This window comes from Alteromonas sp. G5_S2_22_S1, assembly GCF_054968525.1.
Genome location: NZ_JBQKUJ010000008.1, coordinates 57,672 through 173,014, shown reverse-complemented (window position 1 = coordinate 173,014; position 115,343 = coordinate 57,672). Strand labels below are relative to the sequence as shown.

At 45.6% G+C, this 115,343-nt stretch carries 106 protein-coding genes and 1 tRNA gene (2 of these 107 cut by a window edge); 42 read left to right on the top strand and 65 right to left on the bottom strand.

Going from position 1 to position 115,343, the window contains the following annotated elements; genetic code table 11:
- From rpoB to rplK, 5 genes are all read right to left on the bottom strand, one after another.
- Nucleotides 1-3,209, bottom strand: the 5' portion of a protein-coding gene (gene rpoB, locus ACTRWF_RS10955) for a DNA-directed RNA polymerase subunit beta (RefSeq protein ID WP_020744433.1). Its footprint begins 820 nt before the window's first position; 3,209 of the gene's 4,029 nt are visible here — the first part of the coding sequence; the start codon lies at nt 3,207-3,209; the stop codon falls past the left edge of the window.
- A 325-nt stretch (nt 3,210-3,534) separates the two neighbouring features.
- Entirely contained in the window at nt 3,535-3,912 is a 378-nt protein-coding gene (rplL, locus tag ACTRWF_RS10950) for a 50S ribosomal protein L7/L12 (RefSeq protein WP_015068303.1), read from the bottom strand.
- A gap of 57 nt (nt 3,913-3,969) precedes the next feature.
- Nucleotides 3,970-4,488 carry a 50S ribosomal protein L10 gene (rplJ, locus tag ACTRWF_RS10945; protein ID WP_015068304.1) on the bottom strand — a complete coding sequence of 173 codons (519 nt, stop codon included), beginning with the start codon at nt 4,486-4,488 and terminating at the stop codon, nt 3,970-3,972.
- 306 nt (nt 4,489-4,794) lie between these two features.
- The gene (gene rplA / locus ACTRWF_RS10940) at nt 4,795-5,490 is read right to left on the bottom strand and encodes a 50S ribosomal protein L1 (protein WP_020744434.1); all 696 of its coding nucleotides are present in this window, start codon (nt 5,488-5,490) and stop codon (nt 4,795-4,797) included.
- Between the two features lie 4 nt (nt 5,491-5,494).
- Nucleotides 5,495-5,923, bottom strand: a complete 429-nt coding sequence (rplK, locus tag ACTRWF_RS10935) for a 50S ribosomal protein L11 (protein ID WP_015068306.1) — start codon at nt 5,921-5,923, stop codon at nt 5,495-5,497.
- A 240-nt stretch (nt 5,924-6,163) separates the two neighbouring features.
- Between rplK and ACTRWF_RS10930 the strand changes: the two genes are divergently transcribed.
- The 3 genes from ACTRWF_RS10930 to ACTRWF_RS10920 are packed head-to-tail and all read left to right on the top strand — an operon-like array spanning nt 6,164 to nt 6,959.
- Entirely contained in the window at nt 6,164-6,379 is a 216-nt protein-coding gene (locus ACTRWF_RS10930; protein WP_141154710.1) for a hypothetical protein, read from the top strand.
- Entirely contained in the window at nt 6,369-6,614 is a 246-nt protein-coding gene (locus ACTRWF_RS10925) for a hypothetical protein (RefSeq protein WP_015068308.1), read from the top strand. The genes ACTRWF_RS10930 and ACTRWF_RS10925 overlap by 11 nt, the downstream gene beginning before the upstream one ends.
- The gene (locus ACTRWF_RS10920) at nt 6,615-6,959 is read left to right on the top strand and encodes a hypothetical protein (protein WP_015068309.1); all 345 of its coding nucleotides are present in this window, start codon (nt 6,615-6,617) and stop codon (nt 6,957-6,959) included.
- A gap of 285 nt (nt 6,960-7,244) precedes the next feature.
- Here the strand turns inward: ACTRWF_RS10920 and nusG are convergent, their stop codons facing one another.
- The 5 genes from nusG to ACTRWF_RS10895 form a co-directional block, all read right to left on the bottom strand.
- Nucleotides 7,245-7,796, bottom strand: coding sequence for a transcription termination/antitermination protein NusG (nusG, locus tag ACTRWF_RS10915; protein WP_015068310.1), 552 nt, complete (start codon nt 7,794-7,796; stop codon nt 7,245-7,247).
- Nucleotides 7,797-7,800: 4 nt separating this feature from the next.
- Nucleotides 7,801-8,178, bottom strand: a complete 378-nt coding sequence (gene secE / locus ACTRWF_RS10910; RefSeq protein WP_020744440.1) for a preprotein translocase subunit SecE — start codon at nt 8,176-8,178, stop codon at nt 7,801-7,803.
- 80 nt (nt 8,179-8,258) lie between these two features.
- A tRNA-Trp gene (locus ACTRWF_RS10905) sits at nt 8,259-8,335 on the bottom strand.
- A 167-nt stretch (nt 8,336-8,502) separates the two neighbouring features.
- Nucleotides 8,503-10,344, bottom strand: a complete 1,842-nt coding sequence (locus ACTRWF_RS10900; RefSeq protein ID WP_462835547.1) for an ATP-binding cassette domain-containing protein — start codon at nt 10,342-10,344, stop codon at nt 8,503-8,505.
- 256 nt (nt 10,345-10,600) lie between these two features.
- Nucleotides 10,601-11,224, bottom strand: a complete 624-nt coding sequence (locus ACTRWF_RS10895; RefSeq protein WP_020746731.1) for an RraA family protein — start codon at nt 11,222-11,224, stop codon at nt 10,601-10,603.
- Nucleotides 11,225-11,487: 263 nt separating this feature from the next.
- Between ACTRWF_RS10895 and ACTRWF_RS10890 the strand changes: the two genes are divergently transcribed.
- Complete coding sequence (locus ACTRWF_RS10890) at nt 11,488-13,554, top strand: M13-type metalloendopeptidase (protein WP_462835546.1); 2,067 nt, start codon at nt 11,488-11,490, stop codon at nt 13,552-13,554.
- 180 nt (nt 13,555-13,734) lie between these two features.
- Here the strand turns inward: ACTRWF_RS10890 and ACTRWF_RS10885 are convergent, their stop codons facing one another.
- From ACTRWF_RS10885 to ACTRWF_RS10870, 4 genes are all read right to left on the bottom strand, one after another.
- Complete coding sequence (locus ACTRWF_RS10885; RefSeq protein WP_333970959.1) at nt 13,735-14,133, bottom strand: ACT domain-containing protein; 399 nt, start codon at nt 14,131-14,133, stop codon at nt 13,735-13,737.
- Between the two features lie 35 nt (nt 14,134-14,168).
- Nucleotides 14,169-15,548 (bottom strand): ATP-dependent RNA helicase DbpA, encoded by a 1,380-nt coding sequence (dbpA, locus tag ACTRWF_RS10880; RefSeq protein WP_023559949.1) that lies wholly within the window; start codon nt 15,546-15,548, stop codon nt 14,169-14,171.
- A gap of 120 nt (nt 15,549-15,668) precedes the next feature.
- On the bottom strand, nt 15,669-16,715 hold the full coding sequence (pyrC, locus tag ACTRWF_RS10875) for a dihydroorotase (RefSeq protein WP_015068316.1): 1,047 nt from the start codon (nt 16,713-16,715) through the stop codon (nt 15,669-15,671).
- Between the two features lie 96 nt (nt 16,716-16,811).
- Nucleotides 16,812-17,354, bottom strand: coding sequence for a lipocalin family protein (locus ACTRWF_RS10870; RefSeq protein ID WP_462835545.1), 543 nt, complete (start codon nt 17,352-17,354; stop codon nt 16,812-16,814).
- A 253-nt stretch (nt 17,355-17,607) separates the two neighbouring features.
- Here ACTRWF_RS10870 and ACTRWF_RS10865 point away from each other — a divergent pair, with 253 nt between their 5' ends.
- The gene (locus tag ACTRWF_RS10865) at nt 17,608-18,558 is read left to right on the top strand and encodes an aldo/keto reductase (RefSeq protein ID WP_020744446.1); all 951 of its coding nucleotides are present in this window, start codon (nt 17,608-17,610) and stop codon (nt 18,556-18,558) included.
- A gap of 30 nt (nt 18,559-18,588) precedes the next feature.
- The gene (gene gloA2 / locus ACTRWF_RS10860) at nt 18,589-18,972 is read left to right on the top strand and encodes an SMU1112c/YaeR family gloxylase I-like metalloprotein (protein ID WP_015068319.1); all 384 of its coding nucleotides are present in this window, start codon (nt 18,589-18,591) and stop codon (nt 18,970-18,972) included.
- A 99-nt stretch (nt 18,973-19,071) separates the two neighbouring features.
- Here the strand turns inward: gloA2 and ACTRWF_RS10855 are convergent, their stop codons facing one another.
- Both ACTRWF_RS10855 and ACTRWF_RS10850 read right to left on the bottom strand, forming a co-directional pair.
- A complete protein-coding gene (locus ACTRWF_RS10855; RefSeq protein WP_462835544.1) occupies nt 19,072-19,887 on the bottom strand; it encodes a mechanosensitive ion channel domain-containing protein in 816 nt (271 codons plus the stop codon).
- 141 nt (nt 19,888-20,028) lie between these two features.
- Nucleotides 20,029-21,246, bottom strand: a complete 1,218-nt coding sequence (locus tag ACTRWF_RS10850) for an MFS transporter (RefSeq protein WP_020744448.1) — start codon at nt 21,244-21,246, stop codon at nt 20,029-20,031.
- 299 nt (nt 21,247-21,545) lie between these two features.
- On the opposite strand from ACTRWF_RS10850, the gene ACTRWF_RS10845 reads away from it, so the two are divergent.
- Nucleotides 21,546-23,495 carry an alpha-amylase family glycosyl hydrolase gene (locus tag ACTRWF_RS10845; protein WP_023559950.1) on the top strand — a complete coding sequence of 650 codons (1,950 nt, stop codon included), beginning with the start codon at nt 21,546-21,548 and terminating at the stop codon, nt 23,493-23,495.
- A 274-nt stretch (nt 23,496-23,769) separates the two neighbouring features.
- Nucleotides 23,770-24,099 (top strand): hypothetical protein, encoded by a 330-nt coding sequence (locus tag ACTRWF_RS10840; RefSeq protein WP_232363315.1) that lies wholly within the window; start codon nt 23,770-23,772, stop codon nt 24,097-24,099.
- 78 nt (nt 24,100-24,177) lie between these two features.
- Here ACTRWF_RS10840 and folE read toward each other — a convergent pair whose 3' ends face one another.
- A complete protein-coding gene (folE, locus tag ACTRWF_RS10835; protein WP_020744451.1) occupies nt 24,178-24,861 on the bottom strand; it encodes a GTP cyclohydrolase I FolE in 684 nt (227 codons plus the stop codon).
- A 163-nt stretch (nt 24,862-25,024) separates the two neighbouring features.
- Here folE and folM point away from each other — a divergent pair, with 163 nt between their 5' ends.
- The 3 genes from folM to ACTRWF_RS10820 all read left to right on the top strand — a co-directional run bounded on the left by folM (nt 25,025) and on the right by ACTRWF_RS10820 (nt 27,815).
- Nucleotides 25,025-25,732, top strand: coding sequence for a dihydromonapterin reductase (folM, locus tag ACTRWF_RS10830; RefSeq protein WP_462835543.1), 708 nt, complete (start codon nt 25,025-25,027; stop codon nt 25,730-25,732).
- Between the two features lie 138 nt (nt 25,733-25,870).
- Nucleotides 25,871-26,935, top strand: a complete 1,065-nt coding sequence (locus ACTRWF_RS10825) for an agmatine deiminase family protein (RefSeq protein WP_071952914.1) — start codon at nt 25,871-25,873, stop codon at nt 26,933-26,935.
- Nucleotides 26,922-27,815: a carbon-nitrogen hydrolase gene (locus ACTRWF_RS10820; RefSeq protein ID WP_015068327.1), complete on the top strand. Its 894-nt coding sequence runs from the start codon at nt 26,922-26,924 to the stop codon at nt 27,813-27,815. The genes ACTRWF_RS10825 and ACTRWF_RS10820 overlap by 14 nt, the downstream gene beginning before the upstream one ends.
- 159 nt (nt 27,816-27,974) lie before the next feature.
- Here ACTRWF_RS10820 and pdeM read toward each other — a convergent pair whose 3' ends face one another.
- Both pdeM and ACTRWF_RS10810 read right to left on the bottom strand, forming a co-directional pair.
- Entirely contained in the window at nt 27,975-28,679 is a 705-nt protein-coding gene (gene pdeM, locus ACTRWF_RS10815; protein ID WP_462835542.1) for a ligase-associated DNA damage response endonuclease PdeM, read from the bottom strand.
- 184 nt (nt 28,680-28,863) lie between these two features.
- On the bottom strand, nt 28,864-31,470 hold the full coding sequence (locus ACTRWF_RS10810) for a ligase-associated DNA damage response DEXH box helicase (protein WP_462835541.1): 2,607 nt from the start codon (nt 31,468-31,470) through the stop codon (nt 28,864-28,866).
- Between the two features lie 160 nt (nt 31,471-31,630).
- Here ACTRWF_RS10810 and ACTRWF_RS10805 point away from each other — a divergent pair, with 160 nt between their 5' ends.
- From ACTRWF_RS10805 to efpL, 3 genes are all read left to right on the top strand, one after another.
- Complete coding sequence (locus tag ACTRWF_RS10805) at nt 31,631-32,647, top strand: ligase-associated DNA damage response exonuclease (RefSeq protein WP_278385015.1); 1,017 nt, start codon at nt 31,631-31,633, stop codon at nt 32,645-32,647.
- On the top strand, nt 32,647-34,377 hold the full coding sequence (locus tag ACTRWF_RS10800) for a cisplatin damage response ATP-dependent DNA ligase (protein ID WP_024017125.1): 1,731 nt from the start codon (nt 32,647-32,649) through the stop codon (nt 34,375-34,377). Before ACTRWF_RS10805 ends, ACTRWF_RS10800 begins: the two co-directional genes overlap by 1 nt.
- 98 nt (nt 34,378-34,475) lie before the next feature.
- Entirely contained in the window at nt 34,476-35,051 is a 576-nt protein-coding gene (efpL, locus tag ACTRWF_RS10795; RefSeq protein ID WP_015068333.1) for an elongation factor P-like protein EfpL, read from the top strand.
- A 188-nt stretch (nt 35,052-35,239) separates the two neighbouring features.
- Here efpL and ACTRWF_RS10790 read toward each other — a convergent pair whose 3' ends face one another.
- Nucleotides 35,240-36,208, bottom strand: coding sequence for a carbohydrate kinase family protein (locus ACTRWF_RS10790; protein ID WP_015068334.1), 969 nt, complete (start codon nt 36,206-36,208; stop codon nt 35,240-35,242).
- A gap of 285 nt (nt 36,209-36,493) precedes the next feature.
- On the opposite strand from ACTRWF_RS10790, the gene ACTRWF_RS10785 reads away from it, so the two are divergent.
- Complete coding sequence (locus tag ACTRWF_RS10785) at nt 36,494-37,666, top strand: ROK family protein (protein WP_462835540.1); 1,173 nt, start codon at nt 36,494-36,496, stop codon at nt 37,664-37,666.
- 35 nt (nt 37,667-37,701) lie between these two features.
- Nucleotides 37,702-38,619 carry a homocysteine S-methyltransferase family protein gene (locus tag ACTRWF_RS10780; protein WP_462835539.1) on the top strand — a complete coding sequence of 306 codons (918 nt, stop codon included), beginning with the start codon at nt 37,702-37,704 and terminating at the stop codon, nt 38,617-38,619.
- A 52-nt stretch (nt 38,620-38,671) separates the two neighbouring features.
- On the opposite strand, the gene ACTRWF_RS10775 is transcribed toward ACTRWF_RS10780, so the two are convergent.
- The 5 genes from ACTRWF_RS10775 to ubiG form a co-directional block, all read right to left on the bottom strand.
- Nucleotides 38,672-39,331 (bottom strand): glutathione S-transferase family protein, encoded by a 660-nt coding sequence (locus tag ACTRWF_RS10775; RefSeq protein WP_020744459.1) that lies wholly within the window; start codon nt 39,329-39,331, stop codon nt 38,672-38,674.
- Nucleotides 39,331-39,939 (bottom strand): glutathione S-transferase family protein, encoded by a 609-nt coding sequence (locus ACTRWF_RS10770; RefSeq protein WP_020744460.1) that lies wholly within the window; start codon nt 39,937-39,939, stop codon nt 39,331-39,333. Before ACTRWF_RS10770 ends, ACTRWF_RS10775 begins: the two co-directional genes overlap by 1 nt.
- Nucleotides 39,940-40,069: 130 nt before the next feature.
- On the bottom strand, nt 40,070-41,059 hold the full coding sequence (locus ACTRWF_RS10765; RefSeq protein WP_462835538.1) for a lipase secretion chaperone: 990 nt from the start codon (nt 41,057-41,059) through the stop codon (nt 40,070-40,072).
- Nucleotides 41,059-42,033: an alpha/beta fold hydrolase gene (locus ACTRWF_RS10760; protein WP_462835537.1), complete on the bottom strand. Its 975-nt coding sequence runs from the start codon at nt 42,031-42,033 to the stop codon at nt 41,059-41,061. Before ACTRWF_RS10760 ends, ACTRWF_RS10765 begins: the two co-directional genes overlap by 1 nt.
- Before the next feature lie 248 nt (nt 42,034-42,281).
- Complete coding sequence (gene ubiG / locus ACTRWF_RS10755; RefSeq protein ID WP_462835536.1) at nt 42,282-43,034, bottom strand: bifunctional 2-polyprenyl-6-hydroxyphenol methylase/3-demethylubiquinol 3-O-methyltransferase UbiG; 753 nt, start codon at nt 43,032-43,034, stop codon at nt 42,282-42,284.
- Between the two features lie 144 nt (nt 43,035-43,178).
- Between ubiG and ACTRWF_RS10750 the strand changes: the two genes are divergently transcribed.
- On the top strand, nt 43,179-43,538 hold the full coding sequence (locus ACTRWF_RS10750) for a DUF2237 family protein (RefSeq protein ID WP_015068342.1): 360 nt from the start codon (nt 43,179-43,181) through the stop codon (nt 43,536-43,538).
- 102 nt (nt 43,539-43,640) lie between these two features.
- On the opposite strand, the gene ACTRWF_RS10745 is transcribed toward ACTRWF_RS10750, so the two are convergent.
- From ACTRWF_RS10745 to ACTRWF_RS10680, 14 genes are all read right to left on the bottom strand, one after another.
- On the bottom strand, nt 43,641-45,068 hold the full coding sequence (locus tag ACTRWF_RS10745) for an aldehyde dehydrogenase family protein (protein WP_462835535.1): 1,428 nt from the start codon (nt 45,066-45,068) through the stop codon (nt 43,641-43,643).
- 32 nt (nt 45,069-45,100) lie between these two features.
- On the bottom strand, nt 45,101-46,741 hold the full coding sequence (locus ACTRWF_RS10740) for an acetolactate synthase large subunit (RefSeq protein WP_020744464.1): 1,641 nt from the start codon (nt 46,739-46,741) through the stop codon (nt 45,101-45,103).
- Between the two features lie 233 nt (nt 46,742-46,974).
- The gene (locus ACTRWF_RS10735; protein ID WP_015068345.1) at nt 46,975-47,382 is read right to left on the bottom strand and encodes a DUF4112 domain-containing protein; all 408 of its coding nucleotides are present in this window, start codon (nt 47,380-47,382) and stop codon (nt 46,975-46,977) included.
- Nucleotides 47,383-47,475: 93 nt separating this feature from the next.
- Entirely contained in the window at nt 47,476-48,555 is a 1,080-nt protein-coding gene (gene hemH, locus ACTRWF_RS10730) for a ferrochelatase (protein ID WP_462835534.1), read from the bottom strand.
- A gap of 232 nt (nt 48,556-48,787) precedes the next feature.
- The gene (locus tag ACTRWF_RS10725) at nt 48,788-50,389 is read right to left on the bottom strand and encodes an AbgT family transporter (RefSeq protein WP_015068347.1); all 1,602 of its coding nucleotides are present in this window, start codon (nt 50,387-50,389) and stop codon (nt 48,788-48,790) included.
- Nucleotides 50,390-50,684: 295 nt separating this feature from the next.
- Nucleotides 50,685-51,566, bottom strand: a complete 882-nt coding sequence (hflC, locus tag ACTRWF_RS10720; protein ID WP_015068348.1) for a protease modulator HflC — start codon at nt 51,564-51,566, stop codon at nt 50,685-50,687.
- 5 nt (nt 51,567-51,571) lie between these two features.
- Complete coding sequence (gene hflK / locus ACTRWF_RS10715; RefSeq protein ID WP_020744468.1) at nt 51,572-52,723, bottom strand: FtsH protease activity modulator HflK; 1,152 nt, start codon at nt 52,721-52,723, stop codon at nt 51,572-51,574.
- Nucleotides 52,724-52,790: 67 nt separating this feature from the next.
- Entirely contained in the window at nt 52,791-54,080 is a 1,290-nt protein-coding gene (gene hflX, locus ACTRWF_RS10710) for a ribosome rescue GTPase HflX (RefSeq protein WP_015068350.1), read from the bottom strand.
- 17 nt (nt 54,081-54,097) lie between these two features.
- On the bottom strand, nt 54,098-54,346 hold the full coding sequence (hfq, locus tag ACTRWF_RS10705) for an RNA chaperone Hfq (RefSeq protein WP_014951092.1): 249 nt from the start codon (nt 54,344-54,346) through the stop codon (nt 54,098-54,100).
- Nucleotides 54,347-54,424: 78 nt separating this feature from the next.
- Nucleotides 54,425-55,378: a tRNA (adenosine(37)-N6)-dimethylallyltransferase MiaA gene (miaA, locus tag ACTRWF_RS10700; RefSeq protein ID WP_023559964.1), complete on the bottom strand. Its 954-nt coding sequence runs from the start codon at nt 55,376-55,378 to the stop codon at nt 54,425-54,427.
- Nucleotides 55,362-57,188 (bottom strand): DNA mismatch repair endonuclease MutL, encoded by a 1,827-nt coding sequence (mutL, locus tag ACTRWF_RS10695; RefSeq protein WP_020744469.1) that lies wholly within the window; start codon nt 57,186-57,188, stop codon nt 55,362-55,364. Before mutL ends, miaA begins: the two co-directional genes overlap by 17 nt.
- 100 nt (nt 57,189-57,288) lie before the next feature.
- The gene (locus tag ACTRWF_RS10690; RefSeq protein WP_041703639.1) at nt 57,289-58,632 is read right to left on the bottom strand and encodes an N-acetylmuramoyl-L-alanine amidase; all 1,344 of its coding nucleotides are present in this window, start codon (nt 58,630-58,632) and stop codon (nt 57,289-57,291) included.
- Between the two features lie 74 nt (nt 58,633-58,706).
- On the bottom strand, nt 58,707-59,189 hold the full coding sequence (tsaE, locus tag ACTRWF_RS10685; RefSeq protein ID WP_015068354.1) for a tRNA (adenosine(37)-N6)-threonylcarbamoyltransferase complex ATPase subunit type 1 TsaE: 483 nt from the start codon (nt 59,187-59,189) through the stop codon (nt 58,707-58,709).
- Nucleotides 59,190-59,263: 74 nt separating this feature from the next.
- Nucleotides 59,264-60,763, bottom strand: a complete 1,500-nt coding sequence (locus ACTRWF_RS10680; RefSeq protein WP_071952934.1) for a bifunctional ADP-dependent NAD(P)H-hydrate dehydratase/NAD(P)H-hydrate epimerase — start codon at nt 60,761-60,763, stop codon at nt 59,264-59,266.
- 6 nt (nt 60,764-60,769) lie between these two features.
- Between ACTRWF_RS10680 and queG the strand changes: the two genes are divergently transcribed.
- Nucleotides 60,770-61,912 (top strand): tRNA epoxyqueuosine(34) reductase QueG, encoded by a 1,143-nt coding sequence (queG, locus tag ACTRWF_RS10675; RefSeq protein WP_278385962.1) that lies wholly within the window; start codon nt 60,770-60,772, stop codon nt 61,910-61,912.
- A 43-nt stretch (nt 61,913-61,955) separates the two neighbouring features.
- On the opposite strand, the gene ACTRWF_RS10670 is transcribed toward queG, so the two are convergent.
- The 3 genes from ACTRWF_RS10670 to nudC all read right to left on the bottom strand — a co-directional run bounded on the left by ACTRWF_RS10670 (nt 61,956) and on the right by nudC (nt 64,829).
- Nucleotides 61,956-62,600, bottom strand: a complete 645-nt coding sequence (locus ACTRWF_RS10670; RefSeq protein WP_287149019.1) for a hypothetical protein — start codon at nt 62,598-62,600, stop codon at nt 61,956-61,958.
- A gap of 24 nt (nt 62,601-62,624) precedes the next feature.
- Nucleotides 62,625-63,716, bottom strand: coding sequence for a uroporphyrinogen decarboxylase (gene hemE, locus ACTRWF_RS10665; RefSeq protein WP_015068358.1), 1,092 nt, complete (start codon nt 63,714-63,716; stop codon nt 62,625-62,627).
- Between the two features lie 279 nt (nt 63,717-63,995).
- Nucleotides 63,996-64,829: an NAD(+) diphosphatase gene (gene nudC / locus ACTRWF_RS10660; protein ID WP_015068359.1), complete on the bottom strand. Its 834-nt coding sequence runs from the start codon at nt 64,827-64,829 to the stop codon at nt 63,996-63,998.
- Between the two features lie 163 nt (nt 64,830-64,992).
- On the opposite strand from nudC, the gene ACTRWF_RS10655 reads away from it, so the two are divergent.
- The 5 genes from ACTRWF_RS10655 (at nt 64,993) to ACTRWF_RS10635 (ending at nt 68,145) form a co-directional block, all read left to right on the top strand.
- The gene (locus tag ACTRWF_RS10655) at nt 64,993-65,457 is read left to right on the top strand and encodes an Rsd/AlgQ family anti-sigma factor (protein ID WP_015068360.1); all 465 of its coding nucleotides are present in this window, start codon (nt 64,993-64,995) and stop codon (nt 65,455-65,457) included.
- 35 nt (nt 65,458-65,492) lie between these two features.
- Entirely contained in the window at nt 65,493-65,966 is a 474-nt protein-coding gene (locus ACTRWF_RS10650) for a transcriptional repressor (RefSeq protein WP_015068361.1), read from the top strand.
- Complete coding sequence (locus ACTRWF_RS10645; protein WP_015068362.1) at nt 65,956-66,420, top strand: chemotaxis protein CheX; 465 nt, start codon at nt 65,956-65,958, stop codon at nt 66,418-66,420. The genes ACTRWF_RS10650 and ACTRWF_RS10645 overlap by 11 nt, the downstream gene beginning before the upstream one ends.
- On the top strand, nt 66,410-66,847 hold the full coding sequence (locus tag ACTRWF_RS10640) for a secondary thiamine-phosphate synthase enzyme YjbQ (RefSeq protein ID WP_015068363.1): 438 nt from the start codon (nt 66,410-66,412) through the stop codon (nt 66,845-66,847). The genes ACTRWF_RS10645 and ACTRWF_RS10640 overlap by 11 nt, the downstream gene beginning before the upstream one ends.
- Nucleotides 66,848-66,948: 101 nt before the next feature.
- Nucleotides 66,949-68,145 (top strand): OmpA family protein, encoded by a 1,197-nt coding sequence (locus ACTRWF_RS10635; protein ID WP_015068364.1) that lies wholly within the window; start codon nt 66,949-66,951, stop codon nt 68,143-68,145.
- A gap of 151 nt (nt 68,146-68,296) precedes the next feature.
- Here ACTRWF_RS10635 and dnaB read toward each other — a convergent pair whose 3' ends face one another.
- From dnaB to ACTRWF_RS10610, 5 genes are all read right to left on the bottom strand, one after another.
- Nucleotides 68,297-69,682, bottom strand: a complete 1,386-nt coding sequence (gene dnaB / locus ACTRWF_RS10630; protein ID WP_015068365.1) for a replicative DNA helicase — start codon at nt 69,680-69,682, stop codon at nt 68,297-68,299.
- A 115-nt stretch (nt 69,683-69,797) separates the two neighbouring features.
- Nucleotides 69,798-70,268 (bottom strand): hypothetical protein, encoded by a 471-nt coding sequence (locus tag ACTRWF_RS10625; protein ID WP_015068366.1) that lies wholly within the window; start codon nt 70,266-70,268, stop codon nt 69,798-69,800.
- 266 nt (nt 70,269-70,534) lie between these two features.
- Complete coding sequence (locus tag ACTRWF_RS10620) at nt 70,535-71,548, bottom strand: DUF4097 family beta strand repeat-containing protein (RefSeq protein WP_015068367.1); 1,014 nt, start codon at nt 71,546-71,548, stop codon at nt 70,535-70,537.
- A 13-nt stretch (nt 71,549-71,561) separates the two neighbouring features.
- On the bottom strand, nt 71,562-72,074 hold the full coding sequence (locus tag ACTRWF_RS10615; protein ID WP_015068368.1) for a hypothetical protein: 513 nt from the start codon (nt 72,072-72,074) through the stop codon (nt 71,562-71,564).
- Nucleotides 72,067-72,642, bottom strand: coding sequence for an RNA polymerase sigma factor (locus ACTRWF_RS10610; protein ID WP_015068369.1), 576 nt, complete (start codon nt 72,640-72,642; stop codon nt 72,067-72,069). The genes ACTRWF_RS10615 and ACTRWF_RS10610 overlap by 8 nt, the downstream gene beginning before the upstream one ends.
- Nucleotides 72,643-72,938: 296 nt before the next feature.
- Between ACTRWF_RS10610 and ACTRWF_RS10605 the strand changes: the two genes are divergently transcribed.
- A complete protein-coding gene (locus ACTRWF_RS10605; RefSeq protein ID WP_015068370.1) occupies nt 72,939-73,583 on the top strand; it encodes an MOSC domain-containing protein in 645 nt (214 codons plus the stop codon).
- Here the strand turns inward: ACTRWF_RS10605 and ACTRWF_RS10600 are convergent.
- The 6 genes from ACTRWF_RS10600 to ACTRWF_RS10575 form a co-directional block, all read right to left on the bottom strand.
- Nucleotides 73,570-73,872 carry a hypothetical protein gene (locus tag ACTRWF_RS10600; RefSeq protein ID WP_278385966.1) on the bottom strand — a complete coding sequence of 101 codons (303 nt, stop codon included), beginning with the start codon at nt 73,870-73,872 and terminating at the stop codon, nt 73,570-73,572. The two genes, ACTRWF_RS10605 and ACTRWF_RS10600, sit on opposite strands and share 14 nt — an antisense overlap.
- A 224-nt stretch (nt 73,873-74,096) precedes the next feature.
- Entirely contained in the window at nt 74,097-75,149 is a 1,053-nt protein-coding gene (locus ACTRWF_RS10595; RefSeq protein WP_043960357.1) for an MBL fold metallo-hydrolase, read from the bottom strand.
- Between the two features lie 352 nt (nt 75,150-75,501).
- The gene (rplI, locus tag ACTRWF_RS10590; protein WP_012519953.1) at nt 75,502-75,954 is read right to left on the bottom strand and encodes a 50S ribosomal protein L9; all 453 of its coding nucleotides are present in this window, start codon (nt 75,952-75,954) and stop codon (nt 75,502-75,504) included.
- A 26-nt stretch (nt 75,955-75,980) separates the two neighbouring features.
- A complete protein-coding gene (gene rpsR / locus ACTRWF_RS10585; RefSeq protein WP_012519954.1) occupies nt 75,981-76,208 on the bottom strand; it encodes a 30S ribosomal protein S18 in 228 nt (75 codons plus the stop codon).
- Nucleotides 76,209-76,219: 11 nt separating this feature from the next.
- Nucleotides 76,220-76,621, bottom strand: coding sequence for a 30S ribosomal protein S6 (gene rpsF / locus ACTRWF_RS10580; RefSeq protein ID WP_012519955.1), 402 nt, complete (start codon nt 76,619-76,621; stop codon nt 76,220-76,222).
- A gap of 141 nt (nt 76,622-76,762) precedes the next feature.
- A complete protein-coding gene (locus ACTRWF_RS10575; protein ID WP_462835533.1) occupies nt 76,763-77,989 on the bottom strand; it encodes an ATP-binding protein in 1,227 nt (408 codons plus the stop codon).
- A gap of 255 nt (nt 77,990-78,244) precedes the next feature.
- Here ACTRWF_RS10575 and ACTRWF_RS10570 point away from each other — a divergent pair, with 255 nt between their 5' ends.
- From ACTRWF_RS10570 to ACTRWF_RS10560, 3 genes are all read left to right on the top strand, one after another.
- Nucleotides 78,245-78,532: a YebG family protein gene (locus tag ACTRWF_RS10570; RefSeq protein WP_015068374.1), complete on the top strand. Its 288-nt coding sequence runs from the start codon at nt 78,245-78,247 to the stop codon at nt 78,530-78,532.
- A 196-nt stretch (nt 78,533-78,728) separates the two neighbouring features.
- Complete coding sequence (locus ACTRWF_RS10565) at nt 78,729-79,493, top strand: ABC transporter ATP-binding protein (protein WP_012519958.1); 765 nt, start codon at nt 78,729-78,731, stop codon at nt 79,491-79,493.
- Nucleotides 79,493-80,803 (top strand): ABC transporter permease, encoded by a 1,311-nt coding sequence (locus ACTRWF_RS10560; protein ID WP_462835532.1) that lies wholly within the window; start codon nt 79,493-79,495, stop codon nt 80,801-80,803. Before ACTRWF_RS10565 ends, ACTRWF_RS10560 begins: the two co-directional genes overlap by 1 nt.
- A 23-nt stretch (nt 80,804-80,826) precedes the next feature.
- Here ACTRWF_RS10560 and ACTRWF_RS10555 read toward each other — a convergent pair whose 3' ends face one another.
- The 3 genes from ACTRWF_RS10555 to ACTRWF_RS10545 all read right to left on the bottom strand — a co-directional run bounded on the left by ACTRWF_RS10555 (nt 80,827) and on the right by ACTRWF_RS10545 (nt 85,233).
- The gene (locus tag ACTRWF_RS10555) at nt 80,827-82,410 is read right to left on the bottom strand and encodes a methyl-accepting chemotaxis protein (protein ID WP_012519960.1); all 1,584 of its coding nucleotides are present in this window, start codon (nt 82,408-82,410) and stop codon (nt 80,827-80,829) included.
- Between the two features lie 155 nt (nt 82,411-82,565).
- Nucleotides 82,566-84,071, bottom strand: a complete 1,506-nt coding sequence (locus tag ACTRWF_RS10550; RefSeq protein WP_012519961.1) for a sensor histidine kinase — start codon at nt 84,069-84,071, stop codon at nt 82,566-82,568.
- A 79-nt stretch (nt 84,072-84,150) separates the two neighbouring features.
- A complete protein-coding gene (locus ACTRWF_RS10545) occupies nt 84,151-85,233 on the bottom strand; it encodes a methyl-accepting chemotaxis protein (RefSeq protein ID WP_012519962.1) in 1,083 nt (360 codons plus the stop codon).
- A 295-nt stretch (nt 85,234-85,528) separates the two neighbouring features.
- Here ACTRWF_RS10545 and ACTRWF_RS10540 point away from each other — a divergent pair, with 295 nt between their 5' ends.
- Nucleotides 85,529-86,281 carry a sulfite exporter TauE/SafE family protein gene (locus ACTRWF_RS10540; protein ID WP_015068376.1) on the top strand — a complete coding sequence of 251 codons (753 nt, stop codon included), beginning with the start codon at nt 85,529-85,531 and terminating at the stop codon, nt 86,279-86,281.
- A 46-nt stretch (nt 86,282-86,327) separates the two neighbouring features.
- Here the strand turns inward: ACTRWF_RS10540 and ACTRWF_RS10535 are convergent, their stop codons facing one another.
- Nucleotides 86,328-87,290, bottom strand: a complete 963-nt coding sequence (locus ACTRWF_RS10535; RefSeq protein WP_020744479.1) for a cation diffusion facilitator family transporter — start codon at nt 87,288-87,290, stop codon at nt 86,328-86,330.
- 393 nt (nt 87,291-87,683) lie between these two features.
- Here ACTRWF_RS10535 and ACTRWF_RS10530 point away from each other — a divergent pair, with 393 nt between their 5' ends.
- From ACTRWF_RS10530 to ACTRWF_RS10520, 3 genes are all read left to right on the top strand, one after another.
- Complete coding sequence (locus ACTRWF_RS10530) at nt 87,684-90,365, top strand: family 16 glycosylhydrolase (protein WP_462835531.1); 2,682 nt, start codon at nt 87,684-87,686, stop codon at nt 90,363-90,365.
- Between the two features lie 67 nt (nt 90,366-90,432).
- Nucleotides 90,433-93,381 carry a TonB-dependent receptor gene (locus tag ACTRWF_RS10525; RefSeq protein WP_020744481.1) on the top strand — a complete coding sequence of 983 codons (2,949 nt, stop codon included), beginning with the start codon at nt 90,433-90,435 and terminating at the stop codon, nt 93,379-93,381.
- Between the two features lie 276 nt (nt 93,382-93,657).
- Complete coding sequence (locus ACTRWF_RS10520) at nt 93,658-95,403, top strand: GGDEF domain-containing protein (RefSeq protein WP_348681668.1); 1,746 nt, start codon at nt 93,658-93,660, stop codon at nt 95,401-95,403.
- Nucleotides 95,404-95,542: 139 nt separating this feature from the next.
- Here the strand turns inward: ACTRWF_RS10520 and nhaC are convergent, their stop codons facing one another.
- The 3 genes from nhaC to ACTRWF_RS10505 all read right to left on the bottom strand — a co-directional run bounded on the left by nhaC (nt 95,543) and on the right by ACTRWF_RS10505 (nt 101,103).
- A complete protein-coding gene (gene nhaC, locus ACTRWF_RS10515) occupies nt 95,543-97,030 on the bottom strand; it encodes a Na+/H+ antiporter NhaC (RefSeq protein ID WP_348681669.1) in 1,488 nt (495 codons plus the stop codon).
- Between the two features lie 245 nt (nt 97,031-97,275).
- Nucleotides 97,276-99,828 carry a glycoside hydrolase family 3 N-terminal domain-containing protein gene (locus ACTRWF_RS10510; protein ID WP_462835530.1) on the bottom strand — a complete coding sequence of 851 codons (2,553 nt, stop codon included), beginning with the start codon at nt 99,826-99,828 and terminating at the stop codon, nt 97,276-97,278.
- Nucleotides 99,829-99,840: 12 nt separating this feature from the next.
- Nucleotides 99,841-101,103, bottom strand: coding sequence for a sugar MFS transporter (locus ACTRWF_RS10505; RefSeq protein ID WP_015068381.1), 1,263 nt, complete (start codon nt 101,101-101,103; stop codon nt 99,841-99,843).
- A gap of 205 nt (nt 101,104-101,308) precedes the next feature.
- Here ACTRWF_RS10505 and ACTRWF_RS10500 point away from each other — a divergent pair, with 205 nt between their 5' ends.
- The 11 genes from ACTRWF_RS10500 (at nt 101,309) to ACTRWF_RS10450 (ending at nt 111,493) form a co-directional block, all read left to right on the top strand.
- Nucleotides 101,309-102,667: a GH1 family beta-glucosidase gene (locus ACTRWF_RS10500; RefSeq protein WP_015068382.1), complete on the top strand. Its 1,359-nt coding sequence runs from the start codon at nt 101,309-101,311 to the stop codon at nt 102,665-102,667.
- Between the two features lie 20 nt (nt 102,668-102,687).
- Nucleotides 102,688-103,689, top strand: a complete 1,002-nt coding sequence (locus ACTRWF_RS10495; protein ID WP_015068383.1) for a LacI family DNA-binding transcriptional regulator — start codon at nt 102,688-102,690, stop codon at nt 103,687-103,689.
- Nucleotide 103,690: 1 nt separating this feature from the next.
- A complete protein-coding gene (locus tag ACTRWF_RS10490; protein ID WP_015068384.1) occupies nt 103,691-105,265 on the top strand; it encodes a sugar porter family MFS transporter in 1,575 nt (524 codons plus the stop codon).
- Between the two features lie 314 nt (nt 105,266-105,579).
- Nucleotides 105,580-106,002: a YybH family protein gene (locus tag ACTRWF_RS10485; protein WP_015068385.1), complete on the top strand. Its 423-nt coding sequence runs from the start codon at nt 105,580-105,582 to the stop codon at nt 106,000-106,002.
- The gene (locus ACTRWF_RS10480; protein ID WP_462835529.1) at nt 105,995-106,153 is read left to right on the top strand and encodes a GTP cyclohydrolase, FolE2/MptA family; all 159 of its coding nucleotides are present in this window, start codon (nt 105,995-105,997) and stop codon (nt 106,151-106,153) included. Before ACTRWF_RS10485 ends, ACTRWF_RS10480 begins: the two co-directional genes overlap by 8 nt.
- A 14-nt stretch (nt 106,154-106,167) precedes the next feature.
- Nucleotides 106,168-107,013, top strand: coding sequence for an HAD family acid phosphatase (locus tag ACTRWF_RS10475; protein ID WP_462835528.1), 846 nt, complete (start codon nt 106,168-106,170; stop codon nt 107,011-107,013).
- Between the two features lie 226 nt (nt 107,014-107,239).
- The gene (locus ACTRWF_RS10470) at nt 107,240-107,545 is read left to right on the top strand and encodes a hypothetical protein (RefSeq protein WP_462835527.1); all 306 of its coding nucleotides are present in this window, start codon (nt 107,240-107,242) and stop codon (nt 107,543-107,545) included.
- Entirely contained in the window at nt 107,497-107,970 is a 474-nt protein-coding gene (locus ACTRWF_RS10465) for a diguanylate cyclase (protein WP_462835526.1), read from the top strand. The genes ACTRWF_RS10470 and ACTRWF_RS10465 overlap by 49 nt, the downstream gene beginning before the upstream one ends.
- Before the next feature lie 775 nt (nt 107,971-108,745).
- Nucleotides 108,746-109,966, top strand: a complete 1,221-nt coding sequence (locus ACTRWF_RS10460; RefSeq protein ID WP_015068388.1) for an MFS transporter — start codon at nt 108,746-108,748, stop codon at nt 109,964-109,966.
- 370 nt (nt 109,967-110,336) lie between these two features.
- Complete coding sequence (locus tag ACTRWF_RS10455) at nt 110,337-111,107, top strand: siderophore-interacting protein (protein WP_015068389.1); 771 nt, start codon at nt 110,337-110,339, stop codon at nt 111,105-111,107.
- Nucleotides 111,108-111,301: 194 nt separating this feature from the next.
- On the top strand, nt 111,302-111,493 hold the full coding sequence (locus ACTRWF_RS10450; RefSeq protein ID WP_012519989.1) for a CsbD family protein: 192 nt from the start codon (nt 111,302-111,304) through the stop codon (nt 111,491-111,493).
- 200 nt (nt 111,494-111,693) lie between these two features.
- Here the strand turns inward: ACTRWF_RS10450 and ACTRWF_RS10445 are convergent, their stop codons facing one another.
- The 5 genes from ACTRWF_RS10445 to arfB form a co-directional block, all read right to left on the bottom strand.
- The gene (locus ACTRWF_RS10445) at nt 111,694-112,215 is read right to left on the bottom strand and encodes a CC0125/CC1285 family lipoprotein (protein ID WP_015068390.1); all 522 of its coding nucleotides are present in this window, start codon (nt 112,213-112,215) and stop codon (nt 111,694-111,696) included.
- Complete coding sequence (locus ACTRWF_RS10440; protein ID WP_462835525.1) at nt 112,205-113,206, bottom strand: hypothetical protein; 1,002 nt, start codon at nt 113,204-113,206, stop codon at nt 112,205-112,207. Before ACTRWF_RS10440 ends, ACTRWF_RS10445 begins: the two co-directional genes overlap by 11 nt.
- Before the next feature lie 233 nt (nt 113,207-113,439).
- Entirely contained in the window at nt 113,440-114,156 is a 717-nt protein-coding gene (locus ACTRWF_RS10435; protein WP_462835524.1) for a hypothetical protein, read from the bottom strand.
- Between the two features lie 125 nt (nt 114,157-114,281).
- The gene (locus ACTRWF_RS10430; protein ID WP_012519992.1) at nt 114,282-114,959 is read right to left on the bottom strand and encodes a hypothetical protein; all 678 of its coding nucleotides are present in this window, start codon (nt 114,957-114,959) and stop codon (nt 114,282-114,284) included.
- 126 nt (nt 114,960-115,085) lie between these two features.
- On the bottom strand, nt 115,086-115,343 hold the 3' portion of the coding sequence (gene arfB, locus ACTRWF_RS10425; RefSeq protein WP_020744495.1) for an alternative ribosome rescue aminoacyl-tRNA hydrolase ArfB. It continues 159 nt past the right edge of the window; only the last 258 of its 417 coding nucleotides appear in the window; the start codon falls outside the window, past its right edge; it ends in the stop codon at nt 115,086-115,088.

Sequence of the window (115,343 nt, the reverse complement as noted above, 5' to 3'; positions counted from 1 at the left end):
CGACCGGCCATCTTGTCACCCGGTTGGATGTGACGCTTAACCGCAAGGTAAACCTTAACAATCTTAAGTACGCCAGGCGCTAGGTCATCGCCTTGTGTGATTTTACGACGCTTAGTTTCAAACTTCTTATCGAAGTCCGCTTTAATTTCAGCGTGTTGATCAGCGATTTGGTCTAGCTCTAGCTGTGCATCTTCGCTGTTAAGTGCAATTTCAAACCACTTTTCACGCGGTAGGCTGTCAAGCTTAGCTTGGTCAACACCAGCACGTAGAAGCGCAGTTTTTGCACGAGCAAAAATACCGTCTGCAAGAATTTCGAACTCGTCAGTAAGGTCTTTCTTAACCTGACGTAGCTGCATGTCTTCAATTTCAAGCGCACGCTTATCTTTCTCTACACCGTCACGGGTAAATACTTGAACGTCAATTACGGTACCGTGAACAGAGTTAGGTACACGTAGCGACGTATCTTTAACGTCAGACGCTTTTTCACCGAAGATTGCACGTAGTAGTTTCTCTTCTGGCGTAAGCTGAGTTTCACCTTTAGGCGTTACTTTACCTACTAGGATGTCACCGCCTTTCACTTCCGCACCAATGTAAACAACACCTGATTCATCAAGCTTGCTTAGTGCAGATTCACCCACGTTCGGGATATCAGAAGAAATCTCTTCTGGCCCAAGCTTAGTATCACGAGCGATACAGCTAAGCTCTTGAATGTGGATTGTAGTGAAACGGTCTTCCTGTGCTACACGCTCAGAAATAAGGATTGAATCCTCAAAGTTGTAACCATTCCAAGGCATGAACGCAATACGCATGTTCTGACCAAGTGCAAGGTCACCTAGGTCTGTTGAAGGGCCGTCAGCTAGCACGTCACCAGTAACAATCGGGTCGCCAACGCTACAGGTAGGCTTCTGATTGATACAAGTGTTCTGGTTAGAACGCGTGTATTTAGTCAGGTTGTAGATATCGATACCTGCTTCACCTGGAAGCATTTCATCTTCGTCTACTTTAATTACGATACGGCTGGCATCAACATAGTCAACCACACCACCGCGCTTAGCAACTACAGTAACACCTGAGTCAACCGCGATAGTTCTTTCCATACCGGTACCAACTAGCGGCTTATCAGCGCGTAGTGTAGGTACTGCCTGACGTTGCATGTTCGCACCCATAAGTGCACGGTTTGCGTCATCGTGCTCTAGGAATGGAATAATGCTTGCCGCAATTGAAACGATTTGCTGTGGTGAAACGTCCATGTATTTGATGTCTTCAGTCGGCATCAAAGTAGTTTCACCGCGGTGACGACAAGGAATTAGGTCGTCAACCAACTCGCCATTCTCAGTCAACGCAATGTTAGCCTGAGCGATTGCGAATTGACCTTCTTCAATTGCAGATAAATAATCGATTTCGTCTGTTACCACACCGTCAACAATACGACGGAAAGGCGTTTCTAAGAAACCGAAGTCATTGGTACGCGCGAAGCTTGCCAATGAGTTAATTAGACCGATGTTCGGGCCTTCCGGCGTTTCGATTGGACATAGACGACCGTAGTGGGTCGGGTGTACGTCTCGAACCTCGAAGCCTGCACGTTCACGTGTAAGACCACCCGGGCCTAATGCAGAAATACGACGTTTGTGCGTTACTTCTGATAGCGGGTTGTTTTGGTCCATGAACTGAGAAAGCTGAGATGAACCGAAGAACTCTTTAACCGCAGCCGAGATAGGCTTAGCGTTGATTAGGTCCTGTGGCATTACGTTGTCTAGATCGCCTAAGCTTAGACGCTCTTTAACTGCACGCTCTACACGTACAAGACCAACGCGGAATTGGTTCTCTGCCATTTCACCAACAGAACGGATACGACGGTTACCTAGGTGATCGATATCATCGACTTCGTCTTTACCGTCACGAATCATTATTAGCTGCTTCATTACAGAAATAATGTCTTCTTTATCTAGTGTGCCTGAACCAATAAGTTCTTCACGACCTAAACGGCGGTTGAACTTCATGCGGCCAACAGAAGATAGGTCGTAACGTTCATCTGAGAAGAACAAGTTATCGAACAAGGTTTCTGCTGCGTCTTTTGTTGGTGGCTCACCAGGACGCATCATACGGTAGATTTCAACTAGCGCTTCTAAGCGATTAGTTGAAGAGTCGATACGCAGTGTATCTGAGATATATGAACCGTGATCGAGTTCGTTAATGTAAAGCGTTTCGAACTCTTTGATGCCCGCTTGGCTAAGTGCCGCTAGGTTTTCAAGGGTAAGTTCTTCGTTCGCGCTTACAATAACTTCGCCAGTGTCTTCATTTACGTAAGTAGCGGCGTATACGCGGCCAATTAGGTAATCAGCTGGAACTTCAAGCTCATTAAGACCCGCTTTCTCTAGCGCACGTGTATGACGCGCTGAGATACGACGACCGGTTTCAACAACCACGTTGCCTTCGCCATCGATAATGTCAAATGCAGCCGTTTCACCACGTAGGCGATCTGGCACCACTTCCATCATCAACTTGTCTTTATCAATACGTACATTAACTTTGTCGAAGAAAGTATCTAGGATTTCTTCAGACGTCATTTCAAGTGCGCGTAAAATAATCGTTGCAGGCAACTTACGACGACGGTCGATACGTACAAATAGGTTATCTTTCGGGTCAAACTCAAAGTCTAACCACGAACCACGGTAAGGAATTACACGTGCGTTATATAGCACTTTACCTGACGAGTGGGTTTTACCTTTGTCGTGATCAAAGAATACACCAGGTGAACGGTGTAGCTGTGACACGATAACACGCTCAGTACCATTGATAACGAACGTACCGTTCTCTGTCATCAATGGGATCTCGCCCATGTACACTTCTTGTTCTTTAATATCTTTTACGGTACCTGGGGCAGCGTCTTTATCGAACAACACTAACCGTAGTTTTACTCTTAATGGAGCAGAGAAAGTTACGCCACGAATTTGACATTCTTTAACGTCGAAAACTGGCTCTCCCAGGCGGTAGCTTACATACTGAAGCTCTGAACTACCTGAGTAGCTTTTAATTGGAAAAACGGAACGAAATGCTGCTTCCAAACCGTATTGAGCTTCCGGATCGGTCTCAATAAACTTTTTGAAAGAATCAAGCTGAATTGAAAGAAGGTATGGAATTTCCAATACCTGTGGGCGTTTGCCAAAATCCTTACGGATACGTTTCTTTTCGCTATAAGAGTAAACCATGGGTTCCTCAGCCTGCTGATTTATGACCCAACCTGCTGCAAAATGCTTTAAAACGCGTGCTATGGGCTAAAAGCTGCGTTTCAAATGGCGCACTAAGCAACAAACTTCCACAACCCTTTTTCGGGCAGATACACCAGCATACAACAAAATTTAACCAATTATTAGTTAACTTGTTGGATTTTTATGCTTTTTATGGGTATTTCCGAATGGCGCTTTAAGTAGTGTAACCAAGGGTTAGTTTCTACACACTATACAGCGCAAAAAGGCTGGTGGTTCAAAAAACCACCAGCCTTGCCGTCTCAGGCAATAATCTGACTACGTCAGATTACTTGATTTCTACTTCTGCACCAGCTTCTTCAAGCTCTTTCTTAAGTGCTTCAGCTTCATCTTTGCTTACGCCTTCTTTGATAGCTTTAGGAGCAGACTCAACTACTTCTTTAGCTTCTTTAAGACCTAGGCCAGTCGCGCCGCGAACTGCTTTGATAACTGCAACTTTGTTGCCACCGAATGAAGTCATTACAACGTCGAATTCAGTCTTTTCTTCTGCAGCAGCAGCGTCGCCGCCAGCAGCTGGACCAGCAACAGCAACAGCAGCTGCAGCAGATACGTTGAATTTCTCTTCAGCCGCTTCAATTAGTTCTACCAGTTCCATTACCGGCATTTCAGCGATTGCGTTTAAGATATCTTCTTTAGTTAGAGCCATGTTCTCTAAACTCCTGGGTATAAAATGTTAAAAAAATCAATATGCCAAAAACGCCAATTACTTGGTGTCTTTGACCGCCGCCAATACGCGCACAAACTTGCCAGGAACTTCGTTGATTGTTTGAACGAATTTCCCAACTGGTGCTTTGAAGGTTGCAAGTAGTTTCGCAAGCGCTTCGTCGCGGGTAGGTAGAGCTGCAACTGCGTCCAATTTCTCTGGACCAAGAAGACCACTACCAATTGAAAGTGCAGTAACTTTAAGCTTATCGTTAGTCTTACCGAAGTCTTTGAAAAGACGTGCCGCACCGCCTGGTGCGTCGATAGAGAAACCATAGATAAGCGGACCAGTTAAGGCGCTGTCTAAGTCTGCAAATTGACTGTCTGCTAGAGCACGCTTCGCAAGAGTATTACGTACAACCTTAAGGTATACGCCTTGCTCACGAGCTTTAACACGTAGCTCAGTCAGATCGCTAACTTCCATCCCACGGTATTCAGCAACGGCTACGGATAGAGCGCGAGACGCAACTTCAGAAACTTCTGCTACGATCTCTTTTTTTGCTGCTAAACCTAGTGCCACTGAGTTCACCTCTTTGTATCTGACCTTGTTCGTAGTTACCTACTTGCGCGGTCAGGGTTCACAGATTGATACCAACCCTCATGGTCGATACCGCTCTACGGTGTTTGTTACCCCAGAGAGTCTGAGTCAAACCACCGTCTGCGCAGGTTGTTCTATTAAGCAGTGTGTTGACTGTGAAAGTTCTCTTACCTCTTTCACCACACCGCACCTGCGGTCTAGGACGGGAGCTGTTTATTAGCACTGCTAATTTACACAGCTCCAACCCATAACCTTTAAGAGATTTCGATGAGCATTCGCTCAGCGAAATTAAAGACCTACAGAAGCCTTATCAAGAGCAACACCAGCACCCATTGTCGTGCTTAGGCTGATCTTCTTGATGTATGTACCTTTAGCAGAAGAAGGCTTAGCTTTCTTCAATGCTTCAAGTAGCGCTTCAAGGTTTTCTTGTATTTGGTTCGCTTCGAACGCAATCTTACCGATGCTAGCGTGGATGATACCGTTCTTATCGTTACGGTAGCGTACCTGACCAGCTTTAGCGTTCTTAACTGCCGTTGCAACGTCAGGCGTTACAGTGCCAGTTTTAGGGTTAGGCATAAGGCCACGTGGACCTAAGATTTGACCTAGTTGACCAACAACACGCATCGCGTCTGGGCTAGCAACTACTACGTCAAAGTTCATTTCGCCTTTCTTAACTTGCTCAGCTAAGTCGTCCATACCAACGATGTCCGCACCCGCTTCTTTCGCTGCTTCAGCATTTGCACCTTGAGTGAATACTGCAACGCGAACGTCTTTACCAGTACCGTTTGGTAGTACAGTTGCACCACGAACGTTTTGGTCAGATTTCTTCGCATCGATGCCAAGGTTAACAGATACGTCAACGCTTTCTGCGAACTTAGCTGTTGCTAGTTCTTTAAGAAGCGCTACTGCTTCGTTGATTTCGTACTCTTTAGTAGAGTCAACTTTGTCGCGTACTAGGCGAGCGCGTTTAGTTAATTTAGCCATTCGATTAGTCCTCTACGTTCAAGCCCATTGAGCGAGCAGAACCCGCGATAGTGCGTACCGCTGCATCTAGATCAGCTGCAGTAAGGTCTGGCTCTTTAGTTTTAGCGATCTCTTCCAACTGAGCGCGAGTAACAGTACCCACTTTTTCAGTGTTAGGACGGCCAGAACCACTCTTGATGCCCGCTGCTTTCTTAAGCAGGTAAGACGCAGGAGGAGTCTTAGTTTCGAATGTAAAAGAGCGATCTTCGTATACCGTAATTTCTACTGGTACCGGAGCGCCTTTCTCAAGACTTTCTGTTTTCGCGTTGAAAGCCTTACAGAATTCCATGATGTTCACACCGTGCTGACCTAGTGCAGGACCAACCGGTGGACTTGGGTTAGCAGCGCCAGCTGCAACCTGAAGCTTAATAATACCGCTTACTTTTTTAGCCATTTTACATGCTCTCTTGTTTGGGTCTAACGCCTCGCAAATACAGAGATTATTTGCTCAATCGGCTTCCCGTTTCCGTTTAAAAGGGCGCGCATTATATAAGGTGATTAATTACTATGCAAGGGCTATTTAGAATAAAAAACCACCGAAAGGTCAGTATTTTTTCTTTTTTAAATAGGTGAAAGTTTTTAACGCGTTAATACGCAAATATATAAACAAAATAGCAAATATGGAGGAATATAAATGGAGTTACTTACGCAACAAGAACTAGACCAGATTTCAGGTGGTGACGGCTGGGACATTGCATCAGGGGGCTTAACTGGAGGTGGTATTGGCGCGACTGGCGTTGGCGTTGCCGTTGCCGTCGGATTTACTGTAACCTTTCCTGTTGCTGTAGGCGCAATTGCTACAGGCGCTGCCCTAGGAGCTGCTTGGGAGTATTTTACTGATGATGAATAATCCGTTAGTACTCACCGAAGAGCAAATCGACACCGTCTCTGGAGGCAATATTTCACAAGCCGCTTTTAAAGGAGGTTTCGAAGGTGCTGCTACAGGTGCAAGTATAGGTGCTGCACTTGGTGCTTATGCTGGCCCTTTCGGTGCACTATTAGGTGGCCTTATCGGAACTGGTGTCGGTACTATTGTTGGAGCAGCCGATGCAATATCAGATTACAATGAAACGTTGGATGAATAAGTGAAATTAACACCGTTAGCAAGGCTTTACATGGCATGTGCCATGTTGGGCCTTTTATCCTTTAGTGCGTTTATTGCAAATAACCACCTATTACTTTTATTCCATCAAGTTTGCATTGGTATTATTTTGTGGGTTCTTTTGCTTAGACCAAAACTTAAAACTAGCAAACTCGACACGGTAAAAATAAAGCAGGTAGTAGTATCCACTTTTTCATTTATCACAACACTCACTATTGGGGTGTTCGTAAATCAGAGCTATAAATGGCTCTTGGTTATTGCCGCTGTCGGAGTTTCAATCTGGCTTTATACGCTTCTTGCAAAGAATCGAATAAATTATAAAGAGTAGTCGCAGTGACATCGTTTTTAATATGGTTTTGTGGGACAGGGTTAATTAACTACGCGCTAAAAAAAGTTTTGCAGAGTCGGTTTTTGGGCGTCGTGTGCTGATACCAAGAGATTTGCACAATGTTATGGCCACATTTTGCATTATTTATTTGTTTTTACCTCGATACTGTTAGCCATGTTGTTCGTAATTTAAGGTTCAATTGAACGTACATTGCCTATCGTGCCCCCAAATTCCAGGCATAAAAAAAGACGGTCAAACCGTCTTTTTTTGAATATTTATAAAGGCTTAGCCTTTTTCTACCTGACCAAATTCTAGGTCTACTGGTGTAGAACGACCGAAGATAAGTACCGATACTTTTACGCGGCTCTTTTCGTAGTCTACTTCTTCTACCACACCATTGAAGTCGGCAAATGGACCGTCGGTAACGCGAACCACTTCGCCTGGCTCGAACAATGTTTTCGGTCTTGGCTTATCAACGTTTTCTTCAAGACGATTTAGGATAGCGTCTGCTTCTTTCTGCGTAATTGGCATAGGACGGTCAGAGGTGCCGCCGATGAAACCTAGTACGCGAGGTACGCTTTTCACTAAGTGCCATGACTCTTCGGTCATCGCCATTTCTACCAATACATAACCCGGGTAGAACTTACGCTCAGATTTACGCTTTTGACCTGCACGCATTTCAACAACTTCCTCTGTTGGTACTAGTACCTGACCGAAGTAGTCTTCCATGTTGTGCATTTTAATGTATTCAAGCAACGTCTTTTTAACGCGAGCTTCGTATTGCGAATAGGCTTGAACTACGTACCATCTTTTCTTTACTGCTTCTTCTTCAGACATACGTTTATGCTCCTATTCCAGTAATAAAGCCAACTACACGAACGATGATGCCGTCTAGTCCCCATAAAATTAGTGCCATAACTAACGTCGCTGCAAGTACGATAAGGGTAGTTTGGTTCGCCTCTTGACGGGTTGGCCATACTACTTTGCGAACTTCTGTGCGAGACTCTTTAGCAAAGCTCAAGAAGGTACTACCTTTTTCAGTCGTTGCCGCGATGAAACCAGCTATACCAACAACTACAACAATCGCGATGGCACGGTATAGTACCGAAATCTCACCGTACATTGTATTAGCGGTTACTAAACCGGCAAGTAGTGCAAAAACCACTACCCATTTAAACATGTCCAACGCATTGGACTGATTTTCCGTCTTTTCGCTCATGTTACGATCCTAGCACTACAGCGTCGTTGTTTTACGCGCTTTTTGAAGGCGCAATTTAAAATTCGTAGATTAAGTAAATTTGGCAGGGGTGGAGGGACTCGAACCCCCAACCATCGGTTTTGGAGACCGCTGTTCTACCAATTCGAACTACACCCCTGTGGTGTCTAAAAGACAAAATTTACTTACACTGCCCTTGGGAGTTGTGCGTCTTTTCTAAGGAAAGTGCGGTATCGCAAGGGAGGGACGCGTATTATACTTAACCACTTTCAAGATACAAGCGGTTTATCTCTCCCATCTGCGATTGCTTTCCATTTAGAATGCCACCTATTCAACGCCAATAAAACCGCCCGTTTGATGTGCCCATAGCTTGGCATAAATACCGTTGTGTGCGATAAGCTCCGCGTGCGTCCCCTGCTCTACAATACTGCCTTTATCTAGCACCAGAAGCCTGTCCATTTGGGCTATGGTCGATAAACGGTGGGCAATGGCGAGAACCGTTTTGCCTTCCATTACTTTATCTAAGCACGCTTGAATGGCTGCCTCTACCTCTGAATCGAGCGCCGAGGTCGCCTCGTCAAGTACCAACACTGGCGCATCTTTTAACAACACGCGGGCGATAGCAATACGCTGACGTTGCCCCCCTGAAAGCTTCACGCCGCGTTCCCCCACATGGGCGTCGTACCCTGTTCTTCCGTAGCTATCGGTAAGGGTGAGAATAAAGTCGTGTGCTTCAGCCTGTTTGGCTGCGCGAATCATATCCTCTTCCGTCGCATCAGTACGGCCATATAAAATATTATCTCGTACCGAACGGTGCATTAGGGAGGTGTCTTGGGTCACCATGCTAATTTTGGCGCGTAGGGTTTCTTGCCCGACGTGGGTAATGTCTTGCCCATCAATAATAATACGGCCGCTTTGGGTGTCGTAAAAACGCATAAGCAAATTAACCAAGGTCGATTTACCCGCCCCAGAGCGCCCTACTAAGCCCACTTTTTCGCCTGGCTTAATGGTCAAGTCTAAATTGGTAAAAACATCAATTGGCTTATCGTCTGCGCCCGAGTATGAGAAGTTCACATCATCAAACTTGATACCACCACCGTTGACTTGTAACGCGTCGGCCTTAGGCTTGTCTTTTACGGCGATAGGTTGTGCTAAGGTATTCATGCCGTCCTGCACTGTGCCTAAGTTTTCAAATAGCCCAGAGACTTCCCACATCACCCAATGCGACATACCGTTCAGTCGTAAACAAAGGCTAATAGCAATAGCAATGTCACCAGGGCTTGCGATATTTTCCATCCATAGATACACAGATAATGCACCTATGGTAAAAATGAGAATAGCGTTAGCCATTTCCACACAGAATTCTAATACCGTCACTAAACGCATTTGCGGGTAAACGGTTTGCAGAAAACCATCCATGCTTTCTTTGGCATAGTCGGCCTCTCGGCGGCTATGAGAAAACAGTTTGACGGTAGTGATATTGGTGTAGCTATCCACAATACGCCCTGTCATTAGCGAGCGTGCATCGGCCTGCTTTTGAGACACTTCTTTTAGTTTGGGTACCAATACCTTCAAAATACCAATATAGACAAAAAACCATACAATAAGCGGCATGGCTAAACGCCAGTCTGTACTAAAGATGAGTACCACCATCGAGATAAAGTACACGCTGATATACACCAACAGGTCGAGTACCTTGGTCACGGTTTCTCGCACCGATAGTGCGGTTTGCATGACTTTGGTGGCTACACGCCCTGCAAATTCATCGTGAAAGAAGGTTAAGCTTTGCCCCAGTAAATACCGATGGGCTTGCCATCTAATTCGCATGGGGTAGTTCCCCATTAAAGACTGACGGGAAAATAGGGAGCGAAGCAATATAAACAGGGGAATAAGAACAAGTACCGTAACCCCCATCCCAATAAGCGTAAACTTTTGGTCAGCCAAAAATGTCTCGCGATTTTGCTCGGAGAACCAGTCTACCAGCTGCCCTAGAAAGCCAAACAGTGCCACTTCTAGCATGGCAACGATTGCACTGAGCACGGAAACAGTAAGGATCACGCCCCACATGCCTTGAGTATAATACTTACAAAAAGCCACTAAACCCTTCGGCGGTTGACTAGGAGACGTATCAGGAAAAGGCTGGGTAAGCTTTTCGAAAAATGAAAACATGTAGAACTCGTTTTTAATTCAATGACAGAGCACGTTTACGTATGCCCCAAAATGCTGGGTCACAATTCTACACGATATAAGGGAAGGTGTTGAACTTTGCGGCGTATTTCACCGCAAAGCCGGTTTAAAATCGCTTAATATTTATCGATATTGCAAGAACTCCGCGATAAAAAAGTTTTGCATCGGCCCATTTTACGCTGCACGCCCCATACGGATAAAGGCGGACAACGTGGCAAAAGGCTAACTAGGGTTTAATTCAGTCTTCATAACCCAGCTTAGCAAGAATACTTTCTACTTTTTCTGAATGTTCGGCTTGCCATTGTTCAAGAGACATTGCGCTATCTTTGTCTGCGCGTTGTCTTGCTATTTCAAACGCGCCAAGTGCTTCTGCCTGCGGTATAACCGCAATCCCCTCTTCATCTGCAACAATAATATCTCCCCCTTCCACGGTTACGCCACCGCAAGATATTGTCTGATTAAGTGGCGAGATACATTTTTTCGCTCCCGGCTTAGGCACAACACCGCGGGCAAAAACAGGAAACGCATTGTCCCGTGTTTCAGCAATATCGCGAATGACGCCATCAATAACAAAACCTTTTATTCCGCGCGATTGCGCAATAGCACATACATTACCACCGGCCACAGCAAATTCATCGTCGGCTTCCACCACAATAATATCACCAGGACTTGCGCGATAGATGGCCGCATGCAGCATAAGGTGATCACCGGGCTCACACTTTACGGTGAATGCCGGCCCTGCAATGCGAGGCATATCTTCCCACAAAGGTTTTATCGCGTAATGCATGAACTGATTCCTTGGCAGCGCGTCGGCGTACTCGCAAGGTGATACGCTATCAAAAGGGGTATTGTGTAACTCCATAGCCGATCCTTGAATGTTGTGATGAGGACAGAACAAAAGCACTATAGCGAATTTAGCCTTACAAGTTGTTACAAGCTGTGTATTTTCACTATAAACACTTTTTCTATTACCACCGCCATGCTAAAAGTTAGCGAGAAAAAACAAAAAGCGTGTCCGTATCACTTTTGCTTTTCAGCAGAAGAAATAAAACGGGTTTCATCACACGCTAAGAACAATAAGCAGCGTTAATAACTGCTCAATAGAATTAAAAAAGGAAGCCCCATATGTTACGTAGCGTTTTAAGCTTAAGCGTGGCACTGGCCTTAACAGCTTGTAGCCCACAAAATTCATCAACAGAACAACAGTCACAAAGCGCGGCCACTGAAGAAGCCCAACAACAGCTTTCATCAGGTGTCATAAAAGAGAATATGGACCTGTCTGTTGACCCAGGTGATGACTTTTTCCGCTACGTAAACGGCAAGTGGTTTGATAATTTTGAAATACCAGCAGATAAATCTAGCTATGGCGCGTTCGTTATTCTTCGCGACGAAGCGCAAGATCACGTTATGGATATCATTAAGTCCTCGGCCGAAGGCGACTTTAAAGCCGGAAGCGATGAGCAAAAAGTGGGTGACTTTTACCGTGCTTATATGGACATGGAAACGCGTAATGAGCTGGGTACCACGCCCCTTAAGCCAGAGCTTGCAAAAATAGACACCATTGAAGACTACACAGATTTGGCTGAATATTTTGCCTATGCGGCACGCTATGGATATGGTACACCCTTTAGCCTTACCCAGTACCCAGACCTTAAATCGCCAAAAGAATATCTAATGTATACATGGCAATCGGGCTTAGGGCTGCCCGAACGTGAGTACTATTTTAACGATGATGAATCATCACAAACTATCCGTGATGCCTACGTTAAACATATCCAAACCATGTTTGAATTAGCCGGTTTCGAAGCGCCTAAAGAAAGCGCTGATATGCTTTTCGCACTTGAGACTAAAATAGCTCAACTGCACATGAAAAAAGAGCAAGCCCGTAACTTTGCCGCCAACTACAATAAGCTAACCATTGAAGAGCTAAAAGCATTAATGCCTAAGTTCGACTGGGACGCTTATCTTACCGAAGCTGACGTTAGCGACATTCCTTCATTAGGTATCTTGCAAAAAGACTATATGCAAAACATTGATGGTGTTATTGCAGAAACGTCGCTAGAAGATTGGAAGACCTTCCTTAAATGGGGCCTATTGAATGCTTCGGCCGGTCGCCTAAGCGCTGAATTAGATGAAGCAAACTTCAACTTTTACAGCAAAGTACTTCGCGGCGTAGAAGAACAGCAGCCACAGTGGCGCCGAGCGGTGAGTCTATCAAATGCCCACGTGGGCGAGCTTATTGGTAAGGTTTATGTGAAGCAGCATTTTCCACCAGCCGCGAAAGAACGCATGATGGAAATGGTAAATAACCTGATCTTGGCGTACAAAGAAAGTATTGAAAACCTTGACTGGATGACGGATGAAACCCGTGCCCAAGCCTTAGATAAGCTATCTAAGTTTACCGTAAAAATTGGTTACCCAGACCAGTGGAGAGATTATTCAGCCCTTACGGTTAAAGCCGGCGACTTGTTCGGAAACCTTAAGCGTTCTTCAGACGTACTTTACGAAGAAATGCTTAAGAAACAAGGCGGACCAGTGTGGACCCATGAATGGGGAATGACACCGCAAACGGTTAATGCTTACTACAACCCGCCGCTAAACGAGATTGTATTTCCAGCCGCTATCCTTCAACCTCCGTTTTTCGATATGAACGCCGAAGATGCCGTTAACTACGGCGGTATTGGCGCGGTTATTGGTCACGAAATTGGTCACGGCTTCGACGATTCAGGCTCAACGTTCGACGGTGATGGCGTACTTAGAAACTGGTGGACTGATGAAGATCGCGGCGAGTTTGAAGCACGCACAGCAAACTTGGTTGAACAGTACAACCAATTTGAAGTTTTGCCTGATTTACACGTAAACGGTGAATATACGCTCGGTGAAAACATTGGTGACCTTGGCGGTATCAGTATCGCTTTAAAAGCTTATCATTTGTCGCTTGATGGTGAAGAAGCCCCTGAACTAGACGGCTTCACTGGCGACCAGCGTGTTTTCATTGGTTATGGACAAGTGTGGGCCAGCAAATACCGTGAGGAAGCCTTGCGCAGCCAAGTACAAACCGATACCCATTCACCTACGAAGTTCCGCACTAACGGTGCAGTGCGCAACGTACCTGAATTCTACGAAGCGTTTAACGTGACCGAAGACGATGCGTTGTATTTACCACCGGAAGAACGCGTGAAAATTTGGTAACTCGAGCTGATTGAGTAGCGCACATAAAACACGATAGCTAAAGCCCCACGTTTGGTTCACCAAACTGGGGCTTTTTTTGTTGGGTAACGATAATCAAGTAGTAATAATTTACTGCGGCGCACGATACTGCTCAATGCCAACGCTTATTCATGCATTTTCACTGGCCAAGAGCCTGCGGCATTAATGAGACAATGAGGCTAAGACCTCAAGCGCTAAATCAACGTTTTCGAAAGGCACAAAAATGTGGTCGTGGTAATAAGCGGCTACCACATTGGCACTAATCCCCGCTTTTCCCAACGCCGAAGACATCGCTGCTGTCATCCCTACGGCTTCTAAACTTGAGTGCACTTCACAGGTTATACACCGATAACACCCTTCAAATTGCAGTTCCGCTTGCTTAGCTGCAGCTAACGGCAAGATAAGCGTAGTGCCCTCTCGTTCTTGAAACATGCCCTTCGCCGCTGAAACAAGCGTATTGGTCAACGTGTTAGCTGGTAAGGTCGTGAAAACATAATTTTCACTACTCGCTACAGGGTTTAAGTTTTTCAATAACACAGTCAAGTCTGTTTCAGCGACCATAAGCACCTTGCCTTTTTAAAGTTGCCCTGCAGTCTTTAAAGCTTTCTTGCTCTAATACGCTTTCCTTTAATTTTGCCCTCTCTGAACTGCGTCATGGCTTTTTTCACGCTTCGCGTTTTCACCGCTACAAAACTCATGCTGTTCTGAACTTTAATTTTACCTAGGTCATCGCCGGGAATACCCGCATCTTTGGTCAACGCTCCGACTAAGTCACCAGGACGAAGCTTTTCTTTTTTACCGGCACTCAATGAAATACAAGTAAACTCGGGCTGGGTAATTTTGTTTTTATGAAAGCGTAGACTTTGCGCCCCTTTTAGCGGAATATCACTTTCCTGTAGCACTTCTATTTTTCTTAGGAAATGCTCCTCTTCCTCACTTACCAGCGTTATGGCCATGCCTTTCGCCCCAGCTCGCGCTGTACGTCCTATACGGTGAATATGGGTTTCGGGCTCTTCGCTTACAGTGTAATTGATAACACAGGCAACATCGTCGATATCTAGTCCGCGAGCGGCTACATCGGTGGCAACTAGCACTTGCAGTGAGTCGCTGGCAAACTGCATTAACACTGAGGTTCTTTGGTGCTGCTCCATATCTCCCTGAAGCCCTTTAGCGCTAAAACCGTCTTCTATCAGTTCATCAACTACGTCATTTACCTGCGTTTTACGATTACAGAAAACAATGGCATTTTTAGGCTGATATTCCGTTAACACCGCTTTTAGTGCCTGCGTGCGGGTATGAGGCAGTACGTTGTATCCCAGCTGAGTGATGGCAGGCTTATTCTCTTGAGACTCAACTTTGCAGGTTACCGGATTGTGCAGATATTGCTTAGCCACACGCTCTATTTGTTCAGTGAAAGTGGCAGAAAACAGCAGGGTTTGCACCTGCTTTGGCGTTTGACCAAAGATAATGCGTAGGTCATCCTCAAAGCCCATATCTAACATGCGATCGGCTTCATCTAACACACGCAGTTTTACATTACGCAAATCTATACGGCGTTTTTCAACGTGATCCATTACGCGACCCGGCGTACCTACAATAATATGAGGACTATGTTTGAGAGACTGAATCTGCGGCCCCATCGGCTGACCACCACACAAGGTTGTCACCTTGATGTTACCTATATCTTTCGCCGCAGAGCGACACTGCTGCGCGACTTGTTCTGCAAGCTCACGAGTTGGGCACAACATTATCGCCTGAGTTGAGAAGTCATTAACTTCAATTTTTTCAAGCGCGGGGATCACGAAACAAAGCGTTTTACCACTCCCGGTTTGCGCTTGACCAATCACATCTTTGCCCTGTAGAGCGTCGGGAAGCGATTGGGCTTGAATAGGAGAAAGCTGGTGAATGCCTTGTGAGTCCAATGCCTTTGTGATGGCGGGATTTATATCTAATTGCTTTACTGTTTCAACTGTCATTAATTTGGGTTCCAAAGGTGCACTTCATCCTGTTCGGTATGATGAACCTAGCGGTGTGGGTATAAAAGAGGGTTTATGCCCTAGTGGAGAGGTTCCCTAGGGCACGTGAAAAGACCAGAACTATGCTTGAAATGCCTTTTCTAATTTCCATTGTAGGGTTTGCCCCGCAAAAAATGGAACCATTTCGGTGCCATCAGCTAAGGTTACTTGTTCAGGCACTGTCCACGATTCTTTAACTAACGTCATTGTAGTCGTATTTCGCGCTAAACCATAAAAATCTGCGCCATAATGGCTCGCAAAACCTTCTAACTTATCTATTGCGCCTAGTTGCTCAAACACTTCGGCATAAAGCTCAATGGCCGACCATGCGCTGTAACAGCCTGCACACCCGCAAGCATTCTCTTTTTTGTGCTTCGCGTGCGGCGCTGAATCTGTACCTAAAAAGAATTTTTTATTGCCGCTTGCCACCATGTCGCGCAGCGCTTGTTGATGGGTATTGCGCTTAAGCACAGGTAAGCAGTAATTGTGCGGGCGTACGCCGCCAACTAATAAGTCGTTGCGATTTAAAAGCAAATGCTGTGGTGTAATGGTTGCCCCCACATACTCGCTCGCACCCGCCACAAAGCCTGCTGCGTCAGCCGTTGTAATATGCTCAAACACCACTTTCAGCTTCGGGAATGCCTCAACAATAGGCGCTAAATGCGTATCGATAAACACTTTCTCACGGTCAAAAATATCAATGTGATGTTCGGTCACTTCACCGTGAATAAGTAACAACAAGCCTTGTTCTTGCATGGCTTGAAACACAGGGTATAAAGCCTGAATACCTTTTACAGCGGCATCTGAGTTTGTGGTGGCGCCTGCTGGATAAAGCTTACACGCGGTAACGCCTGCCTGTTTTGCATCAATAATATCCTGCGGCGTGGTTTGATTCGTAAGAAACAGCGTCATAAGTGGCTCAAAGCTGCTCCCGTTTGGACGAGCCGCTTCAATACGCGACTTATAAGCCATTGCCATTTCGGCATTGACCACCGGCGGTACAAGGTTTGGCATAACAATAGCGCGCTGAAAACAACGCGCAGTCGCAGGGACCGTCTCTGCCAGCATTTCGTTATCGCGAAAGTGAAGGTGCCAGTCATCTGGCGTAGTAATGGTGAGGGTTTGCATGCCGAGTCTCTCTTAGTACCTAATCAAACAGCGTCTATGCGCGCAATAATAACACAATTAACTTATTGCGCGCAGAACAACTCGACTGAAAAAGCGCTATGCGTCTACTTGCCCATGCTCTACCCATATCAGCTTGCTTACGTCATATCCAGCCGCCGTGGCTTTCTCTAGTAGCTGAGCGCGAACGTTCTTCGATATTGAAGGCGTGCGCGCTAAAATCCACAAGTAATCTTTGTCAGGCCCAGTTATCAGTGCGTACTGATAGTCTTCTTTGTCTAGTTCCATAATGACGTAACTGGCGTAAAAGGGGCCAAAAAACGACACTTTAAGGTGCCCCGTTGAAGCTGACTCTACAAAGTATGCTTTGCCCTCGGCTTCATCCCATGTGCCGGCTTCTTTTGAATACCCACGATTGATAACCTTAACGCCCCCGTCGTCGCGCATGCTATAGGTTGCAGTGACTTCTGTTAATCCTTCTTCAAAGCTATGGTCAAACCGGGCTATTTCATACCATTCCCCCAGATACCGAGGTAGTTCGAAGCCTTGAATGGGTTTAACTTTATCAGGTACGCCTGTGCACCCCGATAAGCCGGCAAGCAAAACGCTCATTAAGAGGCCAACACCGATTTTCTTAAACATACACACTCTCCACTACGATATAATACGGTTATAAACTGATAACGCTAAATTACCTGTTGTGATCTAAAACAATTTTACCGCACCATAAACACTTAGGTTAGCTGTCGAAGTACGAAATAAACTCATCTAATCTCGCTTCTATTATGGGATAGCCCATATTACATTGCCTGATATATTGGCAATGAGTGAATGCGGGTACTAAGTGAACTTAACGTCTTATCCACTTGCTGCCGTCTTACAAGGAGAAGAACAAATGAATGAACATTTCCCACATGCAAGCCGCTTGATTTATGGATGCATGGGCTTAGGGGGCGGTTGGAATAATTCGCCAGTTACTGAAGCCGATATTACACAAGCACGCTCGGTCATAGACACGGTTTTAGACCTCAACATCAACGTTTTTGACCACGCCGACATTTATACATTTGGAAAAGCAGAAATCGCTTTTGGCGAAGCGTTAAAAGCTGCACCTAGTTTAAGAGATAACATGATTATCCAATCTAAGTGTGCAATACGTTTTGACGATGATTTGGGACCAAAGCGCTACGATTTTTCGGCCAACCATATCCATAACTCTGTAGAGGGTATTCTTACCCGGCTTGGCATTGAGCAATTAGATACGTTGCTACTTCACCGCCCAGACCCTCTTATGGAATTAGAAGAGGTGGCGGGTACACTTCAGCTACTTCAACAACAAGGGAAGATTAAGCACGTGGGCGTTTCGAACATGCACGGACACCAGATTAACTACCTTCAGTCTGCGCTCTCTACCCCTATTGTTGCCAATCAATTAGAGATGAGCCTTGGCTTTAGAGATTGGCTTGAGGATGGCATTACCACCAACAGCGCTGCTAACCGTAACACGGGTTATGCGCCAGGGACACTTGAGTACTGCATGCTGAATAACGTACAACTTCAAGCATGGGGGAGTTTAGCCCAAGGAAAGTACACAGGTGCAAAGACAGAAAACAGCGAAGAACGTGCAACCGCTGACCTTGTTGCTCAGCTTGCAAGTGAATACCAAACGACGGCCGAAGCAATTGTCTTATCGTGGCTTATGCGACACCCTGCGAACATTGCGCCGGTTTTAGGCAGTACCAATATCGAAAGAATTAAGGCGAGCCAAAAAGCCGTAGATGTTCATCTTAGCCGCGAACACTGGTACAAATTATTTGAAGTAGCGCGCGGACAAGAGATGCCGTAAATCTAAATACGCACATAAAGGATAAAAAATATGTTAAAAGGCTTTCACCATGTGGCCGTAATATGTAGCGACTATCCCCGCTCGAAAGCGTTTTACACCGACGTACTTGGCTTTACGGTAATTGATGAAAATTATCGAGAAGCCAGGCAGTCTTATAAGTGCGACCTTGCATTACCTGACGGTAGTCAGATTGAACTATTTTCGTTCCCTGATGCGCCTAAAAGACCATCTCGCCCCGAGGCTCAGGGTTTAAGACACCTCGCGTTTAAAGTCGATGCGCTTGATGAAGTGATTCATCAACTAACGAGTAAAGGGGTGGAATGTGAGCCCGTACGCACGGACGAATATACCCAAAAGCGCTTTACGTTTTTCCAGGACCCGGACGGTCTGCCATTAGAGCTTTACGAACTTTAAGTGGCTACAGGTAGAGGTAATAAAATGCCGAAAAACATCAACTGTTCATTCGGCACTTTATTAATGATTGAACGCGTTTAACGCGCGGTTAATACGAAACTAGTCGAGCATTCTCACTTCTCGCTGCGGGAATGGAATATCTATACCGTGCTGTTGCAGCGCATTAAAGACGGCCCGATTTAACGCATAACGGACTTCAAAATGTCTCACTGCGGGCGCCCATACCCGCACTCCGAAGTTAATACTGCTATCGCCAAAATTATCTACGCCTATTGCCGGTGATTTTTCTTCACTAATGCCTTCTACTTGTTCAACAGCGGCGCGAATTACCTTTATGACATCATCTACATTGCTTGAATATGCTACGCCAATCTCAAGCTCTATCAGCATGTTTTCTGCCGAGTTGTGAAGAATCTCTCCCACAATTAATTTGTTGGGAATTTGAATGTGCACGTTATCTTCATCGATAAGGATGGTATAGGGCAGCATGACTTGGTCGACCACGCCTGCAACACCGCGAACCCGAATGGTATCTCCAATAACGAAGGGACGGGTAATAATAATGGTAAAGCCCGCAGCGTAGTTTGCTAGCATGCCTTGAATGGCTAATCCCGCGCCTAAACCGATAGCACCTAATGCGGCGATGAGCGGCGTTACACTGATCCCCACATTGCCAAGTGCAATTATGATAACGATACCCAATACCGCCAACTTGCACACCCCGCCGGTAAAACGGCTTAGCGTGACGTCGATATTTCTATTGACCATCAGGTTTTCAACCACATGGCCTATTTTATTAGCTACCCACCAGCCAATAAGAAAAATGATGATGGCACCCACAATTTGAAAACTGTAGGTCACGGCAAATTCTACCAGGGTGTCGTAGAGTGCCTGCGCTTGTTTTAATTCATCCATTGAGCGTTATTACGAATGTGAGATGTGAATATTTGAAGCTTAAACAACAACGTGGGGAAAAACCAGTGCCGGTAGCAAGACCGGCACGTGTAAATGTAGGGCTGATAAGCCGATTAAGAAAGGTGTTAGCTAATAGTGAATTTAATTAGCGTATTCGCTTGCTTCAATCTCAGCCAGACGCTCTTTCGTCGGGTTTTTAACATAGTTGTATACCAACCCAACAAATAGCAGCGCAGCAAAGCCTGTTGCCACCATGAATCCGTATTTAGCATCTCCGCCATTCGCGTCACTTACCAAGCCCATGATGAAGGGCCCTGCCGCTGCGCCCGCAGCAGTAAAGAACAAAATTACGCCTGCGACACTACCGTGTTGATGCTTAGGGAAACAGCTTATTCCTTTGGAATTAAAGGTGGGGTAAATAACCGACATAAAGATACCCGTTAGTGGGAATAAGAATAACGCTAGCTGTTTGCCGCCCCATAGCCCTAAACCAAAGCACAATACTATCGCCCCAGTAAATAACATAAGAACCAGTGACCAGTTAAAGTGAGACATCATCCAAATGCCCACAAATCGCCCCGCCGCTCTAAGAATAAAAAAGGCAGTGACTGAATATATTGCCAAGGTTTGTGAGAAACCTTCTGTGTAACAATCGTAAGTTGCTTTCAATGTGGTGGCATCACACACAAGATAGCTTGGCATCCACACATAAATTGCACTTTCCGCCGCAACATACAAAAACGCTCCTATCGAAAAACCTAATGCATAGGGGTTTTTTACCAACTTAAGGCTTTGGGCAATCGATACTTTTTTCTCGCCCGACTCTGTGTGTCGAGAATAGTCGGGGTATTTAACAAGTAAAGCGCCAATAATAAGTACCGTACAAACGCCACCTGCAATCACATAAAGCCACTGCCACGCTACGCCTTGGTGGATAAGATAAGCAACGATAAGTGGACCAATAATCGCACCTACACCAAAAAATGCCTCGGCTCCATTCATTGTTGCAGTATGTTGTTTAGTGGATGAAGATATATCACCAATTAATGCAAGGGCGCCGGTTTTAAATATGCCAACGGCAACGCCAGAAAGGCTCATTAAACTAACAATTAGCATGAAGTCATTAGCAATTAGGAAGCTATAACAAGCAAGCCCAAAAAGCGCGAGGCCTATAATAATGGTCGGTTTACGTCCTAACTTGTCAGCTAGAAAGCCTAGGAACAGCCCAGACAATGCTATACCCAGCATTGGTAAAGAGTGCATTAAGCTGGCCTGTGCATTGGTGACAGAAAAAGCCACTTTCACTTCTTTAATAATCTCACCTACAGAATCTGACGTCATGGCAAACATCATAAACATTAGGTAGGTCAACCATCTGATAATTCTGCTACTAGGATCATGATTGGGCATAGTCTGTCTCACAAATGCTGTGTTAGAGGTTTTACTTAACCTCGCTAAACTTCTTAAAAATACATCAGCTACCGCTAGTATTCATTAGGCTTAAGATGTAAACAGCTTGATAATTAATCTCATGGTTAATGTTGACAAGCAATCTTAAACGATTAAGATAAAAGTTAACAGAATTTAAATACCCTGTAAACCCGTTAATTTGGATAGGTTGATTTGACGTACATTTTCGTCACACTTTGGAGTTATCTATGAGCTATGCTGCTGACAGTGGTGTATGTTTAGACCGCATCTTGGCATCGACCGATTTATCTGCGCTGACAAAGAAAGATGCGGCTACGTTTACGCGACGTTTGAAGGCCCACTTCCCTCGCCTTTTCGAGAAGTATACTTTTGTTTATGGCCATCAGTACGACTGCTATTTTCATTTACAAAAGCTTGTCGAATTATTAAGAGACGGGCTAAAAAGTCGAAAGCCTGCGCTTAAGGCGCTAGACAGTCAGCGTTTAAAAACGCCCTTGTGGTATCGCGATGAAGAGCAAGTAGGCATGGCCTGTTATGTCGACTTAATGGGCCCCACGCTAAACGACCTGCATGAGAAAATTCCATACTTCAAAGCGCTCGGTGTAACCTACGTACATCTAATGCCTTTGTACGATGCGCCTAAAGGTGACAGTGATGGCGGCTATGCGGTGTCGGATTATCGCAAAGTAAACCCAAGTCTCGGTACGGTTAAAGATTTAGAGAAGCTTACCGCGGCCCTTCAAAAAGAAGGGATTAACGTGGTACTAGATTTTGTGTTTAACCACACGTCAGACGAACACGCCTGGGCGAAAGCAGCACTATCTGGCGATAAGCAGTATCAAGACTACTACTACCTGTTCGACGACAGAAGCATCCCCGACCAGTACGAACACACCTTAAGAGAAATTTTCCCTCAGGTGAGAAGAGGCAGCTTTACTTTCAATGAGGCAATGGAAAAGTGGGTGTGGACAACGTTTAACAGCTTTCAATGGGACTTAAATTACAGTAATCCTGAAGTGTTCAATGCCATCACATCGGAAATGCTTTTTCTTGCGAATTTAGGGTGTGCCGCCTTACGTTTAGATGCTTTGGCGTTTATTTGGAAAGAGATGGGCACTAACTGTGAAAACCAAGAAAAAGCGCACGTGCTTATTCAAGCGTTTAACTGCTGTTTGCAAATTGTAGCACCGGCCGTGGTATTTAAGTCGGAAGCCATTGTTCATCCCGACGAGGTACTTAAGTACATTGATAAAGACGAATGTCAACTGTCCTATAACCCGTTATTAATGGCTTTGCTTTGGAACTCGCTGGCAACGCGTAAAACGCGTTTGCTTACAAATTCAATGAAGAAGAGTTTTGCTATTTCAGATGACTGCACCTGGGTTAACTATGTGCGTTGTCATGACGATATTGGATGGACATTCGATGACGCAGTGGCTAGCGAATTAGGTATAAACTCCTTTGACCACCGCTACTTCCTCAATCAGTTTTACACAGGCCGGTTTGAAGGCAGCTTTGCTAACGGTGTGCCTTTCGCAGAAAACCCGTCAAACGGCGACTGCCGGGTTTGTGGCTCGTTAGCATCGCTATGTGGTTTAGAGGGGGCGATAGAAGCCAACGACCCACAGGCTATTGACGAGGCAGTAAAGCGGATGCTGTTACTTTACGGTATTACGTTCAGTATTGGTGGTATTCCATTGCTTTACTCAAGTGATGAAATTGCAAAGCTTAACGATTACAGCTACCGACTCGACGAGACGAAAAGTCACGATGACAGATGGGTAAATCGCATTGCCGTTCATAGCGAAGATACAGCCTTAGCTTTAGGCACAACGACGCCTGAGAACGAAGCTCAAACTGCTAGCCTTCAAGTGTTTGAAGGGCTGAAGCAAATGATTGCTATACGCAAGCAACATGCTATTTTCGGCCAGTCAAAAACGCACATATTAGATACGGATAATCAACATTGTTTTGCGTTTTTACGAGAAAATACAGAAGGACAAAAGCTACTTGTCATCTGTAATTTCAGTGAACATCCACAATCGTTGCACCGCAGCCTTTTGGCAACACTTAAACAATCAGCAAGTAAAGACTTGCTAACTGACGAGACCGTTGATATGGAGTCTTCACCGCTCGAACTCGCACCTTATCAACAAATGTGGTTGCAGCCTGTCTAATATTCTTAATAATACGCTCAGTTGATTGCTGGCATTATCCAGTAATTGACTGAGTTATCCCATTGCAGACACATTTTATTTCCCCTTCCATCAATAACTTAACGAATACCCCTTTTTTTCACAGGCAATAGAAGAAATTCACACTATACTTTTGGATAATAGAAGTAAGTTTTCGCACGCTGAATAGGTGATGCTTAGATTGAAACCCGCTTAAAGCAAAAGGAGCAACAAAGCAGCGAAAAAAGGAGTAATACCGTTTGCTCTGGTTTGGTTCTTGCAGTCTTCTGTTTTTGCTATTTATGACAACGAAAGACTAAGACTACCGCTAGTGGAAGACGCAACGGCGTTCGGATTATGTCATATGGATATGTTTATCATGGTAACGGATAAAACAATGGAAAGTGATCGCACTTTGGAATATATGTGCCCCTACTGTGGCGCTATTAATAATTTTCAATTAAATTGCGTTCGAGATATGTATCACGAGCAGCATGAATCATGTAGCTGCTGCAAAAAAATGCTAAGCCTCACCCCTGCCGATGGAATAGGAGGCAGCATTAACCTTATCGTCGATGAGTCGGATATTGAGAATGTAATAAAGTGAACGTCTCTTCTTATGGGGCTTAGAAATAAAAAAACCGCTGAATCCAGCGGTTTTTTTAATGTTAGCAACAAATGTTTGTTAACGGAAAAACTCTCGTTTAAGTTCACTGTCCGTTAAGAAGCGGCCACCTAATGCAGACGTTTTGGTATATGAATTGGTATCACGGATCCCTCTCGCTTTTACGCAATAGTGGGTCGCATTAATACTTACGGCCACATCGTCGGTATTCGTCAATGTCTGCAATGCTACTAACACTTGCTGTGTTAAGCGTTCTTGCACCTGAGGACGCTGAGCAAAGAAACCCACTAACCGATTTATTTTCGAAAGGCCAATAACCGTGTCTTTCGGAATATAAGATACCGTGGCCGTACCATCGATAGTTACAAAGTGATGCTCGCACGTGCTTGTAAGGCTAATGTCAGAGACCTGTACAGGCTGGTCGATCTGCATTTTGTTTTCAATTGCCGTGATCTTAGGAAATCTGCGATAATCCAACCCGCCAAAGATCTCATTAACGTACATTTTCGCTATGCGCGTTGGTGTATCACATAAGCTGTCGTCCGTTAAATCAAGGCCAAGCGTGTCCATTACATCACGCATAGCACTTTCTATGCGCTTACGTTTTTGCTCGTCTGAAAGGCCGTTGGCAACCATTGGGGTTTCTAAACCTTTGGCTTCTAATGCTTCTCGTACACGTTGCGCTGGCTCTGATATAGAGGGGTCTAGTGCATCGCGCACAATTACCGCTTCTTTTGCTAACATTGCTTTATCCGTTGTTACTGCTTTTTTTGAACTGATACGCCTTAATATTCGTAAAAGTTCGGTTATACGACAACATGACTTTTATTTAATGTTGTTGCTACCTTACGTGCTTCTAGCACAGAATAATAAAACTGATACCTTTTAAAAAAAGAAGGACATTATCTTGAACTCACCCGTCTTAATCACAGGCGCTAGTCAACGTCTTGGCCTAGCCATGGCCGACAGTTTACTTGAACAAGGCCATCACGTTGTGGTGACGTACAGAACTCCCCGCTCAAGTATTACGATGCTTGAGGATAAAGGCGCTACAGTTTTACAGGCTGATTTTAGCACTGAGGCGGCTATTGATCGAGCAATTGATGAGATTAAGGCAATCAGTAAAACCTATCGAGGCGTTATACACAACGCGTCAGATTGGGCCCAAGAAAAAGACAGTAGCGATAAACACAGTTTAATAGAGCGTATGATGATGGTTCATGCTATTGCGCCTTATCGAATAAATCTGGCTTTAGAAGCCGCATTATGTTCATGCGAAGGCCAAGCCGACATTATTCATATGACCGACTATGTGCAAGAAACCGGCAGCGAAAAGCATATGGCCTATGCCGCTAGCAAAGCCGCACTGCATAACCTTACCCTTTCATTTACGAAAAAATTAGCACCGCAGGTGAAAGTTAACAGTATCGCTCCCGCTCTGCTCATGTTCAATGAAGGCGATGACGACGCCTACAAGGAAAAAGCGCTGAAAAAATCACTGCTTGAAATAGTACCCGGCGCGAAAGAGGCGGTGAAAGCCATGAACTACTTGTTCGACAGTGACTATATAACGGGGCAGACGCTACACCTAAACGGTGGCAGGCATTTAAAATAAAATTGTCGATGCCCTTATGCGCAACAAGCGCTATCACTAATCGTCACCGCCAATTAATTTCATCACCATTTGCCTTGGTCTCGTGCTTGCCCATAGCTATAATCCGCACTTTATTTTGACGTGAATTGGAATTTTACTATGCAGGGTAACCGCACTATGGCGCCTGAATGGCATGATATCGACGCTGTTATGTTGGCATGGCCACATGCGCACACCGACTGGGCGCCGTGGTTAGAAGAAGCACGGGCTACCTACCTTAACGTGATTGCGGCGGTAAATCGCAATAGCGCTGGCGTGATATTGTTGTGTGCACCTGATGATGTAGACAGCCTTGTATCTCGTTTACCTGAAAATGCACAAGTGCTTATTGTTCCTGCGTCGTACAACGACACGTGGATGCGCGACTACGGCTTTATTACTTGCAAAGACCGTGATGGTAATGGCTCGCCAGTAGAGTTTCGCTTTAATGGCTGGGGTAATAAGTTCAATGCATCAGAAGATAACCTAGCCAATCAACGTTATTTGGCCGCCATGTGTAAATCTGTGCTTCGCAGTAGCCCTGTCGTGGCCGAAGGTGGCGCTTTGGAAATTGACGAAGATGGCCATTTGCTGAGTACCGCACAGTGCTTACTTAACCCTGAACGAAATGGCGATATGTCGTTAGGTGCCTATGAAGATGCGTTTAAAGATATGCTAGGCTGCAGCAAAGTAACTGTTTTACAAAATGGACATTTAGAAGGGGATGACACCGACGGCCATATAGACACCATCGTGCGTTTTACCCCTAACAAAGGCTTAGTCATTCAGGCGTGTAACAATCGCCCTAACGATAGTCACTTTGAAGGGTTAAAGGCTTTATGTGATGAGTGTGCGCTTGAACTGCCTGAGCATAAGCAGTTTCATTTACCGCTGCCTTATATCGTAAATGATGAAGGTGATCGCCTGCCGGCATCGTATGCTAATTACTTAATTTGCAATAAATCTATTTTGTTACCGGTATACGGTGAAGAAGAAGACGCCGAAGCGATTGAAACGGTGCAGCAAGCGCACCCTGACCATATTGTTGAACCAATTGATTGCAGCGTACTCGTAAGACAATACGGTAGCTTGCATTGTATTTCCATGCAGGTACCCACAAATACGTTAAAAGATTCGATTATCACTACCCTAAAGAAAGGAGTGTCATTACATGCGCCCAGCTAAGCTAAAAGTTGGACTGGTACAACAGTCTGTTGCTGATAACGACAAAGCAACGAACTGGAATAAAAGTGCCGAGCAAATTGCCAAATTAGCGGCTGAAGGCTGCGAGTGTATTCTTCTTCAAGAGCTGCACAGCACCCTGTATTTTTGCCAACAAGAAGATACCGACGCCTTTGATTTGGCTGAGCCAATTCCAGGCCCAGCGACAGATTTTTTCGGTGAACTAGCTGAAAAACACAATATTGTGTTGGTGACGTCGCTTTTTGAAAAACGCGGTTCTGGTTTGTATCACAATACCGCTGTGGTGTTCGACCGCAGTAAAGAAATTGCGGGCAAATACCGTAAAATGCATATTCCTGATGACCCGGGCTTTTACGAGAAGTTTTACTTCACACCGGGCGATATGGGCTTCACGCCTATTGAGACCAGCGTAGGTAAGCTTGGCGTATTGGTGTGTTGGGACCAGTGGTATCCAGAAGCGGCACGCCTGATGGCGATGGCAGGCGCAGATTTATTGTTCTACCCTACCGCTATTGGCTGGGATTTAACTGACACAGAAGAAGAGCGTACCCGTCAACACGGTGCATGGGAAACCATTCAGCGTTCTCACGCTGTGGCAAACTCAGTGCCGGTTATCGTGGCAAACCGCACTGGTTTTGAAGCATCGCCTGTTGAAGGTGACCCGGGCATTCAATTCTGGGGGCAAAGCTTTGTCGCAGGTCCACAAGGCGAGATTTTGGCAAAAGCCGAAGCTGAAGGTGAAACCACGCTAACCGTAGAGCTTGATATGGAACGTACCGAGCAAGTTAAGCGCATTTGGCCTTACTTCCGCGACCGCCGTATAGACGCCTACGACGAACTAACCAAGCGCTGGCGCGACTAACCTAAATTCTGGGGGGCAGAGTACTTTTTAGACTCAATCTAGACAGCACGCTCTCCCCCGCAAGCGCCGCCCGAACTGTTGCAGAAGGTGTCGGTTCACTTTCTTGAACTCAAGCTGTCGTGGCTGATATGTACTCTGACCCCGTAATTTGCGGTGGGCTTACACTTTGAAGATGATGTTGTCGTAAAGCATAAAAACGTGACGCAAACGCTTGGGCAATAGCGTTAGCATGACGTCTTCGTCGATGTCTAAGCCCCCAGTGAATTGACCGAAGGCTGGCATCACAAATAAGCTCTCACTATTGGTAAAGCATTTGCCTGAATAACGACGGCGAGCAATGGTTGTTCGTTTTTTGGGGTGGTAATGGCCAATAACCTGTGCGCGCTGTTCACCCTCTTCCGGTTCGTGTCGAAACACCATGCCATCTAGCACTATTTCAAAACATGGCGTCCCCGGAATGCCGTCGGGTAAATCCGGGTCATGATTACCTTCCACCCACATCCACTCGTTCACATTATCAACTAGTCTGCATAAGTGCTGACGGTCCTCAGTGGTCATGCGCGACAGGCTGTGTTTATCGTGAAAACTGTCACCTAAGCTGATTACCTTCGATGGCTTATAATCATCGATGATGCTCTCTAGACGCGTTAACGTGGCAGTGGAATCTAAACTCGGCAATGGGTTCGCATAGCTGCGTAAATAACTGCCTTTTTCTAAATGTAGATCGGATACCACCAGCCAATCACATGCGGGTAAGTACGCCACACCGCGCGCGTCTAACAGCCACAAGTAGTCTGCATATTTTGTAATAGTGATATGGCGCTGGCTTACTTTTTCGGTCAGCCATGCATCGCTTATTGCCAAAATTTCCTCTTTTGATCTTTGTTTGTGAGTTTTTATTACTGGTTTGAAGCTGCTCGTTCATTTAGCGGGATGAGGCTTCGAGCTTCCGCATTCTGACCGCTCTTATTGGTTGTGCAAGATGACAGGTGTTAACTGCGTTGCCAAGATATGAAAGCGAAGCTTAATGGTCGTGTTTATCTCTACCTTAGTCGACGCTAGCCCCTGATAGCAATGCACGAACTTCATCTAACATAGTTTCAGCTTCGGCATATAAATTAGCTTGCTCAATAATAGCCTGCGCCCCTGCGCCTTTCACTTGTTCGCTACGTACATCTAGTACAATGGGTATGGCCATAGGCGACGGTTTTTCAAGGTTCACTAACGTCGCTGAATCTACGTAGCGAATAAGTAAATTAGCGAGTCGTCGTAAATCCAGTAGCTCACCCTCTGCATCAGCTCGGGCCACTTTAAGTAAAATGTGGTCGCGGTCGTGTTCTCGCAAGGTATCGTAAATAAGGTCGGTAGAAAACGTTACCTGCTTCATGGTTTTTTGGCTGGCGTGATAACGCTGCTCTGTCAGGCCGCTTACCACCGCCACTTGCCTAAAAGAGCGCTTGAGCATAGGTGCTTGTAGCATCCAATCTTCTAATTCATCACCTAAAATATCAGGCTGAAATAGCTGCTGCAGCTGTACTTGATTAATAGCATTTACCGATGCCACCGACAAGCCATAATCAGTCACGCTGAAGCTTAAAGGTTTAACCCCCATTTTTTCCATTCGCCGCGTTAGCAACATACCTAATGTTTGGTTCGCTTTGCGACCGTCGAAGGTGTAGTACAAGGTGTAGTGCGCCTGCCTAAATGGAAACTGCTCCACCAGCACCTTTTCAGGGCTAGGTAACTGAGAAAACGCCTGCTGAAGTTCAAGCCATTCTTGAACTTGCGCGGGTAGTGCTTTCCATGACTTCTGAGTAGCCAGAATTGCCCGTACGCCTTCCGCCAAATAGGTAGATAGCGGCATTTGGCCACCCGCGTAGCTGGGTATTTTTGGCTCTTTGGCTTTAGCCGGCTTCGCATGAAGCTGCATGTCGCGAATAGCTTCAAAGCGCAGCACTTCTCCGCCAAAATAAAAGGTGTCTCCCGGCGTTAATTGCTGAGCGAAATACTCTTCTACTTCACCAATGATCTTACCTTGGTTTCCCCTACGAATACGCTTTACTTTAAGTCGCCCCGCTTCAACAATAGTACCTATGTTCTGCCTGTGCCGTTGAATAACGCGGCGATTAGCTGGCGAGAAAGTGCCATCGTCGTTTTTTGTTAAACGCTGATACCGCTCATAAGCATTAAGGGCACTACCGCCGTCTTGGGTAAACTGCCATAGCTTATCGAAATCATCTCTATCTAGCCCTTGATAAGGCGTCGCGGTAAGTATCTCCTGGTACAAGGTATCAGGGCTATCAGCTTTGCTACACAAACAGTTCAAGATGAATTGTGGAATAATATCTAGTGCGCCCGGCTGTGGGCTTTCACCATCTAGCTCGCCTTTTTCAATAGCGGTGATTGCTGCTTGGCATTCCAGCGCTTCAAAGCGATTTGCGGGTACTAGTAGCGCTTCGCTCGGTTCGTCGAGCCTGTGGTTAGCCCGCCCTATTCTTTGCAGCAGCCTGCTCACGCCTTTCGGCGCGCCTACTTGAATGACTTTGTCGACGTCCCCCCAGTCGATACCGAGCTCTAGCGCCGAGGTACATACAATGGCCCGCAGCATACCGCTGGCCATCATGGCTTCGGTTTTGCGGCGCTGCTCTTTGCTCAAGCTGCCGTGATACAGCGCAATGGGCAGCGCTGCTTTATTTGCCTCCCACAGCATTTGAAAGAGAAGTTCTGACTGGGCACGCGTATTTACAAAAACCAATGTGGTTTGGGCATTTTCAATAGCTTGGTAGATATCGTCGATAGCATAGCGTGCCATAAATCCGCCAAAGGGCATGCGTGCTTTGGAATGCAGCATCTCTACTTTTGGCTTCTCCCCCGCTTTTACTTTGATGATATTGGCAACACTGTCACTGCCAGCCAGCCACGCGCCCAACGTTTCGGGAAAGGCTACAGTGGCAGACAGACCAATGCGTTTACAATGGGGAGAGAATACGCTTAATCGGGCAAGGGCTAACGATAAAAAGTCACCGCGCTTGTTTGCCATTAAGCTATGGGTTTCGTCGATAATAACCCGTTTGAGTTTACCAAATAGTTTGTCAGCATCGGCGTAGCTCAACATGAGCATGAGCGATTCAGGGGTAGTGAGCAGGATGTTTGGCGGCTTTTTACGTTGACGCTGGCGCTTGTGCGAAGGCGTATCGCCAGTACGTGTTTCTGCCGTTATCGGGAGCGCCATTTCTTCAATGGGCTGTAACAAATTACGATGGATATCTTGCGTGAGTGCTTTAAGTGGCGAGATGTAAAGGGTATGTAGGCCGTTGAAACCACCCTTTTCTTTTCCTTTCTTTGCCTGCCTATCTGTAGCCTTTGTTTCGACGTGTTCGTCAGTTTCTCTCGAGCCAGAAAGCTGTCTCGTTTCAGAGACCTCAATTGGCGCCCCGTCTTCTACCGTCTCGGCAAGCTCACTCATACCATATGTCTCAGCAAGTTCGATTAGGCTAGGCAAAAAGCCGGACAGGGTTTTGCCCGCCCCTGTTGGCGCTATTAATAATGTACAGTCGTGCTGGTCTTTTTCTGTCAGCATGGTTTGCTGATAGTCGCGTAATTGCCAGCCCTTTTGCTTAAACCATTTCGAAAAGGCCGCGGGAAGTGATGTCATTTACAGTTCTTGTTCACATTTTTAGCGTTTATACGACCAACCCTTAGTTAGGTTTACTCATGATATCTTTAGTTTTTAGCATTTGAGCGGCGTTAAGTGGTCGTTTTGGGGCCGTAAATACGTAGTAACAACAAACTTTTGTTAACGGATACGTTTGATAGTGCATCCATCAACCTGGCTGAAAGCTGACGATACCGGCCTTTATTGTGAGCCTGGTGAGTTTTACATTGACCCCATGAATGAAGTGGCGACAGCGCTTGTTACACACGGCCACGCTGATCACGCAAGAGCTGGCCATAACAGTGTGTACGCAAGTTCAGAAACACTGGCCATTATGCAAACCCGCTACGGTGAAGATATGGCGATTCAGCAGCACACTGTAGCAATGGGTGAAACCATTAATTTTAATGATGTAAAAGCCACCTTTTATCCCGCTGGACATATTCTAGGATCAACACAAATTTTAATTGAATACGGCGGTTACCGCGTTGTGGTCTCTGGCGATTACAAGCGCCGTCACGACCCCACATGCCCTCCGTTTGAAGTTGTCCCTTGCGATGTATTAATTACCGAAGCTACTTTTGGGCTTCCTGTCTTTAAACATCCACCTATTGGACATGAAATTGAAAAGCTGCTTCATTCATTACGCGTGTTTCCCGATCGATGCCATCTAGTAGGCGCTTATGCACTAGGTAAATGCCAACGGGTTATATTAGCGCTACGTGAGGCGGGTTACACAAAGCCAATCTACTTACATGGTGCGCAGCTCAAGCTGTGCGATTTATACAAGCAATTAGGAATAGACTTGGGTGAGTTAATTCCGGTATCTGAAGTTGCAGATAAGAAAACACTAACCGGTGAGATAGTCATTGCGCCCCCTTCGGCACTCGCCGACAGGTGGTCACGAAGCTTGCCTAACGTGCGCCCGGTTGTGGCGTCTGGTTGGATGCAAATTCGCGCTCGCGCGAAGCAAAAAAATGCCGAACTACCGCTTATTATCTCTGATCATTGCGACTGGCCCGAATTGCTGCAAACCATTGAAGAAGTCAACCCGAAAGAAGTGTGGGTGACCCACGGCAGAGAAGACGCTTTAATATATCAGGCAGAAAAAATGGGGTTTAAAGCCAGAGCATTATCGCTAGTTGGTTATGATGAAGAAGAGCAAGGAGGCGACTAGTGGAGGCATTCAGTAACTTACTTGAACAGCTTTATTACACCGCTGGAACCAAGGCAAAAGCGCAGCTTATCGCTGACTACATTGCCAATACGCCAGACCCTGACCGCGGCTGGGCCATTGCCGCTATGGCAGGCACGCTGCGCTTCGATTTTTTCAAGCGCAATACGGTAAAGAAGCTTATTATCGAACACACCGACCCCGCCCTTTTTGCCATGAGCTACGATTATGTCGGTGAAGTGAGCGAAACCGTGGCCCATTTATGGCCGCATAGCGAGCCTACAGACTCGCTTCCAAGCCTTACGGAAGTGGTAGAAACGTTTGCGTCGGTGAGTAAGCAAAAGGTGTCTGACACCTTGGCCCATTATCTAACCATAATGACACCTGCCCAGCGCTGGGCGTTACTGAAACTAGGGACGCGCGGTCTGCGCATAGGCGTGTCGGCCCGCTCTATTAAACAAATACTCGCAGATTACGGCAACAAAGATATCAAGGACATTGAAACCTTATGGCACGCGGTAACCCCGCCCTACGTGGATATGCTTTCATGGCTAGAAGGCAAAGCCGATAAACCCGATATTGAAAACGCGGTAACCTTTCACCCTGTCATGCTCTCTCACCCCATTGAAGATAGCGACATTGACGCATTCACTAAAGACACATGGCAAATTGAAAACAAGTACGACGGCATTCGTGTACAGCTCGTTGTTAAGTCAAATACAACCTTTGATGATAGACACAATAACAACCGTGCGCCCGATGAAGATCAGCCCGAAAAGGCGCTCTTCTCTCGGACTGGCGATGACATCAGCCACTCATTCCCAGACTTACTTGAAACCATAAATGGTAACATGGTGCTAGACGGTGAATTGCTTGTTATCCATAACGTGGAGGATCGCTATGACTCAACCGAAGGCTCAGCTAAAACAAGTGCGAATAATGAGAAAACGCTGATTGATAAAAGCGGCTCACAGGTTTCGCTCGCCACACAGCCGGATGTGGACACCTTCAACGCGCTTCAGCAGCGCCTTAATAAGAAAAAACCAAGCAAAGCGCTACAGTCTTCCGCTCCTGTAGGGCTCATTGTGTACGACGCCTTAGTGCTTAATGGTGAGGATCTCACTGAAAAAACGTTGAAAGCTCGGCGCCAAGCCCTTGAAAAGTGGTTTAGCGAAAATAGTAACAACCGTTTGTTTCTATCAGAAACCCTTACCGCTACCTCCCCTCAAAGCCTTCGCAAGCTTCACACTCAAGTTTGTCAAAACCGTGCAGTTGAAGGGCTGATGATAAAGCGCCTTGATAGTAAGTACATTCCCGGCCGGCCGAAGGGCAAATGGTTTAAGTGGAAGCGCGATCCGCTGGTTGTTGATGCGGTTATGATGTACGCGCAGCGGGGGCACGGAAAACGTTCAAGCTTCTATTCTGATTACACCTTTGGTGCGTGGGAAGACAACCAACTACTGCCCATTGGGAAAGCATATTCAGGCTTCACCGATGAAGAGCTTAAGAAGCTTGATAATTGGGTAAGACGCAATGCCGTCGGCCGCTTCGGGCCCGTACGAGAAGTTAAAAAAGAACTCGTATTAGAAGTGGCCTTCGACGCTGCTCACCCTTCATCAAGACATAAATCGGGCGTCGCGCTGCGCTTTCCTCGCATTCACCGTATTCGCTGGGACAAGCCCGCTGATGAAGCTGACACCCTAGCCAACGTGAAAGCCTTGATAGAGCAATGACACTAAAAAGCTTTCTAAGTAGCGCAAAATCGCAGAGAATGGCTTAAGCAATAGAATCAGGCTTGGACCTGAAAAAAACAAAACAATAGGAAGTCGCCATGCCTAAGGCTAGTGAAATTAAAAAGAATAACACCGTGGTATTTGACGGAAAAACTTGCATTGTAAGAGACATTGAACGCTCTGTTCCTCAAGGCCGCGCGGGTGGCAGTATTTATCGTATGCGTATGTACGACGTGGTCACCGGTGCAAAATACGACGAAACATTTAAAGACTCAGACACGCTGGATATGGCCGACTTAATACGTCGCCCTGCAATGTTTTCTTATATTGACGGCGAAGAGTATGTGTTCATGGATAAAGAAGACTATACACCTTACCACCTGAACAAGGACAGCATTGAAAACGAGGCGCTGTTTATCAACGAAGATACCGATGGCATTCAGGTTGTCATCGTTAGCGAAGTACCGGTTGCCTTAGACTTGCCCATGAGCGTTGAGCTTGAAGTGGTTGAAACCGACCCTTCCATCAAAGGCGCGTCGGCAACATCACGTACCAAACCGGCCACACTTTCAACAGGGTTGGTTGTGCAGGTGCCTGAATATATCAGCACCGGAGAGTGGATTAAGGTAAACACCGAAGAGCGTAAATTCCAAAGCAGAGCGGATAAGCACTAACCTAGACTCAAACGGTGAGCGCGTTAGCCTACCGCTCTTCGTGCCGTCAGCACGTGTTGTTAGAAGCAAAAACGCAGTCTTCTGTTACTAGAAAAAATAAACCCCTCCGAAAAAAGAGGGGTTTACCATCAATCTGAAGGGTTCAAATTTGAACCCTCTTTTTATTGTGCAACCGTTTATTAAATAACTTATTTAGCGATATTCGCTTGGGTCGGCAATGCACTGAAGGCACCGTACTGGGTTACCGTGTAAGCCCCACAGCGAATGGCAAATTCGGTAGCTTCGCTTACATTTTCAAAGTTTTCTGCCCAAGCGTCGAACTCATCTGCGTTTTTCACTTTCGTTGAAAGGAAATACAGAAAACCGCCAATGAACGAGTCACCCGCTGCGGTGGTGTCTTTTACATCCATTTTTGGCGATGCTAGCGTGCCGCTGAACGACTTAGTGATATAGTGAATTGGCTCGCCGCCATCGGTAACCAGTACAACTTTAACGCCGCTATCTAGCCACTGCTGCACTTTTGTATCTGCATTTTCTTCACCATAAAGTTCAGCCAGCTCTTCACGGCTTGCCTTTAGAATAGACACTTTCTTAGCGGCTTCGTCAATGCGGCTTGGCGCGTTCACTGTATCATCCCAAAACGCAGGGCGGTAGTTGATATCCAAGCACACCATCATGCCGTTATCCTTCGCCTTGTTTAGAATAAACTCGGTACCAGGAATAAGTTCTGGTCCAGAAATTGAGCCTGAGCAGAAGTGAAGCACGGTATTTTTGTCGCAATCAATAGTCGACAGGTCTTGCTCTGAAATGTGCTTATGCGCGGCATTATCAACGTAAAAGTCGAACGAGCGCTCACCGTCTTCATCAAGGTTTACAAACGCAAGCGCGGTATTGCCTTCTTGGGTGGTCCATACAAAGTCAGTGTTTACTTTGTAGTGCTCAAGCATCTCTTTAAGAAACGCGCCAAAAGTATCGTCGCCTACTTTCGATACCATTGCACTTTCACCGCCCAGCTGCGCTACCGCTACCGCTACATTAGCAGGTGCACCACCAGCATAGGGTTGAAAAGGTTTCATGGCTGGTATGTTGCCATCTTTGGGCGCCGCACCTTGGCTTAACATATCAATAAGCACTTCACCTAAACATAAAATTTTCATACCAGCCTCGCTTACAAAATACAAAAAATGGGCATTTAACGTTGCGCGAAAAGCACAAGGTTAACGAATCGTTAATTAATTGGGGCATAGTATTGTCGAAAGAAACAATTAAATCAACTCAATTGATTTAAAATTTTGCGCAAGAATTGTAGGATGTGATAGTGTTTGTGTTTACTTAATAAAGAAAGTTATTTCTGAACAACCACCTACACCACTTCTTATATTTGATACACGACTGGGTTGTTATTAAACTCTAGCTTCACTTAACGAAAGATTGTAATTACATTGAATATTGAACCGGCTTTTCACTTGCCATCCCAAAAAACGCCATTGCTACTCGATAATCGCTCTGCAAATGAACGAGAGATTCTCACTCTTATTCGTCAACGTGCCGCACTGTCAAAAGCAGAAATTGCGCAATTAACGGGGCTGTCTGCACAATCTGCTACCGTGATCATTAAAAAATTAGAAGCTGATGGTCTAGTTAAGAGACTAAAGCCGATTAAAGGCGGAGTTGGCCAGCCCAAAGTGCCATTTGGCCTTAATGAAAATGGGGCGTTTGGTATTGGGCTTAAGGTTGGTCGCCGTAGCTTCGATATGACGTTGCTCGATTTAAAAGGTAGCGTAAGGGCAACGCTTCACGAAAAGTTTGCGTATCCAACGGTAGGTAATTTACTCACTTTTGCTCAGCGTGCCTTTAATGTTTTGGTTAAAAATTTAAGCGATGAGCAACAAGGGCTGATCAGGGGCTTGGGCGTTGCCATGCCTTTTGAAATTTGGAGCTGGGCAGAAGAAGCCGGCGCACCTCAAAAAGAGCTAGAAGAATGGAAAGAGTTCAACCCGCAAACCGCACTTGAAGATTTATTAACCCTACCCGTATTTATTAAAAACGATGCTGGGGCCGCGTGCAGTGCCGAGATGTCCTTTGGCAACCCTGAAAGCTACAATAGCTTTTTATATATCTTCGTTGGCACCTTTTTAGGTGGCGGGCTTGTTCTTAACAGTCAATTGGTAAATGGGAAAACGGGTAACGCGGGAGCAATAGGCTCGCTACCTTTTTTCAACGGCAGCGAACAGCGCCAATTAATTACCCAATCTTCACTCTATTTATTGGAACGAAAACTGATAGATGCGGGCCTAAATGGCAAGCATATCTATGAATCTCCCTCTCATTGGCTTTGCGACGAAGATATTGTAAACCGTTGGATTAGCGAGACCGCTAAAGGGCTAGCATTTGCAACACAGTGCGCAATGAGCCTTTTAGATTTAGACGGCGTAATTATTGACGGCGCAGTGCCTAGCGACGTAAAACGCTTACTGGTTAAGCAAACACATGAAACAATGCAGCAGTTGGATATGCGGGGCATAGCAGAGGTTCAAATTAGCCCTGGCTACGTGGGCGGCAAGGCGCAATCTATTGGAAGCGCAAATTTGGCACTTCAAGCTAACTATTATTAATCATTCAGTAACACAGATATACAGTTAAGGTTTTCATGACGGCAGGTGATAAAGCAATTCAAATTTTAGACGGTGGAATGGGCCGGGAACTTAAAAAAATTGGCGCGCCTTTTAGACAACCAGAATGGTCTGCACTGGCGTTAATGCAAAGCCCTGAGTTAGTCAGTGACGTCCATACCCACTTTTTGAATGCAGGTGCCACCGTTATTACGACCAATGCCTACGCACTGGTGCCGTTTCACATTGGTGAGCAAACCTTTAATGAGCAGGCATTCAAGCTTGCCGAAACGGCAGCTAAGCTAGCAAGAGATGCCGTTAACGCCCCGCAAGGTAAACAAGAAGGTAAATTATCGGTGGCGGGCTGTATTCCCCCCGCTTTTGGCTCTTACCGCCCAGACCTCTTCGACGCGAGCAGGGTAAGTGAGATTCTGATACCTCTTATCGAAGCCCAAGCGCCTTATATCGACGTATGGTTAATTGAAACTGCTAGTTCAATTGAAGAGGCCGATGCCGTAGTTTCACTGATTAAAACGCTTTCTTCCCGCCCCATCTGGCTGTCGTTTTCTCTGCACAATAGAGCGTCAACAGATGAGCCTGTTACCCTTCGCTCTGGCGAGCCTTTAGAAAAAATAGTGCCCGTGCTTCGCGATGTTGAACGTGTACTTTTCAACTGCTCACAGCCAGAAGAAATGGAAAGTGCGATTACCATTACACGCAAATTAAACCCCAACATTGCTATTGGCGCCTATGCGAATAGCTTTTCAGAGAGAAAACGTAGCCACCAAGCTAACGCACTTTTATCTGAACTACGTGATGACGTTACCCCCGCGCGCTATCTTGATTACGTTAAATCTTGGATAGCGGCAGGCGCGAGCACCGTTGGGGGCTGCTGTGGTATTGGGCCAGAACATATCAAAGCAATTAGCGAGTTTCTTGAAACGCAAACGAACTAATTGCTAACGGCATCAGCACCGCTTAAAGGGGCGGAACATCATGATGTAAACGCTATTTCGTAACAACGTTTTTCGCCCCTTTTATCAACGCTTCTTTATCGATTTTGTTCGGCACTTCCACACCTCTGCGTGCTGCAGGCCTCGCTTCAATACTGTTCTTCCAGCGAATAAGATTGTCTAGCCCTTCGATGCTAACACCAGACCACTCGTACGTGCGCACCCAGCACCAGTTAGCCATATCAGCGATGCTGTAGTCATCGACTAAGTATGCTTTGTTTTCAAGATGGCCATCAAGCACCGTAAATAAACGCCGCACTTCGTTTTGGTATCGGGCGATAGCAACGGGTATCTTCTCTTCCAAGTAGCGATGAAAGACATTCGCCTGGCCCATCATGGGGCCAATACCGCCCATTTGAAACATGAGCCATTGAATAACTTGGCTCTTGCGCTTGGCGTCACGCGGTAAAAACATGCCCGTCTTTTCTGCCAGATATATCATGATAGCGCCCGATTCGAAGACTACATGCCCATCCTCTTCTCTATCAACAATGACAGGAATGCGACCGTTGGGGTTCATGGCTAAAAACTCAGGGGTTTTCTGCTCCCCTTTCATTAAGTTGACGCCATGTGCCGTGTATTTGAGGCCCATTTCTTCTAAAGCCACCGAGGCTTTCCACCCATTCGGTGTCGCTGCTGTGTATAAATCTATCATTAGGCGTTTGCACTCGCTCTGCTGCTTACCGCCTCGTACCAGCGCGTTAAGTTTACGTGCTCGTCCTTCATTCGAATTTTAACCACTCGCGCAAAATCCATAGCACACAAGGCGGTAATGTCGGCTATAGAGAACCTATCGCCCGCTATAAACTCTTTAACGCCAAGTCTGCGCTCGAGAATATTGAGATATTTCGACGCATTAATACCCGCCTCTTTACCAAACTCTGGTACTGGGGTCATGCGATCTTTAAAGTAGCCCGTTGTATGCTGAAAGCACATGCCAACTTGCATCATAAACGCCAACTCTACTTGTCGCTGCCACATAGAGATGGTTGCCTTTTCTACTGGCGTCGTCCCCATTAGTGGTGGTTCTGGTTGGAGTGCTTCAAAATAGGTACAAATCGCATCCGTTTCAGCAATACAGGTACCGTCATCAAGCTCTAAAATAGGTATTTTCCCTAAAGGGTTTTTAGCTCGCATTTCAGCACTTAAGTTTTCGCCTTTTTGAATATCGACCTGAACGTAATCAACATCAATGCCCTTTTCGGCTAAAAACATGCGTACTCGACGGGGATTAGGCGCGGTTTTCGTTTCGTAAATTTTCATAGTTTTTGTCTCGAGGCTTATTCACGCGTTATAGGGTGTAACAGCAAAGCTTAGAGTAGTAACTGAACTACTTGGTTTCAAATCACTCTGTATCTCAGTAAAACTATTCAGCACCTTTATGGTTATACCTCTATAGCGACGTCAGTACTTTCAAGCGTTTTATCTCGTTTACACTAAACTTTTGGCTTTGATAGTCGGCTAATGCTTCTTCAAACGCCTGCGCCGTCAGCGACTGCTGCTTTAACGTGTCTCGGTAGCGCTCAAATTCTGCCACACGACTTTTCCATTCAGCCTGCTGCTTCCACGTCTGCGTTAATCGCTCTGCTACCTCAGGGCCAAATTCCGCTGCTACTGCATTATAGCGGTCATTTAAACTCCCATGCGCCCGCTTTATCTCGTTAATGCGATGCATGTTAAGCGTAGGCTGAAACACTGTCCTTTCTTCGCTACTGCCTGCTTTAATCGACTCGACAATCAGCCCCTTGCGCGCCTCTTTGGATAAATGACTTTCCTGCGCTAGAGCAAGTCGGGCAAGGGCCGCTTCGTCTACTTTCGCATCTCGGCTAAATAAATAGTGATATTCTTTTTCTGAAAAATATGCGCGCCGAAGGTCTTCCCGCTCATCTAATTTATATGAAATATCTCGCAGGCTGTGCGTGGCTAGATCAACGTCTAATTCTGTTGACGACAACGCCACTTTATAATCGACATAGCGAGAAAACAAATCAGTGGCCACCTGCCGCGACGATACCGTAAAAGACGCCTTAGCGTGCGATACATAGGCACGCTTAATAACGTCTGGTAAATCACTAGTTCTTTGGAATATGAAGCGGTCAAAAAGATCTTTGGTTGTATAGCTTAGTTCAAAAGCAATAAGCCCAACATCGTCTTGCGAGACGGGGTGTCGACGAGTGCTAGTTTGCTGCTTTGCTTCAGTTTGGATAGCTGACTGTGCACTGTCAAAAGTACTTTTGGCAAGCGAACTTTCTTTGACCGCGCGGTTTATTTGATTGCCCCTTACTTCTGGCGAACCGTCAAAATAAAAAATATAGCTTAACGTGACAAGGAGAGCACTAAGCCCTCCTATAGCCACTATATAACGCTTACGTAAAAGCTTCACTACAGCCCTAACGCTTTTAGTCTATTTGCCTGACGAACAAACACATCTACAGGGTTGGTTTCAAACCAATGGGTGATGCCAAAGCTCTGATTCACCTCATCTAGATGATTCATTTTATAATTGTCTTTAAGCACCTTTCCTAAATGCGAACTACAGGTTGATACTAAGCCGTCGTTTGGCTCATTAAACGCTGTGCCGGTAATAGCTAGAAAAGGGTCAACGACGTCAAGAGCATTAGTATAAGTTCTACCGCCACTCCACGAGAAATAATACACACCATTGTCTGCCAACATCTTACCGTCGTTGCGGCAATACGCTGTCGGCATGCCTTCTGGATACTTTTGGTTAAACGCCACTGAACCTGATGTAGACAAAGAGTTTAACGCAGCAATTGAATCGGTTGGCTTGTCTCTTGGGTCTGAGCCTGAAGCAATTTCTATAATGTTGGCAAACGCGTCAACAACGACCCCTACGGCGCCTTCGCCCACGGAATCTTCTGCAAAAGCGTCTCTAAGCTGGTCAGCGACCTTACTTCCCCAATTTACACCCGCTACCGAGCTTACAGAGGCCACTTTATTCGGCGCAACACTCGCTGCATAGCGCGCAGTAGGACCGCCGTGACTATGGCCTATCAAATTGACTTTTTCAGCACCGGAGAGCGCTAATACTTCATCGATATATTCTAGAAGCTGCTCCCCACGCACTTCTGTAGAATTTGCCGGTGAAACTTCAGCGATGTAAACCACCGCACCGTTTCGACTGAGTTTGTGAGGCACTTTGTAAAAGTAGTCAACAAACAGGACATCTTCGAAACCGAAAAGGCCATGAACAAGGACAATCGGATGTTTTGTTTTAGCGTATGTATCCGCTTGTGCTTGCCCCGAGTAGCCCGTGGCAAGAGTAAACAGTGCAATGACGCTGACCAAGGTAACAGCAAGTGTCTGTCTTGCGTGATTATAGTTATTGCGTTGCATGGTGTGTGCCCCATAATTATGTTTAGGAATGGTCTGTGGTCAGACCATTGTTATAATTATGTTAACACAGTGTAAAGATCAACCATCGTATTGCAATTTTAATATTCGGTGAGGATAGCTGGGTAAGTCGCTTGTCCTTTTTCGATTAATAATACTTAGCAAATTCAAAAAGCTAGATTCGTTTCTAATTATGACTTTCTATACTATTTTTTAAGGCAATAGAGGGAATAAATAGAACTAATAACCTATTATTCATGCTTAGAATACGCTTGGATAAAATTGACCGACAGGCTTGGCGTTGTTAACCATTCACCTTTAAAGGGATTGAGGCGCATACCCGTTTGGTGTTTTAGCGCAAACCTGTCACCCACCCACGCTTGTAACTCTTGGGGTTTTACAAATTTACGCCAGTCGTGAGTGCCCACAGGCAAATAGCGCATCACATATTCAGCGCCCACTATGGCAATTACATAACTTTTAATTGTTCTGTTAAGCGTTGCTAGGATGAGTAAACCACCCGGTCTAACTAGGCTTGCACACTCATTAATTAACTGACGCTGGTCAGGTACATGCTCTACCACCTCGGCGTTGATCACAACGTCATATTGCTGGCCAGTCATTACCGCTTCACTTGACAGCATATGTTTATACTCGACGTCTACGCCACTTTTTAGCGCATGACGTTTCGCAACTTCAACACTTACTGAACTGGCATCAATACCCGTCACCTTTGCCCCTAACGCGGCCAAAGGTTCACTGATGAGACCACCGCCACTGCCGATATCGATGATCGATAACGCAGAATAGTCTGGAGGAAGATTCCCTTTACCAAAGTGGTTCTCTAATTGGGTTTTAATTATGGTCAATCTTGCTCGATTAAATTCTAGCGCGGTTTTGTATTTTCCGTTTGGGTCCCACCAAGAGTATGCAAGGCCATCAAAGCGCGCAATTTCTTCTTCGGAAAAATTACTATTACCTGTTTTTTTGCTTTTATCGAGCACGATTTTTTACCTTTAACCGTAATGACATATACACATACCTGTTGACCCTAAGTACCCATGGCAATAAGGTAAAGCAGTGAGTATTAGCGCGTATATGACGTTGCTTTTATGCATAATTATACGTAGTTAAAGAGGGTTTTGATTTTGGCGAATGCAAAAAATGTTTATGGCCGTCCACTACAATTGTGTTGTGGCAATACGGGATATACCCGAGAGGGCTTTTGTTACGTACCTGACGCAGATGTAGGTAATCATAGCGTGTGCGCTGTTGTTACCGATGAGTTTCTACAGTTTTCACTGCGCCAAGGAAACGACCTTATCACGCCTTGGCCTAGTATGTCGTTCCCAGGATTGTTAGACGGCGATAGATGGTGTTTGTGTGCGGCGCGCTGGCTGCAAGCTTACGAGGCCGGCGTTGCGCCCAAAGTACGGTTAGAAGCCACCCACGAGAAAGCGCTCGATATCATTCCTCTGGCCCTGCTAGAAGACTTTGCCGCCGAATAAGGATGCCGCGTATGGCGCGCCAGATTTAGCGCGCCACTCTTCATTTAATGATTATGGTCGTTTAATGATTATGGTCACTTAATTATCATGGTCGCTTAATTATTAAGGCGTGCGGATCACCATGAGACGGGTTTCTGACATATCTTCTATAGCATAGCGAATACCTTCGCGACCAAGCCCTGAATCTTTAACACCGCCATAAGGCATGTTATCTACGCGCCAGCTTGGTACATCGCCAATAACAACGCCGCCTACTTCAAGCTCATTCCACGCTTGGTGTGCTTTGTAGATATCGCGGGTGAAAACCCCTGCCTGCAGACCATAACGACTGTTATTCACTTCTTTCAGTGCTTCATCGAAGTCATCAAAAGGTACTAGAATAGACAAGGGGCCAAAAGCCTCTTCGGCGCTGGCATCGCAATCTTTCGGGACATTTTCCATCACGGTAGCGTCTAGCATAGCGCCATTTCGCGTACCGCCACAAAGAACTGCCGCCCCTTTGTCTTTCGCTTCTTCAATCCAGCTGTGAAGCCGCTCAGCTTCCCCTTCAGAAATCATAGGGCCAATGAAGGTATCTTCATTCGACGGGTCACCCGACACTAAACCTTTCACTTTCTCAACGTAGCGCGTTTTAAACTCGTCATAAATGTTGCGGTGAACGAGCAGTCGCTGAACACTAATACAGCTTTGCCCTGACTGGTAATAAGCCCCTACAATCACGCGCTCAATAGCGTCTTCGATATCGGCGTCTTCATCAACCACACACGCAGCGTTTCCGCCCAGCTCTAATACTACCGGCTTCTTACCCGCTTTAGCTTTAAGCGCCCAGCCTACATCTGGAGACCCAGTAAAGCTGAGCAGCTTCAGGCGTTCATCTGTAGTGAATAAATCTGCTCCGTCGCGGCTACACGGTAAAATGGAAAATGCACCTTTCGGTAGGTCGGTTTCGGCCAGTACTTCACCAATGATAAGCGCACCAATAGGTGTACGCGAAGCCGGTTTAAGTACAAAGGTACAGCCGGCGGCTATAGCCGGTGCAACCTTGTGGGCGGCTAAATTAAGCGGAAAGTTAAATGGCGATATAAACGAACATGGGCCGATAGGCACTTTTTTCGTCATACCTTGATAACCCTTGGCGCGAGCAGATATTTCTAAGTTGACCGTTTCACCATTTATGCGAACCGACTCTTCTGCTGCTATTTTGAAAGTATCAATAAGACGGGTAACTTCGCCTTTCGCGTCTTTAATGGGTTTACCCGCTTCAATGCAAAGGGCTTTCGCAAGCTCATCAGCGCGTTCGGTAAAGCGCTTAACACAGTGCTCTAACACCGCTTGTCTCTCATAAGGGGCTAGGGCGGCCATGGCAGGTTGCGCCTGCTGCGCAGCAGCAATCGCTTTATCAATAGTGTCAGCATCGGCCACGGCGACTTTAGTGGCTACCTCGCCGGTATATTTGTTTGTTACCTCTAAATCGGTGTTCGCGTACTCAGGCTCACTGGCTAAATAATAGGGATAGCTTTCCTTCAACATCTTTTGACTCCTTACCGTTTCAATACTGTTGCTTAAAGCTTGGCGCTAAGCTCTTTGATTGTGTGATTGAGTGTTTTGTCATTCATGCTGTAATCAACCGGGCAATCGATAATATGCACACCTTTTGTGTTCAAACACTTATCAACCAGATGAATAAGCACATCCGTGTCATCTACTCGCCACCCCTGCGCACCGTAACTTTGCGCATACTTAACGAAGTTGGGGTTGCCGTAGTCCAAACCAAACTCATCAAACTGCATGTTAGCTTGCTTCCACTTAATCATTCCGTACGCGTCGTCACGTAAGATGATCACCACTAGGTCCAGCTTTAGTCGCACAGCGGTTTCGATTTCTTGGCTATTCATCATAAACCCACCGTCACCGCATACGGCTAACACTGGGGCATCGGGTTTGACTAATTTTGCTGCAATGGCAGAGGGTAAGCCCGCCCCCATTGACGCTAAAGCATTATCTAGAAGCAACGTATTGGGGTGGTACGCAGGGTAATTCCTAGCAAACCATATTTTGTAGATACCGTTATCGAGGGTAACAATACCATTATCAGGCATCACTTTACGAATATCGCGAACCAGTCTTTCAGGTAAAATGGGAAAGCGGTTGTCGTCTTCTGCTTCGGCGCGGTGCTCAACATAGGCTTGGTGTACATCTTTGTAGAAGTCTAATTTCCAATCGTCCTGAGGCGTAATGCCTTCTTTAATCTGCCAAATGCTATTGGCAATATCGCCAACGACCTCTAACTGTGGAAAGTAAACAGGGTCGACAGCGGCCGAATCAAAGTTGACGTGTATCACCTTCTTATCGTTGTGATGCATGAAAAATGGCGGCTTCTCTACTACATCATGGCCCACATTGATAATAAGGTCCGCTCTTTCAATGGCGCGATGCACAAAGTCGCCGTCAGAAAGGGCCGTATTCCCTGCAAAGCGAGGATCGCTTTCATTGAGCACGCCCTTACCCATCTGCGTAGTCACAAACGGAATGCAGGTTTTATCAACAAACTCTCTGAGCATCTTCGCAGTGAGTTTGCGATTGGCCCCTGCGCCTATTAGCAGTAGTGGCGACTGTGCTTCTTCAATCATGGAAATAGCTGCAGCAATTGCTTTGTACTCCGCAATTGGTCTGCGCGTCATGCTGGGCGATAAAATTTGCTCGCTAGTTTCCTCGGCAGCAATGTCCTCAGGTAATTCAATATGAACGGCGCCGGGGCGTTCTTCGTGGGCTAACCTAAAGGCTTCACGAACCGTGGAAGGAATTCTGTCGCCACTTACAATTTGATTAGTAAACTTGGTTATGGGTCGCATCATGTCAACAATGTCAATCACTTGGAAGCGACCTTGCTTACTTGTTTTGATCGGTTTTTGGCCTGTGATCATGAGCATTGGCATAGCGCCAAGTTGGGCGTAAGCCGCGGGCGTGACTAAGTTTGTTGCGCCGGGACCTAGGGTCGATAAACACACGCCAACTTTTCCGGTTAGCCTGCCGTAAGTGGCAGCCATAAACCCGGCCCCCTGCTCATGACGGGTGAGTACCAATTTAATTGAGGACGCACGCAAAGACTCTAGTAAGTCGAGGTTTTCTTCGCCGGGGATACCAAAGACGTATTCAACACCTTCAGCTTCTAATGCTTTGACAAATAAGTCGGACGCTTTCATGTACTGCACGCTCCTTGTAAAGAGGTATTTCAATGTATGTGATAGGTTGTTACGACTTCAGCATAAAAAACGATTGGTATTTTTTATGACATTTCTAAGTTACAGGTGGTCTAGGACAATGCCAACCAGTATCGCAGTAATGAGGCTTCATGACCGTCGATTTGATAGGGTAAGTTGTTCAACGTAAGCCAAAGGCGGTAATACTCGCTACACAAGGTAGGTCGAAAACCGGGTTAACGGTTTTCCTCTTCCCATTGGGCGAGTTTGGCTTTCGTGGCCGCATCAACATTGGCTTTATTTTCGCTTATCCACCAGCGTTCCATAATACGCACGTTTTTCTGATTCGCTTTGTAAAACACGTCAACGATATCCCCTATGAAAGGGATAAAGCCTAAGCCAAAGTCGAGGGCCGAATTTTTTACCATTTGCGCGACAAGGGCCTTTGGCATGCCTAACGATTTACCAAGCCAAACAATTCGCAAAGAGACAAATAACATAAGGGCATCACCTGCCCCGGGAATAAGACCTACGATGGAATCGAGGCCTATTCTGATGGGAATAAAAGGGAGTTTAACGGCCGTATCCAATAAGTTAGCAAGCTTTTGCGCTTTAAGTAGTGCCTTCGGTGCTTTTACGTCCACGTCTTAATCTCCCTTCGGTTTTCAGGCCCATGCCTGGGCTAAATTTACCTTGCTTTGTGTCCGCCTTAAGCAACAGAAAGCAGGGTAAGCGAACTATTTTTCAGCGCCTAATGCTCTCGCTAAGCCTGCGCGTAAACCATTGTCTGATTCGACTGTCCAGCCGTGCAAGTTCTCTTGCACAATGTCAAAAAGCACATCGATGTGTTCTTTATCACTGTTAAGCGCCGCGATGTATTCGTATCGCTCACCTCCGGCTTCCATGAAATACTCGCGATTCTCTTCACCGATTTCCTCGATAGTTTCAAGGCAATCTGCGGAAAAGCCCGGACACATCACTTGAATCGACTTCACCCCTTTGCCGGGTAGCGATTTCAATGTTTCGTCAGTATACGGTGTTAACCACTCCTCTCGACCAAATCGAGATTGAAACGTGGTCATATATTCATCGTGTGATAAACCTAACTTCTCGGCTAATAAACGGGACGTTTTATGGCACTCACAGTGGTAAGGGTCGCCATTCATAAGGTAGCGCTTGGGAATACCGTGGTAAGACAATATTAATTTGTCCGCTTTGCCATGGGCTTCCCAGTGCGCTTTAACCTTATTCGCTAACGCAGTAATAAAATTATCACGGTCGTGATAGTGATTGACAAAGCGTAGTTCTGGCAACCAGCGTCTAGAGGTAAAGTCTTTTGCAATGGCATCGAACGTTGAACCTGTTGTTGACGCGCTGTACTGCGGGTAAAGCGGCAATACAACAAGCTTGCGAACGCCCTTGGCTAACATATCTTCAATAGTCTTACCGATGGCAGGGTTACCGTAGCGCATGGCAAAATCTACAATTACATCATCGCCATACTCAGCCTTACAACGTTGTCCAATAGCGGCCGCTTGTGCTTTGGTGATTGCCAAAAGCGGTGAACCTTCTTCGGTCCACACCGTTGAATAAGCTTCAGCAGAGCGTTTAGGACGGAAATTTAAAATAATACCGTTTAGCACAAACCACCAAATGGCTTTAGGCACTTCGACAACCCGAGGGTCAGAAAGAAACTCTTTTAAATAGGGGCGGAGCGCTTGCTTAGTTGGCGCTTGTGGCGTGCCTAAATTTGTGACCAAGACACCGATTTTATCCGCTTGTCCGTGACTAAAGCCTTTGTCCGATTTGTATTTCATCTATTCATAATCCGAGAAGTACTGCGCTATATACGTATTATACTGAATTACCTTAGTTTATGATCGCAAATGACGCCAAAAAAGTGCGATTGCATCAATAGCTTTTAACCATTAAAAAGCGGTAGCTGTTCAGTTTTAAAGAACAGCTACCGCTTCAGATAAGTCGCGTCTATATCAGGTGTTAACGTATAAAGGTTACTTTATAACCTTTAACCGTCAGCCTAACCTCGCTTTAGGGTTGGTAGTAGGTTGCTGCACCAGGCCCAACTGGCATACCAAGTAGGAACACCCAAATATAGAACAAGATTGTCCAACCTACGATGAATACCATGGAGTAAGGCAACATCATTGCGATTAACGTCCCCATACCCAAGTCTTTCTTATATCTTGCAGCCATAGCGAGTATAAGGCCGAAATAACTCATCATAGGTGCGATAACGTTCGTCACCGAGTCACCTATTCGGTAAGCCGCCTGAATAACTTCTGGCGCATAGCCAATTAGCATAAGCATGGGTACAAAGATGGGTGCCGTTACCGCCCACTGGGCTGAGGCACTGCCTAATGACAAGTTCACTACGCCACACATAAGAATAAACAGAATAAACACTGCTGGGCCATCTAATCCTGCTGCCTGCAGCAAGGCGGCCCCTTTAACCGCTAGTACGGTGCCAAGGTTCGTCCACTTAAAAAACGCAACAAACTGGGCTGCGAAAAATACCAGAGTAATATAGAGGCCCATTGCCCCCATACTTTTTGACATGGCATCGATGACGTCTTTGTCGTTTTTCATCGACTTGGTCACTTTACCGTATACAAACCCAGGAATAGCAAAAGTGATGAAGATGAAAGCCACTATCCCTTTAAGAAAGGGGGAACCGGCCACTTCACCTGTTTCTGGATGACGCAGAATTCCATTTTCGGGCACAACCGTTAACGCCAATATTGCACAAACAATAACAAACGATATGCCTGCCCAACGTAACCCTTTTTTCTCAAGATCTGTAGGTGCATCCATCGATTGCTTGCCTAAATCTATTGAGGCTTCAGCGGGGTCGAACGTGCCAAGTCGGGGCTCGACTACTTTTTCCGTCACCAAAGCCCCCATGGTCGCAACCACAAAAGTACTGATAAACATGAAGTACCAATTTACTTCTGGGCCAACCATGTAATCAGGGTCAATCATGTGCGCCGCTGCTTCGGTAATACCGGATAACAGCGGGTCTACCGTACCTAATAATAAGTTTGCACTATACCCTGCCGATACCCCTGCGAATGCTGCCGCGAGCCCTGCAAGAGGGTGACGCCCTAAAGAGTGGAAGATCATGGCCGCAAGAGGTATAAGCACTACATAGCCAAGCTCGGAAGCCGTATTAGAAATAATACCTGCAAATACCACTGCGAAGGTTACTGCACGCTTTGAGGCGTTCATCACAAGAGCACGCATGGCAGCGGAGAGCAACCCTGAGTGTTCTGCTACCGATACCCCTAGAAGGGCAACGAGTACCGTACCTAAAGGGGCAAAGCCGGTAAAGTTAGTGACTAAGCCAGTTACAATACGCTGTAGCCCTTCGGCGCTCATCAGCGATATAACCTCAATCATACCGTCTTCTTCTCTTCCCTTCGCGCCAACAGGACGAGGGTCAGCCACCGCTAAGTCAAAGTATCCAAGTATCCCACTTAGCACCACAATGAAGAGCGAAAGCAGGGCAAATAAGGTAACTGGATGGGGGAGAAGGTTTCCTAACCATTCTACCGTAGCGAGAAATCGCGAGAATAACCCACCTTGTCCGCCCTTATTATCGGCAGACACTGAATTTGTATTTTCCGTTGTCAAAATCTTCCCTCTGTCGTTTATTGACGTCTACTACATCAAAGCTAACGCTGGGAAGGCATCAACTTTGTACTTAAAGAGTGACGTGTTTTAATAGTATTCAGGCGGTATTTTACCCGATTTAGTGAAAATTTGGCAGTCGATAGGGTAAATGAGAGGTTAACCTGCTGTACATTTTCCTATTCGAGCCGCAAAAATAGCGAAAATAAGTGAGTAGGTTCATACGTTTAGCTTTCTTCAGCGCACAAAAAAGCCAGTCTAAAAAGACTGGCTTTTGTTACATCAAACCGGCGTTCGATTAGTTACCTTTAGACTGATTCATGTACTTAAAGAAGTCACTATCAGGCGCAATAACCATAACGTCTTGCTTGCTGTTAAAGCTCTTTTTATATGCGTCCATACTGCGTAGGAAGCTATAAAAATCGGCGTTTTGAGAATATGCATCAGCATAAATCTGTGCTGCAATTGCATCACCTTCACCGCGTAGCTGTCGCGCATTTCGTTCGGCGTCGGCAAGCATTACGGTTACTTTCGCATCAATGTTTGCCTTGATCACTTCAGCTTGCTCTTGACCTTCTGAACGGTGCTCACGTGCTACCGCTGCACGCTCTGCACGCATACGCTGGAAGATTGAATTGCTCACTTCAGTAGGTAAGTTGATTTGCTTAACGCGCACGTCAACAATTTCAATGCCTAGCTCGTCAGACGATGTAGACGCCTGTTCCATTGCTTGGTTCATTAGTGCTGAACGCTCACCAGAAACAATTTGTGCAATAGTACGGGTACCGAACTCTGAACGTAGACCGTTGTTTACTTTTTGTTTAAGTAACGCTTCAGCCTGCAGCTTGTTACCACCCGTTGATAGGTAGTAACGGGCAAAGTCATCAATGCGCCACTTAACGTAAGAGTCTACGATAAGGTCTTTTTTCTCACTTGTTACAAAGCGGTCAGGTGAGCCGTCTAGTGTTTGAATACGCGCATCGAGTACACGTACCGAATCAATAAATGGCAATTTAAAGTGAAGACCTGGTTCAAACACCTTAGTGTCGCCAGTGTCGTCATCTCTTTGAACTTTACCAAACTGAATAACAATAGCTCGCTCGCCTTCTTTAACCGCGAACAGAGAGCCTGATGCGAGTAAAACAAGAAGAACGAATGCTGCAATTAATAAATTCTTCACTGTGCTTATCTCCCCTCTCTGTAGCTATCGCCGCGTAAGCCTGAGGTCGGCGATGAGTTGCGGCTTCTGCCTTCTGCATCAGTCACCGGCGCTTGCAAACCTTCTAGCGTGTTACGAGAACGCGCTTTCGTTGTAGACTGCTGACGCTCCATGATTTTATCTAACGGTAGATACATCATGTTATTGCCGCCTTTGCTGTCCACCATGATTTTGCTGGTGCTGCTTAACACTTCTTCCATCGTTTCAAGATAGATACGCTCACGGGTAACTTGAGGCGCGCGCTCATACTGTGGAAGTAACTCGTTAAAGCGGGCTACTTCACCTTGCGCCTCTAACGTTACCTGCTCTTTATATGCTTGCGCTTCTTCGTTCATGCGATTGACCTGACCACGTGCGCGAGGCTCGATTTCTCTTGCGTAAGCTTCTGCTTCACGAATAAAGCGTTGCTCATCTTCCTGTGCGGCAATGGCGTCATCAAACGCATCTTTTACCTGCTCAGGAGGACGTGCGTCACGGAAGTTCATATCAATAATAGAAACGCCCATGTTATAAGGCTCGATAATCCCCTGAAGTTCTTCCCATACTCGCTGACGAGTCACTTCACGACCGTCTGTTAGTACGTCATCCATCTTCGAGTGACCGACTACATAGCGGATTGCACTGTCTAACGATTGGCTTAGGCTTTGTTCTGGGCTCTCAACGGCAAAGGTCCAACGGTATGGGTCAACAACGCGAAATTGCATTTCCATTTGAACACTTACTACGTTTTCGTCTTCTGTTAGCATTGAACCAGAAGATGATTGGTCGCGGATTGACTGCACGTCAACAGGGATAACTGTATCAACGAAGGTCGGCGCCCAACGAAGGCCGGGTTCTACCTGTTGGTAGTACTCGCCAAAGCGCAGTACAACACCACGCTCTGCTTCACGAATAGTGTAAAAGCCGCTGATAAACCATATCACTACAAGCAAGCCTACTAGAATACCAGCACCGATGCCGCCTAGGCTTTTGCCCGAGCCACCACCGTTACCACCTGACTTTCCAAACTTACCAAATAAGTTTTTAAACACATCGTCTAAATCTGGGGGACCTTGCTCTTTCCCGCCGCGATTCTTCCACGGGTCGTTATTATTGCCACCCGGCTCATTCCAAGCCATGCTGATACTCCATAGATTACTGTTATATTTTTAAATGTCGCATGCTCAATACAGTGATTAGCACTGCTTAATGTCGCACAACATACTCTGATATTCCGTTTTCCAGACGTTTTTCAAGCCTGTTCCAGTCGGCAGCGGGCATTCTTACATCGACTACCCAGTCACCTTGACTGTCGTATTCTTCGCTAGAAATACAGTTTAGTTCGTATAATACGCCGCGCAATCGACTTTGAGCTGGGGGAATCTTTAATGTGTAATTCACCATACTTTTACTCAAACACTCGGTTAAAGCTTGGCTTAACAACTCTGTCCCTTCCCCCGTCTGTGCAGACAACCACACGCGAACGGGCACCCCTTCGTCATTTCTTTCTATACGAGGTTTAACGTCTTCTAGTTTATCAATCTTATTACAGATTAGTAATTGTTGAATATCCCCAGCTTCAATTTCTTCAAGTACGTCGTTTACTTCGTCCATGGTTTCTCGATACTTCGCATCAGCGATATCAACGACATGGAGCAGTAAGTCAGCTTCTTGAGTCTCTTGCAGCGTTGCTTTAAAAGCCGCGACTAAATCGTGAGGAAGGTGTCGGATAAACCCTACCGTGTCGGCCAAAATAGCAGGGCCAACGTCTTTTAACTCGATTTTACGTAACGTGGGATCTAGCGTTGCGAACAGCTGGTCGGCAGCGTAAACGTGAGAGTCGGTAATGGTGTTAAACAGCGTCGATTTACCCGCATTCGTATAGCCAACTAAGGATACCGTTGGAATTTCAGCGCGTTTACGAGAGCGACGACCTTGCTCTCGCTGTTTCTGCACTTTTTCCAAACGACGAAGAATGGCTTTTATACGACCACGAAGTAATCGTCGGTCGGTCTCTAGCTGTGTCTCACCCGGTCCGCGTAGACCTATACCACCTTTTTGACGCTCAAGGTGAGTCCAGCCTCGGATAAGACGCGTTGAGATATGTCTCAACTGGGCTAGTTCAACCTGAAGCTTACCCTCGTGCGTTCGCGCTCTTTGAGCGAAAATATCGAGTATAAGCCCCGTTCTGTCTAACACCCTGCATTTACACACGGCTTCTAAGTTACGCTCCTGGGAGGGAGACAGCGCGTGGTTGAAAATAACAACGTTGGCATCGTGTGCGTTAACTGCCGCTGCTATTTCCTCTGCTTTACCTGAACCAACGAAAAACTTAGCATGAGGAGCGCTGCGCGAAGTAGTAATGACTTCTACCGCGTTCACCCCTGCCGAAGACACAAGCAATTCAAGCTCACTTAAGTCTTCTTTACTGTTCTCGTCGGAAAAATTAACATGAACAAGTACAGCCTGTTCACCGGCTTCATAACGGTCAAACAAGCGCGTTACCTTTTAAATTATTCACCTTTAGTATTTTCAGAATCTCCTGCGCTTGGCATTGTGATAGCGCGTGCTGGAACAACAGTAGAAATTGCGTGCTTATACACCATTTGGCTTACTGTGTTCTTCAGTAGAATAACGAACTGGTCGAATGACTCAACCTGCCCCTGAAGTTTGATACCGTTTACCAGATAAATTGATACTGGTATACGTTCCTTACGCAAAGCGTTTAAGAATGGGTCTTGTAAAGATTGCCCTTTAGCCATTTGATATCCTTAGTTTTTATTATTCGTGATAATAATTACACTACCACTGCACGTCTAAAATATACCACACTCAAACATTTAAAGTGTGACTTTCGCTGTAATTTTAGTCAAATTATCGTTAGCAAATGTGTCTAACCACGTAACCTGCTCCCAGCCCCTTAGCCAAGTCAGCTGGCGCTTTGCGAGTTGTCTTGTGGCGATAATGCCTCTTTCCCGCATTTCTGCGTAACTCAAATGGCCATCTAAATACTGCCACATTTGCCTATACCCTACAGAACGAATAGAAGGTAAATCTTCATGAAGATCACTGCGTTCGTAGAGTTTTACTACTTCTTTCTCGAACCCTTGCTCCAACATCATGTCGAAGCGGGTAGCAATACGGTTGTGCAACACGGCACGGTCTTCGGGCGCGATGGCAAATTGGGCAATGTTGTAAGGGCACTTTTCGCCCTTTTGCTGCTGCCAATAGGTCAACGTTTTGCCGGTGTTTCTATACACTTCAAGCGCTCGAGTAATACGCTGTGGATCGTTAGGGTGAATTCTCTCACCGCTAACTGGGTCTACACTACGCAGTTCGTCGTGTAATTTAGACCAGCCCAAGCGTTGTGCCTGCTGTGTTATTTCATCTCGTATCTTTTCATCTGACTTAGGTAGTGGCGAAATACCATTTATCAAGGCATTGAAGTACATCATTGTACCTCCAGCCAAAATTGGTACCTTGCCACGCGCTAATATATCGCCAATTAAACGATTTGTATCGTTAACAAATTGCGACACTGAATAACTTTCAGCAGGGTCGATAATGTCAATTAAATGATGTACCACTCCTGCGCGCTCTTCGATTGAAGGTTTCGCAGTACCAATGTCCATCCCTTTATACACAAGGGCAGAGTCGACACTGATCACTTCACTTTCAACCTGAGCAGCTATCTCTAGCGCTAAGCCCGTTTTGCCTGATGCCGTGGGGCCCATAATAGCAATCACAGGCAATGCAGAATTTATGCCATCGGACACCTTATTCTCCCCACACATCGAGCACTAAATTCAAGGGGCGCACTTTAGCAAATTGCTCTATAATTTCCCATTGTTTAACTGCGCTTTGCTGATCCAACCAGTACCACAGCGCTTTTGTTACTTCATCGTCTATCAAAGCTTCAGGTAAAGACAATAATTTTAGCGCGCTTTCAAGACTATTAATGGTGTCACCGAACTTCACATTTAGAAGAGATTCAAACCATTTAATCCACGGAAGATGTCGAGTTCCTGCCGGAACCTGCTGTAACCGATATTTTCCCGCAACCTTATTTATTTCAAAATGCGCTTCATTTAGCATCGAAACCAGTTTTTCTTCCACATTATCGAGGGAAACAGCCACTGGCATTAACAAAGGTTGACTGTGCTGTGCTTTTAAAAATAGTTCGCTTAGCCAGATATTTACAACTTTCGTCGCACTAATAAGGTAAATTTTTTCTTCTTTTGGGTAAATTCTGCACAGTGAGGAGAGATTTACACACTCAAGTATTGATGACTCATTCCCGTCGCCGGTCAAATTGTCGCTATTTGGCGTCATCAAAGCATTATAGCTAGACTGATATGCAGCGCTTGGGCCCCTACTTTGTCGCTGAGTTATTCCCCCTGCTCTTACGCCTGAACTCCCAACCCCGCTACTTGCGGTTTTGCCTGACGGTGAATACGATGACGGGTACGCGCTTTGCTCATTAAACGCACGAGTACTACTTTCAGCTTGAGTTTGAAGCGGTCTGATGTAGTCGTGTTCAACTTCATGGGACATAAAGTCACTTTCTAAGTGACGCTTATTATCCATACCTGTCAGGGACGCTTCATCTGTCATCGCATGAAGCGCATCACTGACGGTTTTACAAATGAAGTCATGTACTAACCGCCCTTGCTGGAATCTAACTTCGTGTTTTGCGGGATGAACGTTCACATCGACATCTTTAGGGTCAACGGTTAAGTAGACTACAAAGCTTGGCTGCTCTATAACGCCCCATACGCTCTCGTATGCTTGACGTATAGCGTGCATGATCAGTTTATCCCGCATACCGCGCCCATTAACAAAACTAAACTGGCAGTCATTGCTGCTGCGCAACATCGCTTCATTACCTAACCACGCATCAATTTGAAGACCTTCGTAAGCAGCATGAATGTGCACCGCGTTTTGAATGAACTTTTGCCCAACCACAGCACCGATTCGCGTGGTTAGACTCCCTTCTTTATCAGCGATAAACCGTTTCGCCACTTTGTCGTTATGTTTCAACACAAAAGATACGCTAGGGTAACTTAACGCGATACGTTTAATTACCTCTTCGATGTGCTGAAATTCGGTTTTTTCAGTGCGCAAAAACTTGCGTCTAGCAGGTGTATTATAAAAAAGGTCCGCCACATCAATCGTTGTTCCCACGGGGTGTGCGGCGGGCTGTATATTTACTGCCATCTCACGGCCTTCGCAATACGCTTGCCACGCTTCTGTTTGTGCTTGCGTACGCGATGTAAGCGTTAGCCGGCTTACCGAACTAATACTAGCAAGGGCTTCTCCACGAAAACCCAAAGATAAAATTTGCTCCAAATCATCTAGCGTCGTAATTTTGCTGGTTGCGTGGCGGCTTAGCGCCAGCTGTAGTTCATTTTTCTCGATTCCAGAGCCGTTATCTTTAATACGAATTCGCTTGTGGCCACCTTTCTCAATGTCTATTTCTATCTTTGTTGCGCCAGCGTCTAGGCTATTTTCCAACAGCTCTTTAACCACAGATGCGGGGCGTTCTACTACTTCACCTGCGGCTATTTGGTTGGCTAATTGTGGAGATAAAAGCTGTATAGGCAAAGGGCTACCCTATTGATATTGGCTGAATAGATATATGGTGACTTAAAATGTAATTGCGTAAGCAAAAGGGGGCTTTCCCCTCAACCACGCCCGCGCCAGGCTATGTTCGAGGGATATTTAACACCTGCCCAACACGCACAACATCACTTGAAAGATCGTTTGCAGCTTTTATGCTACTTACCTTTACGTTGTAGCGCTGCGCCAATAAAGAAAGCGACTCTCCGCTTCTTACTTTATGCCGCCTGTTGTTCGATCGTTCTTGAGCCCATAGTGTACCATCAGGCGGAACTTGCTTGAAGTAACGCTTGGTGGCTTTGAACATTGCATTAGCCAAACGCTCGCGATGTTTTGACCAATTTAGGTTCTTTTCTTCTTGAGGATTAGAAATAAAACCAACTTCCACCAATATTGATGGGATATCTGGAGCCGTTAACACAGCGAAGCTAGCAGCTTGGGGCTTTCTTTTGTGAAGGCTCGTCACTTGTTTTAGCTCTTCTACTACCTTATTACCTAAGTCGTGGCTAGTCGCCATACTGTGATCCATTGATAGGCCGAGTATGGTTTCAGTGAGATAACGTTCACTCGACTTATCATTTATGACTTCTGCAGCCCCGCCGAGTAACTCAGAATGGCGTTCGGATTTTTCTAGCCATCGCCCTAATTCGGTATCAGCACGGCGCATTGAAAGCACCCATACCGAACCACCGCGCGGTTGAGGTTGGCTAAACGCATCCGCGTGAATAGAAATAAGCAGGTCCGCTTTTTTCTCTCGCGCTATTTCAGGGCGTCGATTAGGAGAAATATAGTGATCACCGCTTCTCGTCATGATGGCGCGCATTCCACGCTCTTTGTTTATCATGCTTTCAAGCTTTTTCGCTATGCTAAGGGTGATATGTTTCTCGTATGTACCCGCAGGCCCTACTGAGCCCGGATCGTGACCGCCATGGCCAGCATCTATAGCAACAATGATATCCCTATCCCGGGCGCTGCTTGAGTCATCCATAACGACGGTGCCCGTTGACGCCGCACGTGTAGGTGCTTTCGATGAGCCCTTATCGGGTAAATCAACCACAAGCCTGTGACCGAGTGCTCCCTGAGGCGCGACAGCGAATATAGAAGGTTTTGTATTGCGGTTTAGCTCTACCACTACCCTTGCAGATGAAGGTTTTTTCGGCGTTGAATAGCGAAGCTTTTTAATAAGATCGCCGCTATTCGCTACACCTGATAGTTTGGTTGAATTGCTGGTGTTCTTTAAATCAATAACCAGTCGTAGCGGATTTTTAAGCGTGAAATAGCTAAACTCAGGCTCGGCTTTCATATCGAAAACAACGCGAGTATTGTCAGGCGACGGCCATATTCTTACTCCGTCGATGTTATTTTGCGCGCCGTGTGCGAATTGCACCACGAAACACAATAATAATACCGAAACTATACTGCGCACCATAATTAGCCTTTGTATTCTTGTATTGCCGCCCTCGTAAACCCCGGAGCGACTGTTATTTTTAGTTATCTTTTGCGCTATACGCGCTTGCACTGCTGGAGTATCTTTGCACCGTGTACACTTTTAGCGTCCAGACTGAACTGCCTTCCAGATGGAGTAATATTTATACTAATCACTAAGTCAGGCGTTGCCAAGTATTCCCCGCCTTTTTCAGACCATTCGATAAGCGCAATGGCACCAGAACCAAAATAGTCTCTAATACCCATAAACTCGAGCTCTTCAGGGTCGGCTAAGCGATATAGGTCAAAGTGATAAATATTGACGTCATCCAACTCATAAGGTTCAACCAATGTATACGTTGGACTTTTAACGCTGCCTGAATGACCTAAAGATTGAATAAAATAGCGGCTAAACGTGGTTTTACCTGCACCTAAATCGCCATTTAGGTAAATAACGGCGTGAGCCGGGAGTTGACTTGAAACGGCTTGCGCTAAGTCTTTGGCAAGCTGCGCGGTATCGTCTAATTCATTAGCAAAAAAAGAGGTGTGCGGGTAAGACATCAACAATATTCCACAGTAATTGTAAGCCGAAAAACACAGTAGATGCCTGCCCGTTTAAGACAAAACCACGCTAACTAGTGGTTTATTAATGCACGTACTGCGTCAAACAAATCGCTCGCTATCATACCACGTTGACCATAGAGTTGGGCAATATCATCTCCCGCTTTCGCGTGCAGCACTACGCCGTATTTTGCAGCAATATCTGTTTCTACACCTTGAGCGAGCAATGCCCCTAAAATGCCACTTAACACATCTCCACTTCCCGCGGTAGCCATCCCCGGATTACCATGACGGCAAACCCAGGTTTTCTTTTCGTTATCAATAAGCGTACCCGCCCCTTTTAGCACGCAGACGGCGTGGTAACGCTGTGAACACTGCCTTGCATAGTTAAACCGGTCGCTTTCTACGTCATCGATAGAAACACCCAGTAAGCGTGCGGCTTCACCTGAATGAGGAGTAAGGATACTGTCTGACAATGTATAAGCCGTCGACTGCTTACACAGTAAATTTAACGCGTCGGCATCGATAACAACCGGCTTATTTTTGCTTTGACAGTGCTTCATTGTGGTTTCAAAGACGGTTTCAGCCCATTCATCTTGACCTAAACCTGGCCCAATAACCACACAGGTTGCCCACGCGAGCGCATCTTCTAAATTATAGTCAGTCACCATCAACTCGGGGCGCCCTGCACTAACCTGAACGACCGACGATTCATGGGTATACACGCGAACCATACCCGCACCACTTCGCAACGCCGCTTCACTGGCTAGGCGGATAGCGCCTGCTGTACCGCGGTTACCACCAATGCACAATAGTCTTCCGTAGGTTCCCTTGTGGCTATTTATATCGCGCGGCCCCATGCCTTTGAAGTGCTCAATGTTGAGCATGGTTGCACTCGCCTTCGCGAGCGCCTGAAACGCTTTGCCAATACCCAAGTCGGCATAAACCAGCTTGCCGCAAGACTGTTTACCTGCACCTGTGACAAGCCCTGGCTTGATACCTACAAAGGTCACCGTAACATCAGCCTGTACACACCGGCCCAAACTCTGCCCGGTATTAGCATCTAAGCCAGAAGGCACATCCACACTCACAACGGGGGTTGCTGATGCGTTCACCGCATCAATAACATCGGCAAATTCGTTGCGGATATAACTATTGATACCCGTGCCAAGAAGAGCGTCTATCACTACATCCGCTTTTTCTAATAAAGCAGGTTCGAAACCATCAATACTGCCTCCCGAGTCAAGCCAGCGCTGCTGCGCCGTACCGGCATCCCCTTCAAGCGTACGCTGTGGCTCTACCGCACAAAGATGAACTTGCTTACCCGCAAGTTTGGCGTTAATTGCTGCAATATAGCCGTCTCCGGCGTTGTTTCCTTGGCCTACCAATACTAAATAGGTATCCGAATTTGGCATCAGCTCTAAGCATTGCTTAAATACTACGTCCCCTGCCCGTTGCATCAAAGTAAACATATCGCAGCCAGAGTCTGCAGCAGCTTGCGCTTCATTTTCTCTAACCTGATCGGCCCGAAATAGTTTGTATGATAAACTTGACGTTAATTGAGTATCTAGCATAAGCAAATGTCCGAAATTAATTCTATCGACCTTCGTGAATTAACCAACAATATCAAGGCTTGGGGTACAGCGCTAGGCTTTCAGCAGGTTGGCATCAGTGATATTGATCTACATCAGCATGAAGCCCACCTTCAAGCCTGGTTAGACAAGGGGTATCACGGTGACATGGCTTATATGGAAAGCCATGGAATGAAGCGTGCTCGGCCCGCTGAGTTAGTGCCTGGCACGTTAAGAGTTATCAGTGTTCGCATGAACTACCTCCCTCCTGATGCGTCGTTCGCTCAACATTTAAAAGCGCCCCACATTGGCTATATTAGCCGCTATGCACTAGGCCGCGATTATCACAAGGTGTTAAGAAAACGATTAAAACAGCTAGGTGAGAAAATTACCGCTTCTCTTGCAAGTACTCAGTACCGCCCTTTTGTGGATTCCGCCCCCGTACTAGAGCATGCTATCGCTGAAAAAGCCGGTATAGGGTGGACCGGCAAACATAGTCTTACGCTCAATAAAGAAGCGGGCTCGTGGTTCTTTCTAGGGGAGCTTTTTATCAATGTGCCGCTCCCTGTGGACTCGCCAATTGAAGAAGGCTGCGGTAGCTGCACAGCCTGTTTAACTATTTGCCCCACTAACGCTATTGTCGAGCCTTATAAGGTAGACGGACGTAAATGTATTTCGTACCTTACTATCGAGTCTGATAAAGACATACCAGAAGAACTCAGACCCTTGATGGGCAACCGCATATACGGCTGTGATGATTGTCAGCTAGTGTGCCCTTGGAATCGGTTTGCTAACATTACCGAAGAGGAAGACTTCCACCCTAGAACAGTGCTTCATGGCCAAAGCTTAAATACATTATTTAGTTGGTCAGAGGAAACCTTTTTACAAAGCACCGAAGGCTCACCGATAAGGCGTATAGGCTATCAAAAATGGCAGCGTAATATTGCTGTTGCACTCGGTAACGCGCCTTACAACGAAGAAAGTATTCAGTTGTTAAAAGAAAGGCATGGCACGGTGAGTGAGTTGGTAGACAGACACATTGATTGGGCATTGCAGCAACAACAAAAAAAACAGACGGCCTATGAAGCGCAAAACCGACAGCAGCAGCGACTCATTCGAGTGATTGAGAAAGGTTTGCCGAGAGACGCATAATTGACGTATTACGCATCAAAGCTCTACGAGGAAGGCAACCGCTTTAACCGGCAGAAGCGACCTTTTGCTTTAGCTCTGCCTGCATATTTTCTTTGTACTTCAAATTAGCGTTAGGCTGATGCTGAGCGGCAAAAGAAACGTTAAGCTTCAAACCGCGCTGGGCTAATTGAGTAGAGACAATAGGCGAACCGAATTGCCACCATGGCTCTTGCTCAAGAGCTTTGATAACTAAAAAGAGCTCCGTTTCAGAACCATCGTACTCACCGACAACTTCGCAAAGGCCGCTGCGGCACGTTACCGAGTTTAAAACAAAAAGCTCATTGTTTGGGGGGAGGGCAAAAAACGTAGCAAGCGAGCCTTCAGTTTCTGCGTAGAAAGCAGCGGGCGCTTTTGAGGAGGAATCATTTTTTCCTGCTCGCATCGCCTCCCTAGCTTGGCTTTGTGCAAGTTGGCTGTCTTTACTTTTGTCCGCTGCTGTGTTGCCGGTTGTTGTGTTTCCCGTAGCCAGTTTAGCGGCTGGCTTAATAACTTTCAGCTCGCTCGTTTCCGTGGCGCGAGAGCGCGCTAACACTGTGGTTAGTCGCGCCTTATCTGCATTGGATTCGCTAAGTTGATGTTGATAGCCAGAGAATTTATACCCTGCTATTAACGCAAACGCTATTAGCAATATCACAAGCCACGTTTTCATTAAGCTTCCTTTATTACGGTTTGCTTATTTGTGATATTGCTTACTTAATTCGTGAACTGCATTTACGAATACGCCGGCATTCTCAGGCGGAACATCTAAGTGGATGCCGTGTCCTAAGTTAAATACATGACCACTGCCTTCGCCGTAACCCTCTAGAATTGAAGCCACTTCTTGCTCTATTCTTTGAGGCTGTGCATATAACATAGACGGGTCCATATTGCCTTGTAGCGCCACCTTATCACCAATACGTGCACGGGCTTCTTTGATATCGATAGTCCAATCTAAGCCAACTGCATCACAGCCTGTTGCTGCGATAGACTCTAGCCACATGCCACCGTTTTTAGTAAACAGTGTTACTGGCACTTTGCGGCCTTCATTTTCACGAGTTAGACCACTTACAATACGCTCCATATATTGAAGCGAGAATTCTTTGTAATCGCGAGGTGATAAAACGCCACCCCATGTATCAAAGACCATGACCGATTGCGCACCTGCCGCAATTTGTGCGTTAAGGTACTCGGTAACCGAATCGGCGAGCTTTGCTAATAGCGCATGAAGCGTGGCAGGCTCAGCAAAGGCCATCTTTTTAATTTTAGTGAATGCTTTACTAGAGCCACCTTCAATCATGTAGGTTGCGAGCGTCCATGGACTTCCCGAGAACCCGATTAGTGGCACCTCACCTTTCAGTTCGCGACGAATAGTTCTAACCGCGTTCATTACATACTGTAATTCGCCTTCTGGATCTGGAAGACCAATTTTGTCTACATCAGCTTTGCAGGTGATAGGATTCTTAAAGCGCGGGCCTTCACCCGTTTCGAAGTAAAGACCTAGTCCCATGGCATCGGGAATAGTCAAAATATCAGAAAAAAGAATGGCTGCATCAAGGGGAAAACGACGCAAAGGTTGAAGCGTAACTTCACACGCAAGTTCAGCATTTTTACAAAGCGACATGAAATCACCCGCCACCGCGCGAGTTGCTTTGTATTCAGGAAGATAACGCCCAGCTTGTCGCATCATCCATACAGGTGTGACATCTACCGGCTGTTTAAGTAACGCACGTAAATAGCGATCGTTCTTTAACGCGGGTTTATCAACACTGGGGACATTTTGCGACATATAACTCACCTGAATAACTGAAGATAATAGAGCGCCGAAGTATACCAGCATTATCTAAAAGGTGCGCTAAAACCTGTATTAAAAAATCGACGTTTAATCGACAATTCAGCGCAATGCGCCACTACCGTTAGTTCAAGTGTCGATAATTAAAGACGAACATATCTTGAAAAAGACGCTTGCACTTAAAGTAAGTGTTTGCTAATAATAGACACGTTAAAGAAAAGAAGCCCTAAATGGGACCGTGCTAAACGTATTGAAACCCTGCCTCGGCAGGGTTTTTTATTTGTCTGTGATCAGCGACACGGTTTCTGCTATTAACTGCCCGGCAATGGATATCTTCGGTGGAATAGTAGGAAGATCGTTGATATCAAACCACTGTGCATCGTCTATCTCGTTTTCCTGACAACGAATCTCCCCCCTTTCATATTCAGCAATAAAGCCTACCATCAAAGAGTGTGGGAACGGCCACGGCTGACTGCTGTAGTAACGCAGGTTTTTAACCTCTACGCCTACTTCTTCAAACACTTCCCGATGTACCGCTTGCTCAAGACTCTCTCCACTTTCAACGAAGCCAGCTAAGGTTGAGTACATATTAGACTCGCGGTGGCGAACGCCTTTGGCCAAAAGAATTTTCTCATTATTGTGAATAGAAACAATAATACACGGCGATACTCTCGGATAGCTGCGATGCTGGCAGCGGTGACAGTGCATGGCCATTTCCCAATCAACTCGTTCTGTTTTTGCGCCGCATTGACCGCAAAATTGATGGGTACGCAGAAAGTGAATGTACTGCCAAGCTCTACCAATTACCGAAAAAGCATTTTCGTAATCTGCAAAAAGAAGCTGTCGCAACGACACGCGCTCCCAGCCAGGCTCTTCAATATGCTCGGCCCCTAAATCAACGACAAAAACAGGCATATCACGCTGCGCGGTCTCATTAAGCGGCGGCAACTGATGAATATCATCTATATAAGAAGCAAGAAAAGGAATTTCACTTAAATAGGCGACAGGAATAGACTCAGATGATTCTTGGATCACGATTTTACCGCGACTAAATACCACCCACATAGCTTGCTGTGAGGTTAATTTCATTTCATCTAACTTTATCATCATTGCACAATACTCCTGTCTTCTTGCGAACCATAGTACACTATATACGCACAGTCTTGGTCTGCAACGCCGTGTTTTAACAACGAACTTTTTCGCGCAAAATTTGTGTCACTAGTGCACAGTGTTATACTGAAGCTTATTGTCGCTAAACAGGTAGCACATCGAAATGTTGCAACAGTTAGAAAGCGTTAAATCCAGATGGGGTGGAAAAAGCCAAGTAGTTGACCGCTGGTTGATGGACAGACAGGCATTATTGGTCTCGTTCTGTGAACTAGCTGGCATCAACAAGCAGAGCGAATCTTTACCCGATGCCGATGAGATTGCTAATTTTTGCAGCGCACTACTCGATTATCTGTCTGCAGGGCACTTTGAAGTTTTCGATATTCTCGTAGAAGACGACGACGAAGGCCTTGATTTAAAAGATAAGCTTTACCCCAAATTGACAAAAACCACCGACGCAGCACTCGCATTTAATGATACGTTTGCGCAAGCAGTAACACCTGAGCAGGCCGCTGGGTTTGACGCTGCATTAGCTCAGCTCGGTGAAACATTAGAAGAGCGCTTTGCCTTGGAAGATGAGTTAATTGCTCATGTACACACAAATAAACGTGATCCAGAAGTAACGCTTTAATATAACAATGAAAGTCGAGTTTACGGTTATTATCAATGAACAAAACCACACTTATTCATAAGGCACGAGCGTACTGCGAACAACGCGGCGCCAGATTTACTCCGCTTCGAGAGAAAGTATACGAAATTCTTGTTTCAAAGCACGGCCCCATGGGTGCTTATGAACTTCTCGACTCTTTAAAAGAAACAGAATCTAGTGCCAAACCAGCGACAGTCTATCGCGCCCTCGACTTCCTACTCGACTTTGGGTTTATTCATCGGCTGGAGTCTACTAACGCTTTTGTAGCCTGCTACCATTTTGGTTGTAACCACCCCGTTCAGTTCTTAATTTGTGATAGCTGCGGCGACGTAGCTGAGATACAGTCTGAAGGATTACAAGACACACTAGAGAGTCAAGCTCAGCAGCATGGCTTCAAAGTATCGAAACAAACTATTGAGGCCCATGGATTGTGCGCCGATTGTCAACAAACGGAAGATCACGCTGCCCAGGAGAGTGTAAATGAATGCTGATTTTGTGAACCCGTTTATTGGTGGGCTGTTAAATGTGCTTGAAACCATGGCACAAACCAAGCTAACGCCGGGAAAGCCGAAACGTAAGCAGAGCGATATTGCCAAAGGCGATGTCTCTGGCTTGATTGGCATGGTAGGTCCTGACGTACGGGGCTCAATGTCTATTACTTTTGATGAGTCGCTAGCCCTTACCATTATGGAAAGAATGGTAGGAGAACGCCCTGAGAAACTCGACGCAGAAGTGGGCGATATGGTGGGCGAGGTCACCAACATGATTTGCGGTAACGCAAAACGAGATCTTGCAGAACGCGGTTATGAGTTCGGCATGGCCACGCCTATTGTCGTGTCGGGAAAGCAACACACGATAAGCCACCAAGTAGACGGTGCAAAAATTATTCTGCCTTTCATGTGCGATGAAGGGCTCGCGCACTTGGAAATCTGTTTTGATAAATAATTTCTGGCAGTCTGAAAAAATTACACTCGACAGCTATCCCAGAGGTTTCCACTTAATCACACAACAAGTGGAAGCCGCGCTACCTGGTATTCGTCGTGTGGAAGTTGGGCTTTTACATTTATTTCTTCAGCACACCAGTGCGAGCTTAACCATTAATGAAAATGCCGACCCTACTGTTCGACAAGATATGGAGGCTTTCTTCAACCATAGTGTAAAGGAAGAGCTTTCTTTTTTCAGGCATACTTATGAAGGTAAAGATGATATGCCAGCTCACCTAAAATCGAGTATACTAGGGTGTCAGCTTACTATTCCTGTCCAACAAGGCGCACTTGCGCTTGGCACATGGCAGGGTATCATGCTCGGTGAACACCGAGATCATGGTGGAAGACGAACAATTATTGCCACATTACAAGGGATCGCAGCCTAACCCATATTATAAATGGCATAGTTTGTGCTAACATTTTACGTTAAGCACGATAAAAAATTATCAAAAATCGATAATCACTCAACGTTAAACAGGATGTGACTATGAAACAACACTTTAAAATGGCAGCGCTATCTCTTGCTGTGCTTTCTTCAACAAGTGCATTCGCACAAGATTCTTCTGAACCAGAGTACAAAAACTGGTTTGGTCTATCTGGCATGTACTACAACACTGACGACTCTCGTCCACTTTCTTTAACTGAAGACGGTGTTTATGATGACGGTCGCGGCGTAGCTTTTGAATACGGTTTCCGTTTCACTCAAAGCTGGGCAGCACGTGTTGAATTTACAGCACTTGATCTTGACTACGTAGGCGGCGGCGACGAAAGCGGTGAAATGGTTGGCGTAGATGCGCTATATTTCATGCCTGACGACGCATGGTTCGTATTTGGTGGTGTTAAACGCCAAGCAGTAGGTGAGTCAACAACACTAGGTAACATTGGTATCGGTAAACACTGGGACATACATGAAGATGTTAAGCTAGTAACTGAAATCGCGGCTTACCACGACTTTGGTGAAGACTACAACGACTACAGCATCAAGTTAGGTATTGCAGTACCATTCGGTAAATCAACGCCTTCAGCGCCTAAAGACAGCGACAACGATGGTGTTGTAGACGGTAAAGACCAGTGCCCAATGACACCAGCAGGTGTTCGTGTTGATGCAACTGGCTGTAGCGTAGACAATGACAACGATGGTGTACTAAACAGTGTTGACCAATGTCCTAATACACCTGCAGGCACTAAAGTAGACGCTACTGGCTGTGCAATTAAAGATGCAGACAACGATGGCGTTGTAGATAGCAAAGACATGTGCCCAGATACTGCTGCTGGTGTTAAAGTAGACGCTAAAGGCTGTACAGTATTTGACGAAGAGACAGTAGAAATTACACTACGCGTTCTTTTCGACAACGAAAGTGCTGTTGTTAAAATGCCTAAAGATCCAGAAATTTCAGAATTTGCTGAGTTCATGAAGCAGTATCCTTCAACCACTGCGGTAATTGAAGGTCACACTTCTGCACCAGGTTCTGAAGCATACAACATGGACCTTTCTGACCGTCGTGCTGCTAACTTCAAAGAAGTAATGGTAGACATGTATGGTATCGATTCTTCTCGCTTAGATACAATCGGTTACGGCGAAACTCGTCTTCTTGACGAAGGTAACAACGCCGAAGCTCATCGTGTAAACCGTCGCATTTCAGTGACAGTTAAAGACACGGTTAAAGTACCTGAAGAGAAATAATTCATTTGATATGAATTGAGAAAGGCGCCGAACGGCGCCTTTTTTGTGTCTGTAGTTTTTAACTAGCGGTATCAGTATCGCGGCGGACAAACCTTACTTATTACATGTGATTTGCTAGCTAACATAGAGGCTAACCGCTAGAGAGAAAAGGTTAGTAGTCGTCGGCTATCGCGGGACCCGCGTAGTTATCAAAGCGTGAAAACTGGCCTTGGAAGGTTAAGCGACAAGTACCGATAGGGCCGTTACGCTGTTTACCGATAATAATTTCCGCAATGCCTTTATATTCACTGTTTTCGTGATATACCTCATCACGGTAGATAAACATAATAAGGTCGGCATCCTGCTCAATTGAACCGGATTCACGAAGGTCAGAGTTAACTGGGCGTTTATCGGCACGTTGCTCTAGCGTACGGTTAAGCTGAGAAAGTGCCACAACCGGCACTTCTAGCTCTTTAGCCAGTGCTTTCAGTGAGCGTGAAATCTCCGCAATTTCTAGCGTACGGTTATCGCTAAGAGAAGGCACACGCATTAACTGAAGGTAATCCACCATGATAAGACTAATACCACCGCGCTCTCGTGCGAGTTTACGGGCTCGGCTTCGCACATCCATAGGCGTTAGGCCGGAAGAATCATCGACAAATAAACTATCTTTGTCTTTTAGCATCGCCATGGTATTAGAAATGCGGGCCCAGTCTTCGTCATCCAACTGAGCGGTACGAATTTTGGTTTGATCGACGCGGCTTAATGAAGCCAACATACGCATCATGATTTGTTCCGAGGGCATCTCCAGACTGAAAACAAGTACCGGCTTTTCTTCTGCCATCATCGCGTTTTCAATCAAGTTCATGGCGAACGTTGTTTTACCCATCGATGGACGGGCCGCTACAATGATTAGGTCCGATGGCTGCATACCACTGGTCATTTTATCCAAGTCAGTAAAGCCCGTTGTTACACCGGTAACCTCTTTATTGGTTTTAACTAACTCTTCAAGACGATCAATTGTCTTTCCTAGCACAGACTCGACGTCTCGAGGGCCTTCGTTTTCACCGGTTCGACGCTCGGCAATTTCAAAGACTTTACTTTCAGCAAGGTCGAGTATATCGGCACTATCCCTGCCTTCTGGGTTATACCCTACTTCAGCAATTTCATGGGCTACACCAATAAGCTCGCGAGTAATAGCGCGTTCGCTAATAATTTGCGCGTACGACACCACGTTTGCAGAGCTTGGGGTATTTTTCGCGAGTTCGCCTAGATAAGCAAAGCCACCAGCATCTTCAAGCTCGTCATGCTTTTCAAGCTCTTCAGACACGGTAATAAGGTCTATAGGCTGGCTACTGTTAAGTAAGCGAGTGATAGCCCGGAAGATAATTTGGTGTGAACGATTGTAAAAATCGTTATCGGTAACGAGCTCGGCAACCTTATCCCAGCTTTCTGGGTCGATGAGCATACTGCCTAAAACGGACTGCTCAGCCTCTATACTATGAGGTGGAACCTTCAATTTTTCGACATTATTGTCGTTTTTAGACGCAGACGCCACAAGCGAAACCTATACCAATGCACAAAAGTCAGTTGGATATTATGCGCTTTTAACGCTGATCTCTCAACAAAGGAAGCGGGTCTTTTCTCTTAAAAGCCTAAAAAGGGGACAGCGCTTAAAGGGTTTTCTCTAGCTTTAAAAATGTGCCGTCTACTAACGTATACGCTTGGCTATTTTCCTGGAATAAAATAGTGGCCCCCATGTTTGCCGTTTCTTCTGCACAAGATAAGCTTACCTCGGTCACGCTATCGTCGCTAAAGCCTAATGAAGATGGGGAGACCTTAAACGCTGTGTGAAATTCTTCGCCGCTTATTTCTTTTGACGAATAGACAGGTGAGGCACAAAGCGCCTGATCCAGCTTAGCGGAATCGGATGCGTACGTTACCGAGCGCCCTAAAAATTGCTCCGACTCAGATGACGAGTGCGCAGAAACACCTACGTTATAAGCTTTGGTAACCACCCAAGTGCCTTCGTAGTACGCAGGTTCTTGAACGGCGCAGCCTAATGTGAACGCGCATATCCCAAACGCGCCAATGATTAAGCTATGAAAGCGCCAAAACCTTTTGACGTGTCCAACAATACTCAAGTTTATCTCCATATTAAAAACATTATAAAAATCAGCTAGTTTAACGTAACAGCTCTCTAAAAGGTTCACTTAACGTCGCGTGAATATCGCGCTTTCTCGTTTCCTTATCGTTCTGATTAAACGTTCAAACATCGCCAATTGGCGCCGACATAAAAAAGCTGCGTCTTCGCGCAGCTTTTCTATTATCACTACTTCTTATGATTAATAAATATGGATTAAGTTGCTTTTTTCAAGCTAAAGTTTCAATCAGACTATCTATAGCTTATTCACTTTTGGTCTATTTCTATGCGGCCATGTACGGTAGAAATGTCGACGTTTGCATCACCACCGTTATGAATAAAGCGCAGCCAGCTTCCAGGTCCGTACTTAGGCTTTTGCGCTTTTTCATCGCTGATATTATTCACAATATTACCGCCTGCGTGAGTCTCGATATCAAACTGTACTGATACTCCCTTTTGGAAAACGAAATCCATTGCCCCACCAACCGAATTCGCTTTAATACTGCCATTTGCATTCAGCCCCAATTTCGCAAAGGTACGCCCATTAACCGTATTTATTTGAAGGCTATCAACATCTTGCAAAGAGAGGTCAATTCGTCCATTCACCGTTTCTACTGACAAGTCCGGGCTACTCGATGCGATATCAAGCTTACCATTCACAGATGTAAAACTTACCGGCGTGCTTCCTTCGTGCGTAGCTTCAATATCACCGTTAACCGTTCCTGCTTCTAGCCGACCTCTAACGTTCTTTAACACAATATCGCCATTTACAGACTCAACCTCAACGCGTTCACCAATGTTTTCAAGGGTAACGTCGCCGTTTACGACCTCTACATCTACCGCTTTGGTTATCCCTTTGGCATTTATATCTGCATTAACTGCAGTGTAGTGAAGGTCGCTCGCCGCCGGCACGTAAATAATTAGGTCATCTCCATCTCGACCTTTCTGGTACCAACTCTTTGAGTGGCGCTCTACCTCTACGTGAATAACGACCACATCGCCGCGTTTTTCAAAAATAAACTCTTCCGTTTGATCACCAAGTTCTCCCGTCACCCGTACTTGGGGTTTATCCCACACGCGGATATCAGCCTTCCCGTCTATATGCTCAATATCGACTTTAGGCGATGACGATGTATCGATAGTTTTATCAACCTTTTCGCCTGCAAGCGCTGCTGTGGCAAGACTTAGCAGTGTAGTAGCCAGTACAAGCTTAGCTCCAATAGACGCGCTGAACGTGTGCGTAAATGTTTCCGATAATGTATTTTTCATATTTATATTCATCTTAAAGCCCTTATTAAATTTGCTGCCACTTTGGCGCGTGCACTCGCTCAATTAAGGCAATTTGTTGTTGATATACATGATGCAGCATTTTTATCAATGCTGAGTTATCTGGATCGTCTTTCAACGCCGCTTTAATAACATCTGCGGCATCGTCTAATTCTTTTAACTGCTCCTGCCAGTCCTGGGTAAGCGCGGGCGTACTTTGATAGCTTGCTAGCAGACTGTTTACTTGTTGCTGCTGTTGCATGCTCATTGCGTCAATCAGCGCATAGCCATCGCTTCGACTTTCATCAGCGTTAAACGCAAAGGGGGCAGCGAACCATAATACCGTGACTACGCAAACGCTTGCGGCTATCGCCATCCACTGTCTTGATGTAACCGTAGATGACGAAGCGTCATCGCTTGAAGGGGTGTCTTGAGCCGATGCTATACCTAGCTCTACACCTCGCCACAGGTCCCGCTCGGGTTGCTTCTCTTTGGATAAACCAGAAATATGCTGAGCAAGCTTTTGATCAAAATCACTCATCATCGACTCCCATAAAGCCTTTCAATAATTGCTTGGCACGGAAAAACTGCGCCTTGCTCGACCCCACTGCCATATTCAACATATTTGCAATATCTTCGTGGCGGTAACCTTCAAGGGCGTGCAGTACGAACACCATTCTTGCCCTTTCGGGAAGGCGAATAACCAATGCTTCTAAATCTATGTCAGTACTGCTGCTTTGTGCTGTCATCTCACTGATACCGCTACTCTCTAAATTGAACATGCGTTGCACCCAGCCCTTTTGCTTGCGCATGTAAGAAATAGTGATGTTCGCGGTTACGCTGTGCAGCCACGTAGAAAACTGACTTTGACCATCAAAGTTATTCAGTTTTCTCCAAAGCTGAATGAAGACCTCTTGCGCGGCATCTTCTGCCATCCCTTTTTCACCGGTAAGCCGATAACACAATGCGTATACGCGCCCAATATGCTCATCGTAAAGTGCTCTAAACGCGTGTTTATCGCCACTTTTCGCTTTTAATATCAGCTCATTTTCGCTTTTGTTACCGAACACCACATTGGCGTGTACAACACGTTGTTGTGTGTGTTCCATTATTTTCTCTTTGTTATTCGTGGTACTGATTAGCAAAATACCAATCCGCATAGATAATTGCCCACTCAGAAGCTTGCCAGACCTTCCCGAAGGGCGAGTTTAAAATGTCCGTATTCTTTGTTGTGTCACCTTGATGTAGAACCACTATACCTGCGGTAACACGTCGCGATTACGAACATTTTAAGTCTCGCTGATTGTGTAATTATCTATGCGGACTGGTATAAGAGTGTTATAAGGTTAGTCGTACCCTATAGTAGAAAGGTTTAAATAGACAAAAATATTTTTGGGGAGAGACCATGTTGCCTACCTTTAGTGTTGACGCCTTATTTGCCGGAAAGCCAAAGCCACTGGGCCCTCGCGGAGCCCCAAGCAGCATTGTCAAAAGCCCGGTTAACTCGCTTACGGTTCACATAGATCGAACCGATGAAGACCAACAAGCTAATACACGCCTTCACGGAGGACCTGAAAAGGTACTGCATCAATTCAACCCGACCAATTATCTTACATTAAGAAAACATTTCCCTGAGGGCGACTTCTCATTAGGAAGTATTGGCGAAAATATAAGTGTAGAGGGCATGGACGATGCCACCGTTTATATCGGCGATATCTGGAAATTTGGCGACGTTGAGTTACAAGTCAGTGCGCCTCGGGCACCTTGCAGTAAGATTTCTCAGCGTTTTAACATTCCGAATTTAGACAGATTTGTGGGCGAGCGCGGTATTACTGGTTGGTACTACCGTGTTATTAAAACAGGAGTTATTAACGTGGGTGGCGAGGTAGCGTTGCTTCACCGTGAAGACGACACCGTTAACATTCACACTTTAATGCAGTGTGCTCACACCAAAGCCGACAAAGCACTCGCTGGAAAGCTGGCTCAACTCACTGTTCTGGATGATGAATGGCGTGAGAAGTGCGCGAAAATCGCGCTTAAGGCGCGTTAGTCGAGTGCTTTGGACTATAGGTATATAAGGAGTACCTTTCATTATCTTCGTTATCAATGTGATAGCGCGAATCTGTGTCCAGTAATGGTGTCACTTCATTTTCCAAACGGTGAAGAATCGGATCTAATTTTGCTGGCATGTTTACATACACCCAAAGCCTACAGCGTTTGTCGCTACAAGAAACGTAATACCCCACATCTTCTTCAATATAAGATGTAAAAATTTGATTGAGTGTATTTTGCACCACTGTGCGCTGAAAGGGTTCAGAAACCCGGTACTCCAAATTCATAGTGCAATTATCTAAGCACGTGGTGAAAGGGGCAGGCGCGCGAGTGGGATTCTGGCTAGATAAGTGAATGAAAACCCCTGCGTAAGTGCAGAGCGCTATCGAAAACAAAATTAAAGCGGCACTTCCAAACTTTAACAAATTCATCCCCTGAATATAAAAGCATTCCTTATTAGATTAAAGAATAACCACTCCGTTAGAGTTACGCAAGATAATCTTATCAGCTGTCAAAAAGATACCTGCTCGCCTTCATTTAGAATAACCCACGGTATTGTTGTATTTAGCTGTTGCTTCATTTTCATCAATCGAAATAGCGCAGAATGCGAGGTTTTATCTCCCATCATCCAACTAGCATTTCCAAAGCCCCAAGGCACGACGACTTTACAGCCAAGGTCTTGGGAAGCAACAATAGCGTCCTCTGGCGTGGTGTGAACCTTGCGATACCATTTAGGTGAGGTTTCGCTGAAATAAGACGCTATGGGTAACAGGCAAACATCTATGTCACCAAAGCGGGCTTTAATATCTTTGAAATGTGGTGAATACCCTGTATCCCCCGCAAAGAACAAAGTATTCCCTTCATGTTCAAAGACCCAACCGCCCCACAATGTTGCATTGTCATCCTCGTATAAATAGGGCACCCAAATCCGGTTACTGAAGTGATGAGCGGGCACAAAATGTATAGCGGTTTTGCCGGTTTTTTTACTCGTATACCACGCCATCTCTTTAATCGTATAGCCTCTATTAGGGAAGTGCTCTGCGAAACCTAACGGAACAAGATATTCGGGCTTTGTGCCTAATTCGGCAATATCGGCTTTATTAAAATGATCATAATGAATATGGGAATAGACTACCGCATCGGTTTGAGCGAGTTTGTCTTCACCTACCTCAGCGGGTTCGTTGCGGCTGAACCCCTCCGCCAATCGAAAAGCCCAATTAACGGGCCAATCAAACTGCCCAAACACAGGGTCGATAAGTATTTGCTCACCACTTGCGGTGTTGAGCAGAAAACTGGCGTGCCCTAACCAGGTAACGTTAAAGCCGGTGTGCGTGTTCACTGTCGGGTTGTTGCCAACAAACTGACAATTTTGCATGTCGCTTTCACATTCAATATCGGCAGACGCCGGGTAGCAATCATTAGTGCACGTGACGGGGTATGCTTTAAAACCGTCGTAAATATTGCTGAATCTGTCCTCGTACCCGCTTTCATCGGTGTAAACGACTATCGCATTGCTATCATCAACTCTTGTTATTCGATTAGGTGTTGCGCACCCAGCTAGCATGCAGGTTGATATAAAAAAGATGGCGATATACTGCTTCACTTGCTTTAGTCCCTTAATTCTTCGCTTATAAAAGCTTTGTGACGGAAGTCCACAGTCTAAACAGTAAGTTGCAATTCACCACCCATTATTTGTAACAAGCCAATAAGAAGGTATCGTTGAGTGTAATTGAGTGGAAGAGTGAGTAGTGACGACTTGTCTATTTAGATAGTTGATTTGCAGAAAGCACTTTTAAAATTGTCTACCAATATACTTTCGCTTTACCCTTATTTTTAAGCAACAAGATACTCGACATGAAATTTAGGCCAAAAAAAAAAGCCGCTCGAAGAGCGGCTTTTTTCAAATACGTCAGCGATTACGCTTCAGCAATGATGATCACTTTAATTGAAGTGATAACGTCAGAGTGAAGTTGTAAGTCGATGTCATACTCACCAGTCTCACGAAGAGTACCAGTAGGTAGTTTAACTTCTGCTTTTTGTACTTCAACGCCAGCTGCAGTGATTGCATCAGCGATGTCACGAGTACCAACAGAGCCAAATAGTTTACCTTCGTCACCAGCAGGAGCTGCGATTGTAACTTCAGCAAGCTCAGCAACTTTTTCAGCGCGTGCGTTTGCAGCAGCTAGTTGCTCAGCGATCTTCGCTTCAAGTTCAGCACGACGTGCTTCGAACTTTTCAACGTTGTCTTTAGTTGCAGGAACCGCTTTACCCTGTGGGAAAAGGAAGTTACGAGCGTAACCAGACTTAACAGTCACTTGGTCGCCCAGGCCGCCAAGGTTGGCGATTTTATCTAGTAGGATGATATTCATCTTAGCTAACCCTTATATTCGCCAAATTACTTGTGTGAATCAGTGTACGGAAGCAACGCAAGAAAACGTGCGCGCTTGATCGCAGAAGACAGCTGACGCTGATATTTTGCGCTTGTACCAGTAATACGGCTAGGGACAATTTTACCGCTCTCAGTGATGTAGTTCTTAAGAGTAGCGATATCTTTGTAATCAATCTCAGTCACACCTTCTGCAGTGAAACGGCAGAACTTACGACGTCTGAAAAAACGAGCCATGGGTGATCTCCTTAAGCGTTGTCTTCAGTGGTTTCAGTTTTCTTTTCTGCGCGTTCTTGGCGAGGTGCAGAATCGTCACGACGCTCACGACGAGGCTCTTCTTTCATCATTGGAGAAGGCTCAGTCACAGCAGTCTTAGTGCGCATTACCATGTTACGTAGGATCACGTCGTTGAAACGGAAAGCATTTTCCAGTTCGTCAACAGCTTCTGCAGTCGCTTCAGCATTGATTAGTACGTAGTGGGCTTTGTGCAGCTTTTCAATTGGGTAAGCCAGTTGACGACGGCCCCAATCTTCTAAACGATGAACTTGACCACCGTCTTGCTTAAGAATTGTAGTATAACGCTCGATCATACCAGGTACTTGTTCACTCTGATCAGGGTGAACCATAAATACGATTTCGTAATGACGCATTATAGCTCCTTACGGTTGTAGCCTCGACAGTACAGCCGACTGTATGGAGACAAGGAACGAGTTAGGTTGGCTGTAAGGGCGCGCATTATACGTGCACTGGCGCAATTGCACAAGTGTTAATCAACCAGTGCGTTTTCAGGCTTAGCTTTCGAAAATATTTGAAGAAACGGTTTGCAAGGGGAAACGCAGCGTGAATTCCGTACCATTGTAGTCAGAATTAACCCCCAACGTACCCTTGTGGGCTTTTGCTATCTCTGACGCTATAAATAAACCTAATCCTAAACCTTCATTCTGCCTATTGCTTTCTTTACGCCAAAACGGTTGAAATAAACGAGCCTTAGAATCATCAGAAATGGGCGTTCCGCTGTTTTGTACACTAAGAATGAAGTCGTTGCTATTGGTTAGGACCTTCACGTAAACAGGGTATGACAAATCGCCATGAATTAACGCGTTTTTTAAAAGGTTAGATAGTAATTGGCAAATCCGTTTGTCATCACAAATTAACGGTCGCGTAATATCAACATGAATACGTATTGAGCTTTTGGGGAAAGCGGTGGCTAACTCTTCTACGGTATAATTTATCTGCTGACTAAGGTTATTAGATACTGCTAATTTGACCGGTAAGCCCTGCCCTACTCTGGTGTGCGTAAAATCCATCGTATCTTCTATCAAGCGCGAAATTCTCTGCACGCTATTTTTCATGCGAGATACCGCTTTAAAAACCGGTACTTGTACCGTACTTGCAACCTCACTGTCTTTGATTAGGTCATCTAGAAAGCTTATACCAATTTGAATAGAAGACAGAGGCGTGCGGATATCGTGGCCTAGAATGGCGATATACTGCTCTTGCAGACGAGCCATATTTTTTGCGTCACTAAGCTGCGTAAGCGTTTGCTCAATATGATCGTTCAACAATATTTGATTGGATATCAGTTTCGCAAAAGCACTGACTTGGCCGTGAACCGCCTCGGTTCGCAGCTCACGGGGCTCAGGGTCTAGCCCACATAATGTGCCAAAGAATTCACCTTTCGCATCGTAAAGAGGATAGGAGAAATAGCTTTCAAACCCGTACATAATAGGAATAGGGTTTTCACGATATTCATTATCTGCAGACGCATGATTGATGACAATTTCTTTTCTGTTTGCCCGAACCGTTCGACAAAATGTGGTTTCTATTTCTAATTCATCGCCAGGCGACAGCCCAAACTCAGCATTGTCTAATACTGAGCAAATAGTCCACGCCTCTTCAGTTACTCTGGCTACACAGATAAACCGTAAACGAAGCGTACTGGCTAAGATTTCCATAATATGCGGTATTGCTTCAATTGCGTTTATAGCTTGAATATCGCGCTGAATTGCTTCGTTCATTGCCATTACCTTTAAAGAAGTCCTTTTTATGGAATACGGTCAAGATTCAAGCCCGCCCCTATATACTTAATTTCCTCAGCTTACATAAGCATTCTGAAGCGTAACGTGTAAATGTGACAAGTTCACACAGCCTAGACTAAAGTATAATACGCTACCTTCGGACTAAATTTAACCTAAACATTCCCCTTAATACTGTTTATTTATACAGTTAAATGCTGTACAGTTTTTATGTCTTTAACTAATGGGGGACCTACCATGGCCATTACCACACAATATGTTGTTACGCACAAAGGGGTAGAGAAATTGGTAACTACCGATAAAAAAGAGGCTGATCAGTACGACAAAATGCTCGATGCAGCAGACAACTTAGCTGATTACATTCAGGCTAAAGGTATCAAATTAGACGATAGCACTGTGGAAGAGCTCACTATTATGCTGTCGAAGAACAAAGATAAAATTAGCAAAATCTTTAAAGGCGCAACGGCAGAAAGCGTGTTAGAAGATGAGAGCGCCGAAGTGGTAAAGCTTCAAGCTAATAGCTAACATTCCTTAAGCTAACTTGCCTAACACGTCGTTATAATGAGCAAATAACAAGAGCAAGCGCCGCTTTGCCCAAATGCTATTTGATACAATTGTGATTTGATAGCATTACTTCAAAGCGGTAACTTGCTTTTAGTACAAGTGAGCGCATCGTTTGCTTTTGCAATATATAACAACAAAGACCTAGGTTGGGCTTAGCGTGAATATAATAAATAATAAGAGCGCTCTTACTCAGTGTAAAAGCGCCATTGAAGTTAGTCATGTAAACTTTGCGTATTCGAAAGAAAGCACTCCGATACTCAATATTGAAAAATGGCAAGTATCACGCGGTGAGCATGTGTTTCTTTCCGGCCCGTCTGGTAGCGGAAAAAGTACGTTACTGAATTTACTTTGTGGCACCCTTACTCCAACGGCAGGCAGCATTGCCTTGCTAGGACAGCCGTTCTCGTCTTTATCTAATCGACAAAGAGACAAGTTTAGAGCACGTAATATTGGTGTGGTATTTCAGCAGTTCAATCTCATCCCCTACCTCTCGGTTGCACAAAACATTAGCGCAGCCGCGTATTTCTCAGGTAAAGGCAATAGTAGCCAAAAGGTTCTGGCTAATACCTGTGAGTTACTTGATAGGTTACAGCTACCTTCCCATGTTTTACATGCCAAAGCTGATGCACTAAGTATTGGACAGCAGCAGCGTGTGGCAATAGCCCGTGCGCTTATCAATAGTCCTCAACTATTAATTGTGGACGAGCCAACATCAGCGCTTGATGCAGATGCCCGTGACAGTTTTATGGCATTACTGAAAGAGGTCGCTAGTGACAGCACCATGATATTTGTAAGTCATGATAACGCGATGGAACGCTATTTTGACCGCCATTTTCGTATTTCTGAACTAAGCCTCCCATCAACGACACAACCACCGCACGCAGTAAAGCATACAAGCAAACCTAAGCAGGAGAGCCTGTAATGCTAAGCACTATTGCCATCGAAAGCTTGAAACGCAGAAAAACAACCGCGTTACTCACCCTTTTAAGCATAACCATTAGCATTAGCTTACTGCTGTGTGTAGATATTGTTCGCAGCCAAGTAAAAACAAGCTTTACACGCACCGTTTCTGGCGTTGACCTAATTGTTGGCGCCCCAAGCGGCCAGTTGAATTTATTGCTGTCTTCAGTGTTCAATATCGGTACGCCTACTAAAGGTATTGATTACAAAAGTGTGGCGTCGCTAAAATCGAATAAACAGGTTTCTTGGCTAATTCCCCTCTCATTAGGTGACACTCACCGAGGGTTCAGAGTTATAGGAACGACAAACCGCTTTTTTGAACACTTTAAATACGGTGACAAGCAAGCTTTAGCCCTGACAGAAGGGCGTGTATTTGAGCAGCCTTTATCTACCGTTGTAGGCGCTGATGTTGCGGATTCACTAGGCTACACGGTTGGCGATAAGATAATTGTTTCTCACGGCCTTGGAAGTGTCTCTTTTAATAACCATGACGATCACCCTTTTATTATTTCAGGTATCCTCGAGAAAACGGGAACGCCAGTAGATAAAGCGGTGTATGTCACATTACAAGGGTTAGAGAAAGCCCATTCAGGCCCTAAGTCTGCGCATACATCACGGTTACGTAAAAAAACGGCTTTTCTTAACGGTCACAGCACAAATGAACATGAACATGAACATGAACAGCCTACTCAAGACAATTATGATAGTGACGCATTTACACCTGAATCTGTGTCTGTCGTCATGCTAGGACTGAAAAACCGCGCAGCCGCATTACAACTGCAATATCAAATTAATCAGAGTAAAAAAGAGCCACTAATGGCAATTTTACCTGGTATGGCACTGGCTGAATTGTGGCAGATAATGGGAAATGTAGAGGCCTTGCTATTAGGTTTGTCAGGTTTAATAGTGATTTGCGCCCTTATTGGCCTGGCAACCATGCTGTTAGCAACAATGCGAGAGCGCTATCAGGAGATTGCCGTATTGCGTACAATTGGCGCTGGCCCGTTTACTCTACTGTTACTGATCCAGCTAGAAGCAATGCTACTCACTATTGTTAGCGCAGCATTAAGCATCGCACTGGTTGCCGTATTAATGAGCATGTTCAAACCTTGGCTAAGCAGTACGTACGGGTTATTTTTATCAAGCCCACTATTTAGTCAAAGCAGTGTCATCATAGTATTGCTCATATTAGGCTGTACCTACTTGGTGTCGTTGTTCCCAGCCATCGCAGCTTACAAGCGGGGCCTGCACGCTGGGCTTAACAGTAATTAGTCACGACATTAGAAAGGGAGAAGTTACTCTCCCTCTTTCTCGTTTGTACTAAAACGAAGAATTAGCTCGTGAACTTGATTTACAGTAGCACGCAAGTCGTGACTCGCCGCCAATGAGGCCTCTGACGAACGCTGTGTTTCCGAGGCGCCATCGGCAACTTCAACTAGCTGCTGATTGATATGTTCTGCTACCGTGCTTTGCTCTTCAACCGCCGACGACATTTCAACCGTAGCATCAGCTATCCCTTTCACCGCGCTGTTTATCTCAAATAGCGCCCCACGGGTCTCTTCAACAATAGCGCTGCCGTGTTCAGCCGATGTTAACCCTTCATTCGAGACACGTACGGCTCGCTCAGAGCGTTCTGCTAATTCATTAATAATATTGTGAATTTTGTCTGTAGATTCCCGGGTTTTTGAGGCTAGCGTTCTGACTTCATCGGCAACTACAGCAAAGCCTCTGCCTTGCTCACCGGCTCTTGCGGCTTCAATAGCAGCATTCAGCGCTAGTAAATTGGTTTGTTCTGCAATTGTAGAGATGATATTGGCTGCTTCGCCAATATCACTGGTGGACTGAGCAAGCTCAGTTACCGTTGTTGAAATTGACTCTACGGCTTCACGCAGCGCAACAATTGCCTGCATTGCCTGCTCGGCTTTTTCATTCCCCGTTGCCACGTTTTCCGCCGCAGACCGAGCACTTATAGCATTACTTTCCACCCGCTCTGCCACTTCTTGAATGGCTTGACTCATTTGTGTAACTGCCGATGCAATTTGCTGTGTTGCTTGGTTTTGCTGAACCACCGCTGCGCTTGTGCTTTCTGCTTGTTGGTGGGTGGTATTAGCGATATTTTCTAGACTTGCTGATGCATCTTTAATTCTCGTTAATGCCGTTCTGTTGCGTGCCAGTTCGCAGGCAAGCGCAAGCTTGGCTTGCGCAATATGCGTGGCGTCGTCATAGTAGGTTTGGGCCACGGTATCGTTTGCGTAACTTTTAGGGCTCAAAGAAAGCAGCGCATTCCAGTCTTTTTTACCTTTCGCTTGTTGAACAGTGACTAAAACTAACGTACCGACAAACGCAATGCCCGCAGCAGCTAAGCCATGAGTTAACCCAAGCGCGACAACTAAAAGCGCACTTATTAACAACGAGGGCGCCATATGCATAAGCATTTGCGTAAAACGCGATGTGGCAGATACCGCAGACTTTCCTTGTTGCAACCTCGCGTAAATGCCCGATGCTCGCCTTGTCTCCGCATTTGAAGCAGGAACCCTAACAGACTCATAGCCCACTATCGTCGCTCCTTCGTAAACAGGCGTTACGAAAGCAGAAACCCAGTAATGGTCGCCATTTTTTCTTCTATTTTTAACCAAGCCTAACCAGCTTTGGCCAGACTCTAATGTACGCCACATTTCCTTAAACACTGGCGATGGCATATCTGGATGTCTTATTATATTGTGATTTTTGCCGATTAGTTCATCTCTACTGAACCCACTTACTTCAACAAACTCGTCGTTACAATGCTGTATAACTCCGCGCTTGTCGGTAGAGGAAATAAGTCGATGGTGAGTAGGAAACTTGTATTCTTTTTGAGTAACCGGCTGGTTGTTTCTCATGCAGTGCTTTCTCCGTTATGCAAAGCGTTCGTCCGTCAAAGCGTACGATCATCGCTTTCCCCTAAGACTAGAACATAAACATCTGCTGTCTAGTGAAATGGAAAAAATTAGGGAATTTTATACTTTATCAGAGAGTTAGAAAAGCGATTTATACTTTAGGCTATAGGGAGTATCACCGATACTTTTGTTCCCTTCCCTTCTTCACTGGCAATAATAATTTTTCCGTTGTGCTGTTCAACAATTGTCATTGAGATAGACATGCCTAAGCCAGTGCCCTCCCCCGGCGGTTTAGTGGTAAAAAAAGGCGTAAAAATTTTGCTCAGCGTTTCTTTAGACATCCCCTCGCCTTCGTCATCTATAACAAGAATGACGTTCTGCTCATCTCTTTCTACCTTCAACGTTATGCCTTTGCCTTGTGGTGTAGCATATATGGCATTAGTTAAGAAATTCATGAGAACTTGCTGAATCTGCCCTGAGTTACCGTTAAAGAAAACGTCTTCTTTTGGCACTTCGAAAACCACATTATTGCGATAACGATGTAAGTTGTTAGTAAGTTTAATAACCGTGTTCATCGCTTCAATAGCGCTTATCTGGGTATGTTTACCAGAACCGGGGTAAGAGAAGCTGCGTAAGGCTTTAACAATTTCTATGATGCGTTCTATCCCTTCATGGGATTCATCGAACATTTGGGCTATTTCTATTGCGCTGTCTTTAAGCGAAAAACGCTTTTCAAGCGCTGTAAATTGTTCTTCTATCTCACCACCTGCCCGGGTACACAAGTTGCCAATTTCTTCAAGCGCACGTTGGTAATCGTTAAAAATGTCTTTCGCAACCACCGTATTACTTCGTACATAGCCAATAGGGTTGTTAATCTCGTGAGCAATACCTGCGGCAAGTTGCCCTAACATTGCCATTTTATCTGCACTGACTAATCGCTCTTCCAAGAAGTCACGATCTTTTTTGACGTTGCTTAGTTCAAGCTGACGATTATCTAACTCGCTTTTCTTATTTTGGTATCGAGAGGTAATATTGAGATAGTATTTAGTGGTATCTAAAACGTAGAGTGTTTCTTCTTCAAGGTTATCATCGTTAGTAAGTAGCACCAGCCACGTATATTCACCCTGTGACATTTCATGCATAAAGTGAAGTAACCGTGCCTCTTTGTGCGTATCAGGACGTATGACTGCGCTTACGCACCAGTGGGAATAGCTTTCTCGTAAATCTAACGGCGTCTCATCTAAAATTAACTTTGCAAGGTCATGAGAGGTTATCCAACCTTGGCCATTGGCAAGAACTCGATCATCATCGCCTATCGATAATTCGCCGTCCTTAACGGTGAAAGCTTTACCACAATAAGCGCCGCTAAACTCAACCGCCGATTCAAGCGCTGAAAAAATATAACTTACGCCAGATTTTGCTTGGGTTAGCTGAGAAGCGGTGCGGTTTAAGTAAAGCAGTTCGCGCTCACGCTGCTTAGAGTCGTTCAATGCTTTTCTGAGCGCTTGATTTGCAAGGTAAGCGTCTTGAGAATATGTTTCTAGAAAGGATTCGGCATTTTTACGCGCAATCTTTTGGCGCTTTAACTGGCGCTCTAAAGAGTTCACGCGGGCTTCAAGCGCTAAAATACGTTCGTGTTCTGTTGAACTTGGTATCTCACTCACTAAGCAGCCTCAAGATTCACGCGTCACACATTGTGTGACGCCGCTTAAATTTACAGGGCCCGATAATACTTAACGGGCGTTAATTTATCAGTCGGTCAAGCAATGTCATAACCCGTTCGCTTGCTTGTTCCATTTCTATGAGCTTAGCATCAGCTTCAGCATTGTTCCCATTTTGCTTAGCTTGCACTGCCGCTATACCGCTACTGTGCACCTTCGCGTGGGGAATATCGATTTCTCTGAATGCGGCTGTTTGACCGATCGCTGTACTTGCATTGCCACTGTACCACTTGCCTAGCCGACAGTTTACGTGGTCACTAAATTCCGCTGCTGTTTTACTGCTATAACCGCACATCACTGCGTAAACGTCTGATTTCCATACAACATGGTCTAGTTTTACCGTTTGGATAAAGGTAGCCATAGCTCCTTCACTGATTGTAGATTTCATACTATCGCAATGTTGAACCATGCTTTCATAGCTACCGTTAAGCTGGTTAATACCAGTTTCTAACTGCTCGTTATTGCCCCGCAGCTCATTCACACCAGAAACAGCCTTGGACGTAGATTGAATAATTCCGTTTACAAGCTCAGAAACTTCCGTGGCGGATTTGTTCGTTTCCGTTGCTAGTGCGCGAACCTCATCGGCAACAACACTAAACCCTCGCCCAGCGTCACCTGCGCGGGCAGCCTCTATGGCGGCATTGAGAGCCAGCAAGTTGGTTTGATCAGAAATACTCGTAATTGTGGTAACAAACTTGTTGATGTTATCAGCAGTAGTGGAAAGGCCGGAAATACGCTCGCTCATGCTCCCCATCTGTACATTTAGGCCACTCATATCAGAAACAATTTTATTTAATGTCGACGCTGACTCACTGAATAGTTCATTGATATTAACGATGGACTGGCTCTCAGCGTTGATGCGTTCGTAGGAATGCAGAACCGTTTCTCGAACCCCTTCTAGCTGGCCCAGTGCATCGATTAAGCACTTCACTACCACCGATTCAGTTACCGACACTTGCTGATTAGTCGCCGTTTCAATAGCAGAATGTAAATCGCTGTTTTCAGTCTCAAGCAGCTCAACTCTCTTTAGAGCCTCTTCAAGTTTCACTTCTAGTTGACGAACTTCAGCGTCTTTTTCTTCGTATTTACTGCGAGATACAAACATGTGTAGTTACCGGTAGATTTTTTATAGAATTATTTTTACCAGACTAACAGATGTTAATACATATTAACCATTAGTCTGAAGTAGCGTTGTATTATAAGTATCGGAGAAAAAACAAAAAACTAGAGTATTAATTAGGTAAAACTTAAATACACTAGTTTTTAGGCAGTATAAGCTTCTATCTGCGCTTTTCACTAGGCACCTTAATCAATTCAACGACGTTTTGGCACTAGCCTGAAAAACCAGACTCTTAGCGCATTTTTGGCATAAATCGCACTCACATTAGGAATTACACAGAATGCTTTTAGAAACACTGCTTCCCATGTTCGCGCTTTTAGGTCTTGCAACGCTTCTTCAAACATTAAGCGGGTTTGGCTTTGGACTTATGGTGGTGTCTAGCTTTACCTTGTTTAATATTTTACCGCTTACTGCTACCACCTTCGTAGTATGCTTCCTTAGTCTGTTCAATTCCGTTAGCTTGGTTGCCCGAAATATAGACCATATAAACAAGCGTGCTTTCACCCTATTACTTGTGAGCGGCATTCCGTTTATGGCACTAGGATATGCATTACTTGAGTACCTTTCTGCTGGCATGACTACATGGCTAAACCTATTGCTAGGCGTAGCTATTTTAAGTTGCTGCGGCCTTCTTTTAGTAAAAAGAAAGCAGGCAACGCCGTCTGAGCGAGCTTATGGTTTTTCTATAGCAGGTGCGCTAGGCGGCCTACTCGGCGGGCTTTTTTCTACGTTTGGACCACCTGTTGTTTTTCAGTGTTACCGGCAAGCATGGTCTATAAACGAAATTAGATTTACGCTATTGGCAGTATTTAGCGTCACTTCTCTTATTCGACTTGCTATAGTGCCACTAGGCACCCTCCCATCTAGCGAAGTGGTTATTTCTGCTTTATGCGCAGTTCCCGTAATCCTTGTTTTTACTCGAATAGGTCGGCTGTTGGCGGTGAGAGTGCCCGCGGCAACTGTAAGGCTTTTAGCCCTAACCATGTTGGCAATGAGCGGCGTAACGCTTATCGTGCAAAACGTTAAAATTTAAACCTTACTAGGCTATTTATAGAAGCCACCACTTCCACACATGATTGTTAGTTTATTTCTTCATGGGCGTGGCTGTGTGAATGGGTGTGTAAATGGTCTTTATCATCTCTACACGGCTCACCGGGCAGCTCAAACTCAATCGTGGTATGAGATAAACCAAACGGGGTCAGCCGCTCATTAACTTCCTGCTTTAAAGCTCGCAACTTTTCATTGTCTATTAAGCAATTAATTACCACATGAGCAGTGAGAACGTGTTGCTCGCCATCTAAAGACCAAAAGTGCACGTGATGTATTTCTTCAACGTGTTTAATTGATAATAGCTGCTTACTTATGGCATTACGTGTCGCCAAATCAGGCACTCCCTGAAGAAATAGCGACATAGTTTGCACCACATACCTGATGACGTTAATCAGTATGAAGAGGGTAAATCCGATAGATAAAATAGGGTCGAGGATGGGCCAATTTACAAAATGAAGTACAATAGCAACGATAAGAACAGCTACCCATCCCATGGCATCTTCGATGAGATGCCAGTTAAGCACCTTTTCATTCATTGAATGCCCGCCGTGAAGCTTGTAGGCAGCAAGGCCATTTACCAAAATACCGAGTACGGCTAAGCCCATCATACCCTCAGTAACAGGCATTTCTGGGTTAACTAGTCGAGGAATAGCTTCAGAAAGTATCCACACAGCACCAACGATTAAAATGACACCATTTATCATGGCCCCCATTAGGCTCAAGCGTTTGAAACCGTAAGTGTACTTTTCAGTGGATGCCTTCTTACCTAGTTTACTTAAATACCACGCTAAGCCTATAGATAAGGTATCACCTAAGTCATGCACCGCATCGGCCATAATAGCTACGCTATTAGTTAACCACCCGCCAATAAATTCAATAATGGTGAAAGTAAAGTTAAGCCAAAAAGCCCAGCCTATACGCGTAGAGTCAGCGTTCTCTAAATCATGGCTGTGCGAGTGAGGATTATCGCGAGCGCTATGGTGGTGATGCATAATGAAGTTCCACAAGTTGGGCCTGAATCAGAGCATACCTGAAGACTAAAATTCTGCGAATAGAAACTTTTACACAGCTTGTTAACAAGTGCGTTAACCCTTTTGTAAATGCTGCGTGAACACACTTACCAAAAATCTATACTTCGGTATAAGAAAACAAATAAATCATTGTATTAAAACAAAAATAAAATTTAACAGCGCATTTTTCAGCTTAAGTAGAATGTTAAATTTATGAGAACAGTATTGATCTTTACACGCCAGTAGCTTAATGTAATGTAAGCGCTTTCAAACAGCCATTTTTATTTGGCGTAAATTGTAAGCGCTTACAAAAGCTTTTTACGTGGCCGTTGCCACACATAAAAACCCAATTTCATTAGATCAGGGCTGAAAACAATGACGAAAAAAGCATCTCAACTATCGCGGATAGCTGCCGCGCTCTCAGTCACTACCCTATTTGGCTGTGGAGGCGGTTCAACAACCTCTACAGATATTGACGTTGTTGACGCATCGGTACCCGTTTCCGACTGGGAGCTGGTGTGGAGCGACGAATTCGATGGGGCTAGTATCGATGACGATAACTGGACCCATGAAGTAGATTGTAACGGCGGCGGCAATAATGAAGCGCAGTGCTATACCGACAGCGAAGAAAACGCATTCGTTTCTGACGGTAGCTTAAAAATTGTTGCACTCCCTGCCGAAGAAGGTGCGCCAAAACCTTACACATCAGCCCGTCTTAATACACGTTACAAAGCCGACTTTAAATACGGACGCATTGAAATGCGTGCAAAAATGCCTGAAGGGCAAGGAAGTTGGCCGGCGTTTTGGATGATGCCTACTGATGAAGTGTATGGCGGTTGGCCGCGCTCTGGTGAAATTGACATTGTTGAAGCCGTGAACCTAAAAGCTGCTGATGCTGAAGGCAACCCAGAGAGCCATATCTACGGTACCCTTCATTATGGTCAGGAATGGCCAAACAATGATAGTTCTGGCCAAGCTTATTCGCTTCCCGACGGCGCTAACCCTGCCGATGACTTCCATACCTACGCGGTAGAATGGCAAGAAGGGGAAATTCGCTGGTATATGGATGGGTATCTTTATGCTACCCAGCGTCGCTCTGAAGTACGTTATAACGCCAATGGTGAAGCCTCTGGCCTGTCCCATCGTGGCTGGTACGCTGAATATTACGAACAAGGCACAGGCGAGCTAACAACACACTGGGATAATGCGCCATTTGACCAAGAGTTTTATCTGATTCTAAACTTTGCGGTAGGTGGCGATTGGCCAGCCAATGTAAATGAAACCGGTATTGATGCTGAAGCATTCGCAGAAGGTCAAACCTTCGAAGTAGATTATGTACGCGTATATGAATGTGCGTCAGACCCAGATACTGGAAAAGGCTGTGAAACTGTACGCCCTGGATACGATTCATTAGACGATGCACTAGTGGAAGGCGCTGCGCCAGTACCTACTCCGCCTTCGACCGGCATTCCTCAAAACCTAACGATTTTTGACGGTGCGCCGAACCCTAACTGGCCAGCATGGGATTGCTGTGGTGGCACTACACCTGAACTTGTAGAAGATTCAGAGCAGGGACAAGTTTACGAGTTTACTATTAACGAAGCGCCAACGGTAATGGGCTTTATAAGCCGCAGTCAGTTTATTACTGACCCAGAAGGAGAAGCTTCGCCATTCGACGCCTCACCAATCGAAGAGACGGGCAGCGTTAAATTTGACCTCAAAGTGACGTCACTTCCTAACAATGCAACGACAAACTGGCTATTTAAAGTAGAAAGCTCAGAAGGTTCGACCTTTGCTGAGCTGCCTTTGATGGACGGCTACGTAGGCCCAGCAGACACGGCCGGCGCAACACCAGAACAAGGTGTGTGGGAGTCTTATGAATTTCCATTGAGCGCGCTAGCACAAGCCGGCCTTGATACCAGTGCCATCGACGTCATTATGGTTTTCCCTGCATGGGATACAGGTAACGGTGCTGTGTATCGCATGGCGAACGTAGAAATTTCTCAGGAAGGTGGCGTTAGCTACCCTGAGTTAGTTATCTTCGAGGACGGTCAAAACCCTAACTGGCCTATGTGGGATTGCTGTGGTGGTTCTACGCCAACTGAAGAAATGGATGATGAAGCGCATGGCCTAACTGCAGAATTCCGCATTGGTGCAGAGCCAACGGTAATGGGCTTTATTACTCGCTCTGAATCTGGCGGTGGCGATACCCCATTTGATGCCACAGCGCTAACAGACGGTGGTTTACTACAGTTTGAAATGCGGGTGTTGAGTGCGCCAACCAATCCAGATTCAACATGGCTATTTAAAGTTGAGTCAAACGGTGCATCAACCGCGGTAGAACTTCCTTTAGCCGATAGCGTTGAAGGCCAAGCCCCTGTTGAAGGTGAATGGCAAACATACACTTTCCCTATTTCAGATTTACAGGCCCGTGGTTTAGACGTAAGCGCGATTGACGTCATCATGGTATTCCCTGCTTGGAGCACTGGTGAAGGTGCAGTCTATCGCTTAGACAACGTTAAAATTTTCCACCCTGACAACGGCGCAGAAGCACCTGCTGGCGGCCTTACTCTATTTGCAGATACAGCTGCTGATCAATGGCGCATTTGGGATTGCTGTGGCGGTTCAACACCCACTGAAGAAGTAGACGATGCAGAGCACGGCACGGTAGCTGAATTCCGCATCGGCGCAACGCCAACAGTAATGGGTATTATTGCTGATGACGGTCATTCGTACGACGCATCTGCGCTACTAACAAACGGTGTAGTGCGCTTTGAGATGAAAGTAAGCTCAATGCCTAACGACGCATCGGCGCCTTGGTTATTTAAAATTGAGTCTATCAATGTGTCATCGGCGGTTGAGCTACCGATTTCAGCAAGCCTTGAAGGTGTAGATCCTGTTGAAGGCGAATGGCAAACCTATACATTCCCGCTTCAAACCCTGTACGACGCGGGCTTAGACATCAGCGCCATCAACGTCATTATGATGTTCCCGGCATGGGGTTCAGGTGAAGGCGCAGTATACCGCGTTGATAATGCAGAAATAGCCGCACAGTAACAAAGCGGATGCCGCTCTAGCACCCTAAAGCGGCACTCTCCATTTGATAAGAATTAGTAGGGCAATTATGAAAAACACATCTTTTAAGAAGACCCAGCTTGCCACATCAATGGCGTTGTTGATGGGCTCCACACTCGCACTACCTACTTACGCGCAAGACGCTGAGACAGCGACACCTGCAGAGGGCGAAGTAGAAGTTATTCAGGTTAGCGGTATTCGCGGCAGTATGATCCGTTCTATGGACTTAAAACGCAGTTCAAGCGGTGTGGTTGACGCTATATCAGCAGAAGAACTGGGTAAATTTCCTGATACTAACCTCGCTGAAGCATTGCAGCGCATTACGGGTGTAACTATCAGCCGAAGCAACGGTGAAGGTAGCCAAATTACCGTGCGGGGTTTTGGCCCAGAGTTCAACTTGGTAACCCTTAACGGACGCCAAATGCCAGGCACAGGTTTTACTCGCTCTTTCGACCTTGCCAACCTTTCATCTGAAGGCGTAAACACGCTAGAGCTTCAGAAAACGGCCCGCGCAGAAAACCCGAGCGGCGGCTTAGGTGCAACGGTAAATATCATCACTATGAAGCCACTGGCTCAGTCAGGCCAAAATGCGACTATTTCGGTTAAGGGCATTTACGATACGTCTAACGAAGCGGGTGACGATGTAACGCCAGAGATTGCAGGCGTTTACACTAATACCTTTGCAGATGACATGTTCGGATTCGGCGTGTCATTCTCACACCAAGAGCGTGACTTCCAGCAGCAGTCAGCAAATATTCAAGGGTGGGTACTGCAAGAAAACGACGATCTGCCTCAAAACATAGACCCAAGCAATGTTGTTGATAACCGCACTAACATTACTAATGCGGCGTTCTTTCCAAAAGACATGAACTACAGCATCAATGACGTGCAGCGTGAGCGTCAAAACGGCCAAGTAACCTTCCAGTTCCGTCCAGTTGATGAATTTACCGCAACAATAGACTACACCGCCTCTCGTGCAACTACCGGCACTAACAGTGTAGGTTGGGGTATTTGGAACAACTTTGGTGCTAACATCAATGCTTACGAGCTTGATGAAAACGGTACGGCCGTTTATGCTGATATCAGCGGCGATGACGGTTCGTTTACCGCAAGCCGTAACACAACTCGCGTTGATGCTCGCTCATTGGGTGTAAACCTAGATTGGATGGTAAATGACGACTGGCATCTACGTCTCGACTATCACGACTCGTACAACAAAACTGACAACGGTTATGATGAAGGGCTAGGTAGCGCCGGACAAATTATTTTGGGTTCAAATCAACTGGATTCAAAAGTTTATGACTATCGCGAAGGTGAAATTCCACAAGTCTATGTTAACTGGAATAACGGCACTAACGAAATCATGCCGGGCGAGATTGACTCTAACTTCAGCCAGTTTATCTATTCACCGGGCCGCTCTGACATCGAGCAGCTGCAGCTTGACGGCACCTGGTACAACTCTACGTGGGATATTCCGCTAGTTAAAATTGATTTTGGTGTTGCACGTACTGAGCAGTCGCTGACAGGCTTTACCGCTTGGAGTGGACTGCGCGGAGGACCTGGCTTCAGCCCATCGTTTACAGAAATATTCCCAGACAGTATGTTCGTTCGCAATGATACGTCAGGCTTCTTAGATGCCTTTGATGGTGGTGGCGCGGGCATGAACCCTGGCTATTACTACACCTTTGACTTCGATGAAGCCATTGCTCGTCAACTACAATTCATCACTGCTGACGTGGTGGGTGAGAGCAACGCGTATTCTATCGACCCGTATTTCAGCGGCGATCCTTCAGTAAGCAACGTAGAAGAAACAACAGATTCAATCTATGTGCAAACAGAGTGGGACTTTGAAGTTAGCGATTACTATGTACAGGTTAATGCAGGTCTTCGCTACGAAGAAACCGAGGTACCTAGCACCGCGGAAGTTCGCGTTCCTATCCAAGTAAACTGGGTTGCAGCGGGTGAATGGATTACCGTATTCCAAGAGGGTGTTGAAGAGCAAGACTTCACCGGTAAGTACGACGTGCTTCTGCCTATGTTCGACGTAAAAGTCGATGTGACAGACGATATTGTTGCCCGTTTCTCTTGGGGTAAATCAATTACCCGTGCACCTATCGGCTTTTTACAAGGCGGACGTTCATTTAGCGGGAGTCCTAAAATTGGCTCGAGGGTAGTATCTGAAGGCAGTACCGACCTTAAACCTTATGAGTCGACTAACTTAGACTTATCTTTCGAATGGTACTATGACGAAGCAAGCTATGCGTCAGTAGGCCTGTTCAGAAAGTCAGTGAAGAATTATATCGACACCCAAGGTAGGCTTGAAACCTTTGACGGCCTTAACGATATTTACCAAGGCCCAAGATGGCAAGAAGCTGTTTCTGCGCTTCAGGCAGAAGGCATTCAGGCGACCGACAGTAACATTTACGACTACTTCAGAGAAGCGGGCTACGCTGATGCAGACGGCGTTGTTGAGCCTAACTCAGACGACCCGCTTATCGAGTGGAATGTGGTTAAGCCGCGTAACCTTGATGATTCTAAAACCGTTGAAGGTATCGAACTTGCTGTTCAACACACATTTGGTGAAACGGGCTTTGGTTTTGGTGCCAACGCGACGCTGGTTGATGGTGACGTAGAGTACGACCCATACAACCTAGAGCAACAAAACCCGCTAGTAGGTATCAGTGACTCAGCTAACTTCCAAGTGTTTTACGAGAAAGAAGGCCTGTCTGTAAAAGTCACTTACGCATGGCGTTCAGACTACGTAGTAGGCATTGGCCAAGCACAAGGCTCGGCGGATAACCCAGCGACTCAGTTCGATACGTTTGGTCAGGTTGACGCCAGCATCAACTACGATGTGAATGAGCACCTAACCGTGTTCTTAGAAGGTGTAAACATCAACGACGAAACCGAGCGTGGTTACGGCCGCTTTGAAGAGCAATTCTTATTTGCTCGTCAGTATGGCCCTCGCTACACGCTAGGTGCTAGATACAGCTTCTAAGTTTAATAAGCACTTACGATAAGGGCCTTTTTAAGGCCCTTTTTTAATTCGATCCCGCTAAAATCATCAAACATTTTTGCCATTTTTTGGTAACCTCACTTCATAAGCTCAGGTATGAGTAGTAGAAGAAGAAAACAAGTGAAGTATAAGAAGTGTATTAGCGCGCTAGTGCTATTTTTGATGGGAATTAATTCTACTTTTGCGATTAGCGGTGATAAATATTTCCAAGCATATTCCCAAATTATAAGTAGCAAACCCGAAAGTAAAGAAGCGTTGATGTCATTAGTTTCTGACTCTGAAAGCTTATCTGCGCCGTCACCTGTTGCATCCGTTTATATCGCTTTGCTGCACTCAATCATTGACCATCCAACTGGGTTTGAAAAATACCACCTTGCTCCGTCACATCATCTTAAAGAAGTAAAAAATACCCATCCCTCTTTGTACTACCGGCATAAAATTCTGTCAGCCTATAACTTGGCTATACAAGAAAAGTGGCGTTTAGCTCACGGCGAAATTGACAAAATCATCGCGTTTGCTCGTAACAAAGACAAAGAACTTTATTTTGATGCCGTTGCCACAAAATCCATCTTTCTTGCTCGTATGGGCTTAATAAGAGCATCGCTAAATGACAACGCGAAAATTATAGAAGAACTCCCCTCACTATCTGAAAAACAATTTTTTGGAGATGGTGCAATCGAAACCATGGAGCTAGAGATAGGGCTCAGTATGTCTTATCTAGGCGAGGATAAAGGCGCGTTGGAGTTGTGTTCACGAGCAGAAGCATTCTTTCGCAATAGGCCCAAGGCAAGTCCCCACAGGTATTACCAAATTGCACTTGATTGCCAACGAAGAAGTTTTGAAAATTCAGGTCGCATAGACGAAGCATTGAATACGCTTGAACGGTTCATCGATTACGCAACATCTATTGAAGATTGGAATACTTATACCTATGGTCTTGTTTCAAAAATTGAGTATTTTTATTCCTTAGAAAAAGTTAACGCGGCGCATGCATTAATTAAAAAAACCGAGGACTTTATATCCACACTACCTGACTCGTACGATATTAATACCTATCAAATCTTTCGATTTAAAGCGCTAGTAGAACAACGTGAATTAGAAACAGCTAACGCACTGATGGATAATATTATCAACAGCCTAAGCGCTGATTACAGCTCATCAGATTTGCACTGGGCGCAGTTTAAATCTATTCAATCTTCTTTTTTTGAGCAGTCAGGAAACAAAGAAGCGGCAATATCAGCATTGCGCGACAGCAAAGACTTTTATCAGTCTCTTTATTACCAGACGGACGATCGAGAGGAAGTGTTTAGCGACTACTATGAAAGTGCCCTTGCTGAGCGAAAATTGCAACTTTTAGAGAAGCAGCATGAATTAGCAGGTGTGGAACTCGCAAACAGCAACAGAACAAATTTAATTCTGAGTGTTGGGGCGCTGGTTTTAGTGGTGCTTTTAGCCCTCGTAACTTATCTATACATTGTTCAAAGAAGGCTGAAAAGAGAACAAGAAACACTTGCAACCGTAGATACACTGACAGGCGTTCGCAACAGAAGAAGTTTACTCGGCGCTGTACAGTTAGAGATTAGCCAAGCAAAAGCCTATCAAAATAATTTATCTTTAGCGTTGATTGACTTAGATAACTTTAAAGCCATCAACGACAACTACGGCCATGAATGCGGAGACGATTTACTTAAAGCGTTTTGCGAGCATGTATCTAACTCCATTAGAAAAACAGATACTTTTGGACGCTATGGCGGAGAAGAGTTCATTTTATGCCTTCCAAAAACCTCAGCTTCCGAAGCTAAAAAAGTTGTAGATTCAATCCTTGATAGCTATCGACAATTGCGTATTTCTACTGAGATCAGTGAACAAACCTTTTCCGCTGGCATCGCTGAATATCAAAAAGGTGTTGAAACATCGGCACTAATCAATCAATGTGACGATGCACTATACGTAGCTAAACGATTCGGTAGGAATAGAGTTTGTATTTTCTGTCCTGATGACTAACAAAAGCCTAAGCATTGCAAGCTAGACAAAGCGAACAGACGTCAGTGCCAGGGTTAGTTAACCCTAACACTTTAATAAGCAACTTGTTTTAACTATGACCACTGCTGCTTTTGACGCTACTTTTATCTCTGGACCATCGTTACTCGGTAATGGGTGTGCCATCTTTGTTAAACTTCGCAATTGCCGCGCCTGACGTTTTCCACTGTTCACGCTCTTCATCTGTAGCTTTAGGCGAAAACCAGCCAACGAAGGCGTAAAATATTCCTATCAGGGGAGCCGTCCAACAGGCGAAAGCAAGAGGGATATACAGCAAATTTTCCAAGTTGGCGCCTGAAATACCGAGACCTAGCGCCGATATCACAAAGGCACCACCGGCATTCCAAGGAATAAGCGGAGACATTAGCGTTCCCCCCTCTTCAATACCCCGCGACAAGTTAAGCGTAGAGTAGCCCATACCGCGATAAACGGGAGAATACATCCTTCCCGGCAAGGCAACCGATAGGTATGGGTCGCCAGCTACTAGGTTAGTAGCAAACGCCGTTCCTACCGCCGCAACTTGCGTACCGGCAAAGGTTTTGGCTTTGCTTTTAATTGCATTAATGATGCTTCGTAAGCAGCCCGTTGTCTCTAACGCCCCACCGAAACCAAGGGCAATAAGCACCAATGAGATAGTCCACATCATAGACTGAACACCACCGCGATTGAGCAGACTATCTATTTCAATGATATTGGTATTAATGGAGTAGCCGTTATTTGCATAGTCGAATACGGCCTGCAGGCTTTGCCCCTGCATAAACATGGCAAATACACCTCCCACTACGACACCAGCAAATAATGCAGGAAGTGGCGGAATCTTCTTAAGTGCTAACCCCATAACAATCAGTGCTGGCAATAGTGCCCAGCCAGAAATGGTGAAATTATCTTCTAGTGCCGTGGTAATACCCGCAATTTTAGCAAACGACACGCTTTGGGCATCTATGACGAAGAAGCCGACGCCAAGGTAAATTAAAAACGCGATTAGCATGGCTGGGATGGTGGTCGCCATCATATTTTTGATATGCGAAAATACATCTGTACCCGTAACGGCTGGGGCAAGGTTCGTTGTGTCTGACAAAGGTGAAACTTTATCGCCAAAGAAAGCCCCGGAGACCACTGCCCCTGCAGTCCAATACATGGGTATATCGAACCCTTCGCCAATCCCCATTAGCGCAAGCCCAACCGTCCCAACGCTGCCCCAGCTTGTGCCTAACGAAACAGAGACCACTGCGCAGATAACCATGCCAGCCGCTAAAAAAATCTGAGGAGAAAGAGTCTTTAGCCCATAGTAAATAATGGTAGGTACAGTACCACTGGCTATCCAAATACCTATGATCATTCCAACAACAATAAGCACACTCACCGATGGCAAGGCAACATGAATAACTTTGAATATCCCCGCTCTCACTTCTTCCCATGTCAGACCAAGATAAGTCCCAACAAAACTGGTCAAAGCAATGCCTATGGCAAGTGGTATATGGGGTTCAAAGACGCCGAAGTAGAATATTTGAGTACCCAAGATAAAAAGGGTTAATACAACGGGCGCAAGTGCGAGAAAGAGGTGTGGTGTAACCGTTTTTTCTTCTGTCATATTACTACCCTGTAAATAAACTGGAGAAGTGAATGAGCACGAGATTGATAAAAGCGTGCATAAACCAGCTTCATCCGAAACAAATCGTTTGTAACAATAAAATTTGCTACGCAGCGCAATAATAATTAGATCGGTAGGAAATAGGTGGGCAGAGGTCTGTCGACCCCAAAAAACAAAAGCGTCGCCAGTATTTATGTGCTGGCGACGCTTTTTCGAAGGTTTAGGTTAAGGGGTGTAACCTCAGCTTAACCTTGACAGCTTATACTCGCTGATTCTGCTGCATTTGGCGTAAACTGAATATCTGCCACACTCAAGCTTGCTTTACCCGCACTACCTAATTCAAACGGTACTACAAGGCCGGTAAAGTCAATACCTTCGTCAACAAAGCACTGTAGGTCAATACTCACATTCGTCCAGGTATCAGCAGGCATTGCTTTAAGCTGTTCACTGATATCAAGTTGTGTTGAGCAACTTCCTGGCGCGTCGCCCTCGCCTTCACAGTTCATCCCCACAGTTACAGGCTGCGTGATATCTGAATGACGGCTTACATTAAAACTAAGGGCACCTTGCGTGAGTAGTTGCGCACTCAAATCTTCGCGGAAAAAGCTCTTACTTGCAAAGCGCATCGCCGCGAACTCAGAGCCATCAAATGTAACTTTGCGGGCATCTTCTTGAACGACCTTATCGACTGTGCGGTATGTCAATGCTCCAACAGTATGCGTGCTTGCACTCACTGTTAACGACTCATCACCCGAATACAACCACAACACCCATGGAGACTGAACCGCCCCATTTAGGATTTCCATTGGCGTATTGCTGTCAGTGCTCACTTTAATTTCGGTATTTAGCGTATCGCTCAATACATTTTCAGCGTCAAAGGTTAACCCAAAGCCATAAGGCAGAAGTGGTTCATAGGTTTCATCGCCTTTATTCACAATTTGCTGTGGTTCAGACGGCCATGAGAATGAAAGCTTGCCTTTAAAGTCCTGCTTACCAAAAAGCACATCTGCGACTGCCGCGCCTTCTGAGCCCGGTAGCCATGCGGCGACAAACGCATCAGAGGCATTAAGTTCTGCATTTACCCACATAGGGCGGCCGCTGATAAATACAGATACAACTGGAATACCTTGTGACTTCAGCTTTTCAAGTAGTGCTAAGTCTTTCTTGCTGCCGTGTTGGTAAATTAGCGTTTCTCTATCGCCATGCCCTTCGGCATAAGGCTCTTCACCGAATACCACAATGGCAACATCAGGCTTTTCTTCGAATGAACCGTCTACAGAAAGGATAGCGTCTCCTCCGGCGCTTTCAGCATGCTGCTTAATACCATCGTAAATGGAGGTGCCACCCGGGAAGTCATCGTTAGTATTGTTGGTACCTTGCCACGTAATACTCCATCCACCGGACTGCTTGCCAATGTTATCGGCGCCGTCACCGGCAACCAATATGCGCTTGCCCGCAGATAGTGGCAGGGTCTTGTTTTTATTTTTAAGTAGCACTAGCGATTCACGTACCGCCTGGGCCGCTATTTCACGATTCTCAGCTTTACCAATTAAAGAACGATCGCCAGATAAAGGACGATTTGCTGGGCTTGGCTTATCAAAAAGGCCTGCGCGCACTTTTACACGCAGAATACGACGCACTGCATCATCAATGCGCGACATCGCTATGGTGCCATCTTTCACCTGTGCAAGGGTATTGTCGTATAGTACCTTCCAGTCATTTGGCACCATGAAAATATCTAAACCTGCATTAATAGCTTGGGCGCAATCTTCGTTGCTACACCCTTTCACCTGCCCATGGCCGTTCCAGTCACCTACCACAAAACCGTCAAAGCCCATCTGGTCTTTCAGCACGTCGGTTAGTAGATATTTATGGCCGTGAAGCTTATCGCCATTCCAGCTGTTAAACGATGCCATAACCGACTGCGCACCAGCCGTTAGACCACCCACATAACCTTGCGCGTGAATATCAAACAGGTCTTGTTCGCTAGCCACGTTGTTACCTTGATCGTCGCCGCCAACAGTACCGCCATCACCCACAAAGTGTTTTACTGTGCTGATTACACGCTGGTCGCTTAAGAAATCTTTGTCAGCAGAACCTTGAAGACCTTTAACAACTGAAGCAGCATACTCTCTTACAATCGCAGGATCTTCAGAGTAGCTCTCATAGGTTCTGCCCCAACGGTCGTCGCGTACAACGGCAACCGTGGGCGCAAATACCCAATCAATGCCCGTTGCCATCACTTCTTTCGCGGTGATATGCGCTATTTTCTCTACTAAGTCTGGGTTATTAGCCGCGCCTAAACCAATGTTATGGGGAAATAAGGTCGCACCAATAACATTGTTATGACCGTGCACGGCATCGGTACCCCACATGGTAGGAATACTTGAACCATCTAGGCTGTCGTCCACCGAGGCTTGATAGAGTTTCTCGGCAAGCGCTACCCAATCTTCAGGGGTTGCATGCTTGTCGTTGTTAGGAAACGCACCACCGCCGTTAAGATAAGAACCAAACCCATATTTACGCATATCCTCAACAGTAATATTGCGAATTTCTGGCTGGATCATCTGCGCAATTTTCTGTTCCAGGGTCATGGTAGAAAGAATATCTGAAACCTTTTTTTCAACAGCAGAGTCTGACTTTACTTCGATATCTAACTTGGGCCAGATCTCACTGGCTTTATTCGTTTTCTTTAAGGCACTGTTAACTGAAGAAGCGTCTTCATCGGTTGCGCAAGCACTGACTAAAACACCTACTAATGCGCCTGTAACAACCTTCGCGATTAGACTTTTTCGCATGATTAATCCTCGTTACTTTTCAGTGGTTTGAAATTTAGATACGCGACTTCCTACAAGGCCATAGTAAGCAATGTAGAGATAGCACGAAGCGGGTAATAGGAATGACAACGTGACCCCAATCGAGTCGGCCAGCATTCCTTGTAATAGCGGAATAATGGCACCGCCGACAATGGCCAAACATAAAATGCCTGAACCTTGTGGCGTGTCTTTGCCCAGTTGATGGAGCGCTAAGCTAAATATGGTAGGGAACATAATTGAGTTAAACAGACCTACACCCAAAATACTCCACAGCGCTAAATCCCCCGTGCTTGAAATCGACAACAATATCAATGCAATAGCGATACACGCATTGAAGGCTAGCACGTAGCCTCCGGAAACTTTTTGCATAACGACAGCGCCAATAAAGCGACCTACCATAGCGCCGCCCCAGTAATAGGCGAGAAGTTGCGCTGCTTTCGCTTCTGTTAGCCCACCAACAGCAGGGCTAGCCAAGTAATTAACCAACATACTGCCAATAGCAACTTCAGCACCTACATACATGAATATACCAACAGCACCTAACACCAAGTGTTTGTGATGCCAGGCTCCTCCTTTAAACACACCGGTATTAGAGCTGGTGTGGTTTAGCTTTGGCAGTTTCAAGTACATAAAAATAAGCGCAAGTAGCAGCAAGGTGCCCGCTAAGATAAGGTAGGGCACTTGCACATCAGAAGCACTCGGTGAGCCTGCGCCGTGTTCCCCTGTCGCGCCGTACATTAGGTACGAACCAAAGAAGGGGGCGACGGTTGTACCAAAAGCATTAAAGGCTTGTGTCATAGTTAACCTGGAAGACGCAGTCTTGGGGCTTCCTAGCGCGGTTACATAAGGGTTTGCCGACACCTGTAAAATAGTAATACCCGACGCCAGAACAAATAGCGCTAAGAGGAAAACGGCATACACTTGGCTAGAAGCAGCAGGAAAGAAAAGCAAACAGCCCACACACGCGATGCCAAGCCCTAGTACAATGCCTTTTTGATACCCTATTCGCGACACCACCATGCCCGCTGGAAGAGAGACAATAAAATAGGCGCTAAAAAAGCAAAACTGAATAAGCATTGCTTGGGTAAAACTTAAATTAAAAGCCCCTTTGAGATAAGGGATCAGAATGTCATTTAAGCAAGTGATGAAACCCCACATAAAGAATAATGTAGTGAGAGAGATAAGAGCAAAGCGATAATTACCGTTAGAAACAGTGTTGTCGCCATCTTGCGTATTCGGTTGCGCTGGTATGTCCACGGGTAACCTCTGTTGCTATTTTTTTAGTTAATGTTACATTTACATTTGAAAGCGCTTACATCTAACCTTAAAATTTTTTGTAAGCGCTTACATGGAGTAAATAATTACATGAAGCGCTTTCTAATTCAATGTAAATATCATGTTATTTGACCAAATGAATATGCGGCCAATATGAAAAGTTTGTTAATGCCAGGACACCCCTAAGATGCAAGAAATTAACTTACCCTCCAACTCAATGATGTTGTCGAAAGACTTTTTGTTTGGTGTGGCTACCTCTAGCTTTCAAATAGAGGGCGACCGGAACGGTCGCTTAGACTGTATCTGGGACACGTTCTGCGCCCAAGAAAATACCATCGAGGACGGCACTAACGGCGATGAAGCATGTAAACACATTGAATTATGGAAACAAGATGTTGCGCTTATCGATAATTTAGGTGTGGACGCTTACCGACTCTCTATCTCTTGGCCTCGTGTGATGAACCAAGACGGTACCGTGAATGAAATAGGCATTCGTTTTTATATCAACTTGGTTGATGAGCTTAAGCGCCGCGGTATGAAAGTGTTCGTTACGCTTTACCACTGGGACTTGCCTCAGTATTTAGAAGACCAAGGGGGCTGGTTAAATCGAGATACAGCCTACGCATTCGCACAGTATGCTGAAGTGGTAGCAAACGCGCTGGGCGAAAAAGTGCATGCTTATGCCACGTTAAATGAACCATTTTGCTCAGCCTACCTAGGTTATGAAGTCGGTATCCACGCACCTGGAATAACAGGTGTTGGCAACGGCCGAAAAGCTGCCCATCACTTGCTTCTAGCTCACGGTTTAGCTTTAAAGGTACTGAATAAGTATTGCCCTAATAGCCAAAACGGCATCGTTCTTAATTTCAGTACCTGTCATGGCGCCACTGATTCTCAAGCAGACAAGCGTGCAGCACAGCTCGCTGACGATTATCACAACCAATGGTACTTAACGCCCATTGTCGAAGGTAAGTATCCTGAGGTAATCGATAGACTTGATGATGCAGATAAGCCTGATATTCACGAAGGTGATATGGCGATCATCTCGCAACCCATCGACTATTTGGGAATTAACTACTACACCCGTACGGTGTACGAAGGTACTGATAACGATTGGTTTGAAGTGGTTCCACCAACAACCACTGAATTAACCGCAATGGGCTGGGAAATCACACCTGATGCATTTACCGAATTACTCGTAGACCTTCACCAACGTTACACCTTGCCACCTATTTACATTACTGAAAATGGTGCCGCTATGGATGATAAGCTTGTTAATGGCGAGGTAAATGATGACGATCGCACTGCATACTTTCATACCCATCTTAATGCGGTGAATAGTGCTATCGAAAAAGGTGTTGATATTCGAGGCTACTTTGCTTGGAGCTTAATGGACAACTTCGAATGGGCGCTAGGCTACAAAAAGCGCTTTGGCATTGTTTACGTCGATTACAAAACCCAAAAACGCACGTTAAAACAAAGTGCTTTGGCTTATTCAAAACTGGTGAAGAGCCGGATAAATGGGTACATTAGCGGTATCAAATAAGGACAAGTACCAAAAACCGTATGGCAACAATTTACCAAGTATCAGAAGCAGCAGGCGTATCTCTCGCTACCGTTTCTCGTGTTATGAATGGAAACGCGAAGGTAAGCGAACGCACCCGTAAAAAGGTAGAAGACGCAATGGCATCGCTAGGCTATCAGCCTAACGCTATTGCGCAGTCTCTGGCATCGAACCGGACCAACAGCGTTGGATTGCTTGTGTCGGAACTGCATGGCTCTTACTTCGGTGATTTGATGAGTACCGTTGAAAACGTACTCAAACAAAATGGCAAACACGTCATTATTACTGCTGGGCACGTTGACGAAAAGCGAGAGCACGAGGCCATTGAGTTTTTAAAAAGCCGCCGCTGTGACGCGCTAATTTTACACGCGGAAGCCGTGTCCGATGACTACTTGAAAAAGCTTGTCGACAGTAAAATTCCTGTTGTTGTGATAAATCGCAAAGTAGATGAACTAGATGAAAACTGCTTTGTCGTCGACAATGAGCAAGGTGGCTATCTAGCGACAAAAGCGGCTATCGACGCCGGCCACAAACACATTGCTTATATTAGCGGCCCGCTGTTTAAAAAAGACGCGAGCGACCGTCTCTCTGGCCACAAGAAAGCGCTAGAAGAGGCTGGAATTCCTTTTGCCAAAACTAGCATGTTTGAAGGTGACTTCCATGAGTCTTCGGGCCAAGAAGGCATGCTCTATCTACAGGAAAACTACCCTGAGTTAACTGCACTTGTTTGTGCAAACGATGAAATGGCATCAGGCGCAATGACAGCCGCACGGGAAGCGGGGTTTGATATTCCAGATCAGCTTTCCATTATCGGTTTCGATAACGTGCTTTTTTCACGCTACCTTTACCCTAAACTCACGACTATCAATAACCCTATTAACGCAATGGGCGAAATGGCGGCTTTCTGGGTGCTAGAACATGTTTACGACATTAAAAGCCCCATTCCGATTGAGCATCTATTCGTTCCAGAGATGATTGATAGGGACACATTAGGCAACTTATAAAATGAATAAAGCCCTGTCTCCGTCGCTGTATTACACACTTATTGTCTCTCTAGGAGGGTTTATATTCGGCTTCGATGCCAGTGTAATAGCAGGAGCTAATGGGTTTATTGATGCAGAATTTGGCTTAAGCGATTGGCAACAAGGCTTTGTGGTAAGTTCGCCTACGCTCGGTGCTCTTATCGCCATGTTATTTGCAGGCGGCGTTAGCGATGCTATTGGCAGACGAAAAGCACTTATTCTTTTTGCTTTTCTTTATTTGCTTTCATCGGTGGGTTCGGCCCTCGCGCCTAATTTCGAGCTGCTCGTGCTCTCTCGCTTTATTGGGGGCATCGCATTTTGCTCGCTTATTATCGCGCCACTCTATATTTCAGAAATCAGTGCGCCAAAAAACCGCGGCAAAATGGTCTCGGTCAATCAGCTTAATATCGTGTTTGGTTTTGCTCTGTCATACTTCACTAACTACTATTTATTGCAGCTTAGTAACAGCGGTGCGCCTTGGGTGAATGAATGGGGCATTGATACCCATTTGTGGCGCTATATGTTGGGCCTAGAAATTGTGCCTGCCATCGTATGGTTTAGCCTGTTGTTCACTATACCTCGTAGCCCTCGTTGGTTAGTGTTAAAGGGCAAGCACCAAGAAGCTGAGCAGGTCATAAACCGCTTGTTCGACCACGCACAGGCAAAGGTGCTGGTCGAAGACATTTCCTCGTCCCTTAAAGAAAAATCGTGGCCACTGCGCGAACGCCTCGGCTTTCTAAAAACCAAAGCCATGCGTTTTCCTTTGATGGTGGGCATCATCATTGCCATTGCCCAACAAATTACCGGCATCAACGTTATCTTTTTTTACGCCCCCACTATATTTGAGCAAAGCGGTGTAGGCACGAATGCCGCCTTTATGCAGGCTGTATTGATTGGGGTGGTAAACGTGGCGTTTACCCTTGTGGCCATGCTTACTATCGACAAGTGGGGCAGAAAACCCTTGTTGATAATAGGACTAACCGGCGTGGTTATCAGCATGGCTATTTGCACTTATGGCTTTAAACAAGCGACTTACCAAATACAGCAATCGGCCATTGTTGAAATTCAACATAGCGCGCCCGCTTCAGCAAGTAAGTTAGCCCCGTTAACTAGCGACACCTATTATTCAGACGTGGCGTTTAAACGCGCTCTTAAGCGTGTGCTTTCAAGCGACGAATTCGACACTTATCAACAGCCGTTACTTACCAGCAGCATTAATATGAATGCTCCCTTAGTGCTGTTTGGCATTATTGCATTCGTTGCGTCTTTTGCTATGTCTTTGGGCCCCGTCATGTGGGCAATGCTCGCCGAAATTTTTCCCAACCAAACCCGTGCCCTGGCCATTTCGTTGGTGGGCATGGTGAACTCACTTACCAGCTTTTTGGTTCAAGTGATATTTCCATGGGAGCTCGCCAACTTAGGTGCCGCCGCAACGTTTGCAATATACGGCGGCTTTGCTCTACTTAGCTTAATATTAGTGGCTAAATTCTTCCCTGAAACGAAGGGCAGAAGCCTGGAAGACATCACAAAAGACTTCGAGCAATACGCTACAAAATAGCATGACATTTGAAGCATAGCGCGACCAAACAACGTTGGAAACACAAATACATAGACGCCAAAAATCCATTGACTTTCTTTTTCGTGCGCAGGATACTCAGGTCATTAAATACTCACTAGCAGCACACTGTTTTTAACCACTATGCCTAAAAACACGACTACACATACTGCTTTCTCAGCGTCTGCGCTGATTATTATTCTCGCTATTCTAAGGAATGGGCGGGTTAGCTAGTGCGTAAATAGAATTCACTAAACCCGCCGCAAGGCGGGTTTTTTATTGGCTCGTCTTGCGGTACAAAAAACGGAACGACAGCCATGAACAATCCAATATCTCACGTGTTACAACAGTTGCATGACGCAGTAAACCGCGGCGATCAAAACGCCTTATCCCAGTGTTATGCTAGCGATGCAAAAGTGGTCGCTACCCCCATGTCCAGCTCAACGCAAAACCAGACTACAGACGAACATGCCACGCAGCGCGACTGCGTTAACGCCTTACTTAAATTTCAAAAGAAATTTATGCCCGAACATTTTGTCACAACAGGGGATGAGCGGGTTATACAAGCCGGTGATGTGGCGCTAGTGATCGCCAAGCTTTATCTTGTTCCCAAAGCCACACCCAATGCCTTACCCTGCGAGGGCAAACGGGCCGTTTATGTTTTACAAAAAGACGAAGCCGGTGAATGGCGCTGTATCATCGATAACTTCTTCGGTACTGACTTGTTAGATTTTGCATAAATCTTTTGGCGCGGAGGATTCGGTAAGGCGACTGCTTGGAGCGTTAAGTACGTATTACCAAGCACCCCATTTTCGTGTAAAAGTAGAACATCAAGAAAGTCTGCATGCACACGACGCCATCGCTGAAATATCAGGCCCAGTTTATCGATAAATTAAGGGGTAATTATGGTGTTGAAACCGGTAGACAGAAGACACTATAAAAGGAAAATAACGTTGTTATCTCTTAACAAGCTCTCTTACATCAGTAAAGCAGTATGCATCGGCGCTGCAGTATCAGCTATCGCGGCGTGCTCGTCTACAGCATCAACCCCGCTTGCTGGTGAAAAAGCGCATACCCTTTCAGACGCCGTGGTTTATCAGACTAGCAGCAAAGAGTACCCTGTTCTTTCAAGCTTTGTGTATAACCAAGCTGTTGCAGCGCTTCCTACGCGTTTTGAGAATGGCGACGTTGTAGTCATGGATGTTGATGAAACCGTACTAGACAACAGCACCTACCAAAAAGAACGGGAAAGTGCCGGCTTGGGGTATTCTTCAAAAAGCTGGGCTGATTGGGTAAAACGTGAAGAAGCAACATTGGTTCCTGGTGTCGCTGATTTTATCGACGAGGTTATTCAGCGAAATGGCAAGGTTGCGCTTATTACGAATCGTAACAAGCAGCTTGATAACCACACGTGGAATAACCTCTTGGCGCATGGTTTGCCGCTTACCGTCAGCAATACGTGTGTTGTCGGCCGAACTGCTGAAGACAAAGAAGCGGTGGGCCAAGAAGGTATGGTTAATGACAAAGACTTGCGAAGAATGCAGCTCACCCAAGGCAAGATCACTTGTTCAAATACGTCGACAGACACGGCATCAACCTGGGCAGCGCCTCACACTATTATCATGCAAATTGGCGACAACATTGAAGACGTGGGCGGCGTAACCCAAGAGTCTGCCAATGTTGAGACGCTCATGCCTCGAGTTGGTACAGAAATTTTCATTCTTCCCAACCCAATGTACGGCTCTTGGTAACAACACCAGAAATAGCGAGTCAGCGGATTCTCATTCGCTGACTTTCAAGATACGCTCTACGTGCTTTACGCAATGTACGGCTAAGAAAATAATGTTGTGGCGTTTATGTTAAACACCTTGATACGTCTACCACCGCTGGCTGAATAGTCACCTTATACAAAATGAGTTTTTATAAACTCTTTCTAACGCGCAAAAATGACCTATAGTTGTTATTGAAGAAAGATACATGCTAAAGGATTGCGTACCGATGACGAAGTTTAGGCTACTTATCAAACTATTGATTGTAGCTATTTTTATATCAAGTCCATCAACCCTTGCATTGCCATCACTCAATTCAGCGCCTAATGACGATGTCTTTGCAGGCATAAAGGCACTGCATCGCGCGCCAGAGAAAGAAATGGCGCGTTTAAAGTTACTCCTCGCTTCACAGCAGTCAAACCCCAAACGCCATGAATGGAATTATTTATATGCCTTAGGAAGCGTATGCGCTATCAAAGAAAGTTGGAGAAAATCGCCACCACGGATTCATTAACTCGCTTGTTCAACAGGGGTAAGACGATAGAGCTACTTGAAGCTCGTATGAATGAATTACCGCATAAAAGCAATAAATGCGCAGTGGCAATGTTAGATATCGACCTTTTTAAAACTATTAATGATAAGTATGGCCATTGTGTGGGCGACGATGCGCTAAAACTCTTCGCTGCTACAGCAAAGCAAAACTTCTCGGCGAGTGTTGATATGGGACGGCTAGGTGGCGAAGAGTTTCTTTTTATCTTTCAAGGTGTCGATGTAAGCGAGACCGTTAAGCGTCTTGAAACCTTCAGTCAATCACTGAAGGACGCTTCTATTAAAGCACTAGGTGGTGAAATCAAACTCACTTTTTCAGCGGGTGTTTTATTACTTACAGAAGCGCAAAGCATTTCTTCTGTTTTAGAGAAAACCGACGCCGCGCTTTAAGAAGCTAAAGAAACCGGTAGAGACAAAATAGTCGTATTTACCTGTTTGTAATTTCATACAACCTGATGTGAAAAAAATACACTGTCATTTGCGTTCTCGTGACCTTCACTCAGCGCACATTTCCCACCCTACGAAACAAAACCTTAAAAAACAAAAAGTTAAATAACTTTAATCTCAATTAATTTATTTGGCACAGATCACGCATACATTAGACTAACGGATAATGACAGAACGCAGCTTGTAGCTAGGATAGCTTTAGCGACGGAGAGGCCAAACTGCGTAAGTGAAAAATACTGAAGGTGACGACATAGGAAGTGCATGGAATGGTCGCCAAGGATAAACGGAAACGTCAGTATTATAGCTTTAGGATGACTGTTGAAGGTTCGTTATTTGCTGGTCGATGATGAGGTTAGGTAAAAGAAAACCTAGATAAACTCGCAGGATGCATCGCATTTGTTTCATAGGGATTGCAAACAAGTTCAGGAGTACCTACATCGTAAGCACTGACAGTGATGTCTCGTGCAGCGAGGGATTGTTGACCCTATTTGGATTTGTTGAAATACATGTGTGTTGTTTCGGCAGAACCATAGTGAGGACACTGGTAATGTCGTCGATGTTATTAGTGAGTTGTCACCCGACGACATTCCTCTCCCCTCAAAGGCCCATCCCGGCCTTTACATACCTCTGATTTTGGCCCGCCTTTGGCGGGCATTTTTTTATCTGTACTTATGATAGAATACTCGGGTTCTATAGCCTTATTTTAAGAGCCGATAGCGTGCCATTGCCACCGTCTTCCACCCTTGTTTTTAAAGTGCTTTTTTGCGCCTTACTTGCCACGTCTGTGGGGCAAAGCGTTATGCTTACCACCCTGCCATCTATGGGCCGTGAAGCAAATCTTACTGAATTTCACATCGCAACGATTATGTCGAGTTCAGCATTTATTTTCGCCTTTGGTACCAATGTATGGAGCAAAGTGGCCAAAAGAGCAGGGTTTAAGCGTATTCTTATGGTAGGCCTTACCGGCTATAGCTTAGGTACGTTTGCATTCGCAAGCGCTTGGATGGCAGGGTTTTCAGGGTTAATAAGCGGCACTAACTTATTTCTTGCCTTGTTGATAAGTCGCAGCATGCAATCAACTATTATGTCTGCCACGCCCCCTTCGGCGGTGGGCTATGCCGTAGCAATAAGCACACCCGAAACACGTGTGAGCGCCATCAGTAAGGTTACCTCCGCAAGTAACGTAGGCCAAATAATCGGCCCCGCTTACGCTGGACTGCTGGTGAGTTTTGGCCTACTCGCCCCCTTATACAGTATCGTGCTGTTAACGCTGTTAGCACTGACGCTTGTTTATTTTAAACTACCCGACCTACCGCCCTTAGGTGCACAAAAGACATCTGCTGATCTGAAACGCGATGAAGAAGCAAAAACTATCGTTCCGTATATATTTGTGGCGGCGTGTATTTGTGTGTTTTGCGCCATGGCAATGATGCAACAGTCCCTAGGGTTCTTCTTCATTGATTACTATCATTTTACCCCTGTAGATGCAGCTCAACAGGTTGGCTTTGCTATGATGGTGAGTGCTGCTACTTCACTTACCGTGCAATTTGGATGGGTACAAAAAGGGCGAATAAGTAAAGAAACCATGATTACCCTTGCCTTACCTTTACTAGCTCTTGCTTATTTACTTCTGTTTCTACAACATTCACTGACTATTTTGTACCTGGCTATGGCTCTGATGGGATTAGGTATGGGTATGGCCTATCCGTCACTTGCCGCTGCGGCAACCACCTTTTGTGCGCCCGGACAGCAAGCTAGGATCACGGGTCTGATTACGGCAACGACCGCCATGGGCTATATCGTAGGGCCTCCGTTCGCCGCATTTATCTACCAGATAAATATCGCTTACCCTTTTGCAGCGGCATCGCTTTTATTAGCGGTAACGGCCTGCATGACTTTCATCACGCTTAGGCACGTCAAACAATCTACTAATAACTAGTGCAATAGCAAGGGCTTGGCTATACCCATTTGGCGTCTGCTTTGTTTACAAATAAGAAAGGTATTTATTTTTTTACCTTTTATTTTTAATTAAGCGGAACCTTTTGTGATTTAGGCTATCTTACTAAGTACATGAAGTCGTTGAGTGTGCGTCTTTGTGGTGTGTAAATGTGTTTTCCAAGTTATGTTGTGGTTTTTTAAGGGGCTTCATGCCCCTTTTTCTTTGTCTCGAGTTTACTCCCAAGCCTATTAGTATTTCCTTCTATCAATCGATAAACCCGAATTTAATATTCTTTTTCGTTCCACCTTTAGATATGGTAATGAGAATCATTAACAAATAAAATAACGTTTTTAGTTTAAAGGAGAAGGGAATGGCTAAACCGCAACCACGTCAAGCTACAGTGACCAAATCTGTTCGTATAACCCCCACTATGCAGCGGATTTATTTAGGTGGTGACGACTTACGCACCTTTCCCTCTGTATCAGCGGGCGCGTATGTAAAGCTTATGTTTGATCTTAACGGGAACCCGTTACCGCACCCTACAGAAATGAGTAAAGTTGCCATGCGTACTTACACCGTTGCCAGCTTTGACGCGACAAAACCAGAAATGGTAATTGATATGGTTATGCATGCCGACAATGGTATTACTGGCCCCGCCTCAGCATGGGCTGTTTCAACCCAGCCTGGAGATACCATTACGTTGGCAGGCCCTGGCACTAGCAAAGGCCTAAACGACCACTATGACTGGGTTTTACTCGCCGGCGATATGACCGCACTGCCAAGTATTCGAAACCACCTTGCCGAACTTCCATCAAACGCAAAAGGGTACGCCGTCATTCAAATTGAAGATGAAAACGATAAGGTTGCGCTAAGTAAACCTGAAGGCGTCTTTGTAATATGGGATACCCAATCACTCCCAATGTGTCTTGCAGAGCTCGATTGGCTAGACGGCACGCCAAGCATATGGGTAGCATGCGAGTTTTCAGATATGAGGGCAATAAGAACCTGGCTCAAAGATGATAAAGAAGTGGCTCATGAGTATATCTATATTAGTAGCTATTGGAAAAAAGGGCGCAGTGAAGATCAGCATAAGATAGATAAAAAGCAGGATAGTGACACTTTTGCCAAGACATTAAACTAGTCTCGCCCCATGTAGGGTTTGCAATGCGTTGTAAATCCTGCATAAAACCACCTAAGCTTCCGCCCTTAAATTTGTTAAAAATCTATATATTTCAGCAGCCTACACATTGGAATATGACTTGCTGCAGTTAAAGTAACTGGCCGGTTTTCTATGACCAGTTTTTTAGCCAATTGTTTAGATAAGGAGAGCACGTTATGAACAATGATCGTATTGAAGGTAATTGGAAAGAAATGAAAGGTAAGGTGCAACAGAAATGGGGCAAGCTTACCGATGATGACCTAGATGTTATTGACGGTCGCCGTGAAGAACTAGTAGGTAAAATTCAGCAAGAATACGGTAAAAGCCGTGATGAAGCTGAGAAAGAAGTGGATGCATATTTCAATTAATTGCCTCACCTACGCTTAAACTTTTAGCAAGAGGAGCTTCGATTATTTGCTGCCCGATATATAGGGTAAGCAAAGGGAGCTAGAAATAAGCTAGAATTAGAAAGGGCCGCAACATGAATATTGCGGCCCTTTTTACTGCCTATCGTTCGCGCATATTAAGAAGGGGACAAGCCCGCTTCTTTTTAACGCTAACCTTTTGCTTACTCTTCTGTTTTCGGCTGTAGGTTATCGCGGACTTCCCTAGCGTCAAAACTCGTTGCCGATGACGGGCGGGTGCCTTTGCCTAATTCAATACTCAAAATACTTTCGATTTCACTTTTTTGTGAACCACCCACAAATACTCCAGTTTCAAATTGCGTAGTAGGGTGATACGAGGTACGACACGTTAGTACGCCACAATCTGTAATTCTTGCGTAACGCTGACTAAAACCTGCCGTGGGCGTAGTTTGCACGGTCTCTTTATCTACGAGGGTTTCCCGACCAGTCACTACAAACCAGTCGTAGCCCTCTAATAGAGTAACTTCGGCAGCGCGCAGCATAGCGTAATCCATCGCTTTACCCTTGTCTGACCCTTTCGCTTTAAAGTGCACGCGATATTGCGTATCGCTGAGTTTACTTTCTGTATACCCAAAACCACCTTTCTGGGCCTGCCTGTAATCAGGCTGATTCGCACACCCAGCCATGACTAACACCGCAAGTACGAACATAATTTTAGTTTTCATCATTTACTCCTTTGGCCTTTTTAGATTGCCAAGTTGCTTCAATTGCGTCTTTTTCTTGCTCTCGGTTTAAAGGCGCAGAGGCCATCATTTTATCTAACTCATCTTCCATTAACTTTGCGCTTGAGGCTGTTTGATATTGCCCGTCATACTCACCACGCGAGTCCAATTTGCTAGCGGTAAGCTGCACAAAGTCTTGACCTTCAAAAAAGTAGAAAAGGTCGCTTCGCAAAGACACAGCATCGCTGTCGCGGATAGGCGCGTCTTCCGGCGTGTTATCAAACTGCTTGTCGATAAGGTCTGTACTTAGTCGAAGGTAGGTGTTTTGCCCGAATAGTTGGCCTGCTGACAGCCCATATTGTTGATAGGTTAGAAAATCATTACCGTCTAGTTTGGCATTGGCGTGGTAATAGTGAGCACCGAGTTTGGCAAAGTCAAAAGCATAGCTGGTATTTGCTGATAACGTAGTCAACCCAAGATCAAACTCACTCAGTGTTTGGTAGTTCGTATTCGCTTGACTCACAGACAGTACGCTTTGCCACTTAGACGTTGGCTTTACAGTAAGCGTTAACTGCGCTTCAGTTTGCAGCGCTTCATCAGCCACATCTGAGTTAGTATCAAGCTCACTGACACTCACGTTGCTATCGTGACGGTAGCCCACGTAGCCTGACGCTGTCAGTGATACTGCTTTGTGCTTGTTGGTATTATCTACCGCTTTTTTATCTGTGTCGCTCGCGGCGTGATTTCCGGTATCGCTCGCGGCACGATTTCCGATATCGCTCGCGGCACGATTTCCGGTATCGCCCGCGGCGCTTTCAGCAACTCGCAGCTCCTCATCCTTTTCTTCAGCATAAATCACGGTGGCGTAGGCTGTGCTGCAGCATAAAGCAACCGCTGTTGCGATAAAGGAGACTCGCTTTTGCATTGTGCTATTTGTGTGTGAGCCAAGCGTTGGTTTATTGATGTGTGTGCATTGGGCAGATTGGTTTTTCATCGTCATTACCTACAACAAATAAATATTAATGTTCTATGGGAGCTGGTTTTGGTGATGCAGTAGACCTAAGGTGAAACATGAGTGGAATAGGCTTGGCATCACTTGAGTGACAACGCAAAAGAGCGAATCGTTGCGTAGCCCCTACGAAGCTGCGGCTTGCGTCAATACCTTTGCAAGCCGCATTGAGGTTACTCAAGTCTTTCCTTTAGGTGAACCGTTGTGGTTATCCCGTACTAAAGACCAAGCGCCCCTGAGATGCTTGACGCAACGTTCTCATTAACCGTTGTAGTCACCGCGTCTTCAACCGTAGTAGATACCGTTTGCTCGACGGTGCTTGATACTGCCCCTTCAACTGAGCCAGCTACCGTACTTTGAACGGTATCCGCAACGGTTCCTTGTGCGGTGCCCCCTATTGCACCATTAACGTTAGAAGATAGCGCGTTAGATGCAGCGCCACTTGCATTTAGCGTTGAAAGTGAGCCAGAGACACTGTTTGTAAGCATTCCTGACGCAGCGGCTGCCGTCGATGTTGCAGAATTAGTTGCCGTTGATAATGTCCCGTTTAGCGCGGTTTCAGCCGTTGCTGTTACGCTAGGTGCGGTTTCAGTAGACAGCGACTGTGCGCCATTGGCTAACAGGCTGGCGTTCGACGATGAAGCTTGTGCAGCCTCTTGTGTGGTGTTATCGCCCTCTTTCTGTTCAGACGGTGCTTCATTTTCCATAGTAGCGGTTGTGGCTTGCCCATTAGCATTAGCTGAGTCCTGCGCTGATACGTTACTTTGTGTAGAGGCCTGATTAGTCGTTTCATCACTTGAGTTTGTAGCTAGTGATAAAGAGGTAGAACTTGACGCATTAACTGAGGCATTCGAAGAAATTTCGGCTTCTTGAGCCATCACTGACGTTGATGCAATACCTAAAGCAAGTGCAATTGCTGTATTTAACTTTTTCATCCGTTTATCTCCGTTTTTTCATAAAGGACGATGAGATAACGAATGAAGAAAAGGTTTTATTCCGCAGTTTAGGATTTTTTTTAGAAATAATAAAAAAAGCCCTGTAAAAACAGGGCTTTCAAAATTTATTTTTCTGCAGCAGTCATGCTCTTTTCCCACCAAGGAAGTGAGAAATCAATATTGTCTGGGTCGTAAGTTTTGGCGTATTTCATTTTAACTGAGCTCCAAAACGCTGCTTTGAATACCGGATCATAGATAACAAACTCACCCTTTTCACGGTACTGCTCAAACAATTGTTGGTATGCGCCCACCGGCGTTAACGGGTTATCTTGCTGAAAAACCACGTCGCCACCATACGCCTCGTACAAGGCTTTAGAAACTTTCCAGCTTTTCGCCATACCGTGGGCCATAGCTAGACGATAGCGCTCAAGCTCTTCACCTTGAAACTCACTATTGCCGTCCAGATCCACTGTCCACAGCTTAATTACCGAGTACGCTGACTGCACCTCGCCTTCATTTGGCTCTATGGCATTTTTGTCTGCAAAGTCAGCCAACACTGATTCTGTAATTTTATTACCAAGGGCACGCTGAGTTAAAATGGTGCGTACTTCTTTTTCAGACTTATCAGTAAGAATAGATTGAAAACGATCTACATCAGCTTGCGATGGTTGCAACTCGGTATTGGATATCGATTTATTGAACAAACGAGCGATGATCTCGTTTGCAGCTTGCGGTGTGTTAATCCCAAGCGAAATGACTATGGCAGCAAATAGCACCATAGGAATAACGTTCGAACGCGTCACTTTGTATGCTTCCCTAAGTTCCAATATTTAGCATGAACACAAGACACATTCATTTATTGTTTTAAGAATTTTCCGTTGTCTTGCGAAATGACCTTTTTTGAGCCTCATACTTTAGATTAGTTTTGACTAAAATTCCACTTTCTTACGCATTGATTTTTTTGCGCCCTGTTGTTTTTTTACATCAACCCGACGTGCTTTTGCCGCACGGCTTACCTTAGTTTTTATACGCGGTTTTTGTTCAATCGTCGCTGCTTTTATCCATTCCACTAAGCGCGCTAAAGCATCCTCTCTGTTTTGCTCTTGGGTACGATAATTCTGTGCTTTCAACACAAAAACACCTTCATTAGTCACCCTTTTATCTTTCGCTTGAAGCAGCTTTTCTTT

Bases quoted from the DNA above. Each gene is read 5' to 3' on its own strand.
- rplL (WP_015068303.1), bottom strand. From the start codon at position 3,912: ATGGCTCTAACTAAAGAAGATATCTTAAACGCAATCGCTGAAATGCCG.
- rplA (WP_020744434.1), bottom strand. From the start codon at position 5,490: ATGGCTAAATTAACTAAACGCGCTCGCCTAGTACGCGACAAAGTTGAC.
- rplK (WP_015068306.1), bottom strand. From the start codon at position 5,923: ATGGCTAAAAAAGTAAGCGGTATTATTAAGCTTCAGGTTGCAGCTGGC.
- ACTRWF_RS10930 (WP_141154710.1), top strand. From the start codon at position 6,164: ATGGAGTTACTTACGCAACAAGAACTAGACCAGATTTCAGGTGGTGAC.
- ACTRWF_RS10925 (WP_015068308.1), top strand. From the start codon at position 6,369: ATGATGAATAATCCGTTAGTACTCACCGAAGAGCAAATCGACACCGTC.
- nusG (WP_015068310.1), bottom strand. From the start codon at position 7,796: ATGTCTGAAGAAGAAGCAGTAAAGAAAAGATGGTACGTAGTTCAAGCC.
- secE (WP_020744440.1), bottom strand. From the start codon at position 8,178: ATGAGCGAAAAGACGGAAAATCAGTCCAATGCGTTGGACATGTTTAAA.
- ACTRWF_RS10900 (WP_462835547.1), bottom strand. From the start codon at position 10,344: ATGTTTTCATTTTTCGAAAAGCTTACCCAGCCTTTTCCTGATACGTCT.
- ACTRWF_RS10895 (WP_020746731.1), bottom strand. From the start codon at position 11,224: ATGGAGTTACACAATACCCCTTTTGATAGCGTATCACCTTGCGAGTAC.
- ACTRWF_RS10890 (WP_462835546.1), top strand. From the start codon at position 11,488: ATGTTACGTAGCGTTTTAAGCTTAAGCGTGGCACTGGCCTTAACAGCT.
- ACTRWF_RS10885 (WP_333970959.1), bottom strand. From the start codon at position 14,133: ATGGTCGCTGAAACAGACTTGACTGTGTTATTGAAAAACTTAAACCCT.
- dbpA (WP_023559949.1), bottom strand. From the start codon at position 15,548: ATGACAGTTGAAACAGTAAAGCAATTAGATATAAATCCCGCCATCACA.
- pyrC (WP_015068316.1), bottom strand. From the start codon at position 16,715: ATGCAAACCCTCACCATTACTACGCCAGATGACTGGCACCTTCACTTT.
- ACTRWF_RS10870 (WP_462835545.1), bottom strand. From the start codon at position 17,354: ATGTTTAAGAAAATCGGTGTTGGCCTCTTAATGAGCGTTTTGCTTGCC.
- ACTRWF_RS10865 (WP_020744446.1), top strand. From the start codon at position 17,608: ATGAATGAACATTTCCCACATGCAAGCCGCTTGATTTATGGATGCATG.
- gloA2 (WP_015068319.1), top strand. From the start codon at position 18,589: ATGTTAAAAGGCTTTCACCATGTGGCCGTAATATGTAGCGACTATCCC.
- ACTRWF_RS10855 (WP_462835544.1), bottom strand. From the start codon at position 19,887: ATGGATGAATTAAAACAAGCGCAGGCACTCTACGACACCCTGGTAGAA.
- ACTRWF_RS10850 (WP_020744448.1), bottom strand. From the start codon at position 21,246: ATGTTTATGATGTTTGCCATGACGTCAGATTCTGTAGGTGAGATTATT.
- ACTRWF_RS10845 (WP_023559950.1), top strand. From the start codon at position 21,546: ATGAGCTATGCTGCTGACAGTGGTGTATGTTTAGACCGCATCTTGGCA.
- folE (WP_020744451.1), bottom strand. From the start codon at position 24,861: ATGTTAGCAAAAGAAGCGGTAATTGTGCGCGATGCACTAGACCCCTCT.
- ACTRWF_RS10825 (WP_071952914.1), top strand. From the start codon at position 25,871: ATGCAGGGTAACCGCACTATGGCGCCTGAATGGCATGATATCGACGCT.
- ACTRWF_RS10820 (WP_015068327.1), top strand. From the start codon at position 26,922: ATGCGCCCAGCTAAGCTAAAAGTTGGACTGGTACAACAGTCTGTTGCT.
- ACTRWF_RS10810 (WP_462835541.1), bottom strand. From the start codon at position 31,470: ATGACATCACTTCCCGCGGCCTTTTCGAAATGGTTTAAGCAAAAGGGC.
- efpL (WP_015068333.1), top strand. From the start codon at position 34,476: ATGCCTAAGGCTAGTGAAATTAAAAAGAATAACACCGTGGTATTTGAC.
- ACTRWF_RS10790 (WP_015068334.1), bottom strand. From the start codon at position 36,208: ATGAAAATTTTATGTTTAGGTGAAGTGCTTATTGATATGTTAAGCCAA.
- ACTRWF_RS10780 (WP_462835539.1), top strand. From the start codon at position 37,702: ATGACGGCAGGTGATAAAGCAATTCAAATTTTAGACGGTGGAATGGGC.
- ACTRWF_RS10775 (WP_020744459.1), bottom strand. From the start codon at position 39,331: ATGATAGATTTATACACAGCAGCGACACCGAATGGGTGGAAAGCCTCG.
- ACTRWF_RS10770 (WP_020744460.1), bottom strand. From the start codon at position 39,939: ATGAAAATTTACGAAACGAAAACCGCGCCTAATCCCCGTCGAGTACGC.
- ACTRWF_RS10760 (WP_462835537.1), bottom strand. From the start codon at position 42,033: ATGCAACGCAATAACTATAATCACGCAAGACAGACACTTGCTGTTACC.
- ACTRWF_RS10745 (WP_462835535.1), bottom strand. From the start codon at position 45,068: ATGTTGAAGGAAAGCTATCCCTATTATTTAGCCAGTGAGCCTGAGTAC.
- ACTRWF_RS10740 (WP_020744464.1), bottom strand. From the start codon at position 46,741: ATGAAAGCGTCCGACTTATTTGTCAAAGCATTAGAAGCTGAAGGTGTT.
- hemH (WP_462835534.1), bottom strand. From the start codon at position 48,555: ATGAAATACAAATCGGACAAAGGCTTTAGTCACGGACAAGCGGATAAA.
- hflK (WP_020744468.1), bottom strand. From the start codon at position 52,723: ATGGCTTGGAATGAGCCGGGTGGCAATAATAACGACCCGTGGAAGAAT.
- hfq (WP_014951092.1), bottom strand. From the start codon at position 54,346: ATGGCTAAAGGGCAATCTTTACAAGACCCATTCTTAAACGCTTTGCGT.
- miaA (WP_023559964.1), bottom strand. From the start codon at position 55,378: ATGTGTGGGGAGAATAAGGTGTCCGATGGCATAAATTCTGCATTGCCT.
- ACTRWF_RS10690 (WP_041703639.1), bottom strand. From the start codon at position 58,632: ATGGTGCGCAGTATAGTTTCGGTATTATTATTGTGTTTCGTGGTGCAA.
- tsaE (WP_015068354.1), bottom strand. From the start codon at position 59,189: ATGTCTTACCCGCACACCTCTTTTTTTGCTAATGAATTAGACGATACC.
- ACTRWF_RS10680 (WP_071952934.1), bottom strand. From the start codon at position 60,763: ATGCTAGATACTCAATTAACGTCAAGTTTATCATACAAACTATTTCGG.
- queG (WP_278385962.1), top strand. From the start codon at position 60,770: ATGTCCGAAATTAATTCTATCGACCTTCGTGAATTAACCAACAATATC.
- ACTRWF_RS10670 (WP_287149019.1), bottom strand. From the start codon at position 62,600: ATGAAAACGTGGCTTGTGATATTGCTAATAGCGTTTGCGTTAATAGCA.
- hemE (WP_015068358.1), bottom strand. From the start codon at position 63,716: ATGTCGCAAAATGTCCCCAGTGTTGATAAACCCGCGTTAAAGAACGAT.
- nudC (WP_015068359.1), bottom strand. From the start codon at position 64,829: ATGATGATAAAGTTAGATGAAATGAAATTAACCTCACAGCAAGCTATG.
- ACTRWF_RS10655 (WP_015068360.1), top strand. From the start codon at position 64,993: ATGTTGCAACAGTTAGAAAGCGTTAAATCCAGATGGGGTGGAAAAAGC.
- ACTRWF_RS10650 (WP_015068361.1), top strand. From the start codon at position 65,493: ATGAACAAAACCACACTTATTCATAAGGCACGAGCGTACTGCGAACAA.
- ACTRWF_RS10645 (WP_015068362.1), top strand. From the start codon at position 65,956: ATGAATGCTGATTTTGTGAACCCGTTTATTGGTGGGCTGTTAAATGTG.
- ACTRWF_RS10635 (WP_015068364.1), top strand. From the start codon at position 66,949: ATGAAACAACACTTTAAAATGGCAGCGCTATCTCTTGCTGTGCTTTCT.
- ACTRWF_RS10620 (WP_015068367.1), bottom strand. From the start codon at position 71,548: ATGAATATAAATATGAAAAATACATTATCGGAAACATTTACGCACACG.
- ACTRWF_RS10615 (WP_015068368.1), bottom strand. From the start codon at position 72,074: ATGAGTGATTTTGATCAAAAGCTTGCTCAGCATATTTCTGGTTTATCC.
- ACTRWF_RS10610 (WP_015068369.1), bottom strand. From the start codon at position 72,642: ATGGAACACACACAACAACGTGTTGTACACGCCAATGTGGTGTTCGGT.
- ACTRWF_RS10605 (WP_015068370.1), top strand. From the start codon at position 72,939: ATGTTGCCTACCTTTAGTGTTGACGCCTTATTTGCCGGAAAGCCAAAG.
- ACTRWF_RS10600 (WP_278385966.1), bottom strand. From the start codon at position 73,872: ATGAATTTGGAGTACCGGGTTTCTGAACCCTTTCAGCGCACAGTGGTG.
- ACTRWF_RS10595 (WP_043960357.1), bottom strand. From the start codon at position 75,149: ATGCTAGCTGGGTGCGCAACACCTAATCGAATAACAAGAGTTGATGAT.
- rplI (WP_012519953.1), bottom strand. From the start codon at position 75,954: ATGAATATCATCCTACTAGATAAAATCGCCAACCTTGGCGGCCTGGGC.
- rpsR (WP_012519954.1), bottom strand. From the start codon at position 76,208: ATGGCTCGTTTTTTCAGACGTCGTAAGTTCTGCCGTTTCACTGCAGAA.
- rpsF (WP_012519955.1), bottom strand. From the start codon at position 76,621: ATGCGTCATTACGAAATCGTATTTATGGTTCACCCTGATCAGAGTGAA.
- ACTRWF_RS10575 (WP_462835533.1), bottom strand. From the start codon at position 77,989: ATGAACGAAGCAATTCAGCGCGATATTCAAGCTATAAACGCAATTGAA.
- ACTRWF_RS10570 (WP_015068374.1), top strand. From the start codon at position 78,245: ATGGCCATTACCACACAATATGTTGTTACGCACAAAGGGGTAGAGAAA.
- ACTRWF_RS10560 (WP_462835532.1), top strand. From the start codon at position 79,493: ATGCTAAGCACTATTGCCATCGAAAGCTTGAAACGCAGAAAAACAACC.
- ACTRWF_RS10555 (WP_012519960.1), bottom strand. From the start codon at position 82,410: ATGAGAAACAACCAGCCGGTTACTCAAAAAGAATACAAGTTTCCTACT.
- ACTRWF_RS10545 (WP_012519962.1), bottom strand. From the start codon at position 85,233: ATGTTTGTATCTCGCAGTAAATACGAAGAAAAAGACGCTGAAGTTCGT.
- ACTRWF_RS10540 (WP_015068376.1), top strand. From the start codon at position 85,529: ATGCTTTTAGAAACACTGCTTCCCATGTTCGCGCTTTTAGGTCTTGCA.
- ACTRWF_RS10535 (WP_020744479.1), bottom strand. From the start codon at position 87,290: ATGCATCACCACCATAGCGCTCGCGATAATCCTCACTCGCACAGCCAT.
- ACTRWF_RS10530 (WP_462835531.1), top strand. From the start codon at position 87,684: ATGACGAAAAAAGCATCTCAACTATCGCGGATAGCTGCCGCGCTCTCA.
- ACTRWF_RS10525 (WP_020744481.1), top strand. From the start codon at position 90,433: ATGAAAAACACATCTTTTAAGAAGACCCAGCTTGCCACATCAATGGCG.
- ACTRWF_RS10520 (WP_348681668.1), top strand. From the start codon at position 93,658: ATGTCATTAGTTTCTGACTCTGAAAGCTTATCTGCGCCGTCACCTGTT.
- nhaC (WP_348681669.1), bottom strand. From the start codon at position 97,030: ATGACAGAAGAAAAAACGGTTACACCACACCTCTTTCTCGCACTTGCG.
- ACTRWF_RS10510 (WP_462835530.1), bottom strand. From the start codon at position 99,828: ATGCGAAAAAGTCTAATCGCGAAGGTTGTTACAGGCGCATTAGTAGGT.
- ACTRWF_RS10500 (WP_015068382.1), top strand. From the start codon at position 101,309: ATGCAAGAAATTAACTTACCCTCCAACTCAATGATGTTGTCGAAAGAC.
- ACTRWF_RS10495 (WP_015068383.1), top strand. From the start codon at position 102,688: ATGGCAACAATTTACCAAGTATCAGAAGCAGCAGGCGTATCTCTCGCT.
- ACTRWF_RS10490 (WP_015068384.1), top strand. From the start codon at position 103,691: ATGAATAAAGCCCTGTCTCCGTCGCTGTATTACACACTTATTGTCTCT.
- ACTRWF_RS10485 (WP_015068385.1), top strand. From the start codon at position 105,580: ATGAACAATCCAATATCTCACGTGTTACAACAGTTGCATGACGCAGTA.
- ACTRWF_RS10475 (WP_462835528.1), top strand. From the start codon at position 106,168: ATGGTGTTGAAACCGGTAGACAGAAGACACTATAAAAGGAAAATAACG.
- ACTRWF_RS10470 (WP_462835527.1), top strand. From the start codon at position 107,240: ATGCTAAAGGATTGCGTACCGATGACGAAGTTTAGGCTACTTATCAAA.
- ACTRWF_RS10465 (WP_462835526.1), top strand. From the start codon at position 107,497: ATGCGCTATCAAAGAAAGTTGGAGAAAATCGCCACCACGGATTCATTA.
- ACTRWF_RS10455 (WP_015068389.1), top strand. From the start codon at position 110,337: ATGGCTAAACCGCAACCACGTCAAGCTACAGTGACCAAATCTGTTCGT.
- ACTRWF_RS10450 (WP_012519989.1), top strand. From the start codon at position 111,302: ATGAACAATGATCGTATTGAAGGTAATTGGAAAGAAATGAAAGGTAAG.
- ACTRWF_RS10445 (WP_015068390.1), bottom strand. From the start codon at position 112,215: ATGAAAACTAAAATTATGTTCGTACTTGCGGTGTTAGTCATGGCTGGG.
- ACTRWF_RS10440 (WP_462835525.1), bottom strand. From the start codon at position 113,206: ATGAAAAACCAATCTGCCCAATGCACACACATCAATAAACCAACGCTT.
- ACTRWF_RS10435 (WP_462835524.1), bottom strand. From the start codon at position 114,156: ATGAAAAAGTTAAATACAGCAATTGCACTTGCTTTAGGTATTGCATCA.